Consider the following 115,343-nt stretch of genomic DNA (forward strand, 5'->3'; position numbering starts at 1 on the left):
ATAACATGAAGGCAAAAGAATTATCTCTCTGGGATAAGCTGATGTTAAGAAGGAGATTTTTGATAGAAACGGTCGTGGATCAGCTTAAAAATATTTCTCAGATAGAGCATTCAAGACACCGCAGTCAACTCGGTTTTTTATTGGAAATCGTCGCTGGCCTAATTGCTTATACATTCCAACCTAAAAAACCGAGCTTGAATTTACGGGATTGTGATATCGCTATTTTTAAACGAAGCTGAGGTTACTTACCTATGATCAATATTATTCCTCTGTCACATGGAGTTTCAAACCTAATGCTTTAACGACTTTCAGAATAGTGACAAACCCCGGATTTCCGTCACCAGATAGCGCCCGATATAAACTCTCACGAGACAGACCGGCATCTTTTGCCACCTGAGTCATACCACGCGCAATCGTACCTAATGCACCCACAATAAAGGTAGGATCATCACCCGCTTCTTCAATACAGGCATTCAAATACTCAGCCATATCCACTTCGGTTTTTAGGTATTCTGCTGAATCCCAACGGGTAAACTGTTCATTCATCATGTTGTTCTTTCCAACTGCGATCTAATTATAAAATCAGTTTAATGTCTTTATTTTATGTTTTTATTACCTCCATAAAGGCTTCAAACCTGAGTTTCCTGATAAGTTAGCCAGTAAAGTTTCTCTTTTTCTTATTTTGGATATTTTTGCAAATGAGAGATATTCTATCTTAGGATTTTTTATTAAGGCAAAACGGATGAGCTCAATTTACTCAGAAGAATACCAGCGTGTTATCCGATTATTACGCGAAACACGCCTAGAAAAAGGCATTACACAGGAAAAATTGGCACAAGCATTTGGCCGTCCTCAATCATTTATAGCCAAAGTTGAGAATGGTGAAAGAAGACTAGATGTCGTGGAATTTGTGCACATGGCCGGTTTGTTGTCATTAAATCCAGCCCAGATTCTAGACAAAATAAAGCTGAAAAAACCAAGTCTTAACAGCAACCTAAAGTGAATATCCATAGTGCATACCATAAATAAAAACACCAAAAAACGCTTTAGTTTTATTGGAGTTTTTAGTTTAGGCTTCAATCGATGTCTATAGACTCTGGGAACTTTCCACTCTTATAAATTACGAATAAAAATACATATAAATCAGCACATTGCAATAACAGGAACTCACAAGACCATGAAGATACCACGTTCTAATCAGGGGGTTAGTTTGCGCCCTACATCGGTTGCATCTTGCCTCGCATCCTGCTCCGAGGCCATCTGCCGCAACAGAATGGCCAGTTCGGCCGGGTCACCGTCGCGACGGACTTCGGCAAGCAGCTCCGCTGCATAAGTCGATCAGCGCGGAAGTGCTCGGCCATGACCTCATCATGCGATCTATCTTTCATTTGGTGCCACCCTCCTTTCAAAGTGCACGGTTTGGTAGCCAAGTTCCGTGCGATGCCATCGCGGCTAGAAAAGGATACTTTCGTCCCAACCACCGTGTTTCGCCTGTGTCACTTTAGCTTTTATCCTCGCCTCTAGCGACTTGATAAACCGAACCGAGGCCGCAACGTGATTGAAGATCAACAGGCTTTCCTCATAATTCAGGATTGGGTTGTCGTGAGCTAAGCTCTTGTTGTTCCGCACATCGTTAAAGGCTTCAAGCACCGAGATGCTGGACTTTAAGATACGCTCGGTCATCGCTGACTCAAGATGACCTCCATCACGTAACGCCTTCACATACTCGCCAAAGACGCTATGCAACGGTTTGCCACGGGTGATCGTGATGCCGTGAGGCGCACATGTTACACGGATAAACTTGTTGACGAACGTATGAAGCCGATCTAACCCGCCCTCAGGTTGATTTTTCTCGATAGCTTCGCGAACGTGCTCCGCCACCACCTCGAAATCTCGTTCATCCGCGATGGCTATCAGCGCATCTAGCTCAGCAACCGGCTGGTCACTGAGAAGCCGCTGAGCGATCTTCCGGCAATCGTCAATCAGCACTGGGTTGCTGTCACCAAAGCACTGCTTTTCGCTGGCGTAGTCGACCAAACCGCCGATAACTCGACCCACCACATAGTTCGCCTCCAACTCCCAGAAGGTGCGCATACGGTTAGCCTTCGACGTGCCGCGCGCTCGGTAGCGTTCAGCATCAATTTCCACCCGGTATTCGTCGAAAAAGTCGCCGAAGGTTCGGTCGGAAAAATTGAGGACGTACCCGCCGCTCATTCCGAGCAGCCTTTCCAGTTTCCGACGTTCACTTCTGCTAAGATCGGACATAGGTGCTCCTATCTCAGCCCAACCGTGCCGCTTCTGCCGCAACGTGGCCTGCCAAAGCTGCCACGAACGTCTTGAGGCTGGTCATTGAGGACAGCTCCGCGAAATCGCCGGTATTCACCGCACTGCGCTCCGCCGCGATGACGGCAGCGGTAGTGTAAAGCTGCTCCTGCACCAGTCGCTGACACAGCAGGTCATACCGCTTGAGATATGACGCGCCCTTGAATTCCTCGAACACAGGAAAATGTGGCGACGAGTCGCGGACGGATTTACGAGACTCCGGCGCATCCTCAACCATCATCATCCACCCTACAAATGGACGCGGTTGCTTGCCGAAAGCTTCTTCACGGAGGGCTGTCCATAAATCATGAGCCGTCCCAATTGCTTCCTCAGTTCGATTATTGAAGTTGTTTCCGAACGAGGGGCCTACTTGGCTTTTCAGTTCGATGGCTGCGATCAATTGTCCCTTGTAGATCACCAAAAGATCCCACAGTTTAGTCGGACGAAAATATCCGGGCAGAGTCAGCATCGCCCGGTTCTGGTGAATCTCAGCATGGGCTAGCCCATTGGCCTTGATGATGTCGAGCACCAAAGCCAAGAATCCGTCCATGTTCTTGCCAGCGGTGACTCCTGCACGTTCACCTTGGTCGGCCTTGCCCGACTCTATTTGTTTTTGTCTTGCTGCTTCGCGATTGCCCCAAAACGCCTTCACGGCTTCACGGGCTTTCTGTTCGTAGTCGACGAGATCGAGCGCCATTTATTCTCCATTTCCCCCAAGGGCAAATCGTTCTTCTTGACTTAGGTCGTAGAGCCTGAACACAGCCCGGTTGCAAGCTTGCAAGTCCCGTTTGATAGCAGCCTCGGCTAACTCACAGCGCAGCGGTTCTGGCACTTCAGCCCAGTGCGGAATGCGAATACGGCGCAGGTACTGCGCTTGGAAGCGTAGGAATCCCCCCCGCATTTTCGTTGAATAGGTCGCCACAAACAGACGAGTGACAGCGGATAGCAGGACAGCCTGCAAGGCCCGTAAATCCCAATCGTCTGACGTGACGTAGTAGAGGTTGTGGTGAGGATACAGTTCACCATCTTCATAGACGATATGCGCCTGTCCCTTGATATCTGGAATCAGGAGCTTTGGCCTCGCAGCCAACGACGGCGTGATGCGGTCAATTGTGCGATACCAGTTGGCCGGAGCTTTCCGCGCACAGTGACGCCCAGCGATCACCTCTCGTCGAGCCTCAAGGTAGCGCCGCAGACGGGGATACTCGTCAAGATCGACCAATCCGTCCTGCTCAGCAAAGGGGTTGATAACACCCAGACCGCGCCACTCCACTTCACCGGTCATGATGTCTTTGGTTGTTACCAGCGGCACCTTCCGGTCTGGCTCAACATTGAGCGCGTCGAAATCCCCGATAAACGCTTTGTCCGCGCCAGTCGCAACACCGATCCCAACCTTACACCCTGCCTCTTCCAGCAGGGGAAAATCCCCCTCCAGACGGCGAATAACCGCCATCTGGTCGAATGACTCCAGCAACCACGGCTCCGAACCGTTGGTCACCTGGGCAAGTTCCCGCGCCGGGCCGACTTCCTTCGGCAGCGAGGGTGCTTTGAGCAAACCTGCCAATGCGGTCAGCGTCGCCCGGTCAATAGCCGGGCGGTAAGCGATGCGCGTTGGCCCCGGCACTTCACGGCTGATGATAGTGATTGCTGGGTAGGCAATCACATCGGCGTGGAAAGCAGGTGTATCCACCATGTCGACATAGACTTTCAGGTGGAACCGCTCGGCTACAAGGCTGCGCAGCGGCCCGCCATAGCGGTTTTTCATCCAGCGATCAGCGCAGATGAAGCCTAGGCCGCCACCATCCGACAAAACCGACAGAGACCGCTCGATGAAGGGAATGTAGATATCTGCCCGGTCATACATCGTCAGGTAACGACTGCGATATTCGGCAAGCAGCGGCGCCGGAATCAATTCCTGACGGACATAGGGTGGGTTGCCAACCACAAAATCGAATTGCCCCTCCAACGGCGCTAGCAGGAAATCGCCTTGCGACAGCCAGCAACTAGCCAACGTGACCGCAGCATTCGCAGCGATCCCTTGCCGCCTGAGCAGTGCGACAACGGCAGCTTTGGCGCTCTTAAAGGTCTCGTGGTGCAGTTCCACCGCCCGGATTGCATCGGTTAGTTCGTCGAGCGCGGAACCGCTCGGCCTTGCTGCCCGCCATGCACTCAGTAGCCGCTCAATGATCGGCAACAGAAAGTCGCCACTACCAAATGACGGCTCCAAAAGCCGCTTTTCGTGAAGCGGTTGATCCTCTGTGTAACCAACCAAGTCGAGAATGAAATCCACCACCTCAGAGCGCGTGAAAATGGCCCCTCGGGCTTCAAGCCCGCCCTCCGTCGCCAAAGCCTCAGTCGCTGCCTTGACGGGACATACAGGCACTGCAACAGCTCTAGGAGTAACCTTGCTGCGCACGCTGTCTGCGGCGTCTAGTTGTTGGGTCATGCGTTTTTTCCGTTGGCCGCTTCCACGTAAATCACTCTGCACCCGGCCTGCTTGAGCGCGTCGCGCTGCTGGTCCAGGTGCTGGTCGTCCATCGAAACGCGGGCGTATCCAATGCGTTGATTCATTGACAGTACCGAAACATTGAAAAATTGACGGATATCTTAACACGGCTGGATGTGTCCAGACACGAAAGTGTTGTGGTCAATAAGAATTTGCCAGACATTGCAGGGCCGAGAATGAAAAAAGCCCGCATTTACGCGGGCTTAGAGAGGCTTTAATGCTCTTTAGTGCCGGTCTATGCCGGACGCGGGATCACTCCCACTCAATCGTCGCAGGCGGTTTACCGCTGACATCATAGACAACTCTCGATATCCCATTGACTTCATTGATGATCCGATTAGAAACCCGGCCCAAGAAATCGTATGGTAAATGCGCCCAATGTGCGGTCATAAAATCAATCGTTTCTACTGCTCGTAACGAAACAACCCAGTCATATTTACGACCATCCCCCATCACGCCCACAGAGCGAACTGGCAAGAATACGGTAAACGCTTGGCTGACTTTATTGTACAAATCAGCTTTGTGCAGCTCTTCGATGAAAATAGCATCAGCCAGACGTAGCAGATCGCAGTACTCTTTCTTCACTTCACCCAACACGCGAACACCCAAACCTGGGCCTGGGAATGGATGACGATTCAACATGTCATAAGGCAATCCCAATTCCAAACCTATCTTGCGGACTTCATCTTTGAACAGCTCTTTCAGCGGTTCTACCAGACCCAATTTCATCTCTTCCGGCAAACCACCTACGTTATGATGAGATTTGATAACGTGTGCTTTGCCTGTCGCTGATGCCGCCGATTCGATGACATCGGGATAAATAGTACCTTGTGCCAGCCATTTAACTTGAGTCTGTTTACTTGCCTCTTCATCAAAGACTTCAATAAACACACGGCCAATTGTTTTACGTTTCTCTTCTGGATCATTGATGCCAGCCAGCGCAGTCAGGAAGCGATCTTCAGCAGGAACATGAACAATATTCAGTCCAAATTTACCGGCAAACATTTCCATCACCTGATCAGCTTCATTCAAACGCAGTAAGCCGTTATCAACAAATACACAGGTCAGGCGTTTACCAATTGCGCGATGCAGTAATAAGGCGGTGACAGAAGAATCAACACCACCGGACAACCCCAAAATAACGTGATCCTCACCAACCTGTTCACGCAGGCGTACAACGGTATCTTCGATAATAGAAGCAGGTGTCCACAGCGCTTCACATTGGCATACATCCAGTACAAAACGTTCCAATATACGCTGCCCCTGATGGGTATGGGTGACTTCCGGGTGGAATTGTACGCCGTAAAAACGTTTTTCTTCATTTGCGATGATGGCAAATGGGCAAGTATCCGTGCTGGCGATAGTGATAAAGTCTTCAGGAATTGCCGTGACTTTATCACCGTGACTCATCCATACATCCAATAATGGTTTCCCTTGCTCATTTAATGAATCCTGGATTCCACGGAATAATGCACTTTCCGCTTTAATCTCAACTTGAGCATAACCAAATTCACGCTCAGTAGAATCTTCTACCTTACCACCGAATTGTACTGACATCGTTTGCATGCCATAGCAAACGCCCAGAACCGGAACGCCAGCATTAAAAACATATTCAGGAGCACGAGGACTTCCTTGTGCTGTGGTACTTTCCGGACCACCGGAAAGAATAATACCGCTTGGGTTGAATTCGCGGATTTGTTGTTCAGTGACATCCCATGCCCAAAGTTCACAATAAACCCCGATTTCACGGATACGGCGAGCAATCAATTGCGTATATTGCGAACCAAAATCAAGGATAAGAATGCGGTGCTGATGGATATTAGTTGTCATGTGCGGTGAATTCCAAAAAAACAAATAAAGATAAGTGGCCCTTATACGGGCCACAATAAATATGGATTACAAACCTAACCGGTAGTTTGGAGACTCTTTGATAATGGTGACATCGTGAACGTGGCTTTCCTGAATGCCTGCACCACTGATGCGAACAAATTCTGCTTTGGTTCTCAATTCATCAATAGTTGCGCAGCCAGTCAGCCCCATACAGGAACGCAGTCCTCCCATTTGCTGATGGACAATATTTTTCAGCAAGCCTTTATAGGCAACACGACCTTCAATACCTTCCGGCACCAGTTTGTCTGCGGCATTATCAGTTTGGAAATATCGATCAGAAGAGCCTTTGGACATCGCCCCCAATGATCCCATACCACGATAAGATTTAAATGAACGCCCTTGGTAGAGCTCAATTTCTCCTGGTGATTCTTCTGTCCCTGCCAACATAGAACCCACCATAACACACGACGCTCCCGCGGCGATGGCTTTAGCAATATCGCCAGAGAAACGAATACCACCATCAGCAATAACTGGAATACCGGTGCCTTCCAACGCTTCAACAGCATCAGAGATAGCGGTAATTTGTGGCACTCCTACACCGGTAACAATACGGGTAGTACAGATAGAACCGGGACCAATACCGACTTTAACCGCATTGACGCCTGCCGCTACCAGCGCTTTTGCACCTTCGCCAGTCGCCACGTTACCACCAATAATTTGTAGATTTGGGTACTTAGTACGAGTTTCACGGATACGTTGCAGTACCCCTTCTGAATGACCATGCGAGGAATCAATAAGCAGAACATCCACACCAGCAGCAACCAATGCATCAATACGCGCTTCATTGCCAGCACCAGCACCAACCGCGGCACCAACACGTAAACGACCACGTTCATCCTTACAGGCGTTCGGTTTACGTTCTGCTTTCTGAAAATCTTTAACCGTGATCATGCCGAGCAGATGAAAGTTTTCATCAACTACCAGCGCTTTCTCAACACGTTTTTCATGCATTTTCTGCAACACAACTTCACGGGCTTCACCTTCTTTTACTGTCACCAGACGCTCTTTAGGCGTCATTACCGCAGTAACAGGCTGATCCAAATCGGTAACGAAACGGACATCACGGCCAGTAATAATACCAACCAACTCATTTCCTCCAGTGACAACCGGATAACCCGCAAAACCATTACGTTCTGTCAATTCTTTAACTTCACGCAGCGTTGTTTCAGGTGCCACAGTGACTGGATCTGTCACAACACCACTCTCATGTTTTTTGACTCGGCTAACTTCTTCTGCCTGACGCTCAATAGACATATTTTTATGGATGAAACCCATTCCACCTTCCTGAGCCAACGCGATAGCCAAACCGGATTCAGTGACGGTATCCATAGCGGCAGACAACATTGGAACTTTTAGACGAATAGTGGAAGTCAGTTGAGTAGACAGGTCAGCAGTGTTAGGTAGAACAGTAGAGTGAGCAGGAACTAACAGAACATCATCAAAGGTTAAAGCTTCTTTTTTAATTCGTAACATAAGCAATATCTCACCAAGCTGCTGAAAATTTAAGGGATAAAATATTGCCGCGGCATTATACAGAACGTAATCGGTTGCCTCCAGCATTTTATCAAAAAATTTCTTGCTTACTTCATGATGCAGGTTAGTATCAGCACATTAAGTTATTGTTTTGAAATTTGATCTTACTCACATGTCACTATCTTTTAACACTGGAATTTTTTCTGTCAGTCGTCTCAATCAGACGGTTCGGCAACTGCTCGAAATGGAAATGGGTAGAATTTGGCTAAGCGCTGAAATATCCAATCTCTCTCAACCTTCCTCCGGGCACTGGTACTTCACGCTAAAAGATGAGCGTGCCCAAGTGCGAGCAGCAATGTTTCGCAATAGCAATCAACGAGTAACATTCAGGCCACAAAATGGTCAACAGGTTTTGGTTCGGGCAACAATCACGCTTTATGAACCAAGAGGGGACTATCAGCTTATTGTTGAAAGTATGCAACCCGCCGGTGATGGCCTGTTACAGCAACAGTTTGAATTATTGAAACAAAAACTCAGTACAGAAGGGTTATTTGACCAAAGCCATAAGAAACCGTTGCCATCCCCTGCCCAACAGCTTGGTGTCATTACTTCAACTAGTGGCGCAGCCCTGCATGATGTTTTGAATATTTTAAAACGCCGTGATCCATCATTGCCCATCATCATTTATCCGACCGCGGTGCAAGGAACAGAAGCACCGTTGCAGATTATCCGGGCTATTGAATTAGCCAATGAACGGCAGGAGTGCGATGTATTGATTGTCGGACGCGGAGGCGGCTCTTTAGAAGACTTATGGAGTTTCAACGACGAACGCGTCGCCAGAGCCATTTTTCACAGTGATATTCCGATAGTCAGTGCGGTTGGTCATGAAACGGATGTCACCATTGCTGATTTTGTAGCAGACTTACGCGCCCCGACGCCATCAGCAGCGGCTGAATTAGTTAGCCGTAATCAGCTCGAATTATTACGCCACATCCAGTCGCAACAACAACGGTTGGAAATGGCAATGGATTACTTCTTTGCCAAGAAACAGCGTATTTTCAGTCTGTTATCTCATCGTTTACAGCAACAACATCCTCATTTACGTCTGGCTCGTCAGCAAAATTTGTTGATTAGCTTACGCCAGCGACTCACTGACAGCTTACAACGGAACTTAAAGCAAAACAGCCTGGCTTATGAGAAATTACAGCAACGGCTCTGGAGCGCTGAACTTAGCCCGCAGATCCATCAGTATAACCAACAGATTCAACAACAAGATTTTCGGTTAAGACAAGCGATTGAAAGGCAAATCAGTCGTTCCAGAGAAAAATTTGCGGTTTCCTGTTCGCGGATGGAAGCCGTTAGCCCGCTGGCAACACTGGCCCGTGGTTACAGCATCAGCCAAACATCGGATGGAAAATTACTGAAACAAACCAAACAGGTACATGTTGGTGATGTCCTGAATACCCGTTTACAAGATGGCTGGATTGAAAGTGAGGTGTTGAAAATCAAGAAAGAACGGAAAAAACGATCTGCAAATCTGAAATAGTGGCATTCCTTTGCCACTTATTTTCCTATAATCAGAAACGGATTTCTGCACCGGCAATATAAGTCCGCCCTCTGGCGGTTTGCATAGCCGAAGTTTGCTCAGTCATTAATGGAGAAGAGTTTGCACGATTAAGTGCTTCAGAATAATTTTTGTTTGCCAAGTTCTGTATTGAAAATTTCAACAACACATTGTGATTTATCTGATAATCGCTATAAAGATCGACTATCGTTGGTATTTTAGGTTCTTTTTGCTGTACAACCCTTCCATCGTCATCAAAATTATATTGATCTGGGTCCAGTCTATGAGAATCACCGGTATATTTAACAATCGTACCAACACGGAGTTTCTCATTAAATAAACGAACACCGGTATCCAACGTCATAAATCTATCAGGTAGTTGTGAAAACGGCTCTTCGCCAAAATACGCTGTAGCAGCAGAGGTTGGCTGGCGAGTTTTTTGCCAACTATAAGCCAATTTGCTATAAAATATACCCGCGTCATAATCAGCAGCAATTTCATATCCGTGTATTTTTACCGGAGTCAAGCTATTATGATAGATATACATTTTGATGTTAGGATCGACTTCATTGTAATCTGTCGAACTATCGGCTTTACATTTTTTCCTATTGCCACATATAAGCCAGATATCACTGAGAATATAATTTTTTATTTTAGTATGATACCAAGCAGCTTTCAGACGGAAAGTATCTCCCTTTACAATTAAGTCTGGGCGGAAACTGTTAAAACCAATTTGATAAGTGTCTGATGACTCTCCTTTCAGAAATGGGTTCATGGACCCACCACCTTCATTGCTATAGAAAGTCTCCTGAATATTTGGTGCTCTCATTGAACGGGCATAACTGACGAATGGTTGGAACTCAGGAATAATTTCTGCTGATAGTAAAATACCTGGATTAAACCCATGTTCTTTCAAATCCAATTCGGTTGCTCCCTGGGGAAAACAAGGAATTCGCAGATCACAAGCCGGTTTATAACCTTTAACACTGTAGTCCATATAATTAAACGTAATATCTGCCTGATAAATTCCACGACTTATTTTCAATCCACCATAAATACTGGCAATATCCTGTTTACCACTTGGCGCGAAAACATTATTTTCTTTTACTTCACTATCTTTCTTGTCATATTCTTTTTTTTCTTTTTCATCTTTACCTTGACCAGAATAAACACTACTTGTTGTCCTGCTATATTCGGTTTCCATCAGCTTACTGCCAAATGTTAACTCAAAATTTGTATCACCATAGTCGAAGCGACTAATATTACTGATATCTATTGCATCTGATTTATTTTTTGCATTACTATTGAGCAACTTAAAAAGTGAATCACCTTCATAGCGTTGACTACTCTCACTGGTGCTGACCAGTAATTTTATATCAACCCATTCACTAAATGGAGTGTAATTGTATTTTAAATAAATATCCCGACTATCAATATGACGGCGGGTAAATTTATTATGATAGTTACGGCCACTTAGCTCCATATCATGAAATTCATTTGGTTCAATTTTTATTTTCATTAATTGAGAATTAGGTTTTTGCTTAAACGATTTATCTGTAACAAACTCATCGCTTAATACTCCGTCGCCATTCTTATAATGTGCATCAATTGAATGCCCGCTGACAGCCAACATAGCACCTATTGAACCTTCAGAACTGAAAGCGGGTGTTTTACCCGCAACCGCTATCATGCCATTATAGCCAATACCATTATTTCCATAAGCTGTTTTTGTACGTACCCCCAATGAATTCCCTGCAAATATTACATCATCTACACCAATTGTGCGAAAATTAGCGCTACCCACTAATGCATTAACACTCGCTGAGCCATCAGATTGACCACGGTTGACATCAACTCCTACAATAAAATTAGGATCAATGATTGTACCGAATTGGTTATAAGTAGTACCGTGAGCTGGACTCGTCGGAGATGTACCATAAAAACTCTGGCTAACACCATCAACCATCATATTCACCCGACCAAATCCACTTAATCCACGAATATTCACACTCACCGTTCCTTGACCCGGGTCTATTTGCGTATAGGTCCCTGGCATACTACGCAATATACTATCCATCGATTGAAGTTTAGTATCTTCACCTTTAGAACTATAAGAACCGGGCCTTTCCATTGCCCTCACTTCCGCATTATCCTGCGAACCAGAAACCTTAAGGCTACTGAACTTCATTACCTTATCTGATTTCCTCTCTTGCTTTTCCTCACCATAAGCAAGCCCTTGAAGCCCAATTAAAACTACTCCGGCCCCTGCTACCTTTGTCATTATTTTCATTTCAATTATCCCAAATGCATACAAATCAATATTTGCTCACATACCAGTCTTTAGAAAACAAAAATGTTTAGCACTGATAAATTATTATCAGTGCTTCAAATAACAAATTTATATTATTTATAATTTATTTCAGTTATCTTTTAATTGTGGAAAATATTTATTAGCATTATCCAGCATCAAAATAAAACTGTAATCCAGCGCAGTATCTTTTAATCGATTAAATCGGCCCGATTTACCACCATGCCCGGCACTCATATTGGTTTCTAATAACAAAATAGAGTTACCTTCCTTCATATCCCGTAATTTTGCTACCCACTTAGTGGGTTCCCAATATTGCACTTGGGAATCATAAAATCCACTCGTAACCAATAAATTTGGATAACGTTGGTGTTTTATATTGTCATACGGACTATATGATTTAATTCGGAAATAATCCTCTCTATTTTCAGGATTACCCCACTCCTCATATTCTCCTACTGTCAGAGGAATAGAAGGATCAAGCATGGTTGTCACGGCATCAACAAATGGAACTTGAGCAACCACGCCGCGATATAATTCCGGTGCCTGATTAATCACCGCGCCCATCAGCAAACCACCAGCACTCCCTCCCATCGCATAAACACGTTTGCTGTCACCATATTTCTGGGCAATCAGTGCCTTAGTCACATCGATAAAGTCATTAAAACTATTCATTTTATTTTCGACTTTACCTTGTAGATACCACTTTTTACCCAATTCACCGCCACCACGCACATGTACTAATGCGTAAACAAAGCCCCGATCTAATAAACTCAATCGCGGTGAACTAAATGAAGGGTCCATGCTCATACCATAAGCCCCATATCCATAAATCAGTATCGGGTTATGGCCTTTTTCAAACAGTGACTTGCGATATACCAGAGATACCGGAACTTCAACACCATCACGGGCCTTCACCCAAATACGCTGGCTCTCATAATGATGTTTATCGAAACCTTTTACTTCCTGCTGCTTAAGTAATTCCCGCTCACCTGTTTTCATATTCCATTGGAATGTTGAGCTTGGTGTCGTCATGGATGAATAACCATAACGGACAAAATCAGTATCGGGTTCAGGGTTGTAATCAATCCATGCCATATAACTTGGATCATCAAACTTAATCTGTTTTTCTTGTTGTGTCTGCCAATTAATCTGACGAATTGTCGGTAATCCTTTTGTTCGCTCCTGTACGACCAACCAGTCATTAAACAGATCGAAATCTTCAAGATCACTATTCTGCTGCGGAGCAATAACTATTTTCCACGGTGTATTGATTGCTTCCGTTTGATAAAGCCCATAAGTTTCATTTTCATGATTTGAACGGATGTAGAAATGATCGCGGAAATGGTCAATATAATACTCCCGGCCTTCCTGACGAGGAGAAAATAGTTGAAGTTCCGCTTGTGGTTTGTTCGCATCAATCAGTAAATATTCAGAAGTCGACGTACTGGTTATCGACAACATAATATAGTCACGGGAAGTACTTTTAGATATTCCTAAATAAAAACGCTCATCTTCTTCCTGATATATTTTCTGATCTTCGGTAGTATTGGTCCCATGTTGGTGACGAAAGACTTGATATGGCAATAAAGTCTGTGCATGCCTGCGCACATAAAACAATGTATTGTTGTCATTCGCCCAGACAATGTTACCAGAAGTGTTTTTTATTATATCGTTATTCCACTGTTCGTCAGCGATATCTTTAAAAGAGATCTGATAATTACGGCGGCCCTGTGTATCTTCCGCAATCGCAATACGTTTATTATCTGGAGTAATCGCAAAATTACTCAATTGATAATATTCATGACCTTTAGCTCTCTCATTACCATCGACCAGTACCTGCCAATCTAATGAACCATCAACCGGTTTACGCTGGTAAATCGGGAAATCTTTGCCAGTTTCATAGATTGTCCGATAAATATACCCATTATAAGTATAAGGTACCGATTGATCATCCTGCTTCATCCTGCCAACCATTTCTTCGTATAACGTATCCCGTAGCTGTTCACCGGGTTTTAGCATCTGTTCGGTGTATTTATTTTCGGCTGTCAGATAATCAATGACTTTTTGATCCTTCCGATTATCATCCCGCATCCAGTAATAATCATCTATACGAGTATCACCGTGGATAGTTATATGGTGTGGTTGCTTCATAGCCTTTGGTGGCATAATTTCTTCCTCTGCGGCGGCAGAATTCAACCAGCCGCTCAATAAAAACATCAATAACAGCCCTTTAGTTTTCAGGGCAAACCGTGCTTGCTGCCTTAACATATTTGCTGTCCTTAAGTCGTTCAAAAATATTAATTAGTTAAACTAAAATCAATCGGAATTTCTATCGTAATTTCATTACCGCTTAAAACGGTAATGGGGGGAGCTGGCAACGGCTGCGCCCTTGCCAGAATTCGCTGCGCTTCCCTGTCTAAAGAATGGGTTCCAGAACGACGAACTAAGTCACTGTTAGTAACATAGCCCTGTTTATCAATAGTGAATCTGATTGTAGGCCGACCAGTACGGTTTCTTCTCTGTGCATCCTCTGGATAACGTTTATACCGATTTAAATGCCCGACAACTTCCGCTCGCCATAGAGCATCCGCATCAGCAACCGCCTTTGAATCACTGTCATAAGCAGCGGCAACCCGCGAAGTCAAATTAGCAGAGGTAGCCGTACTGCTCGACATAGCAGCACTACTTTGAGACTTTTCACTCTCTTGTTCTTCTACCTGCTGGCGCTTCACCGGTGGTGTTTTTTTAATCTCTTCGTGGTGCTTTTTCTGCTTTTTAGGTTTATGCACCAGAATCTGTGCCTGTTCATCTTTAATAAGCTCAGGCACCTTGATCTCATTAACCTCACTCTCCTGCTGTCGGCTGGCAACAGAAAGTTGCTGTTCAAGACCAATAGGTTGTTTTTGTACCTGATGTGTCGCTTCTGTCAACAATGAAAGTTCCATCATCACCGACGGCGGCGACATCAGTTCATCAACGACAATTTTTTCTGGCTGGTAGATAATCCAGCCAACCAAAATGAGGTGAGCAGCAATAGCAGAAACGAGCCCTTTTTTGAAATGACCCGCTTGAAAGGCCGGGTGTGTCAGCGTCAACATGGATGATAGCGCATAGTTTTAATTATCATTTAGTAATGATAATTAATTTCATATGCTAATGAAAATTATTTTTATATGTATCGTTAACTTGAGCACATCCCTGTGCCAAGACCTTTTATATACAGGGAAAAGACCACCCTACCCTATGGATTTCAAGATGTATCGCGACAGCAAAGGAGTGACTCCCCGGGAGCATGGATAACTATGTGACCGGGGTGAGCGAGTGCAGCCAACAAAGAGACAACTTGAAAGATAACGGGTATATTTGTTTAAAATATCTATGGTTTTTTTACTGGTGTATACCAGACATAATCAGCATATTGGTCATCCAGTACATTGCTTTTCTCAGCCATGATCAACACAACAAGGTCCTCTTGGGGCGATAACTCTTGAACATGCAGAGGAACACCCATTACTTTAGTTGCATGATATCCACCCGCAATCAGTGTGGCGGGAACCGGCGCTTTAAGTAACTGTTCCGCCATTCTGCGATCCCGCATCTGCTGAATAGTTGTCATGGCAGATAATTGTTGTTCCGTTATTTCACCACCGTGAACATCTTCAATCACCTCTTTAATCTGCGCTTTGACATTTTCAGCAACAGAAATATTCCCCTGGAGGACCGGAGGATTACTGTAAGCCGCTTTAATTTCACTGCGATCCAAGTTTGCAGACAGCAACGGATAAGGCTGAGATATAAGCTCCGTTACCAATCCTCCATACAACTCCCACGGCCACCCATTTTGCCATGCAAGAAGCTCTTTTATGCGGCTTTCACGTACGATAGGCTTAGTTTGCAGCCAACTCTTAACTTTATTCACTTTTTGCTGCTGATCAGGGTTAATCATCTCTAACAGGACCGATCCCTGTTTTCTTTTGAGCGGAAGTTGCTGAACCAACCAAAGCTCTATCTGATGATGATATGGATTATCATGTTTTTCACCCACCACTACCCGCTGATGTGATGCTAGCCGATTGATCAATTCATCAGGCGTCAAGGCGTGACCTGTTTTAAGATCAATAATAGCCCCTTGTTGAGTCAGTTCCGGTGAAAGCGTTTGGAGAGTTGATTTTTGTTTTACAGATACACAGCCAGATAAGATCAGTAAGCCACAGATAATCAGAAAAAATTTTACAGTCGTGAGAAATTTCGTCATGTCCATTATCCATATTATTAATGTCTTGCGCATCATATAGATAATAAAAGTCGTTTACAACAAACAGCCCCTGTCCATATAGGGAACAGGGGCAATAGGTATTACAGCGGATGAGTTTGCGCTTCAACTGCCGCCAGAGCGACCATATTAACGATCCGGCGTACAGAAGAAATTGGCGTCAAAATATGTACCGGTTTAGAAACTCCCATCAGAACTGGGCCAACAGTAACGCCTTCAGAACTGGTGACACGCAGCAAGTTATAACTGATACGAGCAGACTCCATATTCGGCATAATTAACAGATTGGCAGCCCCTTTCAATGGACTATCTGGCATGATGTCACGACGAATACTTTCAACCAATGCAGCATCACCATGCATTTCACCATCAATTTCAAGTGAAGGTGACATCTTATTCACCAACTCCAGTGTCTGGCGCATTTTCCGTGCTGAAAGGCAATCAGTGGAACCAAAACTTGAATGAGAAAGTAGCGCAACTTTTGGTTCAATACCGAAACGGCGGATAGTTTCTGCCGCCATCAGGGTAATTTCTGCCAATTGTTCAGGCGTTGGATCATTATTGACATAAGTATCCGCAATAAAAGTATTACCGCTTGGCAACATCAGTGCATTCATTGCACCAGCAGTATGAACCCCATCACGGAAACCAAATACATTTCTCACAACATCGTAATGTTCACTGTAACTGCCAACGGTACCACAAATCAGACCATCAGCTTCCCCACGCAGTACCATAATCGCCCCAATCAGAGTTGGATTACCGATAACTGCCCGACGAGCTTGCTCCGCAGAAACACCTCGACGTTTCATAATGTGATGATATTCCTGCCAGTATTTTTTGAAGCGCGGATCATTCTCATTATTAACGACTTCAAAATCTTTACCCGCTTCAATATGCAATCCCAGTTTCTGGATACGCATTTCGATAACACTAGGGCGACCAATGAGAATCGGGTAAGCCAGCCCAAGAGAGATCAGCTCCTGAGTCGCATGTAATACACGTACTTCTTCCCCTTCGGCCAAAACGATACGCTTTTTCGCTTTCTTAGCCTGAGAAAAAATAGGTTTCATAAACAAGTTTGTTTTATAGACAAACTCATTCAGTTTCTCGATATACGCGCCAAAGTCTTTAATCGGACGGGTTGCTACGCCGGAATCCATTGCTGCTTTGGCAACTGCCGGGGCAATTTTCACGATCAAGCGTGGATCAAATGGCTTAGGAATAATATATTCTGGACCAAAAAACAGATCTTGATCATTATAAGCGGAAGCCACTTCTTCACTCTGTTCTGCCAGCGCTAAATCAGCAATCGCATGAACACAAGCAAGCTTCATCTCCTCGTTAATGGTTGTTGCGCCAACATCCAGCGCACCACGGAAAATAAACGGGAAACAGAGCACATTATTAACCTGATTCGGGTAATCAGAACGGCCGGTACAAATGATTGCATCAGGACGAACTTGTTTTGCCAATGGCGGCAAAATTTCTGGTTCAGGGTTTGCCAATGCCATGATGAGTGGATCTTTAGCCATCGTTTTCACCATGTCTTGCGTCAACACGCCAGGGCCGGAACATCCGAGGAAAATATCCGCACCAGGAATAACATCACTTAATGTGCGACTGCCATTGTCTTCAATCGCATAGGCCGCTTTAGTCTCCTCCATATTTTTATCGCGACCACGATAAATCACCCCTTTAGAGTCGCATACCACAATATTTTTGCGTTGCAACCCAAGCGCAACCAGCAAGTTCATACAAGCAATTGAGGCAGCACCGGCACCAGAAACGACTAAGCGAACCGCTGAAATCTCTTTTTTCATAATCCGCAAGCCATTCAAAACAGCAGCAGTGCAAATTATCGCTGTGCCATGCTGGTCATCATGGAATACCGGAATGTTCATTTTTTCCCGCAGTTTTTTCTCAATATAGAAACACTCCGGTGCTTTAATATCTTCGAGGTTAATTCCCCCAAACGTCGGCTCCAGTGCCGCAATGATATCAATCAATTTATCAGGATCAGACTCATCGACTTCAATATCAAATACATCAATACCTGAGAATTTTTTAAACAGTACACCTTTTCCTTCCATCACTGGCTTACCTGCCAATGCACCAATATTCCCCAATCCTAAGACCGCACTACCATTAGATATCACTGCCACAAGATTGCCACGTGCAGTATATTTGTAAGCCGCTAATGGATCTTCTGCAATTTCCAGGCAAGGCGCAGCAACACCTGGTGAATAAGCTAAGGCCAAATCTCGCTGAGTTGTCAGAGGTTTAGTTGGAGTAATTGTGATTTTCCCTGGTTGTGGAAACTGGTGAAAATCCAATGCACTCTGTTTTAATTTTTCATCCATCGTCGGATCCTTTATATACAATCTGGAGTAAGAGCAGGAGCAGTATAATAGGTACTGTGTGTCAAATCATAACATTGACAGCACCTTATCAATAAAAGTAGCACTTTTTTGCTCATAAAAAATACTACCCAATCTATTCACTAATGCCCCTACTTTATACAGGAAAATAAAGACAGAAACATTATCATTCATATAATATCATTAATGTTATAGTAACTATAATAATTATCACCAAAAAAAACTCTCAACATAAATTCAATTAAAATAAATTTTATAAAAGGAAACAAATTTAATAATCATAAATTTAATATATTGATTTTTAACATTATTTTAAGAATGAAAGTTATGTATTTTTTGTGAAAATTACTCATCTTCTTTTTTTACTTATCAAACTAATTTGCGCTATTTATATTTTTATATCAGGATGTGCTTTCTGGACTTACAGAGCTATCAATTCTGTAAATCAATCGGTTTTGATAAAATTTTTTCATAGCAATTTAATTTATGGCAGACCCATTCATTACTGCCTTTTAATCAAATTCAAAGTCTGCATTTCGTGGCTTTACTTATTAAGGGAGAAGGAAGATGTATAACCATTCAGTGATGATAGTTGATGACCACCCTCTCATTCGCCATGGCTTGAAACAGATTGTAGAGCTCGATCGGGCACTTACCGTGACAGCGGAAGCTGACAATGGTGAAGAAGCAATAAATATTGCATGCAAGCTGAAACCTGATGTCATTATGATAGATCTCAATATGAATGGTCTTTCAGGCGTGGATACAATTAAATCTATCCGTAGAAAAGGGATCAATTCCTATGTACTGGTATTATCCGTTTCAGATGATCGAAATGATGTTTACGCAGCTATTGACGCCGGAGCCAATGGCTACTTACTTAAAGACAGCGACTTAGATTCGTTATTAAGCAGTATTCGCCACGCTGCTCGTGGACAAACTGTATTTAGCGAAAAAATATACCAACATCTCGCTAACCGTCATAAACATGTTGATCCTTTATCTGAATTGACCAAACGTGAGTTAGATGTATTAAAAGAAGTTTCCAGTGGCATGACTAATAAGGAAGTTGCTGATGTCCTATTTATTTCTGAAGAGACCGTGAAGGTACACATCAGAAACTTGTTAAAAAAACTGAATGTACGTTCCCGCCTGGCTGCAACAATCATGTATTTGCAACATAGGAAAAATGGAGTAGCCTAATACTTCTCCCGAGCCGTTCCTTGAGCTTATTACCGAGGATCGGCTCTTATCGTTGTTATGTAGTAAATGTTATGTAGCAAATGCCCCCTATGAAACCAGCTAATAAAATTGAGTCTCCTGCTTTGATATCTCCGGTAATAAAAATCAGGATATCATCTGGATAAAACTAGCATTTTCCAGCATTATGTTTAGGTATTTAAATTTTCTTTAAGGATCTGTTAAATGATGTTGGATAAATCTTCTCAACCCGCTTTTACTCTCTATGGGATTAAGAATTGTGACACGATAAAAAAAGCCCGTCGTTGGCTGGAAGAGCAGGAAATTACTTACCTGTTTCATGATTATCGTGTTGATGGATTAAATGCAGCACTTTTGCAGTCATTTATTGACAAACTCGGTTGGGAATCATTGATTAACACTCGCGGTACAACTTGGCGTAAACTGACCGATCAACAACGAGCGACAATTAATAATGCTGACGCGGCAAAGGCGTTGATGTTGGAACAACCCGCTATTATCAAACGTCCACTATTAATTTCTGTAAAAGGTGATTGCCTATTAGGTTATAAAGTGGATGAATATCAGCAATTTTTTGCTGAGGCACTCTGAAATGACTTGTCCTGTAATTGAACTCGCACAACAACTCATCAAGCAACCCTCTGTCAGCCCGGATGATAAAGGTTGCCAAGATATTATGATCGCCCACTTGCAAGCCATTGGCTTTACCGTTGAACGGATGCCCTTTGGCGATACAAACAATTTTTGGGCTTATCGCGGCACAGGCCCGACGTTAGCTTTTGCCGGACACACTGATGTCGTCCCGGCGGGCGATGAATCTCAGTGGGAATATCCCCCATTTGAGCCAACTATCCGTAATGGCATGTTATATGGCCGGGGAGCGGCAGATATGAAAGGCTCGTTAGCGGCCATGATTGTCGCTGCTGAACGTTTCGTTACCGCCCATCCCAACCATAATGGTCGTCTGGCCTTTCTTATTACTTCAGACGAAGAAGCGAAAGCCACTCACGGCACCGTCAAAGTGGTTGAAGCTCTGATGTCCCGCAATGAACGATTGGATTATTGCCTGATCGGTGAGCCTTCTAGCCAGTATCGCCTTGGCGATATGGTGAAAAATGGTCGTCGCGGTTCCCTTACTGCGAATCTCACTGTCCACGGTATTCAAGGCCATGTTGCCTATCCACATTTAGCTGATAACCCAATCCACCGTATCCTTCCTGCTTTACAGACACTGGTCAATACACACTGGGATGAAGGAAATGAATTTTTCCCGGCAACCAGTATGCAAATTGCCAATATCCACGCGGGAACAGGCAGTCATAATGTGATCCCTGGGAATGTGCAAGTTCAATTCAATTTCCGTTTCAGTACAGAACTGACTGACAGCCAAATCCGTGAACAGGTTGAAACTATCCTCAAAAATCATAAGCTCAATTACACGATTGAGTGGATACTGGCAGGTCAGCCTTTCCTGACCGCCAAAGGTGAGTTAGTCAATGCTGTCATACAGGCAATAGACCAGTATTGTGGCTATCAGCCTGAATTATCTACCAGTGGTGGCACATCCGATGGCCGATTTATTGCTCAGATGGGCGCTCAAGTTGTCGAACTGGGGCCACTAAACTCAACAATTCATAAAGTTAATGAGTCCGTTAGCGCCGCCGATCTGCAACAACTCAGCCGGATTTATCAACGCGTTATGGAGCAGCTAATCCAGTGATCACAGCAAATATGTTAACCGGTCTGGCTACTGGTCACTTGACTTCTCTCTCTAGCAATCACCGGTTACAGCCAGAAGCCGCCAATGCTTTTCTTGCCATGCAACAAGCCGCTGAAAAGACCGGAATTAATCTGCAACCGGCCAGCACATTCCGTGATTTTCAACGTCAACAAGCTATCTGGAATGGAAAATTCCGTGGTGAACGCCCTGTGTTGGATGAAAACAGCCAACCCATAGATATCACCCAGTTATCAGAAGGAGAACGCTGTAAGGCAATTCTTCGTTGGTCTGCCCTGCCCGGTGGTAGTCGTCATCACTGGGGAACAGATCTGGATATTTATGATCCAACGATGCTACCGGATAACCAGAAGTTATTACTCGAACCTTGGGAATATGAAAATGGCGGTTATTTCGAACCATTAACTCATTGGTTAACCGAAAATATGGCCCATTTCGGTTTTTACCGGCCTTTTGTCGGTCACAATAGCGGCATCGCTTATGAACCGTGGCATATCAGCTACCAACCATTAGCCAAACCATTGGAAAAATTGCTGACTCAACAAATGTTACTGGATGTATGGCAACAGCATGACATCGCAGGCATTGACTGGTTATCTGCTAACTTAGCTTATATATTTGAAAATTACCTCCATGTTGCGCAGGAGACAACCTAATGCAATGGTTAGCTGATTACTGGTGGGTTATTTTGATTTTGTTGGTTGGCATTGTTCTCAATGCCATTAAAGAGTTACGCCGCCTGGATGTGAAAAAATTTCTGGACAATAAACCGGAGCTGCCTCCTCATCGGGATCTTAATAGCAAGTGGGATGATGAAGATGATTGGCCACAGAAAAAGCCGTAGTCCACTCTTGCCAAGATCTGGCAAGTTTCTCATCGAGACTTGATAATGCCTGTGCGGTTTCTTGCCGCCAGAGTTGCATTAATGCTTTATAGCCACTCAACTTCAATGCGGTGACACATTGCTCAACACTCATTTCCTGCTGGAGATGATTTCTCAGCGCAATCAACGGCAAATCGCTGTTCAGCAACAATCGTTGCAAGGCGGGTAATGAAGCGGAAAGTGGTCGGTAAGCAAATGCAAAACCTGACAGCTCCTGCCAATCATACTGATTGAGATGATGGTCAGTCTGGTAATCAACAGGCAAGCTAAATCCAATCTGGGATTCTAGCCAATGTGCATCACGCGCAAGCTGTTGCTGAGCTTGAATCCCCAGAACAACCCCCTGTTCACTCAGAGGAAAAATAGCCATTGCCGTATAACAACCGCTGCTGGCTTCCAGATGAGTTCCCATTCGCACTAATTGGAAACCACATTTCTGCCACAATGCCCAGAGTTCCGAGGTATAACCAAAGCTAACAGAAATAAAATCCACGCCTTGTTTTTCTGCCCTTTCCCGCTGATACGCGATCATTCCCTGAGCAATACCTTGCCTGCGATGATTAGCCTGTACCGCAACCCGGCTGATCCGTTGAGATTTCAAAACCGCAGCCTGTGGCAAACCGCTATGGGCAGCTAACGATTGAGCAACCAAATTTCCTCTTGGACGACGCCTGCCTGCCCATATTTCATGGGCTAACTCAAGCGACAACCCACCTTCTTCAACCATCCATAAAGCCCCCATCAAGGCATTATCTCCAAAAGCAGCAACAAATTGCATCCCTTTGGCATCAAGCAAACGCCGTAAATCCAAAGGTGAAGTTTTGTAGTGAGCACTGGTTAATATGCCGTAAAACTGCCTCAGTAATTCAGGTTGTTTAATCCATTGCTGCTGATGATAGACGTGATAACTGATCGCCTGATCAGAATTATTGACAGGAATTGCATCCTCAAATAGTAAAGCGCTTTCCAACCAGTTTTCCAGCGGATCATTTTCCGCCCAACGCACAGGGGCCGTCAGGTTCAGGATATGGCTATCAGGGAGTCCAACGCAAAATTTAAGCAAAAATCCGCGCCCGGTACCTTCATATCCCTGTACCGTTGTGGTCAACAATATTCGGGGAAAATAGCTGATTAACTCAGATAATTGCGGCATTGGAATAGCAGCGGCTTCATCGATAAGCAACCAATCAATATCTGACACGCTATTTTGTCTACAATATTTGAGTAAATTATCTACGGCCCAGAATTTTCCCTCTTCCCCTGCATAGCACCTGATAACTTCTGTTGTCGCCTTCGCTGGAGCAGTTAACCAGCAATTTCCTTGCCATTGCTGCATTAACATACCTGCAAGTGTCGATTTACCTCGCCCTCTTGGCGCAGTAATAACCCATACCCCCCGATTTGCCCGCAAAAGTCGAACCAAAATGGCATGTTGGCTGGCAGTTGGGTTGCCATCAGGCAGTTGCCACGCGCTGTACTGTGGAAATTCAGGGATGCATAAGGGATCATTTTGCCGCCATAGCAAAACTTGAGGATCGCTAATAATTTGCTGCTGAATATGCTGAACAAAATGCGGCGTTGGAATCGCATCTAACTGCTCGTTCCAACGTGCGCTATCCTTATCTGGTTGATAATGCCATTGGTACCAAGTTGGAACCATCATCACCAACCAACTTCCGGCTTTCAATGTGCCTGCCAATATCGCCAGTGCTTCTGCATTAAAACCTTCGGTAGCATCAAATATTCCGTGCAGATATTCCTGACCTAATAAACTGACCGCTTTTTCTGGCAACACCGCGTTCTGTTTACGATAAGAGATCCATAACCAATCACCGGTAAATTTCCGCTGTAACTCATTAGCCTGCAAATAGCACCAATGATAATCTCCACTCAACACCAGCAAACGACGTAACCCTTGCTGCTGCATTTCCGTCTGTATCACACTCAGTTGTTCTGGCAACATAACGGCTATGATTTACCAATCAACAATGACAAAATTCCCGCAGCAATCAGCGGCCCCACAGGAACACCTTTAAACAAGGCAACACCCAATACCGTCCCCACCAGCAAACCAGCAACTGTTGATGGCTGATTAGACATGAGTGAAACACCCCGGCTACCCAACCATGACACTAATACACCTATCACTATCGCGAGTAGCGATTTCCAATTCATAAACGAATTGAGGACAGCTTGTACCGTAATTTTTCCACTGGCGATAGGAGCCATTACTCCCACAGTTAAAATAAGTACGCCGATAGTCAACCCATATTTTTCCACCCACGGGAAAAAATGATTCAGCGGCGTTATTCGGATAACCAACAAAAGCAACATTGCGAGAGTGACAGTCATGTTGTGGCTGATGATACCCAGTGCTGCCAATGCTAGCAGCACCAGTAAAGTAGGATCGAGATGACTCATAGATTTCAATACCCTACAATAACCTAATCCTATTTAGGCGAGGGCAATTTTTCCTTACGTTACAAAAATGACAGGTATTTTCGTATTAATTCAAACAATTAACAAGCTAACGTCGCACCACCATCAACCACAATATCTTGTAGCGTTATATGGCTTGCCAAATCAGAAGACAAGAACAGTACGGTATGTGAAATTTCATTAACACTGGCAATCTTACCTAGGGGAATACCCAATTTATATTGCTCAGGATACCCGTTAATCGTATTTTTTTCATCATCATCGGTTTTCCACATAGAACGCTGCATAAGTGTATCCGTCGAACCAGGCGATACAACATTACAACGAACACCAAACGGCGCGAGCTCTAACCCAACACAATGCGTTAAACTTGTCAGTGCTGATTTTGACGCACAATAAGCCGCCATTCGCATACGTGGAACACGTGCCGCATTAGAGCTGATGCTGATAATAGTGCCACTGCGCTGACGTTTAAAATGGGGAATCACTGTACGAAATAGATAAAAAGCCCCAGAAACATTAACATTAATACAACGATGCCAGTCACTAATATTTAGCTCATCAATATTTCCCAATTGCAATATACCGGCAGCATTAACCAAAATATCTAATTTGGCAGAGATAGACAGTTGTTGAGAACAAATCATTTCGACCTTTTCTGGATCACTGATATCGAGTTGTATACATTTATAAGGCAAATTATCTTGCTCAAATACGCGATCGAAACCTATTACATTAGCGCCAAGCGCAGCAAAATCACGGGCAATTTGTTCACCAATGCCACGTGCCGCCCCAGTTACCCAGACGGTTTTATGGCTAAAATCCATTTGTAAATTTTGTTTATTTTTCATTTTATTTCTCATTTAATAATGATTTATTATGTACTTTTTATAAATTCGATTTATCGAAATTTACTGATGAAATTATTTCTTTAGTACTCATAACCACCCCTGATTTTTCAGCGACATATTTTAAAGCCATAAGGTGATCTTCAAGCGTAAAATCCGCTATCGCATCACCCACTAAAAAAGGTTTTATATCTCTCATGAATGCGTCAACTGCGGTAATCATGCAACCAATATGTCCATACACACCGCAAATAATTAATTGATCTCGTCCTAAGTCTTTTATATTTTTTTCTAACGAAGAGCGTTGAAAGGCACTATAACGCCACTTAACTATCACAATATCATCGTTATTAGGAGCCAAATCATGGTTGATATTCTGTAAATGGGGTGCTCTATTCAAGCCTGCCCCCCATATATCATTAAGTAATGCGCGCTCTTCATCGCTTTGTACTTTAGGTTGTGCTGTATATATAATAGGAATCTCTTTCTCTTTACAAAATAGTTTCAATAAATGAATATTTTCAATTAATTTATTAACTAAAGGACTATTATTACCAAAAAATTGCAAAAAATAGTCCTGCATGTCATGAATAAGCAAAATTGCCTTACTAGGTTCGAATAACCAGGATACTTTATTATCTGGAAAATCTTTCGGCTGAGGTAGCATATAATTTTTCAATGATGGAATGGTCATTTCAATACCTTCATGTCATTAATTAATTTTCTAATTTATCTCGAATGAGTTTTCTTAATAATTGTTTATTAATTTTTCCAACCGGTGTAACAGGCATAACATCAATCATCTCGAAACGATCAGGCAATTTATATTCAGCGATTCCTAGCCCCCTTAAATATTTCCGCAGTTGCAATGCGTTTATATTGGGATCAGCCGCCACGATAAAAGCACAGCTTTTCTCTCCCATCAAAGGATCAGGCATCGAAACTAAAGCGCTATGGATAACACTTTCATGTTTGAGTAGCAAAGATTCAATCTCTTCCGAAGCAATTTTTTCACCACCGCGATTAATTTGATCTTTCTCACGTCCGACAATACATATATAACCCTCTTTAGTCATATAGGCTAAATCACCAGAATAATAAAAACCCTCGTTATCGAATACCTTCGCATTGTGCTCTGGACTTTTATAATATCCCCGGAATGTATATGGCCCACGGACGATTAACATACCCACCGAACCTGGCGCTTGTATATTGCCGTTATCATCAACGATATGCACCTCATCATCTTCACTCATTGGGTACCCCTGAGTGGTAAATACACGTTCATCATCGTCATTAAGCCGGGTATAACATACCAACCCTTCAGCCATACCAAAAATTTGTTGCAACTTACATGAAAAAAGTTCCGGTATCACTCGCGCCATACTCTCACTTAACTTTGCTCCACTGACTTGTAATAGCCGAAGGCTTTCTAGTGAATATTCGTATTTCTTCATCGTCTGAATCCATAACGCAACAGCCGATGGTACCAGTGAAGTCATGGTTACTTTATGTTCACGTATTAGTGGAAAACAGGTCGTAGGCCCAGGATCTGTTGCTAATATGACACAACCACCCGCGTAAAATACGCCAAGCGACCCCGGAGAACTCAACGGATAATTATGTTGTGCTGGCAAAGCACAAAGATAACGGGTTTGTTGTGTCAACTCACAAATTTCAGCACTGCGTCTAACGCTATAATAGTAATCGTCATGCGTCCTTGGAATTAATTTAGGCGTCCCTGTGCTCCCACCTGAAAGTTGAAAAAAAGCCACTTCATCTGAACGTGTCACCTCAAAATTCAAAGGTAAATTTGTTGACTCTAACCACGGCTTTAATTCATTGGTATATTGTATTTTCCGACCATCAACGACGATATTTCTCAGCCGTGGACAATGTGTTTTTAATTGTTCCAGGAAATCATCATTCTGTAAAAGTGAATGTTCTGACGAAAGTACAATCAAACTTGGATCAATTTGCTGTGCATAAGAAAGTAACTCTAATTTATTATGGCTAAACAATGCATTAATAGGTACTACCCCCATTTTCAGCAACGCAAAGAATGTAATATAAAATTCAGCTATATTTGGCAATTGTACGATAGCAGTATCACCTCTTTTTATTCCCGCTAAAGTTAAATTTGTAGCTAATGCAGAAGATTGTTGATCAAGTTGATGGTAACTAAATTGACGATCACCACAGATAATAGCAATTGATTCAGGTTGTATCTGACATTGCTTATAAAGTATGTCAGTTAAGGGCTTACCAAGCCAATAACCCTTTTCACGATAACGTTCTGCTAATTCAACCGGCCAAGGTGTAAATTCAATAGACATGATTTTATTCCTTATAATAATATTCAATATGTTAGCAATAGTCGATTACTGTTTATCCATATTTACTTTATCCTTAACCAAAAATATTTCTAACTCTATTTTGTGAGCCACTTCTAAATAAACGCATTTCGTAACAAGACATACTTAGTGCAAGCGCTCAAAATACAAATTTAATTAACTAAATATATTGCAAAATAAAATCATACTGCTAATAGTTAGTAACGTATAACCTTTAATCCAACAGGGGTAAATTATGTCATGCTTTCCTCCTGGATATTGGGAACAATATCCGAATACTGCCACCGTGATCACAACATATACTTGCAATGCAGCGTGCAAAGAATGTTGTTTTGAATGTAACCCCTCGGTAAAAGCGCGTTTAAGTCTGGATGAAATTAAGCAATTTATTACACACTCAAAAGCGAATTTTCCAGGGCTAAAACTCGTTGTTTTCAGTGGCGGGGAATGTTTCCTGCTAGGAAAAGATCTGATTGAAGCCATTCGCTTTGCCTCAGATCATGGCTTATTAACTCGTTGCGTAACTAACGGTTATTGGGGGAAAAATAGAGAAAAGGCAAAAAAAATCGCCCAAGATTTAATAAATGCGGGCATCACAGAGATGAACATCAGCACTGGGAAAGATCACAGTGAATGGATTCCCCTTGACAGCGTAGTTGCAGCAGCAGAAGCACTGGCCGAACAAAACATTACAACACTGATTACCGTAGAACAGGATACCGCTGATTCTGCCATTGCAACGCAAATTACACAGAACCCGGTCATTAAGCGCCTGAAAGAACAAAACAAGATTAATTTACAACGAAATACCTGGATGCCGTTCTATGACACCAGCGAAGAACGAAAAGATGTTCCAAACCGGGATCAGCAATTGGCAAAAGGGTGCGATCAGGTCTTTGAAAATATTGTACTGACACCACACGGTGAAATTTCCGCCTGTTGTGGACTGACATTAGAGCATATCCCCGAAATGAAACTTGGCCGTTTGCAAGGAGGCGATGTATCTCAGCTTTTTAAAGGTCAGGAAGAAGACTTTATGAAAGTATGGTTAAGGACAGAAGGACCATACAAGATCCTAAAAAAATATCGCCCGCTGGATAGCAACATTAATCTGGAAAAAATCGTCCACCCCTGCCAAGCCTGTGCTCATTTGCATAAAGACGAAAGAACACGCCGGAATCTGTTAGATAATTATCACAAAGAAATCATTCCTGTGATGAAGAAATTTAATGCTAAAGAAAGGCTAGATCTCATCTACTACTCAGCAGAAAAAAATACCGTTAACTTAACTGAGGAATAAATTGATAAAACGACGTACATTCACTGGCGTAGCGGCGGGAGCAATTGTTGACAATATCATACCGACCGTTAACGCCTGTTCTGATAGTAACCGTCTCTTCGGCGTGCCCCGTTCACTCCTCTCTCCGGGAGAAGTCGAAGAAAATAGGCTTAGGCTATCAATGTCAAACGCCAAACTCCCCATTGAAGTTTGAGAAGAGCTTATTACCTACAACCAATTTTGGGAAACCATAAAACAACAACCCGCTTTGGCATTAGCATATCGAGAATCACTGGAACAAGTGCTGGCTGAATTTGGTATATACCCTATGGATTTCAAGATGCATCGCGACGGCAAGGGAGTGAATCCCCGGGAGCATAGGTAACTATGTGACTAGCTATGCCTTCCGGAGCAGGACTTTCACCTACAAGATAAATGCAGCTTTTCACAGCGTACGGAGCAACGGAACAGTAAACGCCGTTAAATGGTTATTTTAAGTGGTTATTTGATTATAAATTATTGTGTTGCTCATCTTCATTGAATAACCTTAGTCCTCTTTGCTGACAGTTCCTGGAATCTGTGAAGTAATAATCAGAATCAACAACATTTATATTGTTAAAGGGGATGTAATGAAAGGGAATAAACCCGACCAGTTGCGGCGTCTATTGGTCAAAACACCGTTATTAGTGCCGTTATTAACCATGCTGCCCGTATCAGCAAAAGAAAAAATGGTTCAGTCGCTGGCTAGTAGTAATTCGAACTCAGCGACCCTAAGAGCCGGACAAACATTACTGCTGAAAAATGCCGACATGGTTGTAACTATGGATAAAGAGCGCCGGGAAATTAAAAAAGGCTGCGTCTTTATTAAAGGCAATACTATTGTAACAGTTGGAACCGAAAGCGAAGTGCCACAAACAGCGGATAGGGTTATCGATTTGAGAGGCCATATTGTGATCCCGGGCCTGATCAATACCCATCACCATATGTATCAGAGCCTGACCCGCGTGAGCCCAAATGCACAGGATGGTGAATTGTTTAAATGGTTAACCACACTCTATCCCATCTGGGAAAAACTGACACCAGAAATGATGAAGGTAGCCACTAAAACTGCCATGACGGAACTGATGCTCTCTGGCTGTACCACCTCCAGTGACCACCAGTACATTTATCCTAATGGCATCAAACTGGATCACAGCATTGAAGCGGCTCAGGAAATGGGGATGCGTTTCCATGCCTGTCGCGGCAGTATGAATGTTGGGCGTAAGCTGGGGGGATTACCGCCGGATTCGATTATCGAAGATGAAAAAACGATCCTGAAAGATACTCAGCGGATAATCGAGCAATTCCACGATACCAGCCGTGGCGCGATGATCCGAATCGTAGTGGCACCGTGTTCACCATTTTCGGTCAGTGAACAACTGATGCGTGACTCGGCGAAACTGGCCCGCGAGTACGGCGTCTCGTTGCACACTCATCTGGCAGAAAACGTCAGCGACATTGAATACAGCAAAAAAACTTTCAATAAAACGCCGGCTCAGTACGTGGAAGACCTTGAGTGGGTGGGCCGCGATGTCTGGCACGCGCATTGTGTGAAGCTCGACGATTACGGCATAAAGCTATTTGCACGCACTGGTACCGGCGTGGCACATTGCCCGTGCTCAAACATGCGTCTGGGTTCCGGTATAGCGCCGGTACGCCATATGATTGACGCAGGAATGCATGTGGGTCTGGGCGTTGATGGTTCTGCATCAAATGACAGTTCAAACATGATTGCCGAAGTGCGCCAAGCACTACTGCTGCAACGTGTGGGCTTTGGCCCAGAGGCTTTGACCGCTCGTGAAGCATTGGAAATCGCAACCCTCGGAGGGGCGAAAAATCTCAACCGCGATGACATTGGTGCATTGGTACCGGGCATGATGGCGGATATTGCCGTGTTCAGTCTTGACGGTATTGGTCTCGCCGGTGCACAGCACGATCCTGTGTCGGCACTGGTGTTCTGTAATCCGGGAAAAGTTGCTTACAACATCATTAACGGTCGTGTGGTGGTGGAAGATGGCAAAGTCACTACAGTGGATGTGCCGATAATTATCGAACAGCACAATCGACTGGCTCACCAACTGTTTGCTTCCTGAAAAAAAGCCCACGTTTAAGCCGTGGGCATTTTCTATGTTGAACGGCTCAGTGGAAAGAAGTTGTAATTGGTTATTTTAAATAGCCAAGAAATGGTAGATACACTGGTCAAAGAAACAATCCAGAGAGAAATCACTGCGTGTCTGTTTGCCGCCCAAAAATGTGGTTATATTCATCTACCAACGACCCGTGAAGAGCGCAAAGAAATCATGCAGCTTCTGACTAAACTGTCTTTAGAAACGATGCCAGCATGAAAAATACAACAGGATCGAATCCATATTTTAACGTTATTACTAACAAATACCGCCCAAATAACCCTTTTTCGGTTAACAAATTTTTATTAAATGAGGTGGTAATCAAGGAAAGGATTTATTCTTCTTTAGGAATATTTTTACTTACTATTTTGTGATCGGTCTCTAAATAAGTACCTTTTATCGCAAAATATATTTAGTCTAAACGCTCAAAATATAAATTTAATCAACTAAGCTATTGCAAAATGTCACCATCCAGCTAATAGTTAGTATCATCTAGCCTTTAATCTCGCGGAGGATAAATTATTCCATGTTTTTCCATTGAGTATCAAGAATGATACCCAAATCCTGTTATGGTCATCATAATATATATCTATAATGAATATCTCAGGTAAGAAATATCAGTTAAATAATTATTTTACGAAATTATCTCAGTAATGAAGAAACTGAATAAGAAAAGGTTACATTTTATCTTATATAACGCTCAATAAAAAAAGAATTCCGTTAACTTATAAAGGAACGAATTATGAAAAGACGTACATTTATTGGCGTGGCTGCCGGCGCAGCTATTGGCAGTGTTATACCCACCGTTAACGCTCGTACTGATAGTAACCGTCTCTTTGGCGTGCCACGTTCATTACTCTCTCCAGGAGAGGTTGAAGAAAATAAGCTAAGGCTGTCAATGTCAAACGCCAAACTTCCGGTTGAAGTTTGGGAAGAGATCATCACCTATAACCGATTCTGGGAAACGCTACAACAGCAGCCCAATCTAGCATTAGAATACCGAGAGTCGCCGGAAAAAGTGTTAGCTGAATTTGGTATAGACAAAGATATCGTTAGCCCCGGCTCCGCAGAGGAATTACTGCTATTTATCACTTATGATAAAGACTTGATGAATGCAGTAAAAACCAACGACTATGAAGCGCTCTTTTCCCACCTAAAAACCTATGGACTAAACGAAAGGGGCTCAAGTCTGAGAAGCCGAATCAATCACCATCTCAATCAAGATGCCAGCCTGTTCGCGCATTTTAAAGAAAACATCGAATCCTATCAGCTCCAAGATACAGACAGTCCTCCTCTTATCCGGCTGAAGGAAATTCTGGAACCCTTAAACCATGAAGATGACACCAGTATTGAGATTGCTCGTCTTGCGGTAGGGGCCAATGTAGTCGCTGCGGTCAACGTGGCTGTCGGCACCCGAGTTGTCGCGGCAGTGAATGCGGCGGCGGCGGTTAACGTAGTCGCTTACTTAAGTCTGGCGGTACAAACAGCGGTTACTGTATGTATGGCAAATTATTTACCCAAAATTGATCATAGTGACCTTTCAACCGGCACGGCTTCTCTTCATCTTGCCAGACTCTATAACAACCAAGAAATGGTCGATACACTGGTTAAAGAAGCTGTCAGAAGGGAAATCACCGCTTGCCTGTTTGCGGCGCAAAAGTGTGGTTATATCAATCTGCCCGCAACACGTGAAGAACGCAAAGAAGTGATTCATCTCTTTACTGAATTATCTTTAGGAATGGCAGCAGCATGAATAATATCGTGGGATTAAATCCAGACTTCAAAGTCATATTAATGAATGTCGCTATGCTCGTCCTGATCGCTCTAGTTTTTCTGCCTGTACCATACTGGCTCAGTAACAGTAATCCCAATAAGCTGGCAGCAAGTATTGCGACGACTCTCTTTGTCATCATTGCCTTATTTGTAGGCTATCAACTGTTATCAAATAAAGCCGAGATCAAGGAGGAAAAATTGTTGATGAAGTCCGGGGTATATTCACACGAATGGATTATTGCCTCATTACGCCGGGAAGAAGGTGTTTCCCTGGAAGATTTTAGCCGAAGCAATGGTATACATATTATCCATTATTCGTCTGGGTACTATCACAAGGGAAAAAATAAATATTTCATTCTACGTGTAAGCAAACGCCCTCTGATTTGCTTTAACTCAGAAGGTAATATTGGATTATGCATAGATGAATCTGTTTTTGAAAAAATAAAGGGCGAGTTGCAAGGTAAAATATAGTATGGAGCCGCAAGATAATGGAATACAGTGACAATTATTGGCCGTTGAATTATACACAGCTCCGCTTAGCTATCGCTAATACTGTTGCTGACGATAAATCTGTCTTTAATGTCGGTGAATTCGTCAGCTTCAATGATAATATTAGCCTGGCAAGATTGAAGCAGGCCATTATCACCATTCATCAATTCAATGATGGTTTTTCCTTACGTTACCGTATTGCCGAACACCATATTTTTCAGGAAAAGAGCTCTACGCCGGTCGAAGTTATACAGATAAAACTGTCAGATCCAGCAATAGAATCAGCGGCAAAAGCTGATTTTGCAAAGAGAACAACTCAACCGCTAGCGCCTGAAAAAGGGGTGACGATAAGACATTATCTTTACTTTAATGATGTTGGGTGCTGTTTTTGGGGAATCATCGCTCACCATATCGCCACAGATTATTGGGGCATAGGTCAGTTGATTCACGATGTTTTGTCTTATTATGAACAGCAAACATTCCACCCAACATCAACGCCTGTTTTTACCTATCAGGCTTATCTTAACGATGTTAAATATAAAGCAAACGCGCATTATGCCAACAACAAAGAGTATTGGAATAATTACCTCAACCAACTGCCAAAATTAGAGGATTATGCCCGTAAACGTCTATTTCCCTCAAAAACAATTAAAGTAAGTCGGCCGCTCACCGCAAACAACAATAGTTTTACTTTCAATGATAAGTTAATGATGATATTGGCTTTATGTCTGCAAATGAGCAAACGAGGTCGCGTATCAACAAGTATCATCAATTTACCTTTCTCTAACCGACGCGATAAAGGAGAATACCGCTACTATCGCCCGGCAATGAACACCTTACCTCTGATGGTTTCTTTGTCTCCACAGGCAACCATAAAACAGATCCTCGTAGCAATGCAGTCGCAAATTAGTCTGCATAGCAAGCATAGCCGTATTGATATAAACGATTTAAACGATGAGGCAATCAGTCGAACAGATCAATTCACTGCCGCCCCCTATGTTAATTTGCTGCATGAGCTTGAACATGATCTTATGAAAGATAATCGCGCTATTCGCGGTTGTATGACTTCCGGCGCGGTCAATAATTATGGTATTAACATCCGGTTTTCTCCTGGTGAGAAATCAGCATTAGTTGAACTAGATGTGGGGAGCCGCCTGTATAGTCATTTTGCCGCTCATGCTCTGATTGACAATTATTTACGTATTTATAGCACTATTGCAGAAAATATTAATGAAACGGTCGAGACATATTGGGGAAAATATAAAGACATTGAACCAATGGATAATATTACGTCTGTTCTGTGGAATCCAGAAAATATTGTCGCTCATCACCCGATCAAAGAGAATATTATTTCCAGAATAGCGCAATTCGTTAAAATATCGCCGGATAAAAAATCAGTCATTTATGGAAATCACGCAGAAACAAACAGTGTACATTGCCTTAATTACCATGAAATTTACCACAAAGTATTAACTTTTAGTCAACTGCTACTATCCTGCCCACTACAAAACCGAAGGGTAGCTGTATTACTACCCAGAGGGGTAGAATCCCTATTATCTATATTATCAATCCATACTGCGGGATTATGCTTTGTCCCAATCAATATGACATTTGGGCAAGAAGAAATTAATAGCATATTAAATAGCCTGAATATTTCTTTATTAATTACTGCCCGTCATTACCATGAAAAAGTAAACGGTGTTAATAATACACATCTTCTCTTTATTGAAGATATAGAAACTTGCCCCTCCGAGATATTCCTGGGGAATGATATAAAACGTCCCGCAACTCAAGAGGACGAAGCCTATATCTTTTTTACATCAGGCACTACTGGTATATCAAAAGCAGTACCGATAACATTTAAGGGGCTTTATGCTTACTTAGCTGCAATGATAGAACAGTATGGTATTAAACAAGATGATATTATTCTCAATTTCAGCACACCGGTTTTTGACGCTTATATTGAAGAGGTGTTTGGCTGTTTTTATCAAGGTGCCACATTGGCGATTGCCAATGATCATATGATCGTTGAGCTTGATACACTGTTTTCATTTTGTCATGCACAATCAGTCACTATCGTTAACTTTCCTACCAATTATTGGCATCAAATTGTCTTTTTCCTACATACAGCCATTAGAGAACTCGCACCTTCGATTAGAATGACAATTATCGGTGGCGATCTGGCAATGGATAAAGCAATTCATCATTGGTTGGAAAAAGTAGGATGTGGCATTTCTCTGATTAATTCTTACGGCCCAACAGAATGTTGCGTTGTAGCTAGCTGTCACAAAATAGATGATAAATTTCAACCCGGTAATATCATTGGTAAAGCGCTAGCAAATACCACTATCGTTATTCGGGAATATGGAACTAACAAGATCATTAATGGCAGTAGTGGAGAAATATGTATCCGTGGCGATTCTATCTGTACCGGATATATTAACGATAATCAGTCAGCTTCACGTAAATTCTTACAGTTAAACGATGGAGAAATCTATTATCTAACGGGAGACCGTGGATTTTACGATGACCAAGGGAATTTAAATTTCATTGGCCGTCTGGATAAAGAGCGTAAAATTGACGGGAAACGTGTCGATCTGGATGAAATGCAAAAATTACTTACAGCGGCGATTAATATTGATGACATTCATTTAACGATAAAAGAAAATGAAACTGGATACCAATATATTAATATATTTATACCTGATGGTTCCTATTCAATCACACGTCACGAAATCGTCTCATTCTTACGTGGATGTTATCCAAAATTGCAGGTACCTTTTATTGTCGAATTAGCAGCATCTAATAACGATGCTGTTCCAGTGTCGAAGTTGAATAAAGAAGATAATATTTCGCAAATTAAAGGGGAAAAACGAGAAATATTTTTTACTCTATGGCGAGAAGTTTTTGGCGATAGCGATAGTGTTATTGATGAAGAAACTAATTTCTTTGACGCAGGCGGTACTTCGCTTAAAGCATTATTGTTAATTAATAAGATCCAGCAACGCTTTAATTGCTCTCTCCATCTGGAAGATTTTTATCACGCCCCTAGATTAGGTTATCTATTACAATCTATTATTCAACAAGGGCAAATACCCGTTTTAACCGATAAAAATAGCACTAGCCTGACAGAGCAACACGACCAATATTATTGGATTATCGATACTATTTCTAATCGATCCGGCGCTCATAATATTCCGCTATATTATCATCTGGCCGGTGAGATTGATTTAAAGAAATTACATTACGCTTTGCTGTATATTATGCAATATTTCCCGGCTCTCTGCCAAAGAGTCACCATAATAGATGGGCAACTCTCTTTAACCTTCTCGCCTACTACCGAAGAAAGTCTGCCTTTCGAGTATATCGATTTAACTCATGCTACCGGCATCAATATTGAGATTTCATTACGCAAAATCTTAAATGATATGGCATTTAAGCCGATGGCATTGCAAGATAATCCACCGGTATATTTTAAATTATTAAAAATAGCAGAACATGAGCACTACCTTTTATTAAATTTCCACCATGCATTTTGTGATGGGATGTCGATTGCTCATGTGTTGCAAAAATTATCTTCCGCTTACGCAGGTAATGTACCAAAGATTAAAGCCGCTACGGAAGCAGGTATTAATGTCATCAATCAGCGCATGTCAGACGAAACATTAAATTTTTGGACAGAAAAATTGTTTAACGTACTTTCAGTTGCCGGGCAACGTAATGATACATCAGAAGCTCATCAGAGGAGCCGGGGCCGACGTTATTCAATACCGTTATCTCCTCAATTAATTACCACACTATCTAGTACACAGAAAAAACATGCGGTGACTCTGGAACATATTGTAATTGGCGCATTTCTGATGACCATTAATTCATTACTCAATAAAGATGAGATTATCATCGGTATTCCTTGTGCCAACCGCGCTCCTCCCATACCGTTTGATCGTGTTGGTAGCTTCGCAACAACACTACTGCTGCCCTATGTTACTGCGGAAACTTCGCTGATTAATGTATCCAAGTATGTCCGCGATTTTCTGGCAGACGCGAATACTCATTCCAATATCTCACTGGCGTATTTAAAACAGCATCTTTATCACCACCACGGTATGCAATTGCCGGAAGTTACCTACTATTTTTCTTCTCAAATAGGATTTGAGACTGGTTTATATCTTGGTGAGACTCGTTGCACCAAGGAAAAAATCAAGGGACTCAAGCCTAAAGGAGATATTGCGCTCGAACTAATTAATTTACCAACCGGGACAGGACTGGAATGGCTCTACGATGATGATATTTTCTCAGAAGATATCATCAGTGGCATGGGGCTATTTTTGATTGATTTATTGGATTGCATAGGCACTCAGCATGAGCTGATACCTGGCGATACGGAACGATAACAAGTATTAAAATGGATGCTGATTGTGCTGGTTAAAAAAAAGAAATGGGTTGTTATCACCATCGTCATGATTGTTTTTCTTGTCGTGCTTTATAACAACTTTAGCCCCAAAAAAACATCTGCGGTTATGACGGAACAAATTGTCATTGGAACGTTAGGTGACGTTATTTCGACGGTAAGTGCTGCCGGTGTTATACAGCCAACCAGACAGGTCAATGTTGGTAGTCAAATCTCAGGCCAGTTAACCAAGTTGTATGTTGAGGTCGGAGATATCGTTGAAGCAGGTAAACTGGTCGCCAGCATTGATGATACTTTTTATCGCACTAAAGTTGAGGCCAGCCGCGCACGGCTAGAAAAATTGCGAGCCATGTTGCAAGAAGAACAATACGCCTATCAACTGCTGGTCATCACGGAAAAACGCCAAAGAGAGCTTAATCTGCGCTCCGCAACCAGCCAGCAACTGCTGGATGAAGCTGCTTTTGGCGTCAAAAAAAGCCAGGCAAGAATTGAAAGCCTCAAGGCAGACATCAGGCAAAATGAACATATTTTACATAGCGAAGAGGTCAGCCTCAGTTATACCCAAATCTATTCACCCATTGCCGGCGTAGTGACTGCAATCCATGTTGACCCAGGGCAAACACTGAATGTCAATCAACAGACACCGGTGCTCATGCAAATTGCCGATCTCAAAAATATGACTGTTTATGCAAAGGTTTCCGAAGCAGATATTAACCAAATCACGACGGGGCAAAAAGCCTCCTTCAAAATCTATGGGGCAAATCAGCATATATGGCACGGCAATGTTAAGAAGATTATGTATAAACCCGATCTTATTAATAATGCCGTTTATTATACGGTGCTCTTTGATGTCCCGAATGATAATTTCCTGCTCAAACCTAGTATGAGTGCGGATGTCACTATTGTGACCCACGAAAGCACCGGAGTAGTGACCATACCTAGCGACATACTGAATAATAAACGGCATCAACCTTTGAACGATGATCTAACCACCTATTTTTTACGTGAGATGAAAGATGGAGATATCGTAGTAAGAAAATTGCTGATCGGTCATAACGACGGAAGACGCTCAGTCGTTGTCAGTGGATTGCAGAATAACGAGCAGATCGTTGTACTTGCCAAACAAGATAATCTTGGGGGGTAGTAACAATGATAACGCTAAATAATATCTGCAAAACCTACGGCAATGAGAGTAAACAGCATCTCATCCTGAAAGATATTTGTTTAACCATAGACCAGAATGATTATGTCGCTATTCTTGGTCGCTCTGGCTCGGGGAAAAGTACCTTATTGAATATAATAGGGCTTTTAGATATCGCTAGTGCGGGTGAATATACTATTAACGATCTCATAGTGACCCAGCAAAAGATTCACTCATTGGCGCTTTTACGGCGAAAATATTTTGGCTTTGTTTTTCAGAATTATAATCTTCTGGAAAACTACCGTATTGATGAAAATATCTTGATGCCCATGTATTACTTAAAAAGAAATTTCGATTATGACAGAGAACATTTCCATTACTTAATCGACCGCCTCCAGCTTAACAATTTATTAGATAAATACCCGCGCCATCTGTCAGGAGGAGAACAGCAACGCGTTGCTGTCGCTCGCGCCTTGATCAACAATCCAAAGTTTATTATTGCCGATGAGCCTACCGGCGCGTTAGATACTGTTAATGCGACCAATCTCATGCAGCTTTTTACTGAATTACATCATAATGGATGCGGTATTATCCTGGTAACACATGATCAAGCTGTCGCCAAATATGCCAAACGCAAACTATATCTGGATAATGGTTGTCTGGTGACTCAATGAGTATGAGTAAAATAACCTTAAAATACAATGTCTATTCGACAGTTATCCTGTTTAACCTCAAGATGGCAGTACGCTCTCTTACCGCTCATAAAACACGAGTCTTCTTGACTCTATTATGCATTGCCATCGGGGTAGCTTCGATTGTGATCATGCAAGCAATTGGTACAGAAACCAAGCATCATATTGTTAACATGGTCTCATCAATGGGAAGTAATATCATTTCAGTAAAATACAAAGGACAGGAAAATGGCGCTTTTGATTCCCATGATAATTATCTAACACAAGAGGATATAACGTCACTTTCAAGTCATCCACATATCAGCCACAGCACTCTCTTTTATACCGCGCCAGGAGCAATCGTTTCTCCACAAGGCTCTGCTGATGTTCAATTGATTGGTGCCAATGCAGATATCGCGATTATCCGTAATCTGGTGATTGATCGTGGACGTTTTTATACACCACAAGAAGATGCGGCGCTGGCAAATGTTGTTGTTTTGGGAGCATCTCTGGCCGAACGACTTTTTCCACAAAAAGAAACCGTATTTGAGCAGCACATTAAAATTAACGACATCTCGATGCAAGTTATCGGTATCCTGACACAGAAAGGCGAAGGCATGGATGCCGGTGTCGATGATGCCGCATTTTTGCCAAGCAACAGCTATCTGGTACGGCTGTTCGGTCATACACCGCCTAGCGGCATGGTGTTGAAAGCCAAAGATGCCTCTCATATTGAGCCGGTTAAATATGCTGTTGAACAACGATTGTCACGGTTTAAACATCAACAAAACTATGAGATACGTAACACCACGGAATTGTTGAAAACGTTGCATGAAACCCAATCAAAAATTAACCTTTTCCTATTGTCAATATCATCAGTGACCCTCTTTGTTGCGGGTGTCAGTGTCATGAATACCATTCTCATCAGTGTCAGAGAACGTAGAAGAGAGATTGGTATACGGCTTGCCGTAGGAGCAAGTTATTCCGATATTTTTTACCAGTTTCTTACCGAAGCATTTTTGATTTCACTATTGGGAGCACTATTAGGACTGTTATTCTCATTTATCGGTTTCAGAATCTTATTACTATTTGATATCGCGGTCGGCTTCTCTTTCTACTCCTTTTTACTCGCTTCCCTTGCAGCCTGCTTCATCACCGTAGTGTTTGGTGTATACCCATCACATCGCGCAGCCGCATCAGCACCAATCGAAGGTATCAGAGAATTGTAGCTTGTTTTGTTTCATAAAACTTTTTGGAGACACAATGAAAAATCAGCTTATCTATGAAATTTTGCATCGAGAAATCAGAGCGCTTCACCCGGAAGCAGAGACAATACCGGAGGATGAAAACCTTTTTGATATCGGTTTCGATTCGGTAAAAATGCTGATGCTGGTTGATCGGCTAAATGATGCGGGGTATCCAACCAACTTTGCAGATTTAGCCCGCTGGCCGACAATCAACGATTGGATCAAACTGCTCGCAAAAGATGAATAGCGCTGTCTACTTCATGACGAATGGTGGATGATCCATGCGGCCAAATCTGCAATTACCTGCACCGGGATCTGACCTGGTTGCAGATAATCCTCTCCACCATCGCACCCCATTGTGGGCAATAAAATATGATTCAATCCAGTGTAGAGTTTGAACTCTGCCTGCCTATTATTTTGCAGTGCAGTTTTCCACATCGTGAAATCAACATTATGCAAAATCTGGAAATCCTGATCTCCCTGGGCAAAAAATAACGGCATTGCAGGCAAGCTGTTTAAACAGCCAAATGCATGATAATTCTCAATCTGTTTGAGATAACTATCCGGCACTGACAAAAAGCTCTCAAGAGATACGGTATCTTGCTCTTTCCCATTGGGTAATTGGGATAAAATCACCCGGAGTAAATTACGGAAAGGGGCCGCCAACATCGCAATACCCGTAACATTTAAACCCGATTTTTGCTGTAAGTTCTTTACAATTAATGGGCTGACATATCCGCCGAAACTGTGCCCAACCAGAAATACTGGCATATCGTGAAATTCAATATGTCCCATTAAACCGGTCAAAATATTACAAGCATCGTCAACAATTTCCGTATTGAGATCGACAACCTCAGGGTCCATATTTCTCTGCTGGATACGGTAATAACGTTTGTCAAAACGTACACTCGCAATTCCATATTGACTTAATTCATGTGCCAACATACGAAACAGTGGATTAGGCCCAACATCATAATCCATCGAATGCGGACCAGAACCCGCAAGCAATAGTACAAGTGCTTTGGCATTATGTGGTGATGGCAAACATACCAAACCATCCGGGACATCTCTAAGACCAAACGTCTTTAACGTTTTTTCGATAAAAATACCCTGTTTTGCATACGCATCAGGTATTGGGCATCGAGATAACGTGAGAGAATTAATTTGCCGATCTTTAATCCCAATATAAAGATTGAACTTTCCATTGAGAGTATTTAGCCGCAGATGACAAGCACCCTGCTGCTGATAAATAATATCGATATCTGAGTTACACAAACTGTCTGCTAATACAGTTAAAGCTAAATCATCAGCCGCCATACGCAATGATTCATTCATTAATTCCCTGGCTGCTTCCCATTGCTCATTAAGCAATGTGGTTATTAATATCTGTATTTCACCTTCCAATGTGGCAATTAAGTTTTTAATAAGCATGTAATTATTCAACTTCCTACGGCCACAACCGTGATGTATGCACTAAAGCTAAAATCCAGATAGTTTCACTACTAATCTCATAAACCAGTCGATAGTGTTCGTGTGGAAAAAACTCCAAAGTACCAGAGATCTCTCCGGCATGACCGATATAAGGGAAATCTGCTAATCGATCAGCCGCTGACTCAAACAGTTCGTCCATTTTGAGTGCAGCGTCCGGATTTCTTACAATAAGGTACTCCCATATTGCCTCGCTATCGCAAAGCGCCTGAGATGTCCAAATTACGTTCACTTACGAGCCTTAACCTGTTCTCTTCGAGCCGCAAAAATCGCTTTTGCGTCGCTATGTTCAACACCATTACCCTCTTTTACAGATTGGCGTGCGATATCAACCTTTTCCTGAAGGAAAGCACGATATTTATGACGCTGGACATATTCATGCATCAGTTCACGGACAACTTGAGAAGCTGGGCGGTGTTCTGCTGCCGTAGCAGCCATAAAGTGATCACGCAGATCTGACTCAAGTTTCATAGTAAAAACAGCTTGTTTACCCATAGTCCCTCCTCGTTTGATATAAAAAAATATATACCATTTCATTATTGACATCCACTCCTATCGACTTAGCCAGGAGTGGATATCCAATGGGTTATGCTAATTCTCTCCGCTGTTGAACGGTAACAATATGATCCGCTTTAGCGAGAAGATCGGCATTATGCGAGACAACAATCCACAAACCAGGCCAATGCTCAGGTAAAACAGTCCATAAACGACGGGCCGTATCCGTATCTAATGACGAATCGCAGTTATCAACAATATAAACGTCAGCGGGACGACATAACATCCGGGCCAATGCCAAACGTTGACGCTGGCCGCCAGATAATTGACCGGCACTGCCAGAGTTAATGACGGTATCAAGCCCTTCTGGCAATTCATATGAGCCGGGCGTCAAACCTACCGCCTCCAGCGCCCGCACCATGACATCATCATCGATATCCTTATCACCCAACGCGAGGTTTTGCCTTACAGTTCCACCAAAAAAACCCGCTTTCTGTCTGGCATATCCGATACGTGGATTCCGCCACCAGTTTTCATTGCCCAGAACCTCTCGGTTATTCCACAGTACACTGCCGGAACTGGATTTTTCCAGACCTATCAGATAACGCAAAAAGGTGGTTTTACCCGAACCAATATCACCAACAATACCAATAACCTGATTAGCCGTTGCCTCAAACGAAACAGGGGGCTGAGTTTTTGAGTAAGCTAGATGATTAACACTTAGCTTATGCAGAATTTCATCTTGCCCATATTCTTTGGTTTCTTTTTTATCGACTTTATTTGCCAGAAACTGCCTGATTCGACCATAACACACATCAGCATTTTTGTAATAGGCAACTGACCGACCAAAGAAAAGTATTTGTTCACTGATCCAGCCGATATAGGTCAAAAATAATGCCAGATTCCCTACAGTAAAACTACCATCGACGATCCGTTTACTTACTATCAGTAAAACGGCCGACGTCCCAAGTATGACAATATTTTTGAACAGCCCAGAAAGAAGGTCAGTAAATACCTGATGTTTGGCTTGAATAGCCCGTCGATTGACAAATTTCTGCGATAACCGCTCAATCTGTCCCTCCATTTTGTTGCCAAGGCGCAGATCGCGTATACCCGTTAAGACATCAGTAATCTTGCCGGCAATGTCCCCTTGCGATTGACGTTTACTCTTCTGTAAATTCCCTACCTTGCGTTTAAGTATCGCCCCGACCCAAAGGCCCACAATCATAGGCATAAGAGCAAGTGTGGTTATTATGTCAGTGTTGATAAGCACAACTAATGCGATAATTAAAAGTAATGCGCGGTAAATAAAATCAGAGGTCCAACTCAGAAATTCCGCAATCTCATCACTATCATCACGAATACGGTTCAGTATATCGCCTTGAGAAAAAGCCTGTCTCTGATTGTGGGAACAGTGGCTCACTCCCCACAAAACCCGCTCTTTCAGATAAGCACTGACCTTGAAGATCAACGTAAAATCAAAGGTTAATCCCAAGAATAGAAATAACGATCGCAAGACCATAGTCGCAATCGCCGAGGCAAGCAACCACCAGACGACAGGGTTAGTTGGCTCATTCATCGCTCTATCGAGTAATTTGCTGATTTGGTAACCAATCAACAGAGGAAAACCATGCATCAGTGTCCACACAAACATGGTAATGAAGTAGAGAGGAGCAAACTTTTTTATCAGCTCAGTCAAAGCCGGTAACATTTTAAGTTTAGTTGATACGTTGGATATAGTCATACCATGAGCCCATGATTACTCGTTAACATTGCGATTTCTGTTTCAGGGATTCGCTGTTGAATCCGCCCATCATCGATAATGATAATTTCATCAACGACCGAAAGTGTGTGAAGGCGATGTGCAACCATCACTACGGTGCAATTGTGGCTTAACTTTTCAAGTAATTTCAGCCAACTCTCTTCAGTTCGGGGATCAAGTTGAGAAGTTCCTTCATCAATAATCACTAACGAGCAATGCTGCAACATCACTCTGGCACCCGCTATCATTTGAATTTCTCCTGCTGATAGCATCTGACCATTAACTCCAACCTGTGTATCAAGACCGTCAGGTAATGCCCTAACCCATTCAAGCGCATCTAATTCCTGGAGAACCTCCCAAATTTGATCATCAGATATTTCATTACTGAAAAGCGTTAAATTTTCCCGCAATGTTGCGGAAAACAGATGAGTACGCTGACTCAAGACAGCAATCTTTTTTGCAAACTCTTCAGGCTTAATCGTTGAGACATCGACATTACCAATGGTCACTCTTCCTGAATCGGGTCGCGCAAATCCACACATCAAATTAAGAATGGTACTTTTTCCCGCCCCCGTTCTACCAATAATGCCAATTTTACTCCCCGGAGCGACGTAAAAATTAACGCCATGCAAAACCTGCGTTTCTTCTCCGTTATAACTGAAATCAACATTATCGAAATGGATAGAGAGAGGACCATCAGGCAATAAATTATCCGATGATTTATCTGGGGTACCTTCATTTAACATTTTTGCTGAAAGTGACAAAGCAGCAAATAATTTCTGTATCAGCTCAATTTCTGATGACATATCCTCCACCGGTTCCCGAAGTTTATCAACGTAGAGATAAACCATCGTTAATGTACCGATGCTTAAGCTGCCCACACCAAGTAACTGGAGCCCAAAACCAAAACCTATACCGAAACAGAGTGCAAAGAAGATTTGGGTAATTGGCCAAAAAACCCTGCCGCCAATATAAGCGCTACGTTCAAATTTGAGCAATATTGACAGCATCTTACGAAATGCAATGGCAGGCCAATGCGCCTGCGACAATGGCTGTAAATCATCCATTGCATGTAATGAATCACCAACAAAACCAAAGATGCGGGCTTTTTCATTTCGCGCAATTAGCCAACGACGGACAGAAAGTCTGGTTAACCGAATCAATACATACGCCACTAGTATGACGACGATTGCTATGGCAATACCTGCCTGAGGCATAACGCTGAATATAATTATCAATGTTCCTAATGTCAGCGCTAAATTAGCAATGGCTTTGAAGCCTGCTTTAGAAATCGTTTTTCCTATAATATCAGCATTACCTTCGATATTTTCCAGCAACTCCCCCTGCGATCGTCGTTCTATTTCCAATACAGGTAAAACTGTCATCACATGGCGGAATAGCTTATATCTAATGGTATCAGCAATACCCCAACCGGCCTTGGTGCTCATATAACTGGTTACCAGACTACCGATAACACCAATCGACGCAATAAAAACATAAATGATTGCCAACATGATAAGTTGATCAACAGTCGTCCCTGATGTCGCCTTATCAACGTAATTCCTAATAATATAAGGACCGCTTAGATCGCACGATAATGTAACGGCTAAGGCCAAAAACGCACATAAAACTGTCCCCTTAAATGGTATGGCGCTCTGTAGCAATATCCGCCATACAGTTAAATTCTTTGACATCACGCTTTTCATCTTTAGGTTATGGCACCTCATCAAAATTAGCGATGTTATTTGCAACAGCAGTGTATGCAGCCAACATCAAGGTTATTAATAACAGATCGATCACAACAGCAAGATCTGGTTCACATTTAGCAAAATGTAATTATCGCAAAATACCCGCATTTATCACGATCTGATTGAAATGTTTATAAACGCTATCACAAGAAAATAGCCGAAAAATAAAATTGATACCTTATTCTACAATATCAATACCTTCGTAAGGTTATTTAATATACTAAATGAGAAATATATCACCAATATGAATAATAAGTAACTTATTCCAAACGACGAATCACAAATGGAATAAAAATACCAATAATTACAATGGATTATAGTAATTTTAAAATATATAGCGATTATATCAATGAATTCCTATTCAATATTAACATGCCTTAAGTTGTTCTAAATTTAAGCAAACTATCTCTTGCAAAGGGCTAGTCTATTCTATAATTGGATTAATTCATATTAACTACTTAGTAGTCGGATGAGATTTGGCCATAAGAGGCCAATAAAAAGGGCCTTTCGGCCCAAGGTAATCGTTTGCGTAATTAGTCCAAAATGACACCGATACGGCGCGCTACTTCTTCATACGCTTCAATCAGGCCACCCAGGCTTTGACGGAAGCGATCTTTATCCATTTTGTTCAAAGTCTTTTGGTCCCACAAACGGCTACCATCAGGAGAGAATTCATCCCCCAGAACTATCTGCCCTTTGAACAAACCAAATTCCAGTTTGAAATCAACCAAAATCAAACCAGCGTCATCAAACAATTTGCTCAATACTTCATTGGCCTTGTAGCTCAATTCTTTCATTTCAGCCAGATGTTCTTTGCTAACCCAACCAAAAGTTTCACAATAAGATTCATTCACCATTGGATCGTGCTTAGCATCATTTTTCAGAAACAGATCAAACAGAGGTGGATTCAATGCCAAACCTTCCTCAACACCAAGGCGTCTCACTAATGAACCCGCGGCCCGATTGCGAATAACACATTCAACCGGCACCATATCCAGCTTTTTAACTAATACCTCAGTGTCCGATAACAGTCGTTCCATTTGCGTCGGAATCCCTGCTTCTGCCAATTTGCTCATAATGAAATGGTTAAATTTATTGTTCACCATCCCTTTACGATCAAACTGTTCAATACGTTCGCCATCCAATGCTGATGTATCATTACGGAACTCCAGCACTAGCAAATCAGGATCATCCGTGGTGTACACCGTTTTTGCCTTTCCACGATACAGCTCAGCTTTTTTTTGCATCTTATATACTCCAGAGATATTACTACTGTATAAATACCATAGATAAATAATAAAACAGATTGTCGATAAAATCCTGTCCAACGGGCTGATTTTTTCTATAGTTATCTGGTTAGTCTAAAAAACAGCCAAATTTCATGCTAAAAAATTTCCTCCCTTCCCTATCAGTTTCAAAGCAAACTGATAACTTTCGAAAAACTGACCCCGAAAGTCATTCGGTAAGTAAAGCTGACAAAAAAATTAATCGATTCTGGATTTCTGGACGGCTAAAAACTCAAAATATCGTGAGTACCTTAGCAATATGGCCACCAGCGCTAGTAAACAATATTAATTTGAATTTCCTGAGTTTCAGGCAGAAATTATATGAAGGGAATATTCTTAACACAACGCTAGGTCAATAATTTGGCCTGCATACATATGCAGGCCTTTTTTCAATGGATCCCATGCAAAGCATTTTCTGTCTTAACAGAAAGCGGGGTGAATTGACCCGATCTCAGTTCTGTCAACGCATAGAGGAGGCGTCCCATCCTACCATTACCATCAGTGAAACCGTGAAAACCAACGACAGCAGCAAATAGCTGTTTTCCAATCTGGGGATCTTCTTTATCCAATGTCTCCAAATGATGTACCAGCATTGCTGCTCCACCTATACTGGAAGGGAGGCTCCCACCGCTGATTGCTGGACCGCGATAGTCACGCTCTATGTTTGGAACCAGTCTATGATGAAGTTCCTTAAGGGCTTGGCTATCAGTGAGATCTTTTCCATTATGGGTATACTCCTTGAGTAGCGCTGTGAAGTTACTCCACTCATTCCCTCCCGAAGTAGATGCCTTAAGGATCCAGGCAGCAGCACGGTCAACATTATCAGTTAGCTTACCTGGGTTATAAAACTCTTCAGGAAGAGTTTCTGCATAAATACCTTGGCTAAGATCTTGGCCTCTTATTGCTTCTTGATGATGTTGGGCTGCCAGCAAATTCTTCTCTTCCATCATCAAAACTGGCTCAAGGCTGGCAACAGCATTAGCAGCCGAAGGTTGCTTACGCAATTGTTCAAAACTGACAAAAGACTGCTGGGGAGCAACCAATTTGTTGGTCAATTGAGCTGTTGCCTGATGCCCCATCAAATCCTGTAATTTTTTACCGGTTTCTGTATTTTGTAGCGATTCTGACATAGTACGCTGTAGCAAAAGCGTATGTTCAGCCAACATAGCTTCCGTCATTTTATGTGTATCCACCGTCCTTAATTTTTCTAGTACTTGTTCTGGTGTCTGCAAACTACCATCCTTAAACAACATACGAGCATGGCTGACCGAATCTGTACTCTGCAAACGCTGTTGTTGTGCCCCCTCTGTAGAAAAGAGGGTTTTAGTCACCTCTTTGGCTACAGAGGCACTACTGCCATGTAAGAAAAATTTACTTACCCCTTCAAGGAAACGGGCAAAGTGATTTCCTTTTGGGTGCGTACGCAGAACCTGTTGCAGATCTGCATTAATATGGTATTCACGGCCAGCAATTTGCAGTTTACCTTCGCTACGAACCTGCTCTTGTATTTGTGGCGAAGCATGTTGTAATACAGCAAGATTCTTAAATTCGATCATAAATCATTCTCCTGTCATAAGATGACTGCAAGGTACTTTTCTGTGATAGTGACGATGGAAATTGATTTGCCCAAGTAATAAATTCAGACAATTCATGCTCCAACTTATTGGCCGTTAGATGTAGTAAGGACAATATTTTATACGCAACAACCCCAAGCTCCTGATGCCAGCCAATACCAGGCAGTTGATTATTTAATGGATTAAGTGCTGTATTGAGCAAATAACGAAGAGTATCAGCATCTGCTGAATCTGGAAGTACCATATCTATCTGGCAAATAATGACTAAATGTTCTTCCTGGCGACGCAAAATAACAGGCATAGAGTTATCGATGAGTAAGAAGCAATTCCCCTCTTCATCAAAGGAGAGTCCATTCATGCCTAATTTAGTCGCCAGTTCGGTCATTAGTATATTAGTGAGATGATCATTCATAGTGGAGAAAGGAAACCAAATTATTTTGATGACAGGATTTTAAGCTGTTAGAAATATGATGACTGTCAGATCTAGTCTATCTTTTGTATATTAGCAACCAATATTAGGCAGTTATAGATAACAGCTTTACCATAGATAAATGCAAAATTGACTATCGAATCAATTCGATGGGCTAAGTAATATTTAGGCACCGATTTTTCAGTGATACCCTTTCGAGGCGAAATTGCGCTGGAGGTTTTCTTAATCGCGCACAAACTCGTTTTTATATAAATTTATAATTAAATCAAAGCGCTAACTAAACAGCCAGCGCTTTGTCGATAATCTGAGGGGCTTTTCACCCCTTTATTAAGCTTATAATCCTGTGGTCTGGCTGAAAGCGGCTTTCAACGCTGCAACTAATTCGTCATTTTGTGATTGGGTCAACGGTTTACCTTTATCACTAATAAACTGCAAGCTGCTTCGGTTATTCAAATCACCAACCTGTAATTTGTAATCACCTTCACTAATGGATGGTTCACTAACACCCATTGATTTCCAGCTAGATGAACTGAGACTTTTATAAGTCACAGTGATAGCCCCTGTTGAACGGCTGCGGCTACCCACTTTCATGCCTACTTTTTCCAGTGCTGCCGGTAACCGATCCCAAACAATATTATATGGCGCACGAACAATTATCTGAGGTAATCCAGAAGCATCACCGCCACTCTGTACATCCAATGGACCTTGATTACGCGCCACAGCATCATCGCTAATGCGTTCACGCTGCTGGTTCACACCTTCCATTAACTCATTGAGCATCAGTGAGTTATAACGCTGGATTTCAATAGGATCAGTGACCTGCTGATCACCTTGTCTCAGCCCTTCATTAGTAACGGATAATTCAATCTGATAGCTCTGGCGTGTAACACTAATGCGATGACGAGTCTGATATGAAACATTTTCATCTGCACGCAGCCAATCGATCCAATCAGTTGTCAATGTCTGGCTAGCATCATCGCGTTGGCTAATTGGGTAACCTTTTTTCAACAGAACATTGTTAATCTGTGACCACAAATGACTATTTTCAGGCGTGCTTTCAAGTAGCAGCTTACTGCTCTTTGCACTGTTTTCAGTACGGGAACCACTCAACAGGGCTAATGTTTGAGATGGTGGGCGAATATCAAGCGCTTTCCCAACCTGCCCTTTAGAGGCTATCGCTGGAATATCATATTCACCATTCTGCAATGGCAATACCATACCCGCAGGAACTTTCAACGCCTTCAGGGGAGGTGTTTCAAGATATGTGTCATCATCATTGACTTGGCGCTTATAGCTCTGGTCATTAGAACAGGCCGCCAGTAACACGACAAGTGACATACCAGCAACCTTTATCACCTTCGATTTTTGCAACAATATTGCCATTAAAATTCCCTAAATTTTACAGTAATCCGGCCGTTTTCAAGGCTTTTTCAACTGAGACTTTTCCTGCATCTGTCAATGGCGTCATCGGCAAACGCACGGTGTCATCAGCAATTAAACCCAATTTGTAACATCCCCATTTAACTGGAATCGGGTTAGGTTCAACAAATAGCTGACGATGTAAATCCATCAAGCGATTATTTACCTTGCGTGCCTCTGCAAACTGGCCGTTTAATGCCAATTCACAAAACTTAGCAACATCAGGCGCTGCAATATTTGCAGTAACAGAAATAACCCCTTTACCACCAAGCTGGATAAAATCCAACCCACTTGCATCATCACCACTCAATAAGATGAAACTATCATCATTAACCAATTCTTGGATTTGACTGACACGATTTAAGTTCCCTGTAGCTTCTTTAATTGCGACAATATTTTTAATCTTCGCCAAACGCGCTACAGTTGACGGCAACAGATCACACCCGGTACGAGAAGGCACATTATACAGAATTTGTGGTAAATCCGTATTTTCAGCAATCGTTTTAAAATGCTGATATAAACCTTCTTGCGACGGCTTATTATAATAAGGCGTTACCGTTAGGCAACCAACAACGCCACTGTTTTCAAAACGTTTCGTTAGGGATATTGCCTCAGCAGTCGCATTTGCACCTGTTCCGGCAATAACCGGAATACGCCCATCAGCCAATTCTACCGTTGTCAAAACAACATCACCATGCTCATCATGACTCAATGTGGCAGATTCTCCGGTTGTCCCTACCGAGACTATCGCTGATGTCCCACTCGCAACATGGTAATCGATTAACTTTTTCAAACTGGCCTTATCAACCTGACCATTCGCATCCATTGGTGTTACCAGCGCAACAATGCTACCTGTAAATTCAAATCTCCCGCTAGACATTATATGACCCCCTATACAAACAAGAGCTTCATGGTACTTTTTAGTCATCCAGAAGGAAACTATTTAACACGGGATTTCAATGAATTTTGTTAATACCAGATAACCTCTATTAAAAAGAAGTGATAATCAAAGTAATTTATCGAAATTCAGTGGCAGGGCATAGGAACACAATATGGGAACACAATAGAGATGGGAACACAATAGAGCAACTTTGATGCAATTGGCCTTGGCAGTATAGCCTTTTTATGTTTACCTTAACGAAACCATAGCAGAGAAGGAAAAGTGACTTTGCCACAATCAGAACAGCATTTTCTCGTTATAACCGCTTTAGGCGCTGACCGTCCTGGTATCGTCAACACCATTACTCGTCTTGTGAGTGAGTGTGGTTGTAACATTGAAGACAGCCGCTTAGCCATGTTCGGTGAGGAATTCACCTTCATTATGCTGCTTTCCGGTAGCTGGAACGCAATCACAATGATTGAATCCTCACTGCCACAGAAGGGAGCCGAGCTAGATCTTCTTATCGTCATGAAACGCACAAAGTGCGATACCCATACAACATTTCCCTCCACGGTTTCCGTTAAGGTTGATGTTGATGATTCATCCGGTATTGTCGAGCAGTTTACTAATCTGTTTACCACACAGGATTTTAATATTGCTGAACTGGTATCAAAAACACAGCCACCAGAAGGCGATATCCCGGCCAGGTTGCAGATCCAGATTACCGCCCATAGCCTATTAGATGATGACGGCATAATTATTAAGCAGGCGTTTAATAAGTTATGTACAGATCTAAATGCACAAGGCAGTATTAGTATTCTTGAACCACTTTAGTTGAAAGATTAAACGGAGAATACGGGATGAACCCATTGAAAGCCGGTGATAAGGCCCCTCAGTTCAGCCTTCCTGACCAAGATGGAGAAACAATCAATTTATCTGATTTCGAAGGCCAGCGTGTTTTAGTCTATTTTTACCCTAAAGCAATGACTCCTGGTTGCACTGTACAAGCCTGTGGTCTGCGCGATGAAATGGATACATTAAAGGCATCGGGTGTTGAAGTGCTAGGCATTAGCACAGATGCCCCAAGTAAATTGTCACGCTTTGTGGAGAAAGAAATGTTGAACTTCACATTGTTGTCCGATGAGGATCATCAAGTTGCTGAACAGTTTGGTGTCTGGGGCGAAAAACAGTTTATGGGAAAAACCTATGATGGTATCCACCGTATCAGTTTCTTGATCGATACCAACGGCAATATTGAGCACGTTTTTGATAAATTTAAGACCAGTGATCACCACCAAATCGTGGTGAACTATCTAAAACAGCACCCTTAAATAGAAAATGATTCAAAATTTAATCACGCTCATTTAACAGCTCAAGATGCCAAAGGCAAGTACGGGAGGGATATTCCCATCCCGTGCTTCCTCTGCTGACGGGTACCAGTATCGTTAAAAATAGATTTACTCTTTTATTTCATCGTCTTCTGTTATAACTATCTCTTCCGGCCATGCATGAATTACCGCTTTAATTAGCGTCGCCAGCGGAATAGCAAAAAATACGCCCCAGAATCCCCACAAGCCACCAAAAGTAATCACAGAAAGAATGATTACCAGAGGGTGCAAATTTACAGCTTCGGAGAATAAAATCGGCACCAGCAAGTTACCATCCAGCCCCTGAACGACCAGATAAGCAATAATCAAAGTCCAGAAATCTGTCCCGACTCCCCATTGAAATAACGCAACCAATACAACAGGAATCGTGACAATCAGCGCACCTACATAAGGAATTAATACTGACAGCCCGACCAAAACAGAAAGCAGTAATGAATAATCCAATCCAAGAAATGCAAACACCGCGTAGGTACAAATACCGACGATCACCATCTCGGTGACTTTACCCCGAATATAGTTAGTGATTTGCTGGTTCACCTCGCGCCATACCTGCCCAGCTAAAATACGGTTACGTGGCAGAACCCGTTGCAATGCTTGCAGCATCTGGTTCTTATCTTTTAGCAAGAAGAAAGCCATCAGTGGCACAAGAATCAGGTAGATAGCCAACGTTAACAAACCAATCAATGAAGCCACCGAATATTTCACCACAGACTCTCCGGCAGTTGAAATCTTACTGCGCAAATTGTCAGCCATCACATCAATGATGCCGGCATCAACCAAAACTGGATAACGAGCCGGTAATGTATGGGCATATTCATTAAACCGATTAAGCATATTGGGTATATCTGACAACAGATTAATTCCCTGTTGCCATGCGGTTGGCGCTACGATCAGAATGACCAACAAACTGATACCGGAAAAAATAATCAGCACAATACAAACAGCTACTGTGCGCGAACATCCCAGTTTTTCAAGTTTAGCTGTTGGCCATTCCAGCAAGTAGGCAAGAACAATCGCTACCAGCAAAGGTGCCAAAATGCCATGTAAGAAATAAATAATGCAAAACCCTACCAAAAGGATGACAAATAACGCAATAACTTGCGGATCAGTAAACCGACGGCGATACCACTGTATAATCATATCCAGCATTAACCAGGCTCCTTGATAGCAATATTCATATTTCTATTTTTCTTAAAAATTGTACTAATTGATTAATTTTAAGGTACCCTTGTTTATCATACACGCATTATCTAAAACGATGGCCAAATGAGAGCACTTTTGTTTTATGAAAATAATGTCTAATCAATCTCTGACAGCAATATTGATCAGTACACTATTGCTTACAAGTTCCCCTGTTCTCAGCGCCTCTATTGAAGATTCATTGCCGGATATCGGTACCACGGCAGGTTCAATCCTGAGCATCAATCAGGAACTGGCAATGGGAGATTTCTACGCTCGCCAGATGCGTGACAACGCTCCGCTGATTTATGACCCGTTGTTGACACAATATATTAATGCCATTGGACAAAGGCTAGTGGCCCATGCGGACTCAGTTAAAACGCCTTTCCATTTCTATCTGATTGATAACCCGAATATCAATGCTTATGCTTTCTTTGGCGGTAATGTGGTGCTCCATGCTGCACTTTTTCGTTATAGTCGTAATGAAAGCGAGCTTGCCTCGGTGATGGCTCACGAAATTTCTCACGTCACTCAACGCCACTTGGCACGAATGATGGAAGATCAGCAACGTACAGCACCGTTAGCCTGGGCAGGCACGTTGGGTTCTATCCTTTTGCTAATGGCTAACCCACAAGCAGGAATGGCAGCCCTCAGTGGCACTATTGCCGGTGTACAACAAGGTATGATCAGTTTTACTCAATCCAATGAGCAAGAAGCTGATCGTATTGGCATGCAGACATTACGTAAAGCTGGCTTTGATCCTCAAGGCATGCCGGCTTTTATGCAGATCATGGTAGATCAAACCCGTTACAGTTCTAAGCCACCAGAAATGTTACTCACTCACCCGTTACCTGACAGCCGCCTTGCTGATGCGCGTAACCGCGCTAATCAATACCCGGCCCAGAACATTCCACAATCTCAAGATTTTCTGTTCGCCAGAGTTCGTGTTATGGGCATGTACACCACCGAGCAACGCGGCTATCTTGAACAAATTTTAGAAAATTACCGTAAAGGCACAGCTAAAGAACAAATTGCCGCCGCTTATGGCCGGGCAATCTTGCTTGCTCAAGATAAAAAATACATTGAGGCACGGGCTATTCTGGAACCACTGTTAGCAAGACAACCGGATAATGTCTGGTTTATTGACGCAATGACTGATATCGATATCGAACAGAACCGAATTGCTCAGGCTATTACCCGGTTACAGAACGCCCTACAAAAACAAAAGGACAATTTGGTATTACAGATTAATCTCGCTAATGCACTTATTCACGCAAATCAATATCAACAAGCTTTAAAGCTGCTCCACCGCTATACATTCAATAACCCAGATGATCCAAACGGTTGGTACCTGACGGCCGAAGCTGCCGCCAAACAAGGAAAACGCCATGAAGAATTATCCGCGCATGCTGAAGAAATGGCACTTCGCGGTCAATTTGACAATGCTATCAAATACCTCAGTAGTGCCAGCGCACTCGTGAAATTAGGCAGTTACGATCAAGCACGTTATGATGCTCGTATCGATCAATTACGCCAACTACAACAGCGTTACAGTCAATACAAACGTTAAGGAATTCTCATGCAACAGGTGACGATTTATCATAATCCCCGCTGCTCCAAAAGCCGTGAAACTTTGGCTCTTATTGAAGAACGGGGAATTAAACCACAGATTATTCTCTATCTGGAGGCTCCTCTCACTGTAGAGCAATTATCCGTTCTGCTAGAACGGCTTGGTTTCCATGATGCACGCCAATTGATGAGAACGAAAGAAGATCTATACAAGGAGTTGAATCTGGCTGATGAAAAATTCACTCAGCATGATTTACTGCAAGCGATGATTGCCAATCCTAAACTGATTGAGCGCCCAATCGTAGTTTACGGTGATAAAGCTAGGCTTGGGCGTCCACCGGAAAAAGTAAAAGAACTTCTTGATTGATAAGAATATACCCAATGGATTTCAAGATGCATCGCGACGGCAAGGGAGAGAATCCCCGGGAGCATAGATAACTATGTGACCGGGGCGAGTGAGTGCAGCCAACAAAGAGGCAACTTGAAAGATAACGGGTATAAATGTGATGATGGTGATGGTGATATCACCATCAACTTTAAAGGTGCAAAATATCCTTCACAAATGGAATCGTCAGCTTGCGCTGGGCAACTATCGAAGCGTGGTCTAATTGATTTAATGCCATAAACAGAGTCCGCATTTCTCTGTCTAATCTTTTCAGCAAAAAGCGCCCTACATCTTCTGGCAATTCAAAGCCGCGTAACTTCGCTCGCAATTGCAAGGCTTGTAATTTTTCATCATCGGAAAGCGGTTGTAATTTATAAATTTGCCCCCAATCCAGACGAGAAGCCAAATCAGGTAACTTAAGATTAATCTGGCGAGGTGGGCGATCGCCGCTAATCAGCAAACAAGTGCGACCGATCTCCAAAATGCGATTATAAAGATTGAAAATTGCCATTTCCCACTCTTCATCACCAGCAATACTCTCAATATTATCAATACAAACCAGTGATAAGTGTTCCATGCCATCAAGCACCTCAGGGATAAAATAAGCACGTTTATCCAGCGGAACATAACCCACAGCTTCATCTTTCAGGGACAACTCAGCACAGGCGGCATGCAGCAAATGACTTCGGCCCCCACTGTCACGGGACCAGAAATAAATATAGCTGCCATGCGGCTGATTAATGGCCAATTTGATTGCAGCTAACAGGGTGGCATTTTCCCCCGGAAAGAAACTGGCAAAAGTTTCATCATCGGGAAGATACAAAGGTAACGAAAGCTGCGATGGTGTGTTCAGAAGCACCTCAAACAGAGCTGGTAATAAACGCCAGCAAGTTTATCACAGAAAATAGTTGTAAATGAACTGTATAGGTAAATAATAAAAAAACTATTTTTAGGATTCAATAAGTTAAATCCTTTTCAGGCTCAGAAGCGCATAATATCTCGTCATGGCACAGAACGGACCGCAAACTCCTATAAAATATTCCGCATGTAAAAACAGGAAAAATTTAAGTTTTCAGTTGTAGTTCTATGTTATTTAAGAACTATGTTATTTAAGAAAAAGCCATCAGATAGTGAATTTTATTCATTATTACCTCATCACTGGTTGCCAATGCTCACGGTATTAGCAAAATGCTAAATGATCAACGTCTAACTGATTTGTAAACAAACATTCACTCTTATCCCATAAGTGAAAAATCTCGCTGCAACGTCCTATATAATTTGACATTTTCACGCTATGTACACTACCTAGGTACAATACAAACGAAGATCACATTCCATCCTTATTCCTTAAACTATTCCTGATTAATATGCGAACAAAATCGCAACATATTTAACATAAATTGCTAGTCTTAATAAAAAGTGAAAACTCTCATTAACCACTTATCCCATAAGAAACGATATAACAAACTGGAGACTGAGCAATGAAAAAAATCCTATTGTGTTGTGCGGCCGGTATGTCCACCAGCATATTGGTACAACGTATGCAAACAGAAGTGATAAAACGAGCATTGGACATTGAGATCAAAGCAGCTCCTATAGCTGAATTAGAACACCTGATAGCCGACGTTGACGTTGTTTTACTTGGCCCACAGGTGAAGTATCAATTGGCTCATCTTTCCGCTATCGCCAAACCACACGGCAAACCAATAGACGTTATTGACATGACGGATTATGGCACTCTCCGTGGTGATAAGGTTCTCGATAAGGCATTAAGCCTGTTGGAATAAGCAATTTCATCACCACTCGGAGTCCCCCCATGAGTCTCTATACCTCTTTTACACGTGTCTTAGAAAGCTATATTATCCCGATTGCCGGACGAATCGGTAACCAGCGGCATATTATTGCAATGCGTGACGGTTTTATCTCAGCCATGCCATTTCTGATCATCGGCAGCATGATGTTAATTGTGGCAAACCCACCCTTCGATTTACAGACTACATCCTCATTCGGCCAGGCTTGGTTGTCCTTTGCCAAAACTCACTGGGACACCATCACTATGCCTTACTTTATGACTATGGGTTTAATGAGTGTCTTTGTTTCGGTCGGCACCGCCTACAGTTTAGCTAAATCTTACGGCTTGGACGGACTAACTTCTGCTTTACTGTCACTAATGGCATTTTTGCTAGCAGCAGCACCACAGATAGAAAACAAAATAGCCCTCGATTTCCTCGGTGGCACCGGTGTATTTACCGCATTAATTTGCGCTATCTGGTCAGTTGAAATAACTCGTTTACTAAAAAAATATAACATCACTATCCGAATGCCAAAGCAGGTGCCGCCAGCAATTGCCCGTTCTTTTGAACTTCTGTATCCAGTCATTGGTATCTTGCTGACAGTTTATCCTGCCAGCTTGCTATTACAGAGTGAATTCAATCTACTTATTCCCTCAGCCATAATGCAGATGTTCCACCCACTCATTTCCATCGGTGATACTCTGCCTGCCATTATACTGGCGCTACTCATTGCTAACCTACTGTGGTTTGCCGGTATTCATGGTGCCAACATTGTCACTGGCTTGATGGCCCCTATTTTTATGGCAAATATTGCTGCCAATGCAACATTAATGGCTCAAAGTACTGCTACAACACAAATTTTTACTGACCCTTACTGGTCGTTTTATATCTGTATTGGTGGCTCTGGTTCCACACTGGTTCTGGCGTTCCTTTATCTGCGCAGCCGTTCTATACATTTGCGTACTATCGGAAAACTGAGCGTGATTCCGTCCATATTCAATATTAACGAACCACTACTGTTTGGTTCACCGATTGTGATGAATCCAACCTTATTCATTCCACTACTGGTTGTGCCATTGGTCAATGCAGTATTGTCCTACAGCACTCTGCATCTTGACCTGGTGCATAAAATGGTCGCCCTTGCCCCCTGGACTGCGCCAGCGCCATTCGGCGCAATGATTTCCGCTGCCTGGGATTATCGTGCGGCAGTGCTAGTGCTCATACTAATGATAATCGACCTCTTTATCTGGTATCCCTTCTTCAAAATTTATGAAAAACAATTGATCAACGAAGAAGATAAACAGCGAGAAAACACAGCATCCACTGGTGTAGAAACTCAATCCCAACCCTAATTTTCGGAGGATTTGCACATATGGATTTAGAACAAGCCATTGATTTAGAAAAAACTATTGTAGAACTGCTGGTTCATGCCGGAAGCGCACGCAGTCATGCACTAATGGCATTACAACATGCCAGAAACGGTGACTTTCAAACAGCGCAAACACTGATGGCTGAATCCCAACAGGCAATCAAAGAAGCACACACGATTCAAACTACCCTCATCGGATTGGATGAAGGCTGCGGTAAATTACCTGTCAATCTCATCACTGTCCATGCGCAAGATCACTTAATGAACGCAATGGTTATTCAAGATCTTGCCAGCGATATGATTGAACTCTATCGCCGAATACCATCACAAGAGGAAAAGGTATGAAACGAATCAAAATAGCCGTTATTGGTGGCGGTAGCAGCTACACACCTGAATTAGTCGAAGGGCTTATTCAACACCAAAAAAACATTCCACTATCTGAACTGGCATTAGTTGACATTGACAGTGGAAAACAGAAAGTAGAAATTATCGCTGCGCTTACTCGCCGTATGTTAGCCCGTCACGGCATGGAACACGTTATTATCAGCGTCCACTTCACACCAGATAACGCCATTCGCGGTGCCAGTTTTATTTTAACTCAATTGCGTGTCGGTCAGCTTCCGGCTCGCGCTGGGGACGAGCATCTGGGGCTAAAATATGGCTTGATTGGTCAGGAAACTACCGGCGTAGGTGGCTTTGCCAAAGCATTACGCACCATCCCCGTTTTGCTGGATATTGCCCATAAAGTTGAAAAACTTGCACCAGACGCATGGATTATTAACTTCACCAATCCAGCCGGGATAGTTACCGAAGCAATTTCCCGCTATAGCAAAGCAAAAATTATCGGCCTATGTAATGTCCCGGTCACAATGCATCACATGATAGCTAATATGCTACAACGCCCTTATCAAGATGTGCAGCTACACTTTGCCGGGCTGAATCATATGGTCTGGGTACATCAAGTACTGGTTGCAGGTCAGGATAAAACTCAACAGGTACTTGATATGCTATGCAATGGTGCAATCTTAACCATGAATAATATTCAAGAAGCTCCCTGGCCTCCTCCACTACTCAAGGCTCTAGGCGCAATCCCCTGCCCTTATCACCGCTATTTCTACCAAACCCGCAATATGTTACAGGAAGAGCACGAAGCCGCGGTGGAACAAGGCACTCGGGCAGAACAGGTCATGAAAGTAGAACAGGAACTATTTGAACTGTATGCTGATCCCGAGCTTGATCACAAGCCAGAACAACTCAGTTTCCGCGGTGGTGCATTCTATTCTGAGGTTGCACTGGATCTGATTTGCGCCATTCATAACAATCTCGATAGCCAATTGGTAGTCAATACTACAAACCACGGAACTATTCGAGGTTTGCCGGACGATGCCGTCATTGAAACCAATTGTATTATTAATGCAGAAGGTGCCCACCCGCTGACGTTCGGCCGCCTGCCTGACAGTATGTATGCTCTGACACAACAGATAAAAACCTATGAACGCTTAACAATCAAAGCAGCAGTTCATGGCGACCGCCACGCCGCGCTGTTGGCATTGATCACTAACCCATTGGTTGCCGATATAGACATTGCTTCACCACTATTGGATGACATATTAACGATAAATCGTGATTATCTGCCGCAATTTCAATGAATAAGCGGTACCTGATTAGTTAATTTGAAATCAGAGCAATCCATAAAATTAAAGCGATATCTGTTACTTCTGACTAACAAATATCGCTAACTGACTTTATAGCCTCTTTTTTTTGCGGTGCCGTACGCAATTATCTTTCACATTAAGTTTGAACAAGAGATTCTGTATTATACTGCGCTGAAATCAATTGATTGAAGAATACTGGAATATAAAGTTTCAATACGTTGAAATTTTAGGAAAATCTATGCCATTTAAAATAGAGAATCTCGGATATGGCGAAGCGCATATCTCAGATTTTGAGGTGTCTGGCGTGGAATATACCTTGATTATAATGGAGATTATTTCAAAGGGAGATTCTTCTGTCGTTTTGCCTGAAAATTATAGCTTCGATCTAAACAATTTTTTTGAAGTTTCATTTGATGCAAAACACAATTTACACAATAACACGCTATTTGAGAGGTATCCTACAAATAACCATTATCAGATGATAGGGATTATGTACGCAGTTGAAAGGCTGATTAATGAGCACTATAATGCGGTCAGCTCTAGTGGATACATTTTACTAGCCGCAGATGAGCGACTAAACAGAGTCTATAAGCGGTATATTAATCGATTTGTAACACAAAACGGCTTTACCATGATAGATAAGTTAGATCCAAATGGGAGGGGTTATGTCATACACACATCACGAACAAGCTGAAAAAGAAAAGCTTGAGCTCGAAAAAGCAGTAGCTAAAAAAGCTGAACGTATGAGAGCTGCTTACAGCGCCCTAAAAAAATCCGAAAGAGAAGGTACTGTTCAGTATCTCAATGGAAAAAGAAACTGGTACGTAGTCCGATAAACACTTAAAGGGAGCTTTTCGCTCCTTTTTTCTTCATAACTAAAACCTAACACCCTAGATAATGACTTTCTTTTGTATCTACTTAGTAGATACTCATACGGTTATAATGTATACTTACTAGACATGAAGAAACATTTATGGAGGCATAGACATGCGCACTCAAGCAGTTTTGCAAAAATGGGGAAACAGTATTGCTCTACGATTATCGGGAAATCTGAAAACGATACCTAATCTTGAAGCGGGTGATATCGTAAACATTAACATCAGTGAAGAAGGATTAGTTATTCAAAAAGCCGTCAAGAAACGGTTAACCGAGTCTGATTTATTAAATGGCTTATCCGCTTACACTGCGCATGCTGATGAACTGGCAGCTCCGAATCACAAGGAACTCAATTACTGATGTTTGTTCCTAAACGTGGAGATATTTGCTGGCTTGATTTCGAACCAACAAAAGGCAAAGAAATTGGCAAATATCGCCCAACACTCATATTATCGCATGAAACCTATAACCGACTAACTGGATTAGTTATCTGTTGTCCTATTAGCACCAGTATCAGAGGAGCACCTACAGAAGTACCTGTTACTAATCTGGAACAACCTTGCATAGTAGCAACAACTTTGATCCAAACTCTAGATTGGCGGCAACGCAAAGTAAAATTCATCACTGCGTCAGAACCTGGACTCCACGATGAAGTTCTGTTAAAACTCATTCCTCTCATTGGTGGCGAACATTTGCTTTCCTGCCTCCCTTACGAATAAAATAATGACCATCATCCCCGCCTCTTAATAATGAAAACTACCCAAAGCGGGGAAATCAGCCCAAGTTTATTGCTCTGTTATTTACCGTGCTTAACAGACTCAACGGAAGATTCAATATATCGTTCTTCGGGACGGAAAACAGTAACCAGACGGAAAATCAAACTCATACCGATACCAACAATCGTTGCCAGCGCCATGCCTTTAAGTTCAGCAACACCGATATTAATTTTCGCCCCACTAACGCCGATGATAAGAATCACGGAAGTCAGGATAAGATTTTGTGCTTTGTTGTAATCCACCTTGGAATCAATCAACACCCGAATACCTGATGCACCAATCACTCCATAAAGCAACAGCGAGACACCGCCCATGACCGGAACCGGCACAGCCTGAATTGCCGCCGCCAGTTTACCGACACAGGAGAGCAAAATCGCCAGTATCGCAGCGCCGCCAATAACCCAGGTACTGTAAACCTTGGTAATTGCCATGACACCAATATTCTCACCATAAGTCGTATTCGGTGTTGCACCAAAGAAACCGGAAATCACGGTTGATAACCCATTGGCGAACATAGAACGATGCAACCCCGGCTCTTTTAACAAATCTTTCTTCACAATATTCGCCGTTACCACTAAGTGACCAACATGCTCAGCGATAACAACCAACGCCGCAGGCAAGATCGTCATAATAGCGAACCATTCAAAACGTGGTGTATAAAAAGTTGGCAATGCGAACCACGGCGCTTCACGTACCGGTGTCAGGTCAACTACCCCCATCAGGAATGCCAACGCATAACCTACCAATACGCCAATTAGAATTGGGATGATAGCCAGGAATCCACGGAACATCACTGAACCAAGGACAGTTACCGCCAGCGTTACCAGAGAAATTGTCAATGTTGTTGGATCAATTTCAGTACCTTCCGCCGGACGCAAACCCGCCATATCAGCCGCAACACCCGCAAGTTCCAGACCGATAACAGCAACAATCGCCCCCATTGCCGCAGGCGGGAACAGCGCATTAATCCAACTTCGCCCTGCGACCTTGACAATCAGTGAAACCAGACAAAACAACACACCGCATAGAATAAACCCTCCCAGAGCCAACTCATATCCCAGAGGCAACAACAATAAGACCGGTGAAATAAAAGCAAAACTCGATCCCAAATATGCCGGAACCTTTCCCTTACAAATCACCAGATACAACAATGTACCGATACCGTTAAACAGCAAAATTGTCGCCGGGTTGACTTTAAACAAAATCGGCACCAATACCGTCGCACCAAACATAGCAAAAAGATGTTGGAAGCTGAGTGGAATGGTCTGTAAAAAAGGAGGCCGCTCATCTACTCCAATCGTACGACGGGTCATCTTAATTTATCCTCTTAATATTCTTGCGTTAGAACCAAAAAAAAGCCGACTCAAAAGTCGGCCAACTTATTATTTCGTACCAAATATCTTATCGCCTGCATCCCCCAGGCCAGGCACAATGTATCCCTGTTCATTGAGCCTCTCATCAATAGACGCTGTATACAGTTCCACATCAGGATGGGCTTTTTCCAACGCGGCAATACCTTCAGGAGCAGCGACCAAAACCAGAACTTTAATTGACTGGCAGCCGGCTTTTTTCAGCAAATCGATAGTTGCAATCATGGAGCCACCGGTTGCCAACATAGGGTCAACCACCAGCGCCATACGTTCATCAATATTGGAGGCCAGTTTCTGAAAATAAGGGACAGGTTCTAAGGTTTCTTCATTACGATAAACCCCTACGACGCTGATCCGGGCACTGGGAACATTCTCCAGTACACCATCCATCATCCCCAACCCTGCACGCAGAATAGGTACGACAGTTATTTTTTTACCTTTAATCTGCTCAACTGCCACTGGACCACACCAGCCATCAATAGTGACTTTCTCAGTTTCTAAATCAGCAGTTGCTTCATAAGTCAGAAGGCTTCCAACTTCTGCGGCCAGTTCACGAAAGCGTTTGGTGCTGATATCATGCGCTCGCATCAGGCCGAGTTTATGTTTAACAAGTGGGTGATTCACCTCAACGATCTTCATGGACCTCTCCTACTGTATGTCATGTCGCCAGCAGACAAAAAAACCGCGAGATTATACCCTCTTTTACCCATAACACCACTACCAATCCGTTGATTTTCATCAAACATAGCCCTACTAGCGAGAATTCCGATCCTAAACAAGGGTCTCGCAAACGTTTGCTTAGACTGTTAGAATTGTTACTATTCTGTCTTAATTTATCAAACGCAACCGCCTTGGGGGCTTCGAGTGACCAACAAAACCTCTCTTAGTTATAAAGATGCTGGTGTCGATATTGACGCCGGTAATGCCTTAGTCAACCGTATTAAAGGTGTTGTAAAACAGACCCGTCGCCCAGAAGTTATGGGTGGTTTAGGCGGGTTTGGCGCTTTATGTGCATTACCACAAAAATACCGCGAACCAATTTTGGTTTCTGGTACTGATGGCGTCGGCACCAAGTTACGTCTGGCAATGGATCTCAAACGCCATGACACCATCGGCATTGACTTAGTTGCAATGTGCGTTAATGACTTGGTTGTTCAAGGTGCAGAACCCCTGTTTTTCCTCGATTACTATGCAACCGGGAAACTGGATGTTGATACTGCCGCCAGCGTTATCACCGGTATCGCGGAAGGCTGCCAATTATCCGGCTGTGCTCTGGTTGGCGGAGAAACCGCAGAAATGCCGGGGATGTACCACGGTGAAGATTATGATGTTGCCGGTTTCTGCGTTGGCGTGGTTGAAAAATCAGAAATCATCGATGGCAGTAAAGTTCAGGCGGGTGATGCCTTGATTGCCCTCGCTGCCAGTGGTCCTCACTCAAACGGCTATTCTCTGATACGCAAAATTCTGGCCGTCAGCAACACAGATCCAGAAGCAACCGAGCTTGAAGGTAAATCGCTGGCAGATCACCTACTCGCGCCGACAAAAATTTATGTGAAATCCCTTTTATCCTTGATTGAACACGTTGATGTTCACGCTATTGCTCATCTAACCGGTGGCGGTTTCTGGGAAAATATTCCGCGTGTCCTGCCTGAAAATACCCAAGCACAGATTAACGAATCCAGTTGGCAATGGCCGGCCATATTTAACTGGCTGCAACAGACAGGCAATGTCAGCCATCATGAAATGTACCGTACATTCAATTGTGGTGTCGGGATGGTGATTGCATTACCACCAACAGCCGTTGAACAGGCGATTGAATTACTCACTGCCGCCGGTGAGAAGGCCTGGCATATCGGCTCTATCGCGACACTAAAAGAGGGTGAACAACAGGTTGTCATGCAATGAAAAATATCGTTGTACTCATCTCTGGCAGCGGCAGCAATCTCCAGGCGGTGATTGACGCCTGCCAGCAGAACAGAATCAATGGGCAAGTTTGCGCAGTATTTAGTAATACAGCAAATGCTTACGGTCTGTTACGTGCCAAACAGGCGGATATTCCCGCTCATGTTGTTAGCCCCAAAAACTATGCAGATCGTCAGACTTATGATGAAGCGCTGAAGCACGCCATTGATCAATATCAACCAGATTTGGTGGTCCTCGCGGGTTATATGCGTATTCTGACGCCAGATTTTGTTCAGCACTACCTTGGCCGCTTGTTAAACATTCACCCTTCTCTGTTACCAAAATATCCTGGTCTGCATACTCACCGCAAAGCGATAGAAAATGGTGATACAGAACACGGCACTTCCGTCCACTTTGTAACAGAAGAGTTGGATGGCGGTCCGGTGATCTTGCAAGCTAAAGTTCCTATTTTTGCCGGTGATCAGGAAAATGAGGTTGTTAAACGGGTTCAGACTCAGGAACACAGCATCTATCCGTTAGTTATCAACTGGTTTGTTGAAGAGCGCCTAAGTATGGTTAATGGCAAAGCGTATCTGGATGGAAAGATCCTCCCTCCAGAAGGCTATGCCGCAGAATAATCTATTTATACCCTATGGATTTCAAGATGGATCGCGGTGGCAAGGGAGCGAATCCCTGGGAGCATAGATAACTATGTGACCGGGGTGTGCAGCCAACAAAGAGGCAACTTGAAAGATGACGGGTATATTAACGGCTAATTACAGTGCTGTGGTAACATACCCGGCACTGCGAACTATTATTAATTATGTCCCTTTTTTACTAAAAACACTGAGGTGTCAAATGTCTGGTGGTTCTCATACTCCACCTGTTAGGTTACGTCCCCTTGAGCGGGAAGATCTCCCTTTTGTCCATCAATTAGATAACAATGCCAGCGTCATGCGTTACTGGTTCGAAGAACCTTATGAAGCTTTCGTTGAACTATGCGATCTCTATGACAAACATATTCACGACCAGAGCGAACGCCGGTTTATTATCGAAGGTTCTGACGCTAAAGCTGGTTTAGTTGAATTAGTCGAAATCGACTATATCCACCGCCGGTCAGAATTTCAGATTATTATCGATCCCGCATATCAGGGCCAAGGTCATGCAACCAAAGCGGCAAAACTAGCAATGGAATATGCATTTTCCGTACTTAATCTGTATAAACTCTACCTGATTGTTGATAAAGAGAACGCCAAAGCCATTCATATCTATAGTAAGCTAGGTTTCTACACTGAGGGCGAATTAATAGACGAATTTTTTATTAATGGCAGTTACCGCACCGCTATTCGTATGTGCGTTTTCCAACATCAATATTTTGCATCCAAGGAAGATGAAAAAATGCGTCAGCCATTACAGACAAAAATATAGCGACAAGCGACGCCCTGTCGTATTCAAAGTTTTAATACTTTTACCTTATACACCTGGAGTAACAATGTCCCAAGACAGGCTCTATACCGAGAAAGAACTCAGTTGGTTATCATTCAACGAACGTGTGCTTCAAGAAGCAGCGGATAAGAGCAATCCATTAATAGAGCGGATGCGGTTCCTTGGTATTTACTCCAATAATCTGGATGAATTTTACAAAGTCCGTTTTGCTGATGTGAAACGGCGGATATTAATTAATGAAGAACGAGGATCGGCCACCAGCGCTCGAAATGTACTGAAAAAAATTCAGGCTAAAGTGGCCAAAACCGATCAAGAATTTGATGTGCTCTATAATGAGTTACTACTAGAAATCGCTCGTAATCAAATATTTCTAATCAATGAACGACAAATTTCACCAAATCAACAAATCTGGTTACGCCAATATTTTCGTCAACATCTGCGGCCACACACTACACCAATCTTAATCAATCCAGAAACCAACCTGGTTGAATTTCTGAAAGATGACTACACTTATCTGGCAGTTGAAATTGTCCACGGCCAGAACATTCAATATGCACTATTGGAAATTCCGTCAGATAAGGTACCACGTTTTGTTAACTTGCCGCCTGAAATGCCACACCGCCGCAAGTCAATGATCCTGCTAGACAATATTATGCGTTATTGTCTTGATGAAATTTTTAAAGGCTTTTTCGATTATGATTCACTGAACGCCTATTCAATGAAAATGACCCGTGATTCTGAATATGATTTAGCAACAGAGATGGAATCAAGCTTGCTCGAACTAATGTCATCCACGTTGAAACAACGGCTGACAGCGGAACCAGTAAGATTCGTTTATCAGCGAGAAATGCCAGATGAAATGGTGGAATTACTGCGTAGCAAACTTGGCTTATCAAATGATGACTCAGTGATTGCTGGCGGACGCTATCACAATTTTAAAGATTTCATTAAATTCCCCAATGAGGGGAAGAGAAATCTACTCAACAAACCTTTGCCGAGATTACGACATACCTGGTTTGATAATTTCCGCAATGGTTTTGATGCGATTCGTGAACAAGATGTGCTGCTCTATTATCCCTATCACACCTTTGAACATGTGCTGGAATTATTGCGTCAGGCTTCTTTCGATCCAAGTGTCCTTTCCATCAAGATCAATATCTATCGAGTAGCAAAAGACTCCCGTATTATTGATTCTATGATCCATGCGGCCCATAACGGTAAAAAAGTGACCGTTGTGGTTGAATTACAGGCCCGATTTGATGAAGAAGCCAATATTCATTGGGCCAAACGGCTAACCGAAGCGGGTGTACATGTTATTTTCTCTGCACCGGGGCTAAAAATTCACGCAAAGCTGTTCCTTATTTCCCGTCTGGAAGGTGAAGAAATTGTTCGCTATGCCCATATTGGTACGGGTAATTTCAATGAAAAAACAGCTCGCCTCTACACCGACTATTCCTTGCTGACAGCCAATCCGCAAATTACTAACGAAGTGCGCCGGGTATTCAACTTCATTGAAAATCCCTACCGTCCGGTTAAATTTGAAAACCTGATGGTTTCGCCACAAAATTCCCGCGCGATGCTTAACCAGCTTATTTCACAGGAAATTGCCAACGCCCAAGCAAATAAGCCCGCAGGCATTACGTTAAAGATTAATAATCTGGTTGATAAAGAGCTGGTGGACCGCTTATACGACGCTTCAGAAGCGGGGGTAAAAATACGTCTACTGATACGCGGTATGTGTTCACTGGTGCCCAATCAGCCAGGGTTTAGCGAAAATATTCAGATCATCAGTATCGTTGACCGTTTCCTCGAACATGACCGGGTTTACGTATTCACTAATGACGGGGATGAAAAAGTCTTTCTTTCATCTGCCGATTGGATGACCCGTAATATCGACTATCGAATTGAAGTTGCGGTTTGCCTACTCGATCCACAATTAAAACAACGGGTACTGGATATTCTCGAATTACAATTCAATGATACGGTAAAAGCCCGCTACGTTGATAAAGAACTGAACAATAGTTATGTGCCACGAGGTAACAAGCGGAAAATCCGGGCACAACTGGCTATTTATGACTATATAAAAGCCCTCGAACAACCTGAACCAAGAGCTTAATCTATGCCGCTAACACACGACAAGCCAACACCCAGACCAATAGAAATTGCGGCTATTGATCTGGGTTCAAACAGTTTTCATATGATTATTGCACGAATTGTTAACGATGCATTTCAGATCTTGGGCCGCTTAAAACAACGCGTCCAGCTTGCCGACGGCCTTGACCACAACAATCAATTAAGCGAAGAAGCAATGGCACGCGGTTTGGCCTGTCTGGCGCTATTTGCTGAACGATTACAAGGCTTCTCCGCTGATAATGTTTGTCTGGTGGGCACTCACAGTCTACGTGAAGCCAGTAATGCAAAAGAATTTATCGAACGTGCCAAAGACGTTATCCCCTACCCAATTGAAATTATTTCTGGCCACGAAGAAGCTCGTCTAATCTATATGGGGGTAGAACATACGCAACCAGAAAAAGACCGTAAACTGGTAATTGATATTGGCGGCGGCTCCACTGAACTGGTGATTGGTGAAAACTTTGAACCATTATTAGTAGAAAGCCGCCGAATGGGATGCATTAGTTTCGCCCACCAATTTTTTCCCGATGACGAAATTAGTGCAGAAAAATTCCGCAGAGCGCGGCTTCAAGCGGCGCAAAAACTAGAAAATCTCTCATGGCAGTACCGCATCACAGGCTGGAACTCAGCACTTGGCGCATCAGGAACAATTAAAGCGGTGTATGAAGTACTAGTCGCAATGGGAGAAAAAGACGGATTAATCACCCCTGAACGATTGGAGATATTAGTCAAAGAAATACTCAAATTCAAAAAGTTAAAAGCCTTTGACCTACCTGGATTATCAGACGATCGTAAACATTTTTTTATCCCTGGCTTGGCTATCTTATGCGGTATATTCGATGCCTTGCACATAAAAACGCTACAACTCTCAGACGGTGCGCTACGTGAAGGTGTTTTGTATGAAATGGAAGGCCGTTTCCGTCATCAAGATATTCGCCAGAGAACAGCCAAGAGCTTAGCTGAACACTATAATATCGACAGAGAACAGGCCAAGCGCGTACTTAATACGACTGAAACACTTTACCAACAATGGGCAATGCAGAATCCCAAACTGGTGCAACCTCAACTCGAAGCGATTTTACACTGGGCAGCAATGCTACATGAAGTTGGATTAAGTATTAACTTAAGCGGATTACAACGACACTCTGCCTATATTCTGCAAAACACCAACTTACCCGGCTTTAATCAGGAACAACAATTACTACTGGCAACCTTGGTTCGCTGTCATCGTAAAACAATAAAACTGGATGATTTACCACGATTCAATTTGTTCAAAAAAAAACAGTATCTGCCACTAATTCAAATCCTACGTCTGGCGACGTTACTCAATAATCAGCGACAATCCACAACCATTCCTGAATCACTCAGACTGGTTACTGATGATAGTCATTGGGCGCTCTACCTGCCTTACAATTATTTATCAGAAAACACCCTGATGCAGCTTGATCTGGAAAAAGAGCAAGGTTACTGGCATAACGTTACGGGTTGGCAACTAGAAATAGCCGAGGAATCAATATAACGATTTCAGACCATGAAAAAAAAGAAGCGATCTCAAATAACTAAACTGATTTTACTTATTAGCTTTCTCATTTTATTTGGCCGTTTCATTTACTCATCCATAGCGGCATTAGAACATCATCAGCAAAATAAAAAGGTCATAATAGAGAAAAGTGAAAATCATCAAATGAAATAATCAACTTAGCACTGATCATCATTAATCAGTATCATTACCTCACTGTTTCCCCGAAAAATTCGGGGAAACAAACTGTCATAATTTCAAAAGAATAACCCCCGCTATTATTACCACAATGCCAATCCACTGAATTCGGCTCAACCGCTCTCCGCGACTAAACAACCACCTACTAAAGTAGGTGGTTGTTTAGTTTTTGATGAACTTTTACTTTTCGATGAAACAGTAAAAGGTGTTTTTTTAAACCCTGCGGAGATGAAATAAGGGGTATCAGCATCTATCCTGATATCATTTACCATCCCCTCACCACGATAAAAAACAAATGCATCAGCGACAAATGGATAAACTCTTTCCGATTCTGGTGATATAAAACTTTTAATATCACAAACAAAGTCCACTAAGTATTTGACCATATTAATCCCAGAGGTCATGAAAATCTGTTGAGCCGCTCTGGCACCCGCTATGCGTAAATTGATTTCAACTAATACAGGCCCATGAGAGGTATAAATAAATTCTACATTTATTGCGCCACCTCGTAATCCCAAAACAGTTATCCACTCTTTAATAAGCTTACAAACCATTATAAACTCAAATTCAGGCAGCTCAGCAGGATGAGATAAACCTATCATACACAGGTCATCATCAGGAAAAACAAAAATTCTATTGATACCAATTACATGCCATTCATCATAACTATAAATTAATTCCGCGCCATAAAAATTTCCTTGCAGGAACTCTTCTATCAAGAACTCCTCATTAACTTTACCGAGCATTGACATTGTGCCATTAGATGAAATTTCTGAAATCACATAGTGGTAATCATCTAGAGATTTACAAAATAGTAGAATAAACAATGCAGCGATTATGAGATAAAAATAAGATTTTTTATTTTCATTACTTAACATCAAATTGAAATTCAATATCTTTCTTTAAAAAATCATAATCAATAATTTCAATTCTCTTATTCTTTGATACAATTACTCCTTTTCCATTCAAACTCTTAATAACTCTATTTAATTGCCTGACTGAAACACCTAAAACAGATATTAAATAGCAAGTTAGGATAAGCAATCAACGTTATTTATTCGCTTTACCTCTTTCAAGCTATATGTAAATACAAGTAAAAAAATATATTTATATTGATTATATTTTACATACATTTTATAACCAATCTAAATACTCTCAAAAATTAGGAGATACAATCTAACAACCGCAAAGGAAATGAAGGTAACAAAGGCAGCATCATTTGCATAATTTCTGGAGCCGTCTCGAAAAAACTGACAAAAAACGCCTTAATTTACCTTAAAAAGTGCTTCCTTGACATATTTTCCACATTTTCTCCATTTTTTAGCCTATCCTCACTGTCTAAACTAATAACATGTGATTAAACCGATATTTCAGTCGGACATAATCAAGCAATACCCTAGCCTTGTGTTTGAGAGAATGTCGAAGAAATGAATCAAGAAATGAATCAAAAGAATAAACGCCGTACCCTCCTTTTCCGTGTAGCACTGGTCTCTGTTGCCATCGCTGCCGCTATATTTTTCTGGTACCAACTTAAAATCCCTCAACAACCCAGTCCATCTGATCACCCCTCTGGTTTAAGGCATCCCCCGTTACCCCCAGTACAGGTTGCCACAGCAAAAGAGCAGGCAGTCCCTCGCTTTCTAACTGGGCTTGGCACCATTCAGGCAGCCAATACCGCCACGGTAACCAGCCGGGTTGAAGGTCAGCTTATCGCTTTGCATTTCCAGGAAGGTCAACAAATTACACAAGGGGATTTACTGGCAGAAATTGATCCACGTCCTTTTCAAGTTCAGTTAGCACAAGCCAAAGGCCAACTTGCTAAAGATGAAGCAATATTGGCGAATGCCCGCCAAGATCTCAATCGCTACCAGAAATTGGCAAATACTCACCTGATTTCCCAACAAGAAATGGATAATCAACGTGCACTTGTCCGCCAACACGAGGCCAGTCTGAAAGTTGATCAAGCAGCAATTGATAGCGTAAAACTTCAACTCACTTACAGTCGTATTACGGCCCCTATTTCCGGTAAAGTGGGTTTGAAACAGATCGATGTAGGGAATTTTATCTCCAGTGGCAACAACTCTCCTATTGTGGTTATCACCCAAACCGATCCGGTAGATGTGCTATTTTCACTCCCTGAAAACGATATCAATGCTGTTTTGCAAGCTCAGAAAGCGAATCATGACGTCGTTGTCAGTGCCTGGGATCGTAATAACCAGCAACAACTTGCCGAAGGAAAACTGTTGAGCATTGATAATCAAATTGATGCCGCTACCGGCACAATTAAGCTGAAAGCCCGTTTTTCCAATCAAGATAGCACCTTATTCCCAAATCAGTTTGTTAATGTCCATATAAAAGTCGATACACTGGAAAACGCAGTGGTGATCCCAAATGCTGCCCTGCAAATGGGTAATGAAGGGAATTTTGTCTGGATGTTAGGCAAAGAAAATAAAGTCAGTAAACATCTGGTCACGGTCAAATTGCAGGATACAAAACGTGTTGTTATCAGTACTGGCTTGGCAGCAGGTGATAAAGTGGTCACTGATGGCATCGATCGCCTGACAGACGGCGCTAAGGTGGATATTGTTACCCCGATGGTAAATAAACCTCAGCCACAAAAACACGACAAAACGGAGAACTCCTGATGCAGGTAAGTTCCCCAACCCCAGGAGGCGGGCCATCACGCCTGTTCATCTTGCGACCTGTTGCCACCACGCTGTTTATGGCAGCAATCTTGCTGGCAGGCATTATTGGCTATCGCATGTTGCCCGTGTCTGCGCTACCGGAAGTGGACTACCCCACCATTCAGGTTGTCACACTCTACCCCGGCGCAAGCCCTGATGTGATGACTTCCACAGTCACCGCACCACTGGAACACCAACTCGGGCAGATGTCCGGTCTTAAACAGATGGCATCCCAAAGTTCCGGCGGGGCTTCCGTTATCACATTGCAATTCCAATTGACTTTGCCGTTAGATGTCGCCGAACAAGAAGTACAGGCGGCCATTAATGCCGCCAGTAATTTACTGCCAAATGACCTTCCTTACCCTCCCATTTATAGTAAGGTTAACCCCGCTGATCCGCCTATTTTAATGCTGGCAGTCACCTCCGATGCAATGCCAATGACACAGATTCAAGATATGGTGGCAACCCGTATCGCTCAGAAAATCTCGCAGGTCAACGGTGTAGGGCTGGTGACACTCGCCGGTGGTCAGCGACCAGCAGTCAGAGTGAAACTAAACGCTCAAGCGGTCGCCGCACAGGGATTGGATAGCGAAACGATCCGTACTGCAATCAACAATGCTAACGTTAATTCCGCCAAAGGCAGCCTTGATGGTCCGACTCGCTCTGTCACGCTTTCGGCCAACGATCAAATGAAGTCAGTAAGTGATTACCGCAAACTGATCATTGCCTATAAAAATGGCTCACCGGTACGGTTACAAGATGTCGCAACCATTGAGCAAGGCGCTGAAAACACCAAACTAGGCGCATGGTCAAATAACAAGCAAGCCATTGTGATTAATGTTCAGCGCCAGCCCGGTGCCAATGTCATTGAAACTACAGATAAAATTCGTCAGATGTTGCCGGAACTCATCAGCAGCTTGCCAAAATTTGTCGATATGAAAATCCTGACTGACCGCACGACAACCATTCGTGCTTCTGTGAAAGATGTTCAGTTTGAGCTGTTACTGGCAATTGCACTGGTTGTTATGGTGATTTACCTGTTTTTACGTAACGGTATTGCAACACTCATCCCCAGTATCGCCGTTCCTCTTTCACTGATTGGTACATTCGCAGTGATGTATTTCTGCGGCTTTTCCGTCAATAACCTGACCCTAATGGCACTCACCATTGCTACCGGTTTTGTCGTAGACGATGCCATTGTGGTCATTGAAAATATCTCTCGTTATATAGAACAAGGCGAGAAACCGATGGCAGCAGCATTAAAAGGTGCGGGTGAAATCGGTTTTACCATTATCTCCCTGACTTTTTCTTTGATTGCGGTGCTAATCCCGCTGCTTTTTATGGGCGATATCGTTGGCCGCCTGTTTCGTGAGTTTGCGATTACCCTGGCCGTGGCAATTCTGATTTCAGCCATTGTCTCACTGACATTAACCCCCATGATGTGCGCTCGAATACTGAAACCGGAATCACAGATAAAACACAATCGTTTTGAACAAACCAGTGAACGCTTTTTTGAACAAATAATTGCCGGTTATGCCGTATGGCTAAAAAGAGCACTGAACCACCCGTGGATCACATTTGGCATCGCCCTAAGTACATTAGCGCTCACTGCCCTGCTCTATCTGATGATTCCAAAAGGATTTTTTCCATCGCAAGATAATGGGCTGATTCAGGGAACACTAGAAGCGCCGCAATCCATTTCTTTTACTGCAATGGTGGATAAACAACAGCAAGTCTCATCTTTATTACTACAAGACCCGGCAGTAGAAAATATCACCACCTTTGTCGGTGTTGATGGCAGTAACCCAACATTGAATAACGGGCGACTGCAAATCACACTAAAACCACTGAATCAGCGTGATGATAGAATCGTTGACATTATTCCGCGTTTGCAGGAAAAAGTTACCGCTATACCCGGCATAAAGCTCTATCTGCAACCGATGCAGGATTTAACGATTGACACTCAGGTTACCCGTACCCAATACCAATTCACTTTGCAGGCAACCTCTCTGGATGAATTAAGTATCTGGGTGCCAAAATTGTTGGCTGAACTAAAGCAGAAAGCAGAACTAGTTGATATCAGCAGTGATTGGCAAGATCAGGGACTAATCGCTTACGTTAAAGTAGACCGAGACACTGCCAGCCGATTAGGTATCTCAATGGCCGCTATAGATAACGCACTCTACAACGCATTCGGCCAGCGGCTAATTTCAACCATTTATACCCAGGCTAATCAGTATCGGATCATCTTGGAACATGATATGACATCGACTCCAGGGCTGGCAGCATTTGACAACATCCGCCTGAACGGAACTGACGGCCATGTCGTACCTCTCAAGGCTATTGCGACTCTTGAACAAAAATTTGGTCCACTGGCAATCAATCATCTCGCTCAATTTCCCTCAGCAACATTTTCTTTCAACGTTGCCAAGGATGCTTCTCTCGAACAGGCGGTCAATGCTGTTAGTGATGCGGCACAATTGATCAAAATGCCCAAAGACATTTCCACCCAATTCCAAGGAACAACACTGGCATTTGAAAGCGCACTGGGCAATACATTGTGGCTAATCGCGGCTGCCATTATCGCGATGTATATCGTGCTAGGCATACTGTATGAAAGCTTTATCCATCCGGTGACAATCCTCTCCACGTTGCCGACAGCGGGAGTGGGTGCACTATTGGCGCTGATGATGGCAGGTCACGAACTAGATGTCATCGCGATCATTGGCATTATCTTGTTGATAGGTATTGTGAAAAAAAATGCCATCATGATGATCGATTTTGCGCTGGCGGCAGAACGTGAACAGGGATTATCACCTTACGAAGCCATTTATCAAGCCTGTTTATTGCGTTTCCGCCCGATTCTGATGACCACAATGGCAGCATTACTTGGGGCACTTCCCTTGATGCTCAGCACCGGTGTAGGCGCTGAATTACGCCGGCCGCTGGGCATCTGTATGGTCGGTGGATTGATTATGAGCCAGATCCTGACGTTGTTTACTACGCCGGTGATCTATTTACTGTTTGACCGATTGGCACATTATCGCCGCAATCGTCGGTTCTCAGTCCCAGACACTTCATCTATTGACCATCAGGAGCCGCGGTGAAATTTTTTGCCTTATTTATCCAACGTCCTGTTGCCACCACGCTATTGAGTTTAGCCATAACCCTATGCGGGGTATTAGGATTTACCTTGTTGCCGGTTTCTCCTTTACCACAAGTAGATTTTCCGGTGATCTCCGTTTACGCCTCATTACCGGGTGCCTCACCAGAGACAATGGCCTCATCTGTCGCGACGCCACTGGAGCACGCCTTAGGTCGAATTGCTGGAGTCAATGAAATGACCTCCAGTAGTTCCCTTGGCAATACCGATATCACACTGGAATTTGACCTCAATCGTGATATTAACAGTGCAGCCCGGGATGTGCAGGCAGCACTGAGTGCCGCTCAAAGTCTGTTGCCTTCCGGTATGCCTAGCCGACCGCAATATTACAAAGTCAACCCGTCTGACGCCCCGATTATGATCCTCACATTGACTTCTGATACCTATAATCAGGGACAACTTTATGATTTTGCTTCTACTCAACTGGCTCAGAAAATCGCCCAAGTTGAAGGCGTCAGTGAAGTCTCCGTTGGCGGCAGTTCATTACCCGCAGTCAGAGTTGAATTGAACCCTGGTGCCCTGTTTCATCAGGGAGTTTCGCTAGATGCGGTACGCAAAGCTATCAGCAATGCCAATGTTCGCCGTCCACAAGGATATATGGATTCCGATCAGCAACACTGGCAAGTTCAAACTAACGATGAGCTAAAAACAGCCGAAAACTATCGCCCGATCATCGTTCACTACAACAATGGTTCACCGGTACGATTGCAGGATGTAGCAAATGTAAAAGATTCCGTTCAGAATGTCAGAGCTGCCGGAATGTCTGGCGGTGAACCGGCTATTTTGTTGATCATTCGCCGTGAGGCCGGCGCGAATATTATTGCCACAGTAAACCGTATCCGTGAACAATTGCCTGCATTACGTGAATCTATTCCCGCGAGTATTCAACTTAAAGTTTCTCAAGATCGCACCCCAACTATTCGTGCTTCATTAGCAGAAGTAGAACGTGCATTGGTGATTGCTATCGGGTTAGTCATTCTGGTGGTGTTTCTGTTTTTGCGTTCTGGTCGCGCAACATTGATCCCTGCCATCGCGGTACCGGTTTCACTCATTGGCACCTTTACCGCTATGTATCTGTGCGGTTTCAGTTTGAACAATCTTTCCTTAATGGCTCTGACAGTCGCCACAGGATTTGTGGTGGATGATGCAATTGTGGTACTGGAGAATATTTCCCGCCACCTTGAAGCAGGTATAAAACCCATGCAAGCGGCACTACGAGGTGTCCGAGAAGTGGGTTTTACAGTCCTCTCGATGAGTATTTCGTTGGTAGCAGTCTTTATCCCACTTCTGCTCATGGATGGATTAGTTGGTCGGCTATTCCGTGAATTTGCCATTACCTTAACCACCTCAATCGGTATTTCATTATTGGTTTCTCTGACGCTGACGCCGATGATGTGCGCCCATTTACTAAAATCTCAGCTTCCCAAAGCACAAAAGAAAATACGGGGATTCGGTAAAGTTTTACTGAAAATTCAACAATCTTACGGGCGCTCCCTGATGTGGGTTCTTAATCATAGCCGTTGGGTATTGTTAATTTTGACCGGCATCATTGCCTTAAATATTTGGCTCTATATCAATATCCCCAAAACTTTCTTCCCGGAGCAAGATACCGGTCGGTTGCTAGGGTTTGTTCGGGCAGATCAAAGTATCTCTTTCCAATCCATGCGTGAAAAAATGAAAAATTTCATACAGGCAATCAATGCAGATCCTACCGTAGACAGCGTTATCGGTTTTACCGGTGGTGGGCGGGTAAATAATGGCTTTATATTTATCTCTCTAAAACCATTAAAAGAGCGTTCAGAAAGTGCTGAACAGGTTATTTCACGCCTGAGAATTAAACTTGCCAATGAACCGGGGGCAAATCTGTATCTCATTCCAGTACAGGATATTAGGGCTGGCGGTCGCCAAGCTAATGCTAGCTATCAATTTACATTGCTGGCAGATGACCTGAATGATCTTCGCAAATGGGAACCTGTTATCCGTAAAGCATTAGGGCAATTGCCCCAACTGACCGACGTGAATTCGGATAAAGAGGATAAAGGGGCTGAAATGGCAATAATCTATGACCGCGATACCATGTCTCGTCTGGGGATTAATGTCAGTGAAGCCAATAGTCTACTGAATAATGCTTTTGGTCAGCGACAAATATCCACCACTTATCAACCACTTAATCAATACAAGGTTGTGATGGAAGTTGCACCAGAATATACGCAAGATGTCAGCGCACTGGAAAAAATGTTTGTGATTAATAATCAAGGAAAAGCCATTCCGCTCTCCTATTTTGCCCATTGGCAACCAGCGAACGCGCCGCTAAGTGTCAATCATCAAGGGCTTTCTGCTGCTTCAACCATTGCTTTTAATGTACCGGAAGGCTATACCCTCTCTGATGCTGTCAATGCGATTGAAAAAACCATGACTGAACTCAGTGTACCCTCAACGGTTCGCGGCACTTTTGCTGGTACCGCCCAGATTTTCCAGGAAACCCAGAAATCCCAATTATTTTTGATTCTGGCCGCCATTATTACCGTCTATCTGGTGCTAGGGATATTGTATGAAAGTTATATCCATCCACTAACCATTCTCTCTACCCTGCCTTCTGCCGGCATTGGTGCCCTACTGGCATTAGAACTGTTTGACACACCATTCAGCTTGATAGCGTTAATAGGCATCATGTTATTAATTGGTATCGTGAAAAAGAACGCCATTATTATGGTGGATTTTGCTATTGAAGCTCAGCGTAACGGTAATATCCGCGCCCGTGATGCGATATTCCAAGCCAGCCTGTTACGTTTCCGTCCGATTCTGATGACCACACTGGCCGCCTTGTTTGGTGCCTTGCCACTGGTTTTGAGTAATGGCGACGGCGCGGAATTACGCCAACCGTTAGGAATAACCATTGTAGGTGGTTTGGTCATGAGCCAGCTTTTAACGCTATATACCACACCCGTGGTCTATCTCTGTTTTGATCGACTAAGGGAAAAGTGGCAACAACGGCGTACCGCCAGACAAGTTATGGAGCCATCATGAAACTAGGCATCAGTGGTAAACTGTTTATGGCCATCTTCGCCACTTGTATGCTGGTAGTCGTCACCATGCACTGGGGCGTAAGAAGCAGCTTCCAGCATGGTTTTATTGGTTATATAAAACAAAATATCCAGTTACGTACCGCTATGTTAGCCGAAGCACTGGCTGAACAATATCAACAATATGGTAGCTGGAAATTCTTAAAGAAGAATGACCGGATAATTTTTCAAATCATTCGCACCATTGAACAAACCAGTAAAAGCTACCAAGGTCCACCACCTCGCGGATGGCGAACTCAATTTTGGGTGGTGGACAGTGACATGAAACTACTGGTTGGTCATGAAGGTAGAATCCCGGCAGAGACCTATCGCAAACCGATCCTCTATCATCATCAAGTCGTTGGCTGGGTCATTGTCAGCACATCAGATAAAATTACCCGTCAAGCTGATATCAGTTTTGATCGCCAACAACAACTGACAAGTTGGATCATTGCCGGTTTATCTATCTTGCTGGCAATCATAGCCACACTATTATTATCCCGTGGTATGTTAAAACCCGTTAAACGTTTGGTTGAAGGAACGCATAAACTGGCAGCAGGCGATTTCAGTGCCCGAGTCACACCATCAAGTAAAGATGAAATTGGTCAGCTTTCCCACAATTTTAACCAGCTCGCCGGTACCTTGGAAAAAAACGAACAGATGCGTCGCGATTACATGGCAGACATTTCCCATGAACTGCGCACTCCCCTTTCTATATTGCGCGGTGAATTGGAGGCATTACAGGATGGTGTGCATAAACCCACCCCAGAAACACTCAATTCGTTATTAGCTGAAATTACCACATTGACCAAACTGGTTGATGATCTACACCAACTATCTTTATCCGATCGCGGGGCACTGGCATACCGGAAAGAACTTATCAATATCAGTGAGTTAATTCAGGCTGCTACCGCATCTTATCGTGGACGTTTCCTTGATAAGCAAATCCAAATAGATATCAAACTTCCTGAAACCATGATGGTATTTGCTGACCCAAGCAGATTGACTCAGCTATTTCATAATTTACTGGAAAACAGTCTTCGCTATACCGCTGATAATGGAAAATTAATCGTTAAAGGTTGTTCTAACGATAACCACTTCATTATGAATTGGGAAGACAGTAAGCCCGGCCTGTCACCAGAGCAATGCCAACGGGTTTTTGAACGATTCTACCGTAGTGAATCCTCACGAAACCGTGCCAGTGGTGGATCAGGGCTTGGGTTAGCTATTTGCTATAACATAGTTGAAGCACATAGCGGTACAATCCATGCAGAACCCTCATCTTTAGGTGGCCTGAGAATTATCGTAGAATTGCCGCTAACTAAATCCCTCGACGGCGAAACGTTATGAGTACGGAATTTGAACAATATACTGTTTTGATTGTTGAAGATGAGCCAAAGCTTGGTCAGTTGCTAGTTGATTACCTGCGGGCGGCTGATTACAAAACCCAATGGCTATTGCGGGGTGATGAAGCTGTCTCCCATGTCCAACAACACAATCCAGATATTATTTTGCTAGATCTGATGCTTCCAGGCTGCGATGGTATATCTATCTGTCGGGACATTCGCCGCTTCTCTGACGTACCAATTATTATGGTTACCGCCAAAACAGAAGAAATTGACCGTTTACTTGGATTGGAAATCGGGGCAGATGATTATATTTGTAAACCTTATAGTCCGCGTGAAATTGTCGCGCGAGTTAAAACGATTCTTCGTCGCTGTTACCGACCACAAGATATTGTTAAGCAAAGCGATCTGCAAATTGACGAGGCCTGTTTTCAAGCACGTTACTGCGATAAAATATTGGATTTGACCCCAGTTGAATTCCGGTTATTAAAAACGATGGCAAGTCGCCCAGGGCAAGTATTTTCCCGCGATAAGCTACTGAATAATCTGTATGACGATCACCGAATCGTGACAGACCGTACTATTGACAGCCACATTAAAAATTTACGCCGTAAATTGGAACAATTGGACAACAGTAAAACATTCATTCGTTCTATTTATGGACTTGGTTACCGATGGGAAGCAGATATATGCCGTTTGTTATAACTGTCACACTTTAACTGAATTAAATTTCTCTCAACCTTTCACCGGTCAGAAATTCAGCTATATTAAAAATACTTACTTTAATTGGAGGAATTTCTTATGGCTATAGGTCATTATGATCTTAAAAGAACAAAAAACAAGCAGTATTACTTCAATTTAAAAGCATCAAATGGTGAAGTTATCCTTACCAGTGAGATGTACACCACCAAGGCAGCAGCGAATAAAGGAATTCGTTCTGTCCAAGCAAATTCACCGGCAGAAAAAAACTTCGAAATCAGAGAAAACAAATCTGGCAAGTCCTATTTCGTGCTGAAAGCGAGAAACTATCAAGTTATCGGCATCAGCGAATCTTTCGATAACGAAGTCGCGGTCAAAAAAGGCATTCAATCTGCGATTAAACATGGTTCTAGCGACAATGTTCGAGATCTGACAAAGTCAGAATGATATTTTTTCATAATAAACCGCACCTTATCAGTTGAAAGTTACTGTCAATTGATAAGGCGCTTTTCATCGATCAATAGAACCGAACATTTCATGCTAATAAATTTGTATCCCCAACAAATTAAGCGTTAGAATCCCCCGCCTTATCCTTACTTTTTATAGTGAAAACTAATCTCAACTCAAATCGAGAATTTTTTAACCATGTTTACTCCAGAATTACTCTCCCCTGCCGGTTCGCTGAAAAATATGCGCTATGCTTTTGCCTATGGCGCAGACGCTGTATATGCTGGTCAACCACGTTACAGCCTGCGCGTTCGTAATAATGAATTTAATCACGAAAACCTGGCACTCGGCATTAAAGAAGCTCATGAGCTTGGTAAACGCTTTTACGTTGTGGTCAATATTGCTCCTCACAATGCCAAACTGAAAACTTTTATCCGTGATCTAAAACCAGTCATTGATATGGGACCAGACGCTCTCATTATGTCTGATCCCGGACTGATCATGATGGTTCGTGAAGCTTTTCCTGACATGGAAATTCATCTTTCCGTTCAAGCTAACGCGGTTAACTGGGCAACAGTAAAATTTTGGCAACAAATGGGGCTGAGGCGGGTCATTCTTTCCCGTGAGCTTTCTCTGGATGAAATTAACGAGATTCACCAGCAGGTTCCCGATATGGAACTGGAAGTTTTCGTACATGGTGCATTGTGTATGGCCTATTCTGGCCGTTGCCTGTTGTCCGGCTACATTAATAAACGAGATCCCAATCAGGGAACCTGCACTAATGCCTGCCGTTGGGAATATCATGTCCAAGAAGGCAAAGAGGATGATATCGGCAATATTGTGCATATGCATGAACCTATACCGACAAAAAATATCGAGCCAACATTGGGAAAAGGCACACCAACAGATAAAGTATTTACGTTCGAAGAAGCAAAACGCCCTGGTGAATATATGTCAGCTTTCGAAGATGAGCATGGTACTTATATCATGAATTCTAAGGATTTACGCGCAGTTGAGCATGTTGAGCGATTAACTAAAATGGGCGTTCACTCTTTGAAAATCGAAGGACGGACAAAATCCTTCTATTATTGTGCTCGCACAGCACAAGTTTACCGCCGAGCCATTGATGATGCCGTTGCAGGAAAACCTTTTGATCCAACTCTGCTAACAACGTTAGAAGGACTCGCTCACCGCGGCTACACCGAAGGATTTTTACGCCGTCATACTCATGATGCTTATCAGACTTATGAATACGGTTATTCGGTATCCGATACGCAACAATTTGTTGGTGAATTTACAGGTGAACGAGTCAATGGATTAGCTGAAGTTGCTGTAAAGAATAAATTCATGATCGGAGATCATCTCGAATTAATGACGCCATCAGGCAATATCCAGTTTACATTGGAAGCAATGCAGGATAAAAAAGGCCAACCAATGGAAGTTGCGCCTGGGGATGGGTATATTGTCTATTTACCAATGCCTAAACAAATTGATATTAATTATGCCTTATTAATACGTAATCTAAATGGTATTAATTCTCAATATGCTCAAACGAACCGAGACTCAGACAAATAATCATCAATATCCCCTCTTTATGATGATATATTTCTTTTTTTAGAAACAGATCACATCAATACTATTTTATTTACCGTAGTATTGCTGGCGAAAAATAAAAAATTAAAAAAGTTTTACAGTAAGACTAGGAACCACCTCCTTGGCCGGCTCAATCTCCCTTGAGCTGGCCTTTTCTTTTTTCCTCCCAGAAATAAAATCAACAAGTTACAAAATTCATTTACATGATTAATTAAATAGATAAATTTAACTATTAAATCGATGAATATTTATATTAATCTGTTTCTTATACCTACATCTTAATAAGAGAATATTTCTACTTATTGAAATATCACACTATCTAAAGAAATGTAATTAAAATTTTCCACTGTTCAACAATTCAGGAAACTCATCATATTTAGACCAAATATTATACAATTTGATAGAATTAATCAGGTGAAAATTATGAGAACAGATAATTACAATTTACTTATTGTTAAAACTATTAGTTCAACATTTAGCTGACTATACCAACTTAACAACCAAAAATGGATTTTGATTTATATACCCACAATATGAACAAGGGGAAAATAGCCAAACCACCCCAGAACTGATAAACAACAGCGCAGTACATGTTGCGCTCCTATAAAGATGAAATTTAATCCCACGATAGGAGCTACTCAGTAAACCAAAAAACTATAAAAACGCATTTTTACACCAGATCAACATGAAAAATATCATCTAACAATAACATCAGGAGAAATTAGCTTAGCGAGTAACAGCAATAGACATTCAACCTTCATCTATCAAGCTCTCAACCTGTATCAATAGATCCAATAACTTTATAAAACATCGTTTGTAAACAAGTTACTACAGAAGAAATGTAATAAGAAACTACTCTTGGCAAATGGAATAAACCGAAATGTCACTATTGACACTAAAAACATGAGAAATTTTCCATCTGTGATAACATCAAATTATATTGATGTGTTTTCTAATCAGTTAATTAATTGATGAGTACAAGGCAAAACTAAAAATTTAGCATAATTATTATTTTATATTATTATTACTTTTACGAAAGAATAAATAACTATATTGACTGTTGCTTACAGGATTATGTAGATAAAAAACATTGATGCCAAAAATGGTTATTTATCATATATAATACCGCAACTTGGTTATAAATAAACTGACAAAATATAAAATTATTCACATGAATAATTAAAATCAATTAAATCTATATCAATAGAGAAATAAAAACATGAAAAAAATAACCTTACAAAATTCATGAAATAATAGAAAAACATATTATATCTTCGTGGAAAATTCATATAATAAAATAACCAGTTTAGCTATAAAAAGAGAAAAATATAAAGAATGACTTTATTTTTCGGTTGATTAAATTAGGAAGGAAACACAATAACTCAATATTAATCAATGAGTTATTTATTGAAAATAATAAATCCATATTAGTTTTTTCTCTAAAAGCATCCAATAATCTTATCGATCCCATCCAACAACATTGTAATATTATAAATCAATAAAAAACAATAATGAAAAAATTCACTCTTGCAAAAATAAAAATCCGCCAACATAGATAAAAACCCACAATAACAAAATTATTTCTTTTTTTTGATATTAACAAAGAAAAACAGTTAAATTTATAACCTAAAATCTATAGAGATAAAAAACGCTCAAATAAATAATAAATTTTTCCAAAATTTCGCAGAAAAAATTACATATAACCAAGCCATGATAAAAACATTTAATTTTTGAATAATAGAACCCAAGAAAACATTAACAAAATCAATAAAGAAGAGCAATTTAACTATGTTTAACTATATTTAACCACATTTAACCATATTGATATTTAAATTTATCAATACTAAATCAATATCGATGTTATAAATACAGTAAATAATTTATTCTTTATCAGTATTAAATCTCATACACCTATTTATCTTATCCTAGAAAATTGTTTGTTAGCAAACGATAAGAATTACGAGAATACATAATCCAGCACATAAAGATCTTATGCTTTCGCCTCCATATTCCTTAAAGGAATGGTAATGTCATTTTTTCGCTAAATAGCCACTTTTCAGGTAATAAAATTCTCTTTAACCTCCCACCTGAAGCGATCCACTACCACTTCCCTCTCAATACAACTTGTTATCCTAAAAAGGATAAATGACAATCAATAGCATCTTTTCATAACTGGAGTAAAACATGACTGATATCGCTAAGTTGTTGGGCAAAGATGCGGACAGTTTATTGCAACATCGTTGTAGTACCATTCCGAGTGAAAATCTCTATCTGCCAGGTTCCGATTTTGTTGACCGCGTAATGATCGACAATAACCGACCCAATACGGTTCTGCGCTCCATGCAAACATTGTTAAATCATGGTCGTCTTGGAGGCACTGGTTATTTATCTATTTTGCCGGTGGATCAAGGCGTAGAACATTCTGCCGCCGCCTCTTTTGCAGCAAACCCACTCTATTTCGATCCAAAAAATATCGTTGAACTGGCTATTGAAGCCGGCTGTAACTGTGTTGCCTCTACTTATGGCGTGTTATCCGCTGTTTCTCGTCGTTATGCTCATAAGATCCCATTTCTGGTTAAACTGAACCACAATGAAACACTAAGCTATCCCGCTCAATATGATCAAACTTTATATGCCAGTGTTGAACAAGCATTTGAGATGGGTGCCGTTGCCGTTGGCGCAACGATTTACTTTGGCTCTATTGAATCACGGCGTCAAATTGAGGAAATTTCAGCCGCCTTTAAACGGGCACATGAATTAGGCATGGTAACCGTATTGTGGGCCTATCTACGTAATTCTGACTTCAAAAAAGAGGGAGTAGATTATCACTCCAGTGCGGACCTAACAGGTCAGGCTAACCATTTGGCCGTCACTATCGGTGCCGATATCGTTAAACAGAAAATGGCCGAAAATAATGGCGGCTATACTGCAATTGGTTTTGGTCATACTGATAAACGTGTTTACACTCATTTGACTAGCGATCATCCTATCGATCTGGTCCGTTATCAGCTAGCTAACTGCTACATGGGCCGCGCCGGTATGATTAACTCAGGTGGTGCATCCGGTAATAATGATTTGAGTGACTCAGTTCGCACCGCTGTCATTAATAAACGCGCAGGCGGTATGGGGCTAATCCTCGGTCGTAAAGCGTTCAAAAAATCCATGAAAGAGGGTATTGAACTGATTAATGCGGTTCAAGATGTCTATCTAGATAAACAAGTGACTATCGCGTAAATAAAGCTTGTCGCCGGTGATAATGAGTAGATAGTAAGTGTCGCTGCCAACGTTGAGTTATACTACTCTCACAGCGTAAACACCTTACTCTTCTTACTCATCATCACTTTCTCACCAAATCCCAAAAACACCAATCAGCTATTCTCACCACCACTGATGAAAATGGTGCACAGGTCCAATGCCTTTTCCTACATCTAACAAGTCCGCCTGTTCTAACGCCGCCTGGAGGTATGATTTGGCAACAGGCAGGGTTGTCTGCCAATTCGAGTAACGAGGACGCAAAGCAGCCAATGCAGCGGAGAGCGTACACCCTGTACCATGTGTATGACGCGTATTGATTCTGGGCGCAGTAAAACGCCATTCTCCCTCAACAGTAAACAGCCAATCAGGGCTTTCATGTTCTGCAAGGTGCCCGCCTTTCAGTAAAACGGCTTCACATCCTAACGATAATAATTCACGCCCTTGTTTTTGCATGTCTATTTCGGTTTTTGCTACAGAGCATTTCAATATCGCTGCGGCTTCCGGCAAATTTGGGGTAATCAACGAAACCTTCGGTAATAATCGTTCAACAACCTCGGAAACCGCTTCCGGCACGAGCAACGGATCGCCACTTTTCGCAATCATTACCGTATCCAATACAACATAAGGGACGGAATAACGACTTATTGCGTCGGCAACAACGGCAACGTTGGCTGCATTAGATAACATGCCTATCTTAGCGCTATCAATTCTGATATCTGACAACACAGATTCAAGCTGTGCCGCAACAAAAGTGGGATCGATATCATAAACAGATTGCACACCACAGGTATTTTGCGCCACAAGCGCAGTCATTACTGTAGTGCCATAAGCACCAAGTGCAGAGAAAGTTTTTAGGTCAGCTTGAATGCCAGCACCACCACTAGGATCAGTACCGGCAATTGTCAGTGAATTAATTCTTATCATAGTGCCCCTTCCAACCAGCAAAAGAAGAGCAAGTATCAGGAAAAGACACCATGACTTCCCTACGCTGGCATTATCCAGATCAGGTATTACGGGTTCATCTCAGCTCAGTAAAGAACGCCCCGAGTCAAAACAAAAACACCCTATCAGAAAACCAACAGGGTGATATCGGTATGTCATTGTTGCCAGTAAAAAAACCAATCAGACAACAAATTTACTTCGTCAATCCAAAATGATCGACAAAAAGAAGTTATGCTGTAGTGACGTTTGCCGCAGAAGGACCTTTCTGACCGTCCTGAATTTCAAACTCAACTTTTTGGCCTTCCGCCAGAGTTTTAAAACCTTCGCTCTGAATAGCGCTAAAATGTACAAACACATCTTTGCTACCATCAGCAGGAGTAATAAAACCAAAACCTTTTGATTCGTTGAACCACTTTACAGTACCAGTGATTTTTGCCATTTTAAGAATTTCCTTTGGATCACTTAATTCTAATTCGCCGTTTCGGCGCAACATAAAAACTAGAGCAAGTTACTGCTATTAACAGAACCGTATAACAGAACCGTACCTCGTTTACCCGAACGATTTATCACATATTCTTAATATGATGGCAAGCCATTTTTTATCAGCTATGGAGCTAACGCACATATTTAAAATTCTTAACAACATTATTGTTTAACATAGCTGCAAAAATTTGAAAATCCAAGGTTATCCTAATTAGCTTACAGTTTATCCACTCAACAAAACCCCACATAACATAAATAATACTAATTTATTTTGCCTATCTTATTATTAGATTTTTTATATCTATAGTATGTTCATAGAGACCAATCTCTACTGTTTGGGTGAAAGAAAAAGTCAACACATTCCCAATATTAGTCAACTAAAATATCAGTATTAAATATACCCAGTTAATACCTATCACATCTTAATATTAATTTTTCGTTTAACTTTTATTGAAAATAGCAAGAGTAGAATTCCTGAATTTAGATGTTTGTCATATTTTACGTGATGCACAGGATCTTCCCAATTTATGTCGTCGGGAAATTGGAGCAATAAATAATGAAGTTTAATTTAACCGCAGCCTATACCCTATCAGCTACTCTTTTAGTCTCATCTGGAACAGTGTTTGCAGCAACGGCAGATACCGCTAATAAGTCATTAGCAACGACTGAATCTCATACACCAATCGGTGGTAGCAACAATTCAGGTAGTTTATGGGAAAAATTCAACAATAATATCGCCCTCACTTGGGATGCACCCAACAATGAACTTTATCTGCCGGTAATTACTTGGCATAACAGACATACCTACGATAAAGAGAAAATCGATAGATATAATGAGCGGCCTTGGGGTTTCGGCTATGGGAAATATCGTTACGACGAGGACAATGATTGGCATTCCCTTTATGCAATGGCTTTTATGGATTCTCATAACCGTTTGGAACCGATCGTTGGCTATGGATTCCAGAAAATGTGGATACCCGGTAAGTTAGATGGTTTTCGAATGGGAATTGGTTTCACTTTAAGCGTTACAGCTCGTCACGATTATTATTATGTCCCTATTCCACTCCCATTACCGTTATTCTCCATAGAATACGATCGGTTATCGCTGCAAGGGACATATATTCCCGGCACATATAATAATGGTAACGTCCTCTTCGCCTGGCTACGTTGGCAATGGTAACGGGATAAAAAATACCAGGCTGTGTAATATCAGCCTGGTATCTTTATAGCGATAACCCAGATATATGTTATCCCTGCTCCTGTGCTCTCATTTTATCACGGCGGGAACGAGACATTAAAAACCCGATCCATAACACTCCCACCCAGAATGGCATCAAGATGACTGAAATACGGATGCTATCCATCATCAAAATAATGACAAGTATAAAGGCAAGGAAAGCCAGACACAGATAATTACCGAATGGATACCAGAATGCCTTAAATGATGGCTCTATTCCCTGTTTAACTTTTTCCGCCCGGAATTTTAAATGCGCCGTACAGATCATGACCCAATTAATCACCAACGTTGTTACCACCAGTGCCATCAATAATTCAAATGCTTTACCCGGCATTACATAATTAATCAATACACCAATGGACGTTGCCAAAGCAGACATGACAATGGCTCTGATAGGCACACCACTCTCATTAACTTTTTTCAGCATCCCAGGAGCATTGCCTTGCTTTGCTAAACCGTACAACATCCGGCTATTACAATACACACCGCTGTTATAAACGGATAGTGCGGCAGTTAGGACAACAACATTCAGAACGTTAGCCACCCAGAAACTATCCAGGTTGTGAAAAATCATAACAAATGGGCTTTCACCTTCAACGACATTACCCCACGGATAAAGCGACAACAACACGGTCAAAGAGCCGATATAGAAAATCAATATCCTGTATACCACCTGATTGGTGGCCTTAGGAATGCTGATACGCGGATTTTCCGCTTCTGCTGCGGTAATACCCACCAGTTCCAATCCACCAAAAGAGAACATAATCACAGCCATTGCCATGATTAGGCTGGTGATGCCATTAGGCATAAAGCCGCCATGTTGCCAAAGGTTAGTAATGCTGGCCTGAGGTCCGCCATTTCCGCTAACTAACAAGTAAGCGCCAAACACAATCATACAAATAATAGCGGTCACTTTAATGATGGAAAACCAAAATTCTGTTTCACCATACAATCGGACATTAATTAAATTTACTGTATTGATTAAGACAAAGAAGATGGTTGCAGAAACCCAGGTTGGAATATCAGGCCACCAGTAGTGGATATACATTCCCACAGCCGTTAATTCAGCCATACCGACCAGAGTAAACATCGCCCAGTAATTCCAACCTGATAAAAATCCGGGAAAATCCCCCCAATATTTATACGCAAAATGACTAAACGACCCCGCTACAGGCTCCTCGACCACCATCTCTCCTAGCTGACGCATAATCAGAAATGCAATAAAGCCTGCGATAGCGTATCCTAAAATTACGGAGGGACCTGCCATTTTTATGGTTTGTGCAATACCGAGAAATAACCCAGTCCCGACAGCCCCCCCTAAAGCAATAAGTTGAATATGCCGGTTTTTTAAACCGCGTTTAAGTGTTGACCGCTGCGATTGTCCTGCCATCTTGTCCTCTTGATGCAACTTCTATCTTGTTATTAGTGGGAAAACAACCGCTTCCCATTATCTGCTTTATTCAAAGCAAACAAAACACTAGCTTTAACGGGTGGATATTGAAGATATATGTTAGCACAGATATACGACGGGAAAATGGCTGATGAGTATCAGCAACTAATCAGAAAGGCAGATATCGAGTCACCGAACAAATACCTGAATCAAACTTTTCCCCTTGATCACAATAGCTATCCAAAGCTAACAGGTACAAGAACAGACATATTCCAAGTAATGCTAAGATTGCAATGGTTTTTTTTATGTCCAATTCTATTTCCTTTAAGTTCGGTTAGAACGCAATACGTTAAGAATAAAGTTGGAAAATGATATTTTACAACAATGAAACAAGAAAAATATTCATCCTGTGCTTTCATTGCGAAAAAATCGTACCAGCAACAGTATGCATGCTAACAACATATCAGAACACGTTTAAACAAATACTAACTATGTGGATTCTATTCACTATAACAAAAAAATCAATTGTCACATTCAGTTACAATCAAATCGTTATGTCAAGGCTTTGTCATCTTTAGAAAAAGTTGTGTATACTTCCTTTCATTTTCAACCAGAACAAAATTGTTAATGCCACAGGATAATCACTTAGCACTTGTATGCGCTCTCAGCAAATGGATTGAGAATCACCTTGGCCGGGTAATCCACCTGGAAGAGCTGGCAACTTACTCCGGTTACTCGCTTTGGCACATGCAGAAAATATTCAAGGAAGTCACCGGAATTTCTCTTGGCAAATATATCCGCCAGCGACGCTTGGCCGGCGCTGTTCATCTTTTAAGAAACAGCTCTTTGCCTATTTTTGATATCGCCTTAGATTTCGGCTTCGGCTCTCAGTCTCATTTCACTTACATGTTCCGCAAAGAATATGGCATAACGCCCTATGATTTCCGGCAGAATCCAGATATTGAGCTCGAAGTTAAGCTACCTCTGCATTTCGCTACCAATTGTTCGTGACACGATAATCAGAGAACGTTGAAACAGGCAATTATCCAACCAATGCAGCCGTGCTTTCCGGTGAAAGACAAAGAGCTTCAACCTTTGTGTTCTGATTTTTTATTTGATGCCAGACACAATATTTCCCTTAACAAGGCTCTCTGGGTTTCATGGTTAGATGGACAGAGAGCTCTGCTAGCGGCACTAGGTTTCCGTTAACATAAATTTGAAAAACGGATAAACCTGATGCTAGTATCTTTGATATTTCATCCCTAATATCTTCATCTAACGGCTATCATCTGGCTTTAGTCGCTAACCAACAAACAATTGATCCTATGGTAACCATTAGCACTCCTTGCCAAAATGAAAAAGAGAGTGCCGTGCTAAGAAACAATGATGAAAAAGCGGTAGAGATGATCGGCGTGAAATAAGACAATGTAGCCAGTAATGCAACATGTCCCCTGATGATCGCAACGGTCCAAGCTGCATTCGCCACTCCCATAACCGCACCGGCAAACAATAATATGCTGACACTACGCAGATTTATCACCATTTCAGGAGGAGATGTAAAAAAATATTGAATCCATAATGCAAAAGCCGTCAGGATAAAAAATAACGACATGCCATTCTTACCTGCCGCCATTATTTTTGTAATGTTACAATACATCGCCCAAATAATTGCTCCCGCAAAAGCCAGCCCATAGCTTAACGGATTGCTCTGGATATTTCCTACCATCTGTCTGAGTGACCAGCCATTATCACCACTCATCACCCAACCGATCCCCAGAATAGACAATAATAAACCAGGATATAACCACCAGTTCACTTTCTGCTTATTAATCATCACTGTGAGTAAAACAGTAAAACCTGGCCATAGGTAGTTAACCATACCCAACTCAATTGCTTGAGCACGATTATTAGCAAAGCCTAATGCAAGTGATAAACAGATTTCATAACTGACAAACAATAGACTGCCAAGCCACAAATAGATTCTGGGGAAAGCGCTGACTTTTGGAAAGCCAATTAGCAGAATCAGAAAAATTGATCCAACAGTATAAATCAGCGCTGCGCCACCTACAGGCCCAAAATCTTCACTTACACTTCTTATCAATCCAACGATTGTACTCCACAACACAATCGCCAATATTCCATACAGAGTTGCTTTGTGTTGTTCGATCCTTGTTTTCACAGCTATTCCCATATTTATTCTTATTCTAGTTCTCTGTCATACTGAATCAAATAAATCAGTACCAGAATGATAGTGACAAAAAAATGGAAAGCATTAGATACGCCGTTCCACTGTGTGGACATCCACATCCCAAACCATTCACCACCAATTGACATGAACGCCACCTGCCAAGTCAAGAACCCCAAGGTCAGGCCAGCTATCGCAATAGTCTTCTTTTTATTAAAGACAGCAGCGTTAGATTTTAAATTCACCAGTAAATGAATACCACCAATCCAACATAACACTGCCGTTAAAGTTTCTAAAGAAATAATAACGATATAACCAATGTGGTGTAGCACCGGTGAATGAATTGCACGATAGGTAATAGTTGCATCTGGGAAAATGGTATCCATCATTAATACATGCTGTACAAATGCGAAATTAGTCGCATAGTCTGTGATATTGCCAAAAGCAGCTAATGTAGCAAACAAAGCTACTGCAAAAATCATCAAGGTTTTAGATAAGCGGATAATCATTTGTCAAGTCCCCACATAATGGTTTAAACACCCAAAAGATCATAAAGGATAAAAACTATCATATAATTTAACAATCATCACCTTATTTCCACATATTTAATCATAAAATTACTTTTAAAATATTCTCATCTAATATCTGATTTATATTTTTCTGTTCATACTATCGTTAGATCAGTTATTATCTGTCCCATTGTTATTTACCTGACGATTATTTATGGACGATTCTCTAGTTAGTTCAATAAAAAGCTATTTCAGCCAAAAATTGAGTAGAAAAGATTATATTATTAGCTTTATTAAAATAACCGTTATTTTAGGAATATTGATCTTTCTCTCAAGTTATCTAGCAGAAAACAATTACGCAGCGCACATGAAATATGAGTTATCCGTGTGGTTGTATATGATCTCTATTGGCCTATGGGCAATGTGCTCCTTCGCTACGGTTTACTATTTAATCATGAAAACAGCTTACAGATTCAATGACATGGGGCTATATGGCTGGCTAATCTCTATTTTTATCTACCTGTGCAGTGTGTTACCAAACTACTTTCCCGACAAAATAATAATGTATTCACCCTTTATCAGCCTAATTGGGATTATCCTGGCATTTATTCTGCCAAAAAGGAGAAACAATAATAAAAAATAATATTTTCTCCATATCGCAAAAATTTCATTTAATCTGACTATTACTTAAGATAGTAATAGTCATTATAAAATAAAGCGACGATTATTTATATACACCCTATGGATTTCAAGATGCATCGCGACGGCAAGGGAGTGAATCCCCGGGAGCATAGATAATATAGATAACGATGTGACCGGGGTGAGCGAGTGCAGCCAACAAAGAGGCAACTTGAAAGATGACGGGTATACACTGAATATTTTATTACTTAGCCATAACCTTACTTCTTTCTCTATAGGAATAATAATGAAAGCCACCTAATGTTAAAACAGTGATAACAGGAAAGATGTGATCAACAACTGTCGAGGTAAGGCTGTTATTACAGGTTAAAACAAAGTGAAGAAAAGTTCGAAGAATAGATTATGAAAATCTATGGAATTAATGGGAGGAATCATGCCATAAAGGTCCCTCTGATAAAGTCCTTTCTATGGCACGATCTACTACAAATCAAAACTATTTTTTATATTTCTCAACCAGAGCCAGAGCTATCGACTCAGTTTGTGCATCAGGATTACCACTGATATCATCTGGCCTGAAATGCATCTGGAATGCACTAATTGTTTTACGGGTTTCTTCATCAAGCCCACCAGTTTGTGGAATGGTGTAGCCATATTTAGCCAGTGTCTTCTGAATTAACTCAACAGAAGCACCATCATTCCATTTTCTACCCGCCATGTACTTTTCAACGGTTGCATCGTCAGGCCATGCGCCGATACCTTGCTCAGCCAGACTCTTCCAAGGGAAAAGTTTGCCTGGATCATATTTTCTCAAAGGTGCAATATCACTGTGACCAACGACATTAATAGGTTCAATGCCATAACGTTGGATAATATCTTTCGCCAAACGCGTTAATAGATCGATCTGCTGCTTATTAAACGGATACCACTCTTTCTCAAGTAGCATTTCCGTAAATCCTTTATTAACAATTTCAATGCCAATCGAAGTGTCATTCAAGTCCTTCCGACCATTCCATCCACTGACACCAGCATGCCATGCTCTCTTATCTTCAGGAACCAGTTGCAGAATAACAGGCTTTCCTCTCGCATAATTCGGTAACGATGGGATCAAATAATGAGCACTAACACCGCCCTGAGTGAGTATACGTAAAGAATCTTTATCATCGACAGCCGTATAGTGGAACACCAAAAACCTTACCCTGTCGTTTTGCCCTTGTGAAGGAAAAGAGCTATCAACTTTATAAGTGCCCCGATCTTCCAAGCTGGAACACCCCGCCAATAGCATAAACAAGCCAACTAATATGATCTTCTTAATCATTTCCCTGTCCCACCTATTAATTGAAAGCAAGATAATAACACAAAGAAATCAAATGAATACAAAATAAAATTTATGTTTTACATGATTTTTTTATAAAACTACCGGTTTTGCTCTCGACATAGAGCACAAGCAAAGATGCCTTATTCCCATAACTTAGATGGAAATAAGGCAAGAATAACAAATGAAACGTGAAAGGCTATCAGCCGCTATGCTGTTAAATAGTATTAACTATACTTTGCTCCAGCATTTCACTTGTGGCCAGCCGTTTGGTTCGATTGGGCAAGATTTGCTGTTTCTTCCCAAATACCCACTTCGACCTTTTTCTGAATCTCAGGATACTGATTGATATCAAATATCGGTAACTTACCGACACGTCTCTGTTGGTTGTAATCTTTTGCGAGTTTAAATGCGACGCCAGAAAGCAACAAAATAGCGACCAGATTGGTAATTGCCATCAATGCCATAGACAAATCAGCCATTTTCCAAACTAAAGGCAATTCAGCCAACGAACCAAACATTACCATACCCAACGCCGCCAGACGTAAGATCACTAAACCGGCAGTATGATTACGTTCAAGGAATACGATATTGCTTTCGGCATAAGCATAATTTGCAATGATTGATGTGAATGCGAAAAAGAAGATAGCCAGTGCAATAAATTCAGATCCCCAATCACCGACAGCGGAAGACAATGCACGCTGAGTCAATTCTATTCCACTTATTCCTGAAATATTGCCGTCAAGCACCCCTGATGACAGGATGATAACGGCAGTAGCACTACAGATAACCAGAGTATCCATAAAGACACCTAGCATTTGCACATAACCCTGAGATGCCGGATGAGGAGGATATGGAGAAGCAGCAGCAGCAGCATTGGGTGCTGAGCCCATCCCTGCTTCATTTGAAAACAGCCCGCGCTGAACACCTTGTGTCATTGCCTGTGCAACACCATAACCAACGGTACCTGCAACAGCTTCCTGCAAACCGAATGCGCTTTTGAAAATTAGTGCAAACACTTCCGGCATTCGTTCAAAGTTATGCCCGACGACCCAGAATGCCAAAATCAGATAAGCTATCGCCATGAAAGGGACAACCAACTCTGCAACCCGAGCAATAGAGCGTAAGCCACCGAAAATAATGACCCCACTAAAAATCACCAAACCGATGCCGACATACAAGGGATTGAAATCAAATGCGAAAGCAGCAGCCTGAACAATGGAATTTGCCTGAACAGCATTAAATACCAGACCAAAAGCAATAATAAGGAATATGGAGAACAGAATGCCCATCCAGCGTACTCCAAGCCCCTTTTCCATGTAGTAGGCCGGACCACCACGGTAATTCCCCTTATCGTCTTTTGTCTTGTACAGCTGGGCAAGTGTACTCTCAATAAAAGAGGTTGCCATCCCAATCAGAGCAACTATCCACATCCAAAAAATGGCACCAGGCCCACCAGCCGTTAAAGCAATTGCCACGCCGGTAAGGTTACCAGTACCAACCCGTGCAGCTAAGCTAGTACATAGAGCCTGGAATGATGAAATACCTGCGCTGTCAGATTTTTTACTGTTTTTCAATACTGAAAACATGTGCCCAAAATGGCGGATCTGTATAAAACCTGTACGTATAGTGAAATAAATACCAGCCCCAAGAAGAAGATAAATCAACACGGAGCCCCAAAGGATACTGTTAAAAAAGCCAATTAGTTCCGTCAAGATAGTCAAGATATTTTTCCCCTTAAATTAGTAAACCCAGTCTGACCATAAGATCGTATCCGGCAGAATTCATTGCGCTTAATATGCCTTTATAATTAACAAGTAACGCAATGCTGTATAAAGAAACACAGAGATACTGGTCAGGAAAACGCTATGAATGTAACACAAGTTTGAAATTAATGTGTAATGTTTACTGACCTTTTTACATTATCCATCAGATTAAATGAATGTTTGGTGTACTGTTTTTGACTGATAGCTAATAGATATGTCATTCAATCGCCTATTGCCCGTCAGCCACTTTATACACTTTTGGCTCTGCCTCCTATCTGTGATTCACAACAAGCAGTGATTCACAACAAGCTACATATATGGAACCCACTACTATAATCATCACACAATATAGCCCCCACACAATAGCCATTACACAAGTAAAAGAAGTTCTAACAATGGCCGTTTGTTAATTAAATCAACAACCAATTAATATCAAGAAAAAAAATTCAAAAATAAGATATTGTGATTAATTTTGTGAGCAGATTATCAGCTTTAACAAAAAAATCATCACTGATTTAGAAAATTTCGCATAGTGACACTTGTCACATAAAACATTAAAAATCAAAAAGATAAAAAACTCATTTATCAGATAACAATGAAATACCAACACATACACTCAATGTCGGAAATATCATCCCAATAAATAACATAACATGCAAAAAACTAATAAAAATCTCAGCCTATATCTGACATTTATCTATAAGCTTCCTCAATCACAAGAATAAATGATATTTTTCTCTTAGCTATTTGTGTTAAGTTATCATCAACATTAAAAAGTTTTTAACGAATGTTACGCACTTCTTCATCTAATTATGACGAAGACATTTACGCTTACTTTTCTATTCTCTGAATACCTTCAAATATATATCTAATCACTCCTATTACTCTATTTTCTATAAGATGATTGCCCAATATTTCCGCAGGCAAATTGAAATAAAATGATCATAAAATCGACATAATAAAATCCTTTTTTATAAAAAATCGAGGGGTACTCTGATTGCCTTTTGGCAGCAAATAACGTTTATTCGGCAAGTTCTCCAATCGTGCCAGTACAGATTTGATCAACCGCCAGATAGACTGAACATTTAATAAAGTTTGTAGAAAATTTACCGCATGAACAACAGAATTTAAGTAAAACCGGGTACACTGTAAAATAAAGTCATTACAATGGTATCACCAATTTAAATTTCCCTAAGACTGGACACTACGAATACAGGTGTCTTGGGTAAATCACAAAAATGCAAAACTCAACTTTGGCAATTCACCGTGATAGCCAGTAGCGATAGTTCGACCCTCCATTTTGTTACAACAACTCGTCCGTTGAATACCTATACCCGTCATCTTTCAAGTCGCCTCTTTGTTGGCTGCACTCGCTCACCACAATCACATAGTTTGCTATGCTCCCGGGGACTCACTCCCTTGCCGTCGCGATATATCTTGAAATCTATAGGGTATATAAGCATCAAAATTCTCCCAAACAGACCGCTACATGATTAATCACCTCTTCATTAGGCTATAAAAACAGCAAACTGACTCCAACCATGCATAGTTAAAATCAACTTTTGTTTTACATTTGCCAAACATTGTGTTTTAATTTCCATAAAATATTATTTCATTTTGAAACTATTTTATAAAAAATGTGAAAAAACTTCTCTTATATGCAACATAAAACTGGATCTTTTATTATCTACTGCTAATATTTTCATTTGTTATCTTTTACAAAAAAAATATGTTTATGAAGTTAATATTGTATAAATATCTCACTTTTATTCTAAATGCATAATTTAAACAATATACGTTGAGGTTATGAATGATGTTAAGAAGAAAAAGGAAGAATCCCACTGATAACAATTTACCTATAAGAGTCTATCGTGGGAGATCTAAATATGAATATCACCCTCCATCAGGGGGTTCAATATCCATTTGTTGTTTAAGTTCACCACTGTCTGTCGTTTGGGAGGAATATGAAAAAGTTCTTAATAAGGAAAAACAATAACTAGATAATAACACTTCAAATATTATACAGTAAGTACTTTATTTACAGTTATAAAACCAGCGGGAGAACAAACTCCCGTTAGCGGTTTTTGCCTAAATACACACACAATAAAGATTTTTACACGCGATTAAATTAACTATCCAGTTTTAACTTCTTACATCTACTTATCACTCATCAAACCAAGCTGATCAGCCAATTCTTTCTCAAGGTAGGTATCTTAAGTCCTCGACTCTGGTTGGTATGAAAACTTTCATTAAGTGTTGGAAAAAAATGGTCAAATATTTGCCAGAAATTCGCAATTCTCTACAAATTTAGAAAATTGCAAATTGCATTTTAATCAGTACTAACACAAGCAGAGCCCTAAAAAGCCCTTTCCCTTAATAAGATCAACAAACATCGCTGTACAAATTTACAACTCTTTCTTCAAACCGAGCAAGTTCCCCTGTTAACGGGACATCAAGCCTAAGCATATACGTCACCAGCTTAGGAATACCACCAGCGAATGGTCTTATGGCTATATCGCAATGCCGAGTCAAATTGAGCTGTGACTCTCCCGCCACACCAATCCCATATCCAGCAGCCACCAAAGTTAACAAAAGGTCAAAACTGGCAACCTTTTCGGATATACATGGCGCTAACTTTGCATTTTGGAATATAGACAGCACTGGCTCCAAACATCCCTCATATGCCTCCTGACCACAGATGATCAGTGGATAGCGCGAAAGTTCATCCAACGGCACTGCTTTGTACGCCAAAAGCGGATGCCTGACAGGAATAGCCGCCACCAATGAATCATACCAAGCTGGCATAGCAATGATGCCATCGCCTGCTGCCGTAGATTGAGCAAATCCCACATCAAAAAGGTTGTCACGTAATCCGTTCATGTGTTGAGCTAGAGGTATCTCGTGTAAGCGAATGTCCATCCCCGGCTCGTCCTCACGGCATTTTGTTAATAATTCGGCTAACTTGGGTGGTGTAACGCCATCGGATAAAGCAATACGAAGCTGACTATGGAATCCAGCCGAAACTGCTTTCACACTATCACGAACCTGACCAAGTACGGAAAAGATACGAGGAGCCTGCTCCAGTAAAATTTCCCCCGCACGTGTGAGCCGGATATTCCTTGTGGTACGCACGAATAACATCGTACCAAGATCAGCTTCCAACTTTTTAATTATCCTTGATAGCGGTGATTGTTCTATATGCAGGCGCTCCGCAGCTCTAGCGAAATGTAATTCTTCTGCTACTGCCACAAAGCACCGTAAATGTCGTAACTTCATATATATGTAACCTCAATCTTTCGCTAAACAGACTTATGCCTATTCTTTCTGAACGCGCCTTATTTGTTCTTTCAGATCATCTAAATACACATTCAGTTTTAGTTAGTATTGTCCCGTAGGTTAGATCAGGGGCGACATCTCCCACATTCTCAATTCCGAATTACATAAAACCTCCTTTTAATAAATACGAGATAACCAGTCACTTGGTAAGATTTGCCTAGTATTGAAAGAAAAACAGCATCTAATGGTGGTGAAATAGTTCACCATCTGGATGCCGACCCTCAATTCATTAATCCATCTAATCAATTATCGCAAAACTGTACGTCAATACATTCACAATAACAATAAGTCTGCTCATTCTTTCTTTAGCTACTTCCTAGAAAGATAGGTATTAAATATTCATATCAAGAAATTAAAAGAAGCCTAAATAACGGTACAACATATCTAACTTATATGCGCGATTTCACAACTCAACTAAGTGGAACTGAAAAACACGAATTCCAATATCAGCTCACCCAATTAAGACTTAAAAGGTCTTAAAGATGACTGCAAAGGTCATGATACCCGTTACTATTTTATTTAGGATTCAGATAGTAAGGGGCTAAATACTGGTGATCCGTTAAACAGCAATGTGCATTTTTCTAAACGGATCATAACGAACCATTTAGTGACAATAACGAGGTGCCTACTGTGGAACCAAGAGATTTGGAAATTTCTACACATGGGTTTGCAGATGGAATATCTATGCAATTAGCAAAAAAACGCGCATTACATGGACCCAATGAGACTCTGACCAAAACAGAACTTAACCTTATCATCGATAAAGCTGCTATATCATTCGGAGAATTCCTGACCGCTCTTGGCGTAGACTGGCAAAATGATCCTAACTCAAAAGACACGCCGAGACGTGTTGCGAAAGCTTATGTACTTGACCTATGGAAAGGTCGATACAAACCAATGGGACCGATCACTACATTTCCGGCAGATAACTACGATGGCATTGTATTCGACGGCTGGATCGCTCTCGACTCTATGTGCTCTCACCATCATCAAGCAATCAGGGGCTATGTTCACGTTGCCTATATGCCAAGTCAACATGGCCGTGTCCTTGGCCTGTCAAAACTAAATCGAATCGTCGAACATTTTGGCAGACGTGGACTCATACAAGAACGACTAACAGCAACAATCCACAATGCCATAAACCAAGTCTGCGAAAGGAATCAAGGCGTCGCAGTATTGATCGATGCATCACACAACTGTGTAAGTTGCAGAGGTGTACGCCACCAGAAAAGCCGGATGAAGACACAAATGTTCTCAGGTGTATTCACCGATGCTAATTCACCTGCTAAGCAAGAGTTCTATGAATTGATTAGAGGTATCGCATGACAATTCAATATATTACGCGCAAAGGTTCTTTTGACTCCGCTCATCGTGTCATGAACGAGAGGGTGAAATGCTTCAATATCCACGGACACACTTATCTGTATGAACTAACTTTCTCTTTTGAACAGATGCAGCCAATTGGATACGCGATAGATTTCAAAGAGATAAAGCGTATCGGCGCAGCATGGATTGATGAGTATTTGGATCACGCCTCAATCCTTAATCCCAAGGATGCAAATTTTATATCCGCTGTTCATGCCACGCGCAGTAAATTCAGACTCATGAGCCTAAATCGTAGTGGAGAGTACTGCAATCCAACCGTTGAGAATATTGCAAAAGAGATATTCCTCACTATGGAAGTTCTTTTTAGTGAATGGGATAACCTCAAAATTCACCACGTCAGACTCTATGAAACCCCTAATTGTTTCACAGATTGCAATGCCGATTCAATTCATGAAGAGGAACGCAGCGCATTTCTCAGCCAACGGTTCGAAGAACTGAAAGCTTATTCACAAACAATGGGTCGGTTTGAATATGACTCAAGAAATATTATTACATAAGATTCCACTTATAGACGCTTATCTTATAAAGCAATAAACCACAGTGAATGGGTGTAACGAAGACTTACCAATATAAACAACGATATCTTACGGCCAACAACCTTGTTATCGATGAACTGGAAGATACCGTAGCCAAAAAGCAATGAAACAGAGGAAAAATAACAAATGAAAGAATAAGTTAGCAGTAACTTGCAATAAGGTTGCAAGTTACTGGATAACAGCCGCCGCTTTAAAAATATATTCTTTGAATAGCAACGCCAGCGCCGCGGCAACAATAAACCATTGAAGTCGATCAAATTTACCTTCAAGTTTATCAAAACGTTTATCTATAGATTCAAAACGCTTATCCATAACATCGAAACGTTTATCTATAGATTCGAAGCGCCTATCTATTAATTCGAATCTCTTCTCAACAGATTCAAAGCGTTTATCAATAGATTCGAAACACTTATCAAGTGACGCAAAGTTAGCCTCAGCCTCACGGCGCAGATTATCCACGCTTTCCTGAGTTGCAAGATGCTGCATATTCTGCCCGCGATGCAAGAGAGCATTTAACACATCACTCGTACTAAACTCTATTTTTTTATCATCTGAGCTACTCATCTTTTACCCCCTCTCCCTATCAGACAGAACGAATATTAACCCCAGTATACACTCTGCTATATGTGACTTGCAAAATTTCACGCTTAATAAAACAACAATATATACCTTAAATCATTGAGATTTTCCAATTAAGACCATAAAGCATAAAAAGGTAAAAATAACAGGTAATTACCTGAAAATAGAATGAAACTAAAAAGCATGACGTAAAGTAAGTACGTTTATTGCCACTATTTTTGAGAATTTTACAGCAAAAACCTCTGTAAACTCAGAAAACCCCACGGCAGCATTAGCTACCGTGAAGTTTTCGCAAGATGACAGATTACATATGCTGGATAATCGCGTCACCAAATTCGCTACATTTCAGCAATTTAGCGCCTTCCATCAGACGTTCGAAATCATAAGTCACGGTCTTCGCGGCAATCGCGCCTTCCATACCTTTAACAATCAGATCTGCGGCTTCTGTCCACCCCATGTGACGCAACATCATCTCAGCGGAAAGGATCACAGAACCTGGATTCACCTTATCCTGACCGGCATATTTAGGTGCTGTACCATGAGTTGCTTCAAACAGAGCACATTCATCACCGATGTTTGCTCCCGGAGCGATACCGATACCCCCCACCTGAGCAGCCAGCGCATCAGAAATGTAGTCACCATTCAGGTTCATACAGGCGATAACATCATATTCAGCAGGACGCAGCAGAATCTGTTGTAAAAACGCATCTGCGATGACATCTTTGACAATGATCTCTTTACCGTTTTTCGGATTCTTAATTTTCACCCAAGGGCCGCCATCCAACAGTTCACCGCCGAACTCTTCACGAGCAAGCTGGTAACCCCAGTCTTTGAAAGCACCCTCGGTGAACTTCATAATGTTGCCTTTGTGAACCAGAGTGACAGATTCACGGTCATTATCAATGGCATATTCGATGGCAGCACGAACTAAGCGTTTAGTACCCTCTTCAGAACAGGGTTTCACACCGATACCACATTGCTGTGGGAAACGGATTTTATTTACGCCCATCTCTTCTTGCAGGAATTTGATCACTTTATCCGCTTCGGCAGACCCCGCTTTCCATTCAATACCGGCGTAAATATCTTCTGCGTTTTCACGGAAAATAACCATGTCAGTCAATTCAGGTTGTTTAACCGGACTTGGCGTACCCTGGTAGTAACGAACAGGACGAAGGCAGACATACAGATCTAGTTGCTGACGCAATGCTACGTTCAGAGAACGAATACCGCCCCCAACCGGCGTCGTCAGAGGACCTTTAATGGCTACGCGATATTCACGGATCAGATCCAATGTTTCATCCGGCAACCAAACATCTTTACCGTATACATGGGTAGATTTTTCACCGGTGTAGATTTCCATCCAGGAAATTTTACGCTCACCCTGATAGGCTTTCTGAACCGCTGCATCGACTACTTTCAACATTGCAGGGGTAACATCGACACCAATCCCATCCCCTTCGATATAAGGGATGACCGGGTTATTCGGAACAACCAGTTTACCTTTAGCGTCGACTGTTATTTTTTTACCTTCCGCCGGAATAACTACTTTGCTTTCCATTAACCTCTCCTTTCAAGTAAGCGTAATACCTTGTTAATTTTTTGTAAGGGACGTGTCAATACTACTTGAATATTCTGCGAACGCCAATTGATAGCAGACTAATGTATAATACCCCTTCCATTTTATGCAGTGATCTATAATGACAAATTTCACCATTAAAAAACACAGACTTAACCGATTCAGCCAAAGAAAAATATCACATTCTGCCAAAAAACCAACCGCACCTCGTCGAGTGTTGATATTTAACAAACCTTACGATGTTTTACCCCAGTTCACTGATGAAATGGGCAGAACAACACTAAAAGACTTTATCCCGTTCCCAAATGTGTATGCTGCCGGGCGTTTAGACCGTGACAGTGAAGGATTATTAATTCTGACCAATGACGGCAAACTTCAAGCACAGCTCACCCAACCAAATAAGAAAACAGCCAAAGTTTATTATGTGCAAGTTGAAGGCATTCCAGATGAAGCTTCTCTCGATAAGTTACGCAATGGCATCATATTAAAGGATGGGCCTACCCTACCCGCAGGTGCCGAGTTAGTTCATGAACCAACATGGCTTTGGCGTCGCCAGCCACCAATTCGTGAACGTAAAAATATTCCAGTAAGCTGGTTAAAAATAACACTTTATGAAGGCCGAAATCGTCAAGTGCGCAGAATGACAGCACATATCGGTTTCCCCACACTTCGGCTAATTCGTTTTAGTATGGGAAACTTGCAATTAGGCAAGATGCAACCCGGTGAATGGAAGGAGATCAATTTTGTTTAGCCCCCACGTCACAGTTGCCTGTGTTGTCCATGCCCAGAATAAATTCCTGGTCGTTGAAGAGACAATCAATGGCAAAACATTATGGAATCAACCCGCTGGTCATCTTGAGGCTGATGAAACATTGTTACAAGCGGCGGAACGCGAATTATGGGAAGAGACCGGCATTCAGGCTAAACCACAAGCACTACTGAAAGTTCATCAGTGGGTTGCACCAGACGGTACCCCCTTTATCCGTTTTCTGTTTCTGGTTGAAGTGGAACAACAAACTGTAGCCAATCCACAAGACCGTGATATTGACTGTTGCCATTGGGTTACAGCCGAACAAATATTCAGTAGTCATTGTCTTCGTTCTCCACTCGTCGCAGAAAGTATCCGCTGTTACCTGCAAAACGAAAAATATCCTCTCACCCTATTGGATAGTTATGTTTCTCCGTTTATTTAATGACAAAACAGTAATACGTTTGATGCACCCCTGTCTGCAACGTGTTAAAGTACGGCGCTTGTTTTTTTCTCCAGTGAGATTCCCATGTCAGATAACAGCCAGAAAAAAGTCATTGTCGGCATGTCCGGCGGTGTAGATTCCTCCGTTTCCGCCTATTTGCTACAACAGCAAGGCTATCAAGTGGCTGGCTTGTTCATGAAGAATTGGGAAGAGGACGATGATGAAGAGTACTGTTCAGCCGCGACTGATCTGGCTGATGCCCAATCCGTTTGCGATAAGTTGGGCATCGAACTTCATACCGTCAATTTTGCTGCCGAATATTGGGACAATGTTTTCGAGCATTTTCTCTCTGAATATCGCGCGGGCAGAACGCCTAACCCAGATATTCTATGCAACAAAGAAATTAAGTTTAAGGCATTTCTGGAATTCGCTGCTGAGGATTTAGGCGCGGATTACATCGCAACAGGTCATTATGTCCGTCGCAAAGATATTAACGGTAAAAGCCAATTATTGCGTGGGCTGGATAACAATAAAGACCAAAGCTATTTCTTATACACTCTGAGCCACCAGCAAATTGCTCAAAGCCTATTTCCTATCGGTGAACTGGAAAAACCGGAGGTTCGTCGTATCGCCGAAAAAATCGGTCTGGTGACGGCAAAGAAAAAAGATTCCACCGGTATCTGTTTTATTGGTGAGCGCAAATTCCGTGATTTCCTTGGCCGTTATTTACCTGCCAAACCGGGCCCGATTATGACTGTAGATGGAGAAGCCCTCGGTGAACATCAAGGGCTGATGTACCACACGTTGGGCCAACGTAAAGGTTTAGGCATCGGTGGTACGAAAGAGGGCAGCGAAGAGCCGTGGTATGTCATAGATAAAGATGTCCAGAACAATATCCTGATCGTGGCTCAGGGGCATGAACACCCTCGTTTAATGTCTACCGGCCTTATCGCTCAGCAACTTCATTGGGTTGACAGAGAGACATTAACTGAAAAAATCCATTGCGTCGTCAAAACACGTTATCGTCAGCAGGATATTCCTTGCACTGTCACCCCCATAAACGAAGATAAAATTGAAGTCCGTTTTGCTAACCCTGTCGCCGCAGTCACCCCCGGCCAATCAGCCGTCTTTTATCAGGGTGAAGTTTGTCTTGGCGGCAGCGTGATTGAACAACGTTTGCAGGAGTAATTGTGGCAAAGAATTATTACAATATCACACTGGCATTGGCGGGAATTTGCCAGTCAGGTCGCTTGGTACAGCAACTTGCTCATGAAAACCAGTGTGATGCCGATGCTGTTGCCACTATGGTCAATAGCATCCTGAACACTAATCCGACATCTGTTTTAGATGTGTTCGGCAATCATGAACGCAATCTGCGCACTGGGCTAAACGCAATGCTAGGGATGCTTAATAGCTCTAGCAATGGTATTTCTGCCGATCTCACCCGCTATATCTTGAGTCTAATCGCACTGGAGCGCCGACTAAATAAAAATCAGGCAGCTTTCGATGCACTGGGTAATCGCATCAGTTTGTTAGAACGCCAGCAGGCACATTTTGAACCCATGTCAGAAGGGATGTTCAACGCGTTGGCCGGTATTTATGTCGATGTTATCAGCCCAATAGGTCCACGAATCCAAGTGACAGGTTCCCCTGATGTTCTGCGCAATCCACTTGTACAAGCGAAAGTCCGGGCTATCCTACTGGCAGGCGTCCGTTGTGCAGTCTTATGGCAACAAGTTGGCGGCGGTCGCTTGCAATTAATGTTTTCTCGTCAACGCCTGATCCAACAGGCGAAAGATATTCTTTCTCATTGTTAAATAAAATCCGGGAGTTGCTACCAATGGAATTGTCCTCACTGACTGCTGTTTCTCCGATCGATGGCCGCTACGGCGATAAAGTCAGCGCATTACGTACCATTTTTAGTGAGTTTGGCTTACTGAAATTCCGAGTGCAAGTTGAAGTACGTTGGCTGCAAAAACTGGCGGAATGTGCTGAAATTAAAGAGGTTCCCGCTTTTGATACAGACGCAAACGCTTACCTGAATGAAATTATCGCAAATTTCAATGAACAGGATGCAATGCGCATTAAAATTATCGAACGCACCACTAACCATGATGTCAAAGCGGTGGAATATTTTCTGAAAGAAAAAGTTGCACATGTTCCCGCACTACACAAAGTTTCTGAGTTTATTCACTTTGCCTGTACTTCTGAAGATATTAACAATCTAGCTCATGCGCTGATGCTACAAACTGCTCGTGAAGAAGTGCTTTTACCACAATGGCGTCAGATGATTGATACCATCAAAAAAATGGCGAGTGAATATCGAGAATTACCACTGTTATCTCGCACTCATGGCCAACCGGCCACCCCTTCCACAGTTGGCAAAGAGTTTGCCAACGTTGCTCACCGGATGGAACGCCAATATCGCCAACTGGAACAAGTCGAAATACTCGGTAAAATTAATGGTGCCGTAGGTAACTATAATGCCCATATAGCCGCTTACCCACAGGTTGATTGGCATCAGTTTAGTGAAACTTTTGTGACTTCACTCGGCATCAAATGGAATCCATACACCACTCAAATCGAACCCCATGATTATATTGCCGAATTGTTCGATGTTATCGCCCGTTTCAACACGATCCTGCTCGATTTTGACCGTGACATTTGGGGTTACATCGCACTTAACCATTTCAAACAGAAAACGGTTGCCGGTGAAATCGGTTCTTCCACTATGCCACACAAAGTCAATCCAATTGATTTTGAAAATTCGGAAGGCAATCTGGGGCTGGCAAACGCGGTATTTGGTCATCTGGCAAGCAAGTTACCGATTTCCCGCTGGCAACGTGATCTGACGGATTCAACCGTATTACGTAACCTTGGTGTTGGCTTGGGATATGCTCTGATCGCTTATCAATCTACGATGAAAGGCTTAAATAAGTTGGAAGTCAATGAGCAGCACCTGCTGGATGAGCTAGATCAAAACTGGGAAGTGCTTGCTGAACCTATCCAGACAGTGATGCGTCGCTATGGTATCGAAAAGCCTTATGAAAAGCTCAAAGAACTTACCCGCGGTAAACGCGTCAATGCTGAAGGAATGAAAATCTTTATCGACGGACTGGATTTGCCGGAAGAAGAGAAAACTCGTTTGAAAGCCATGACACCAGCAAATTATATTGGCCGTGCCATTACACTGGTTGATGAATTGAAGTAATTTATATTCAACAGACGGATAAAACATCCGTCTGTTGCTATCCTTATATAAACCAATCCCAAACATACTTTAAAGTTATATTCTCTATTTCTACTTAACGTCTTGCTGTTACAGATCCATGTATCTAACATGTTCAGCCAGAACCATTGCATTGAATTTTTTACCGGCAGTTTTGTCTATATAACAGTCCGAATGAATTGATTATTACAATACTGCCTGCTGGAGTTGAGAAGGACTATTCCATGCGGATATTGATCGTTGAAGACAACATGTTACTGCGTCACCATTTAACGGTACAGCTTCGTGATACCGGTCATCTAGTTGATGCTGCGGCAAACGCCAAAGAAGCCGATTATTACCTGGTCGAGAGCGAACCCGATATTGCCATTGTTGATCTTGGTTTGCCCGGAGAAGATGGGCTGAGTTTGATCCGCCGCTGGCGCCAAAGAGATGAAAAACTCCCCATTCTTGTTCTGACCGCCCGCGAAAGCTGGCAAGAAAAAGTCACGGTTCTTGATGCAGGAGCGGATGATTATGTTACCAAACCCTTTCATCTTGAAGAAATTATTGCCCGTATGCAGGCACTCCTACGCCGTAATAATGGGCTGGTTTCTCAGATTATTGAATTTCCACCTTTCAAAATTGATCTGTCACGTAAGGAATTAACAGTTTATGGTGGGAACGTCAAACTAACAGCGTTTGAATACCGAATCATTGAAATACTGATGTGTAATAGCGACAAAGTTGTCACTAAAGAGTCATTAATGCGCCAATTATATCCCGATGCTGAACTGCGCGAAGGCCACTCCATCGATGTTTTAATCGGCCGCTTAAGGAAGAAAATATTAGATATCTGGCCCTATGAAGCTATCGTAACTGTTCGTGGTCAGGGCTATCGCTTTGATGTGTAAAACTTTCATAGGTAAAAAAGTGCTTAAGCACAAAAAGCAGCCTTTCTCACTGCGTACCCGGTTTTTAATGGCAACTGCTGCGGTTATTCTTGCCCTTACCATGTCTTACGGCATTGTTGCCATTGTCGGTTATCTGGTCAGTTTTGATAAAACTGCTTATACACTGCTACGCAGTCAGAGTAACCTATTTTTTAGCCTTGCTCAGTGGAATAATAATAAGCTGGATATCTCAGTACCCCCTAATTTCACACTGAATAACCCATCATTAGTTCTGATTTATAACAACAAAGGCACCATCCTCTGGCGCCAACGCCATATCCCAAAAGTCGAAAACTCTATTCCTAGCGAATGGTTAAAAGAAGACGGCTTATATGAGCTGGGTACTGACTTAAAAAGCAGTCGTGACTTGCTAAAAAACTCGGCCAACACACAAGGGCAATTAGGTAAACTTGATGCACTTGACGAAAATGAAGATAACGAACTAACCCACTCCGTTTCCGTCAACAGATACAGCGCAACAGCTCATTTACCAGCATTAACTATTGTAGTCATCGATACCATCCCACAAGATTTACAAAAAGCGATTATGGTGTGGGAATGGTTCGGTTATGTCTTGATTGCCAATCTTATTCTGGTTATCCCATTGATCTGGCTGGCGGCACATTGGAGCTTACGGCCAATTAAATCGCTTATTCATCAGATCAGTTCGTTAGAAAAAGGTGAACGGGAAAAACTGGATGAAAATCCACCGACAGAGTTACGGGGGCTAGTTCGCAACCTCAATGTGTTGCTCAATAATGAACGTAACCGCTATACCAAATACCGGACAACACTCGCTGATCTAACACACAGCTTGAAAACACCACTGGCTGTTTTGCAATCAACTCTCCGTTCTTTACGTGACAGTAAACAAATGACTATTCAGCAGGCAGAACCTATCATGCTGGAACAAATTGGCCGTATTTCTCAGCAGATAGGCTATTATCTACATCGAGCCAGTATGCGCAGTGAACATAGCGCCATTATGCGGAAAGTTTCTTCTATTCCTGCTTTACTGGATAGCCTGTGTAGCGCTTTAACAAAAGTCTATCAGCGTAAAGGGGTCAGTCTCACGTTAGATGTCTCACCGGAGATCACCTGGCTTGGTGAGAAAAATGACTTTATGGAAGTCATGGGTAATGTGCTGGAAAACGCCTGTAAATATTGTCTTAAATTTGTTGAGATCTCTGTGGCAATCGATCATGATTCGGTCATTATTATTGTCGATGACGATGGTCCTGGAGTGCCAATTGAAAAACGAGAAATGATTTTCCAGCGAGGCCAACGTGTTGATACTTTGAAGCCCGGTCAAGGGCTAGGATTGTCAATTGCTTCTGAAATTATCGAACAATATAAAGGTGATATCAGTATCAGTGACAGCCCACTTGGTGGTGCCAGAATTTGCGTTATATTCCGATGCCAGCAAATTAATGATGACGATTAGTTAAATATGCCAATGCAGTCTGATACTGGATGCAACTATTCGTTATAATACCCTGAAATTCACTTCACACTCAGGATGTCACTATGGACTATCAGTTGAATCTGGACTGGCAGGCATTTTTGCATAATCATTGGCAAAAACGGCCTTTACTGATTAAACAAGGCTTCCGTCAATTCATTGATCCTCTTACTCCCGATGAATTAGCGGGTCTGGCTATGGAAAATGAAGTTGACTGCCGCCTGGTCAGCCAGAAAAATGGCCGTTGGGATGTCTCTCATGGTCCATTCGAAAGTTACGATCATTTAGGTGAAAAAGAGTGGTCACTGCTAGTACAGGCGGTTAATCACTGGCACCATCCTTCCGCCGCATTAATGCAACCATTCCGCGTATTATCTGACTGGCGGATAGACGATCTGATGGTGTCCTTCTCCGTTCCCGGTGGTGGTGTTGGTCCGCATCTAGACCAATACGATGTGTTTATCATTCAAGGAATGGGTCGCCGTCGCTGGCGCATCGGGGAAAAGCTACCAATGGAACAGCGCTGCCCTCACCCCGATCTATTACAGGTCGATCCCTTTAATGCCATTATTGACGAAGAGATGGAGCCAGGCGATATTCTCTATATCCCACCTGGATTTCCGCACGAAGGTTATGCCATCGAAGAGTCACTAAATTATTCGGTTGGTTTCCGCGCCCCCAATTCCCGTGAGCTTTTCAGTAGTTTCGCCGATTATGTGCTGGCTAATGATTTAGGCAGCTACCGCTATAGCGATCCTGCTCTGACTTTCCGTGAAAATCCGGCACTGGTCCAGCCGCATGAACTATCAGCGCTACATACCATGATGAACGAGTTATTGGCACAACCTGACACTTTCCAGCAATGGTTTGGTGAATTTATCTCTCAGTCACGGCATGAACTTGATATTGCTCCACCAGAACCACCTTATGAAAGTGATGAAATTTATGAATTAATGAAACAAGGTGAAAATCTCCACCGCCTTAACGGATTACGGGTTATCAGGGTTGGTGATCAATGCTTTGTTAACGGTGAATTAATAGATACACCTCATATTAAAGCGGCTGATGTTCTTTGCCACTATTATGAAATTAATGCAGAAATGCTTGGTGAAGCGATAGACGATGTGCGTTTTATCAGACTACTCACTGCATTAGTCAATAGTGGTTACTGGTATTTTAATGATTGATACCTCGCCTAAAAAGGTTAATTTCATTAAATATTTAATATAGCTATCAAAGGCCATTAATTCTGTTCAGAGTCTAAGACCATTATTAATTCACTGCCTGTGACCTGCTCTCCCCACTAAATCACAAGTGATTATAGTGGGGACTTCTTAAGTTCGCTTCGCCCTCAATTAGCATTCAAGAGCGAGAATTCCGCAGAGTTTGTTAAGAATTTGTAATACTAGAGTTTGTCATTAATAACTGATCAAGTTAATTAACGCTGCAAAATCCCTGACTTATTTCCGACTTTTTAGACAATAATGCGGTTAATTCAGCAATACGCATGACAACACTTACAGCCTGTTCCATTCCTTCCAACGAAACAAATTCATGTTTGCCGTGATAATTATACCCTCCCATAAATATATTCGGACAAGGTAAACCACGGAATGACAATTGTGCGCCATTAGTACCACCACGAGTAGGTTTAATAACGGGTTCAATATTACAATCCAGCATTGCCTGTTTGGCAATCTCAATAACATGCGGATATTTGATAACTTCATCATGCATATTGTAATAATTATCATCGATAGTCAGTTCGATATAACAACCAGGATGCAACCCCTCACCGACTTTTTCAGCAATTTTAATCATCTTCTTTTTGCGCTCCTCGAAGTTATTCCGATCAAAATCACGAATGATATAGTGCATTTCAGCACGCTCAACCGTGCCTTTAATACGTTGCAAATGATAGAAACCTTCATATCCATCGGTATGTTCCGGTGTTTCTTCCGATGGCAATGCCTGATGAATATGGATTGCCAACGATAAGGCATTGATCATCACATTTTTAGCATTACCAGAGTGAACATTATTGCCAACAATCTTAACGGTCACTACCGCTGCATTGAAGTTTTCAAATGCCAGTTCACCTACACCACCACCATCTACGGTGTATGCCCACTCAGCATTAAATGTATTTATATCGAAATAGCGTGCCCCCTTACCTATCTCCTCATCAGGTGTAAACGCAATCCGAATATCACCATGTAAGGTATTGCTATTTTTCAGGCGAACCATTGCAGTAATGATTTCGGCAATACCCGCTTTATCATCAGCGCCAAGCAGCGTTTTCCCATCGGTGGTAATCAGTGTTTTCCCCAACATGTTATGCAAGACAGGAAACATAACCGGCGATAACACTTCATTACCCACC

General features: G+C 42.2%; 100 protein-coding genes, 1 pseudogene and 1 riboswitch (1 of these 102 running past the window's edge). Of the genes and pseudogenes, 57 read left to right on the top strand and 44 right to left on the bottom strand.

The annotated features are described in order from the left end of the window. Nucleotides 1–239, top strand: a 239-nt coding sequence (locus tag EAE91_RS09200; RefSeq protein WP_214088231.1) for a transposase, incomplete at its 5' end; no start/stop codon positions are given. Nucleotides 240–261: 22 nt separating this feature from the next. Here EAE91_RS09200 and EAE91_RS09205 read toward each other — a convergent pair. Continuing rightward, on the bottom strand, nucleotides 262–546 hold the full coding sequence (locus EAE91_RS09205; protein ID WP_280520276.1) for an addiction module antidote protein: 285 nt from the start codon (nucleotides 544–546) through the stop codon (nucleotides 262–264). A 196-nt stretch (nucleotides 547–742) separates the two neighbouring features. On the opposite strand from EAE91_RS09205, the gene EAE91_RS09210 reads away from it, so the two are divergent. Next, nucleotides 743–1,003 carry a helix-turn-helix domain-containing protein gene (locus EAE91_RS09210; protein WP_011146929.1) on the top strand — a complete coding sequence of 87 codons (261 nt, stop codon included), beginning with the start codon at nucleotides 743–745 and terminating at the stop codon, nucleotides 1,001–1,003. Between the two features lie 449 nt (nucleotides 1,004–1,452). Here the strand turns inward: EAE91_RS09210 and EAE91_RS09215 are convergent, their stop codons facing one another. From EAE91_RS09215 to guaB, 6 genes are all read right to left on the bottom strand, one after another. Continuing rightward, a complete protein-coding gene (locus tag EAE91_RS09215) occupies nucleotides 1,453–2,265 on the bottom strand; it encodes an abortive infection family protein (RefSeq protein ID WP_214088233.1) in 813 nt (270 codons plus the stop codon). 13 nt (nucleotides 2,266–2,278) lie between these two features. Next, nucleotides 2,279–3,019, bottom strand: coding sequence for a PaeR7I family type II restriction endonuclease (locus EAE91_RS09220; protein ID WP_214088234.1), 741 nt, complete (start codon nucleotides 3,017–3,019; stop codon nucleotides 2,279–2,281). Further along, nucleotides 3,020–4,768, bottom strand: coding sequence for an Eco57I restriction-modification methylase domain-containing protein (locus EAE91_RS09225; RefSeq protein ID WP_244868753.1), 1,749 nt, complete (start codon nucleotides 4,766–4,768; stop codon nucleotides 3,020–3,022). Continuing rightward, a complete protein-coding gene (locus tag EAE91_RS09230) occupies nucleotides 4,765–4,893 on the bottom strand; it encodes a recombinase family protein (RefSeq protein WP_214088235.1) in 129 nt (42 codons plus the stop codon). The genes EAE91_RS09225 and EAE91_RS09230 overlap by 4 nt, the downstream gene beginning before the upstream one ends. A gap of 187 nt (nucleotides 4,894–5,080) precedes the next feature. Continuing rightward, nucleotides 5,081–6,658, bottom strand: coding sequence for a glutamine-hydrolyzing GMP synthase (guaA, locus tag EAE91_RS09235; protein WP_214088236.1), 1,578 nt, complete (start codon nucleotides 6,656–6,658; stop codon nucleotides 5,081–5,083). 66 nt (nucleotides 6,659–6,724) lie between these two features. Further along, nucleotides 6,725–8,191, bottom strand: a complete 1,467-nt coding sequence (gene guaB / locus EAE91_RS09240; RefSeq protein WP_214088237.1) for an IMP dehydrogenase — start codon at nucleotides 8,189–8,191, stop codon at nucleotides 6,725–6,727. Nucleotides 8,192–8,363: 172 nt separating this feature from the next. Between guaB and xseA the strand changes: the two genes are divergently transcribed. Further along, entirely contained in the window at nucleotides 8,364–9,737 is a 1,374-nt protein-coding gene (gene xseA, locus EAE91_RS09245) for an exodeoxyribonuclease VII large subunit (RefSeq protein ID WP_214088238.1), read from the top strand. A 31-nt stretch (nucleotides 9,738–9,768) separates the two neighbouring features. On the opposite strand, the gene EAE91_RS09250 is transcribed toward xseA, so the two are convergent. From EAE91_RS09250 to maeB, 5 genes are all read right to left on the bottom strand, one after another. Next, nucleotides 9,769–12,045 (bottom strand): TonB-dependent receptor, encoded by a 2,277-nt coding sequence (locus EAE91_RS09250; RefSeq protein WP_214088239.1) that lies wholly within the window; start codon nucleotides 12,043–12,045, stop codon nucleotides 9,769–9,771. Between the two features lie 129 nt (nucleotides 12,046–12,174). After that, nucleotides 12,175–14,232: a S9 family peptidase gene (locus EAE91_RS09255; RefSeq protein ID WP_214088323.1), complete on the bottom strand. Its 2,058-nt coding sequence runs from the start codon at nucleotides 14,230–14,232 to the stop codon at nucleotides 12,175–12,177. A gap of 131 nt (nucleotides 14,233–14,363) precedes the next feature. Beyond that, on the bottom strand, nucleotides 14,364–15,164 hold the full coding sequence (locus tag EAE91_RS09260; RefSeq protein WP_214088240.1) for an energy transducer TonB: 801 nt from the start codon (nucleotides 15,162–15,164) through the stop codon (nucleotides 14,364–14,366). A 278-nt stretch (nucleotides 15,165–15,442) separates the two neighbouring features. After that, nucleotides 15,443–16,321 (bottom strand): ChaN family lipoprotein, encoded by an 879-nt coding sequence (locus EAE91_RS09265; protein WP_244868754.1) that lies wholly within the window; start codon nucleotides 16,319–16,321, stop codon nucleotides 15,443–15,445. A gap of 101 nt (nucleotides 16,322–16,422) precedes the next feature. Further along, nucleotides 16,423–18,702, bottom strand: coding sequence for an NADP-dependent oxaloacetate-decarboxylating malate dehydrogenase (gene maeB, locus EAE91_RS09270; protein WP_214088242.1), 2,280 nt, complete (start codon nucleotides 18,700–18,702; stop codon nucleotides 16,423–16,425). A gap of 585 nt (nucleotides 18,703–19,287) precedes the next feature. Between maeB and EAE91_RS09275 the strand changes: the two genes are divergently transcribed. From EAE91_RS09275 to EAE91_RS09295, 5 genes are all read left to right on the top strand, one after another. Next, a complete protein-coding gene (locus EAE91_RS09275; RefSeq protein WP_011146941.1) occupies nucleotides 19,288–19,923 on the top strand; it encodes a response regulator in 636 nt (211 codons plus the stop codon). A gap of 225 nt (nucleotides 19,924–20,148) precedes the next feature. Continuing rightward, entirely contained in the window at nucleotides 20,149–20,532 is a 384-nt protein-coding gene (locus EAE91_RS09280; protein WP_214088324.1) for an ArsC family reductase, read from the top strand. 1 nt (nucleotide 20,533) lies between these two features. Next, the gene (gene dapE / locus EAE91_RS09285) at nucleotides 20,534–21,661 is read left to right on the top strand and encodes a succinyl-diaminopimelate desuccinylase (protein WP_214088243.1); all 1,128 of its coding nucleotides are present in this window, start codon (nucleotides 20,534–20,536) and stop codon (nucleotides 21,659–21,661) included. Continuing rightward, a complete protein-coding gene (locus EAE91_RS09290) occupies nucleotides 21,658–22,335 on the top strand; it encodes a M15 family metallopeptidase (RefSeq protein ID WP_214088244.1) in 678 nt (225 codons plus the stop codon). The genes dapE and EAE91_RS09290 overlap by 4 nt, the downstream gene beginning before the upstream one ends. Beyond that, nucleotides 22,335–22,523: a YpfN family protein gene (locus EAE91_RS09295; protein WP_214088245.1), complete on the top strand. Its 189-nt coding sequence runs from the start codon at nucleotides 22,335–22,337 to the stop codon at nucleotides 22,521–22,523. The genes EAE91_RS09290 and EAE91_RS09295 overlap by 1 nt, the downstream gene beginning before the upstream one ends. Here EAE91_RS09295 and EAE91_RS09300 read toward each other — a convergent pair. From EAE91_RS09300 to EAE91_RS09320, 5 genes and pseudogenes are all read right to left on the bottom strand, one after another. Further along, nucleotides 22,474–24,525, bottom strand: a complete 2,052-nt coding sequence (locus tag EAE91_RS09300; RefSeq protein WP_214088246.1) for a tRNA(Met) cytidine acetyltransferase TmcA — start codon at nucleotides 24,523–24,525, stop codon at nucleotides 22,474–22,476. The two genes, EAE91_RS09295 and EAE91_RS09300, sit on opposite strands and share 50 nt — an antisense overlap. A gap of 5 nt (nucleotides 24,526–24,530) precedes the next feature. Next, the gene (locus EAE91_RS09305; RefSeq protein ID WP_214088247.1) at nucleotides 24,531–24,983 is read right to left on the bottom strand and encodes a DUF441 domain-containing protein; all 453 of its coding nucleotides are present in this window, start codon (nucleotides 24,981–24,983) and stop codon (nucleotides 24,531–24,533) included. A gap of 98 nt (nucleotides 24,984–25,081) precedes the next feature. Then, nucleotides 25,082–25,852, bottom strand: a complete 771-nt coding sequence (gene dhbA / locus EAE91_RS09310; protein WP_214088248.1) for a 2,3-dihydro-2,3-dihydroxybenzoate dehydrogenase — start codon at nucleotides 25,850–25,852, stop codon at nucleotides 25,082–25,084. A gap of 70 nt (nucleotides 25,853–25,922) precedes the next feature. After that, nucleotides 25,923–26,543: pseudogene (locus tag EAE91_RS09315) on the bottom strand (isochorismatase family protein); the annotation flags it as partial. Nucleotides 26,544–26,565: 22 nt separating this feature from the next. Continuing rightward, nucleotides 26,566–28,185 carry a (2,3-dihydroxybenzoyl)adenylate synthase gene (locus tag EAE91_RS09320; RefSeq protein WP_214088250.1) on the bottom strand — a complete coding sequence of 540 codons (1,620 nt, stop codon included), beginning with the start codon at nucleotides 28,183–28,185 and terminating at the stop codon, nucleotides 26,566–26,568. Nucleotides 28,186–28,438: 253 nt separating this feature from the next. Between EAE91_RS09320 and EAE91_RS09325 the strand changes: the two genes are divergently transcribed. From EAE91_RS09325 to EAE91_RS09375, 11 genes are all read left to right on the top strand, one after another. Then, nucleotides 28,439–29,503 carry a radical SAM protein gene (locus tag EAE91_RS09325; RefSeq protein WP_214088251.1) on the top strand — a complete coding sequence of 355 codons (1,065 nt, stop codon included), beginning with the start codon at nucleotides 28,439–28,441 and terminating at the stop codon, nucleotides 29,501–29,503. Between the two features lies 1 nt (nucleotide 29,504). Then, on the top strand, nucleotides 29,505–29,696 hold the full coding sequence (locus tag EAE91_RS24165; protein WP_244868755.1) for a hypothetical protein: 192 nt from the start codon (nucleotides 29,505–29,507) through the stop codon (nucleotides 29,694–29,696). 514 nt (nucleotides 29,697–30,210) lie between these two features. After that, nucleotides 30,211–31,614, top strand: coding sequence for an 8-oxoguanine deaminase (locus EAE91_RS09335; protein WP_214088325.1), 1,404 nt, complete (start codon nucleotides 30,211–30,213; stop codon nucleotides 31,612–31,614). Nucleotides 31,615–31,704: 90 nt separating this feature from the next. Further along, nucleotides 31,705–31,866: a hypothetical protein gene (locus tag EAE91_RS09340; RefSeq protein WP_214088330.1), complete on the top strand. Its 162-nt coding sequence runs from the start codon at nucleotides 31,705–31,707 to the stop codon at nucleotides 31,864–31,866. 523 nt (nucleotides 31,867–32,389) lie between these two features. Further along, nucleotides 32,390–33,400: a hypothetical protein gene (locus EAE91_RS09345; RefSeq protein WP_214088252.1), complete on the top strand. Its 1,011-nt coding sequence runs from the start codon at nucleotides 32,390–32,392 to the stop codon at nucleotides 33,398–33,400. Then, a complete protein-coding gene (locus tag EAE91_RS09350) occupies nucleotides 33,397–33,891 on the top strand; it encodes a hypothetical protein (RefSeq protein WP_214088253.1) in 495 nt (164 codons plus the stop codon). Before EAE91_RS09345 ends, EAE91_RS09350 begins: the two co-directional genes overlap by 4 nt. Before the next feature lie 17 nt (nucleotides 33,892–33,908). Further along, the gene (locus EAE91_RS09355; RefSeq protein WP_214088254.1) at nucleotides 33,909–38,303 is read left to right on the top strand and encodes a condensation domain-containing protein; all 4,395 of its coding nucleotides are present in this window, start codon (nucleotides 33,909–33,911) and stop codon (nucleotides 38,301–38,303) included. A 126-nt stretch (nucleotides 38,304–38,429) separates the two neighbouring features. After that, entirely contained in the window at nucleotides 38,430–39,464 is a 1,035-nt protein-coding gene (locus EAE91_RS09360) for an efflux RND transporter periplasmic adaptor subunit (RefSeq protein ID WP_244868756.1), read from the top strand. Between the two features lie 5 nt (nucleotides 39,465–39,469). Continuing rightward, nucleotides 39,470–40,135 carry an ABC transporter ATP-binding protein gene (locus EAE91_RS09365; RefSeq protein ID WP_214088256.1) on the top strand — a complete coding sequence of 222 codons (666 nt, stop codon included), beginning with the start codon at nucleotides 39,470–39,472 and terminating at the stop codon, nucleotides 40,133–40,135. 2 nt (nucleotides 40,136–40,137) lie between these two features. Continuing rightward, entirely contained in the window at nucleotides 40,138–41,361 is a 1,224-nt protein-coding gene (locus EAE91_RS09370; protein ID WP_214088257.1) for an ABC transporter permease, read from the top strand. A gap of 34 nt (nucleotides 41,362–41,395) precedes the next feature. Next, nucleotides 41,396–41,626: a phosphopantetheine-binding protein gene (locus EAE91_RS09375; protein ID WP_214088258.1), complete on the top strand. Its 231-nt coding sequence runs from the start codon at nucleotides 41,396–41,398 to the stop codon at nucleotides 41,624–41,626. Nucleotides 41,627–41,637: 11 nt separating this feature from the next. Here EAE91_RS09375 and EAE91_RS09380 read toward each other — a convergent pair whose 3' ends face one another. The 10 genes from EAE91_RS09380 to dapA all read right to left on the bottom strand — a co-directional run bounded on the left by EAE91_RS09380 (nucleotide 41,638) and on the right by dapA (nucleotide 52,461). Next, on the bottom strand, nucleotides 41,638–42,810 hold the full coding sequence (locus EAE91_RS09380; protein ID WP_214088259.1) for an alpha/beta hydrolase family protein: 1,173 nt from the start codon (nucleotides 42,808–42,810) through the stop codon (nucleotides 41,638–41,640). 16 nt (nucleotides 42,811–42,826) lie between these two features. Next, on the bottom strand, nucleotides 42,827–43,099 hold the full coding sequence (locus EAE91_RS09385; protein ID WP_214088260.1) for a type II toxin-antitoxin system RelE/ParE family toxin: 273 nt from the start codon (nucleotides 43,097–43,099) through the stop codon (nucleotides 42,827–42,829). Next, nucleotides 43,096–43,362 carry an antitoxin of toxin-antitoxin stability system gene (locus EAE91_RS09390; RefSeq protein WP_214088261.1) on the bottom strand — a complete coding sequence of 89 codons (267 nt, stop codon included), beginning with the start codon at nucleotides 43,360–43,362 and terminating at the stop codon, nucleotides 43,096–43,098. Before EAE91_RS09390 ends, EAE91_RS09385 begins: the two co-directional genes overlap by 4 nt. A gap of 91 nt (nucleotides 43,363–43,453) precedes the next feature. Next, the gene (locus EAE91_RS09395; protein ID WP_214088262.1) at nucleotides 43,454–45,106 is read right to left on the bottom strand and encodes an ATP-binding cassette domain-containing protein; all 1,653 of its coding nucleotides are present in this window, start codon (nucleotides 45,104–45,106) and stop codon (nucleotides 43,454–43,456) included. After that, nucleotides 45,103–46,818 (bottom strand): ABC transporter ATP-binding protein, encoded by a 1,716-nt coding sequence (locus EAE91_RS09400; RefSeq protein WP_244868757.1) that lies wholly within the window; start codon nucleotides 46,816–46,818, stop codon nucleotides 45,103–45,105. Before EAE91_RS09400 ends, EAE91_RS09395 begins: the two co-directional genes overlap by 4 nt. A 587-nt stretch (nucleotides 46,819–47,405) precedes the next feature. Next, entirely contained in the window at nucleotides 47,406–48,119 is a 714-nt protein-coding gene (gene purC, locus EAE91_RS09405; RefSeq protein ID WP_214088264.1) for a phosphoribosylaminoimidazolesuccinocarboxamide synthase, read from the bottom strand. A 428-nt stretch (nucleotides 48,120–48,547) separates the two neighbouring features. Continuing rightward, nucleotides 48,548–49,714 (bottom strand): VopS family T3SS effector adenosine monophosphate-protein transferase, encoded by a 1,167-nt coding sequence (locus EAE91_RS09410; protein WP_214088265.1) that lies wholly within the window; start codon nucleotides 49,712–49,714, stop codon nucleotides 48,548–48,550. Then, the gene (locus tag EAE91_RS09415) at nucleotides 49,701–50,144 is read right to left on the bottom strand and encodes a type III secretion system chaperone (RefSeq protein ID WP_214088266.1); all 444 of its coding nucleotides are present in this window, start codon (nucleotides 50,142–50,144) and stop codon (nucleotides 49,701–49,703) included. Before EAE91_RS09415 ends, EAE91_RS09410 begins: the two co-directional genes overlap by 14 nt. A 351-nt stretch (nucleotides 50,145–50,495) precedes the next feature. Beyond that, a complete protein-coding gene (gene bamC / locus EAE91_RS09420) occupies nucleotides 50,496–51,545 on the bottom strand; it encodes an outer membrane protein assembly factor BamC (protein ID WP_214088267.1) in 1,050 nt (349 codons plus the stop codon). Between the two features lie 16 nt (nucleotides 51,546–51,561). Then, a complete protein-coding gene (gene dapA, locus EAE91_RS09425) occupies nucleotides 51,562–52,461 on the bottom strand; it encodes a 4-hydroxy-tetrahydrodipicolinate synthase (protein ID WP_214053406.1) in 900 nt (299 codons plus the stop codon). Between the two features lie 288 nt (nucleotides 52,462–52,749). Here dapA and EAE91_RS09430 point away from each other — a divergent pair, with 288 nt between their 5' ends. Both EAE91_RS09430 and bcp read left to right on the top strand, forming a co-directional pair. Next, on the top strand, nucleotides 52,750–53,295 hold the full coding sequence (locus tag EAE91_RS09430) for a glycine cleavage system transcriptional repressor (protein ID WP_214088268.1): 546 nt from the start codon (nucleotides 52,750–52,752) through the stop codon (nucleotides 53,293–53,295). 26 nt (nucleotides 53,296–53,321) lie between these two features. Beyond that, complete coding sequence (gene bcp, locus EAE91_RS09435) at nucleotides 53,322–53,792, top strand: thioredoxin-dependent thiol peroxidase (protein WP_214088269.1); 471 nt, start codon at nucleotides 53,322–53,324, stop codon at nucleotides 53,790–53,792. Nucleotides 53,793–53,918: 126 nt separating this feature from the next. Here bcp and EAE91_RS09440 read toward each other — a convergent pair whose 3' ends face one another. Next, a complete protein-coding gene (locus tag EAE91_RS09440; protein ID WP_214088270.1) occupies nucleotides 53,919–54,998 on the bottom strand; it encodes an AI-2E family transporter in 1,080 nt (359 codons plus the stop codon). Between the two features lie 136 nt (nucleotides 54,999–55,134). Here EAE91_RS09440 and bepA point away from each other — a divergent pair, with 136 nt between their 5' ends. Further along, a complete protein-coding gene (gene bepA / locus EAE91_RS09445; RefSeq protein ID WP_214088271.1) occupies nucleotides 55,135–56,598 on the top strand; it encodes a beta-barrel assembly-enhancing protease in 1,464 nt (487 codons plus the stop codon). Nucleotides 56,599–56,607: 9 nt separating this feature from the next. After that, entirely contained in the window at nucleotides 56,608–56,964 is a 357-nt protein-coding gene (gene arsC / locus EAE91_RS09450; RefSeq protein WP_214088272.1) for an arsenate reductase (glutaredoxin), read from the top strand. 169 nt (nucleotides 56,965–57,133) lie between these two features. On the opposite strand, the gene hda is transcribed toward arsC, so the two are convergent. Beyond that, complete coding sequence (hda, locus tag EAE91_RS09455; protein WP_011146972.1) at nucleotides 57,134–57,841, bottom strand: DnaA inactivator Hda; 708 nt, start codon at nucleotides 57,839–57,841, stop codon at nucleotides 57,134–57,136. Nucleotides 57,842–58,463: 622 nt separating this feature from the next. Between hda and EAE91_RS09460 the strand changes: the two genes are divergently transcribed. The 8 genes from EAE91_RS09460 (at nucleotide 58,464) to EAE91_RS09495 (ending at nucleotide 63,394) form a co-directional block, all read left to right on the top strand. Then, nucleotides 58,464–58,769: a PTS sugar transporter subunit IIB gene (locus tag EAE91_RS09460; RefSeq protein ID WP_214088273.1), complete on the top strand. Its 306-nt coding sequence runs from the start codon at nucleotides 58,464–58,466 to the stop codon at nucleotides 58,767–58,769. Between the two features lie 29 nt (nucleotides 58,770–58,798). Beyond that, nucleotides 58,799–60,127, top strand: a complete 1,329-nt coding sequence (locus tag EAE91_RS09465) for a PTS sugar transporter subunit IIC (protein ID WP_214088274.1) — start codon at nucleotides 58,799–58,801, stop codon at nucleotides 60,125–60,127. 20 nt (nucleotides 60,128–60,147) lie between these two features. Then, complete coding sequence (locus EAE91_RS09470; protein WP_214088275.1) at nucleotides 60,148–60,489, top strand: PTS lactose/cellobiose transporter subunit IIA; 342 nt, start codon at nucleotides 60,148–60,150, stop codon at nucleotides 60,487–60,489. After that, nucleotides 60,486–61,793 carry a 6-phospho-beta-glucosidase gene (locus EAE91_RS09475; RefSeq protein WP_214088276.1) on the top strand — a complete coding sequence of 436 codons (1,308 nt, stop codon included), beginning with the start codon at nucleotides 60,486–60,488 and terminating at the stop codon, nucleotides 61,791–61,793. The genes EAE91_RS09470 and EAE91_RS09475 overlap by 4 nt, the downstream gene beginning before the upstream one ends. 244 nt (nucleotides 61,794–62,037) lie before the next feature. Beyond that, entirely contained in the window at nucleotides 62,038–62,493 is a 456-nt protein-coding gene (locus EAE91_RS09480) for a hypothetical protein (protein ID WP_214088277.1), read from the top strand. Beyond that, nucleotides 62,465–62,635: a hypothetical protein gene (locus EAE91_RS09485; protein ID WP_214053394.1), complete on the top strand. Its 171-nt coding sequence runs from the start codon at nucleotides 62,465–62,467 to the stop codon at nucleotides 62,633–62,635. The genes EAE91_RS09480 and EAE91_RS09485 overlap by 29 nt, the downstream gene beginning before the upstream one ends. A 151-nt stretch (nucleotides 62,636–62,786) precedes the next feature. Beyond that, on the top strand, nucleotides 62,787–63,035 hold the full coding sequence (locus EAE91_RS09490) for an AbrB/MazE/SpoVT family DNA-binding domain-containing protein (RefSeq protein WP_036805145.1): 249 nt from the start codon (nucleotides 62,787–62,789) through the stop codon (nucleotides 63,033–63,035). Further along, entirely contained in the window at nucleotides 63,035–63,394 is a 360-nt protein-coding gene (locus tag EAE91_RS09495; RefSeq protein WP_036805143.1) for a type II toxin-antitoxin system PemK/MazF family toxin, read from the top strand. The genes EAE91_RS09490 and EAE91_RS09495 overlap by 1 nt, the downstream gene beginning before the upstream one ends. Nucleotides 63,395–63,471: 77 nt before the next feature. Here the strand turns inward: EAE91_RS09495 and uraA are convergent, their stop codons facing one another. After that, nucleotides 63,472–64,764, bottom strand: coding sequence for a uracil permease (gene uraA, locus EAE91_RS09500; protein ID WP_214088278.1), 1,293 nt, complete (start codon nucleotides 64,762–64,764; stop codon nucleotides 63,472–63,474). Between the two features lie 69 nt (nucleotides 64,765–64,833). Further along, nucleotides 64,834–65,460: a uracil phosphoribosyltransferase gene (gene upp, locus EAE91_RS09505; protein WP_214053390.1), complete on the bottom strand. Its 627-nt coding sequence runs from the start codon at nucleotides 65,458–65,460 to the stop codon at nucleotides 64,834–64,836. A gap of 225 nt (nucleotides 65,461–65,685) precedes the next feature. Here upp and purM point away from each other — a divergent pair, with 225 nt between their 5' ends. The 5 genes from purM (at nucleotide 65,686) to ppx (ending at nucleotide 71,821) form a co-directional block, all read left to right on the top strand. Continuing rightward, nucleotides 65,686–66,726 carry a phosphoribosylformylglycinamidine cyclo-ligase gene (gene purM, locus EAE91_RS09510; RefSeq protein WP_214088279.1) on the top strand — a complete coding sequence of 347 codons (1,041 nt, stop codon included), beginning with the start codon at nucleotides 65,686–65,688 and terminating at the stop codon, nucleotides 66,724–66,726. Further along, nucleotides 66,723–67,361 (top strand): phosphoribosylglycinamide formyltransferase, encoded by a 639-nt coding sequence (gene purN / locus EAE91_RS09515; protein ID WP_214088280.1) that lies wholly within the window; start codon nucleotides 66,723–66,725, stop codon nucleotides 67,359–67,361. Before purM ends, purN begins: the two co-directional genes overlap by 4 nt. Nucleotides 67,362–67,581: 220 nt before the next feature. Next, nucleotides 67,582–68,151 carry a spermidine N1-acetyltransferase gene (gene speG / locus EAE91_RS09520; protein WP_214088326.1) on the top strand — a complete coding sequence of 190 codons (570 nt, stop codon included), beginning with the start codon at nucleotides 67,582–67,584 and terminating at the stop codon, nucleotides 68,149–68,151. A gap of 64 nt (nucleotides 68,152–68,215) precedes the next feature. After that, nucleotides 68,216–70,285, top strand: coding sequence for a polyphosphate kinase 1 (ppk1, locus tag EAE91_RS09525; RefSeq protein ID WP_214088281.1), 2,070 nt, complete (start codon nucleotides 68,216–68,218; stop codon nucleotides 70,283–70,285). Between the two features lie 3 nt (nucleotides 70,286–70,288). Continuing rightward, a complete protein-coding gene (gene ppx / locus EAE91_RS09530) occupies nucleotides 70,289–71,821 on the top strand; it encodes an exopolyphosphatase (protein WP_214088282.1) in 1,533 nt (510 codons plus the stop codon). Between the two features lie 311 nt (nucleotides 71,822–72,132). Here the strand turns inward: ppx and EAE91_RS09535 are convergent, their stop codons facing one another. Then, nucleotides 72,133–72,897 (bottom strand): ATP-grasp domain-containing protein, encoded by a 765-nt coding sequence (locus tag EAE91_RS09535; protein WP_244868758.1) that lies wholly within the window; start codon nucleotides 72,895–72,897, stop codon nucleotides 72,133–72,135. A 561-nt stretch (nucleotides 72,898–73,458) separates the two neighbouring features. On the opposite strand from EAE91_RS09535, the gene EAE91_RS09540 reads away from it, so the two are divergent. From EAE91_RS09540 to fbaB, 8 genes are all read left to right on the top strand, one after another. Further along, nucleotides 73,459–74,664, top strand: coding sequence for an MdtA/MuxA family multidrug efflux RND transporter periplasmic adaptor subunit (locus EAE91_RS09540; protein WP_214088283.1), 1,206 nt, complete (start codon nucleotides 73,459–73,461; stop codon nucleotides 74,662–74,664). Then, nucleotides 74,664–77,810 carry an MdtB/MuxB family multidrug efflux RND transporter permease subunit gene (locus EAE91_RS09545; protein ID WP_214088284.1) on the top strand — a complete coding sequence of 1,049 codons (3,147 nt, stop codon included), beginning with the start codon at nucleotides 74,664–74,666 and terminating at the stop codon, nucleotides 77,808–77,810. Before EAE91_RS09540 ends, EAE91_RS09545 begins: the two co-directional genes overlap by 1 nt. After that, the gene (gene mdtC / locus EAE91_RS09550) at nucleotides 77,807–80,893 is read left to right on the top strand and encodes a multidrug efflux RND transporter permease subunit MdtC (protein ID WP_214088285.1); all 3,087 of its coding nucleotides are present in this window, start codon (nucleotides 77,807–77,809) and stop codon (nucleotides 80,891–80,893) included. The genes EAE91_RS09545 and mdtC overlap by 4 nt, the downstream gene beginning before the upstream one ends. Continuing rightward, a complete protein-coding gene (gene baeS, locus EAE91_RS09555; protein WP_214088286.1) occupies nucleotides 80,890–82,278 on the top strand; it encodes an envelope stress sensor histidine kinase BaeS in 1,389 nt (462 codons plus the stop codon). Before mdtC ends, baeS begins: the two co-directional genes overlap by 4 nt. After that, a complete protein-coding gene (gene baeR / locus EAE91_RS09560) occupies nucleotides 82,275–82,979 on the top strand; it encodes an envelope stress response regulator BaeR (protein WP_214088287.1) in 705 nt (234 codons plus the stop codon). Before baeS ends, baeR begins: the two co-directional genes overlap by 4 nt. Nucleotides 82,980–83,075: 96 nt before the next feature. Further along, the gene (locus EAE91_RS09565) at nucleotides 83,076–83,420 is read left to right on the top strand and encodes a YegP family protein (protein ID WP_214088288.1); all 345 of its coding nucleotides are present in this window, start codon (nucleotides 83,076–83,078) and stop codon (nucleotides 83,418–83,420) included. A gap of 198 nt (nucleotides 83,421–83,618) precedes the next feature. Next, nucleotides 83,619–84,995: a prephenate-dependent tRNA uridine(34) hydroxylase TrhP gene (gene trhP / locus EAE91_RS09570; protein ID WP_214088289.1), complete on the top strand. Its 1,377-nt coding sequence runs from the start codon at nucleotides 83,619–83,621 to the stop codon at nucleotides 84,993–84,995. A 2,202-nt stretch (nucleotides 84,996–87,197) separates the two neighbouring features. Further along, on the top strand, nucleotides 87,198–88,247 hold the full coding sequence (gene fbaB / locus EAE91_RS09575; RefSeq protein WP_214088290.1) for a class I fructose-bisphosphate aldolase: 1,050 nt from the start codon (nucleotides 87,198–87,200) through the stop codon (nucleotides 88,245–88,247). A 144-nt stretch (nucleotides 88,248–88,391) separates the two neighbouring features. On the opposite strand, the gene thiD is transcribed toward fbaB, so the two are convergent. Together thiD and cspE are read right to left on the bottom strand one after the other, a co-directional pair. After that, nucleotides 88,392–89,192 (bottom strand): bifunctional hydroxymethylpyrimidine kinase/phosphomethylpyrimidine kinase, encoded by an 801-nt coding sequence (gene thiD / locus EAE91_RS09580; RefSeq protein WP_214088291.1) that lies wholly within the window; start codon nucleotides 89,190–89,192, stop codon nucleotides 88,392–88,394. A 39-nt stretch (nucleotides 89,193–89,231) separates the two neighbouring features. Further along, nucleotides 89,232–89,324: riboswitch (TPP riboswitch) on the bottom strand. A 115-nt stretch (nucleotides 89,325–89,439) separates the two neighbouring features. Further along, nucleotides 89,440–89,649 carry a transcription antiterminator/RNA stability regulator CspE gene (cspE, locus tag EAE91_RS09585; RefSeq protein WP_036781809.1) on the bottom strand — a complete coding sequence of 70 codons (210 nt, stop codon included), beginning with the start codon at nucleotides 89,647–89,649 and terminating at the stop codon, nucleotides 89,440–89,442. 600 nt (nucleotides 89,650–90,249) lie between these two features. On the opposite strand from cspE, the gene pagP reads away from it, so the two are divergent. Next, the gene (pagP, locus tag EAE91_RS09590) at nucleotides 90,250–90,873 is read left to right on the top strand and encodes a lipid IV(A) palmitoyltransferase PagP (protein WP_214088292.1); all 624 of its coding nucleotides are present in this window, start codon (nucleotides 90,250–90,252) and stop codon (nucleotides 90,871–90,873) included. 67 nt (nucleotides 90,874–90,940) lie between these two features. Here the strand turns inward: pagP and EAE91_RS09595 are convergent, their stop codons facing one another. Both EAE91_RS09595 and mgrB read right to left on the bottom strand, forming a co-directional pair. Beyond that, complete coding sequence (locus tag EAE91_RS09595) at nucleotides 90,941–92,320, bottom strand: amino acid permease (protein WP_214088293.1); 1,380 nt, start codon at nucleotides 92,318–92,320, stop codon at nucleotides 90,941–90,943. Between the two features lie 169 nt (nucleotides 92,321–92,489). After that, nucleotides 92,490–92,633 (bottom strand): PhoP/PhoQ regulatory lipoprotein MgrB, encoded by a 144-nt coding sequence (mgrB, locus tag EAE91_RS24745; RefSeq protein ID WP_214088294.1) that lies wholly within the window; start codon nucleotides 92,631–92,633, stop codon nucleotides 92,490–92,492. 314 nt (nucleotides 92,634–92,947) lie between these two features. On the opposite strand from mgrB, the gene EAE91_RS09605 reads away from it, so the two are divergent. Further along, nucleotides 92,948–93,331: a helix-turn-helix domain-containing protein gene (locus tag EAE91_RS09605; RefSeq protein WP_049581156.1), complete on the top strand. Its 384-nt coding sequence runs from the start codon at nucleotides 92,948–92,950 to the stop codon at nucleotides 93,329–93,331. 274 nt (nucleotides 93,332–93,605) lie between these two features. Here the strand turns inward: EAE91_RS09605 and yddG are convergent, their stop codons facing one another. Both yddG and EAE91_RS09615 read right to left on the bottom strand, forming a co-directional pair. Further along, entirely contained in the window at nucleotides 93,606–94,511 is a 906-nt protein-coding gene (yddG, locus tag EAE91_RS09610; protein WP_244868759.1) for an aromatic amino acid DMT transporter YddG, read from the bottom strand. 8 nt (nucleotides 94,512–94,519) lie between these two features. Further along, nucleotides 94,520–95,014 (bottom strand): DUF2165 family protein, encoded by a 495-nt coding sequence (locus EAE91_RS09615; RefSeq protein WP_036781798.1) that lies wholly within the window; start codon nucleotides 95,012–95,014, stop codon nucleotides 94,520–94,522. Nucleotides 95,015–95,228: 214 nt separating this feature from the next. Between EAE91_RS09615 and EAE91_RS09620 the strand changes: the two genes are divergently transcribed. Next, nucleotides 95,229–95,657, top strand: a complete 429-nt coding sequence (locus tag EAE91_RS09620) for a DUF805 domain-containing protein (RefSeq protein WP_214088295.1) — start codon at nucleotides 95,229–95,231, stop codon at nucleotides 95,655–95,657. Nucleotides 95,658–96,146: 489 nt separating this feature from the next. On the opposite strand, the gene EAE91_RS09625 is transcribed toward EAE91_RS09620, so the two are convergent. The 3 genes from EAE91_RS09625 to EAE91_RS09635 form a co-directional block, all read right to left on the bottom strand. Next, the gene (locus EAE91_RS09625; RefSeq protein ID WP_214088328.1) at nucleotides 96,147–96,965 is read right to left on the bottom strand and encodes an N-acetylmuramoyl-L-alanine amidase; all 819 of its coding nucleotides are present in this window, start codon (nucleotides 96,963–96,965) and stop codon (nucleotides 96,147–96,149) included. Nucleotides 96,966–97,216: 251 nt separating this feature from the next. Continuing rightward, a complete protein-coding gene (locus EAE91_RS09630) occupies nucleotides 97,217–98,680 on the bottom strand; it encodes an alanine/glycine:cation symporter family protein (RefSeq protein WP_214088329.1) in 1,464 nt (487 codons plus the stop codon). Between the two features lie 2,433 nt (nucleotides 98,681–101,113). Further along, on the bottom strand, nucleotides 101,114–102,007 hold the full coding sequence (locus tag EAE91_RS09635; RefSeq protein WP_214088296.1) for a LysR family transcriptional regulator: 894 nt from the start codon (nucleotides 102,005–102,007) through the stop codon (nucleotides 101,114–101,116). Nucleotides 102,008–102,697: 690 nt separating this feature from the next. On the opposite strand from EAE91_RS09635, the gene folE reads away from it, so the two are divergent. Beyond that, nucleotides 102,698–103,393: a GTP cyclohydrolase I gene (folE, locus tag EAE91_RS09640; protein ID WP_247983052.1), complete on the top strand. Its 696-nt coding sequence runs from the start codon at nucleotides 102,698–102,700 to the stop codon at nucleotides 103,391–103,393. Next, nucleotides 103,390–103,950 carry a 6-carboxytetrahydropterin synthase gene (locus tag EAE91_RS09645; protein ID WP_214088298.1) on the top strand — a complete coding sequence of 187 codons (561 nt, stop codon included), beginning with the start codon at nucleotides 103,390–103,392 and terminating at the stop codon, nucleotides 103,948–103,950. The genes folE and EAE91_RS09645 overlap by 4 nt, the downstream gene beginning before the upstream one ends. 207 nt (nucleotides 103,951–104,157) lie before the next feature. Here the strand turns inward: EAE91_RS09645 and EAE91_RS09650 are convergent, their stop codons facing one another. Both EAE91_RS09650 and icd read right to left on the bottom strand, forming a co-directional pair. Further along, nucleotides 104,158–104,553, bottom strand: coding sequence for a hypothetical protein (locus EAE91_RS09650; RefSeq protein WP_214088299.1), 396 nt, complete (start codon nucleotides 104,551–104,553; stop codon nucleotides 104,158–104,160). Between the two features lie 319 nt (nucleotides 104,554–104,872). Further along, on the bottom strand, nucleotides 104,873–106,126 hold the full coding sequence (gene icd / locus EAE91_RS09655; protein WP_046395879.1) for an NADP-dependent isocitrate dehydrogenase: 1,254 nt from the start codon (nucleotides 106,124–106,126) through the stop codon (nucleotides 104,873–104,875). Between the two features lie 139 nt (nucleotides 106,127–106,265). On the opposite strand from icd, the gene rluE reads away from it, so the two are divergent. The 8 genes from rluE (at nucleotide 106,266) to EAE91_RS09695 (ending at nucleotide 114,147) form a co-directional block, all read left to right on the top strand. Continuing rightward, a complete protein-coding gene (gene rluE / locus EAE91_RS09660; RefSeq protein ID WP_214088300.1) occupies nucleotides 106,266–106,895 on the top strand; it encodes a 23S rRNA pseudouridine(2457) synthase RluE in 630 nt (209 codons plus the stop codon). Next, the gene (locus EAE91_RS09665; RefSeq protein WP_214088301.1) at nucleotides 106,888–107,337 is read left to right on the top strand and encodes an NUDIX hydrolase; all 450 of its coding nucleotides are present in this window, start codon (nucleotides 106,888–106,890) and stop codon (nucleotides 107,335–107,337) included. The genes rluE and EAE91_RS09665 overlap by 8 nt, the downstream gene beginning before the upstream one ends. 84 nt (nucleotides 107,338–107,421) lie before the next feature. Beyond that, nucleotides 107,422–108,525: a tRNA 2-thiouridine(34) synthase MnmA gene (gene mnmA / locus EAE91_RS09670; protein WP_214088302.1), complete on the top strand. Its 1,104-nt coding sequence runs from the start codon at nucleotides 107,422–107,424 to the stop codon at nucleotides 108,523–108,525. A gap of 2 nt (nucleotides 108,526–108,527) precedes the next feature. After that, nucleotides 108,528–109,154 (top strand): high frequency lysogenization protein HflD, encoded by a 627-nt coding sequence (hflD, locus tag EAE91_RS09675; RefSeq protein ID WP_214088303.1) that lies wholly within the window; start codon nucleotides 108,528–108,530, stop codon nucleotides 109,152–109,154. Between the two features lie 23 nt (nucleotides 109,155–109,177). Continuing rightward, complete coding sequence (purB, locus tag EAE91_RS09680; RefSeq protein WP_214088304.1) at nucleotides 109,178–110,548, top strand: adenylosuccinate lyase; 1,371 nt, start codon at nucleotides 109,178–109,180, stop codon at nucleotides 110,546–110,548. 242 nt (nucleotides 110,549–110,790) lie between these two features. Next, a complete protein-coding gene (gene phoP, locus EAE91_RS09685) occupies nucleotides 110,791–111,459 on the top strand; it encodes a two-component system response regulator PhoP (RefSeq protein WP_214088305.1) in 669 nt (222 codons plus the stop codon). Between the two features lie 19 nt (nucleotides 111,460–111,478). Then, nucleotides 111,479–112,942 carry a two-component system sensor histidine kinase PhoQ gene (gene phoQ / locus EAE91_RS09690; protein ID WP_214088306.1) on the top strand — a complete coding sequence of 488 codons (1,464 nt, stop codon included), beginning with the start codon at nucleotides 111,479–111,481 and terminating at the stop codon, nucleotides 112,940–112,942. A gap of 83 nt (nucleotides 112,943–113,025) precedes the next feature. Next, entirely contained in the window at nucleotides 113,026–114,147 is a 1,122-nt protein-coding gene (locus EAE91_RS09695; RefSeq protein WP_214088307.1) for a ribosomal protein uL16 3-hydroxylase, read from the top strand. A gap of 247 nt (nucleotides 114,148–114,394) precedes the next feature. Here the strand turns inward: EAE91_RS09695 and pepT are convergent, their stop codons facing one another. Beyond that, nucleotides 114,395–115,343 carry the 3' portion of a peptidase T gene (gene pepT, locus EAE91_RS09700; protein ID WP_214088308.1) on the bottom strand. It continues 317 nt past the right edge of the window, so the window shows 949 of its 1,266 coding nt (coding positions 318–1,266); its start codon lies beyond the right edge, outside the window — the gene reads right to left on this strand; its stop codon occupies nucleotides 114,395–114,397.

Source organism: Photorhabdus noenieputensis (assembly GCF_018448935.1).
Lineage (GTDB): Bacteria > Pseudomonadota > Gammaproteobacteria > Enterobacterales > Enterobacteriaceae > Photorhabdus > Photorhabdus noenieputensis.

What these genes read in the sequence shown, in the direction of transcription:
- bcp (WP_214088269.1), top strand. Translation starts at nt 53,322, where the DNA reads ATGAACCCATTGAAAGCCGGTGATAAGGCCCCTCAGTTCAGCCTTCCT.
- baeS (WP_214088286.1), top strand. Translation starts at nt 80,890, where the DNA reads ATGAAACTAGGCATCAGTGGTAAACTGTTTATGGCCATCTTCGCCACT.
- xseA (WP_214088238.1), top strand. Translation starts at nt 8,364, where the DNA reads ATGTCACTATCTTTTAACACTGGAATTTTTTCTGTCAGTCGTCTCAAT.
- EAE91_RS09365 (WP_214088256.1), top strand. Translation starts at nt 39,470, where the DNA reads ATGATAACGCTAAATAATATCTGCAAAACCTACGGCAATGAGAGTAAA.
- EAE91_RS09375 (WP_214088258.1), top strand. Translation starts at nt 41,396, where the DNA reads ATGAAAAATCAGCTTATCTATGAAATTTTGCATCGAGAAATCAGAGCG.
- EAE91_RS09370 (WP_214088257.1), top strand. Translation starts at nt 40,138, where the DNA reads ATGAGTAAAATAACCTTAAAATACAATGTCTATTCGACAGTTATCCTG.
- EAE91_RS09360 (WP_244868756.1), top strand. Translation starts at nt 38,430, where the DNA reads ATGACGGAACAAATTGTCATTGGAACGTTAGGTGACGTTATTTCGACG.
- rluE (WP_214088300.1), top strand. Translation starts at nt 106,266, where the DNA reads ATGACAAATTTCACCATTAAAAAACACAGACTTAACCGATTCAGCCAA.
- purC (WP_214088264.1), bottom strand. Translation starts at nt 48,119, where the DNA reads ATGCAAAAAAAAGCTGAGCTGTATCGTGGAAAGGCAAAAACGGTGTAC.
- EAE91_RS09615 (WP_036781798.1), bottom strand. Translation starts at nt 95,014, where the DNA reads ATGATTATCCGCTTATCTAAAACCTTGATGATTTTTGCAGTAGCTTTG.
- EAE91_RS09260 (WP_214088240.1), bottom strand. Translation starts at nt 15,164, where the DNA reads ATGTTGACGCTGACACACCCGGCCTTTCAAGCGGGTCATTTCAAAAAA.
- dhbA (WP_214088248.1), bottom strand. Translation starts at nt 25,852, where the DNA reads ATGAAAAATAAACAAAATTTACAAATGGATTTTAGCCATAAAACCGTC.
- cspE (WP_036781809.1), bottom strand. Translation starts at nt 89,649, where the DNA reads ATGGCAAAAATCACTGGTACTGTAAAGTGGTTCAACGAATCAAAAGGT.
- EAE91_RS09350 (WP_214088253.1), top strand. Translation starts at nt 33,397, where the DNA reads ATGAATAATATCGTGGGATTAAATCCAGACTTCAAAGTCATATTAATG.
- EAE91_RS09595 (WP_214088293.1), bottom strand. Translation starts at nt 92,320, where the DNA reads ATGGCAGGACAATCGCAGCGGTCAACACTTAAACGCGGTTTAAAAAAC.
- bepA (WP_214088271.1), top strand. Translation starts at nt 55,135, where the DNA reads ATGAAAATAATGTCTAATCAATCTCTGACAGCAATATTGATCAGTACA.
- EAE91_RS09470 (WP_214088275.1), top strand. Translation starts at nt 60,148, where the DNA reads ATGGATTTAGAACAAGCCATTGATTTAGAAAAAACTATTGTAGAACTG.
- EAE91_RS09480 (WP_214088277.1), top strand. Translation starts at nt 62,038, where the DNA reads ATGCCATTTAAAATAGAGAATCTCGGATATGGCGAAGCGCATATCTCA.
- EAE91_RS09325 (WP_214088251.1), top strand. Translation starts at nt 28,439, where the DNA reads ATGTCATGCTTTCCTCCTGGATATTGGGAACAATATCCGAATACTGCC.
- EAE91_RS09475 (WP_214088276.1), top strand. Translation starts at nt 60,486, where the DNA reads ATGAAACGAATCAAAATAGCCGTTATTGGTGGCGGTAGCAGCTACACA.
- bamC (WP_214088267.1), bottom strand. Translation starts at nt 51,545, where the DNA reads ATGGCAATATTGTTGCAAAAATCGAAGGTGATAAAGGTTGCTGGTATG.
- mnmA (WP_214088302.1), top strand. Translation starts at nt 107,422, where the DNA reads ATGTCAGATAACAGCCAGAAAAAAGTCATTGTCGGCATGTCCGGCGGT.
- EAE91_RS09395 (WP_214088262.1), bottom strand. Translation starts at nt 45,106, where the DNA reads ATGACTATATCCAACGTATCAACTAAACTTAAAATGTTACCGGCTTTG.
- EAE91_RS09355 (WP_214088254.1), top strand. Translation starts at nt 33,909, where the DNA reads ATGGAATACAGTGACAATTATTGGCCGTTGAATTATACACAGCTCCGC.
- EAE91_RS09415 (WP_214088266.1), bottom strand. Translation starts at nt 50,144, where the DNA reads ATGAATGATCATCTCACTAATATACTAATGACCGAACTGGCGACTAAA.
- ppk1 (WP_214088281.1), top strand. Translation starts at nt 68,216, where the DNA reads ATGTCCCAAGACAGGCTCTATACCGAGAAAGAACTCAGTTGGTTATCA.
- EAE91_RS09275 (WP_011146941.1), top strand. Translation starts at nt 19,288, where the DNA reads ATGTATAACCATTCAGTGATGATAGTTGATGACCACCCTCTCATTCGC.
- EAE91_RS09605 (WP_049581156.1), top strand. Translation starts at nt 92,948, where the DNA reads ATGCCACAGGATAATCACTTAGCACTTGTATGCGCTCTCAGCAAATGG.
- guaB (WP_214088237.1), bottom strand. Translation starts at nt 8,191, where the DNA reads ATGTTACGAATTAAAAAAGAAGCTTTAACCTTTGATGATGTTCTGTTA.
- EAE91_RS09300 (WP_214088246.1), bottom strand. Translation starts at nt 24,525, where the DNA reads ATGTTGCCAGAACAACTGAGTGTGATACAGACGGAAATGCAGCAGCAA.
- EAE91_RS09565 (WP_214088288.1), top strand. Translation starts at nt 83,076, where the DNA reads ATGGCTATAGGTCATTATGATCTTAAAAGAACAAAAAACAAGCAGTAT.
- EAE91_RS09225 (WP_244868753.1), bottom strand. Translation starts at nt 4,768, where the DNA reads ATGACCCAACAACTAGACGCCGCAGACAGCGTGCGCAGCAAGGTTACT.
- yddG (WP_244868759.1), bottom strand. Translation starts at nt 94,511, where the DNA reads ATGGGAATAGCTGTGAAAACAAGGATCGAACAACACAAAGCAACTCTG.
- EAE91_RS09495 (WP_036805143.1), top strand. Translation starts at nt 63,035, where the DNA reads ATGTTTGTTCCTAAACGTGGAGATATTTGCTGGCTTGATTTCGAACCA.
- EAE91_RS09265 (WP_244868754.1), bottom strand. Translation starts at nt 16,321, where the DNA reads ATGACGAAATTTCTCACGACTGTAAAATTTTTTCTGATTATCTGTGGC.
- dapE (WP_214088243.1), top strand. Translation starts at nt 20,534, where the DNA reads ATGACTTGTCCTGTAATTGAACTCGCACAACAACTCATCAAGCAACCC.
- EAE91_RS09205 (WP_280520276.1), bottom strand. Translation starts at nt 546, where the DNA reads ATGAATGAACAGTTTACCCGTTGGGATTCAGCAGAATACCTAAAAACC.
- EAE91_RS09410 (WP_214088265.1), bottom strand. Translation starts at nt 49,714, where the DNA reads ATGATCGAATTTAAGAATCTTGCTGTATTACAACATGCTTCGCCACAA.
- EAE91_RS09620 (WP_214088295.1), top strand. Translation starts at nt 95,229, where the DNA reads ATGGACGATTCTCTAGTTAGTTCAATAAAAAGCTATTTCAGCCAAAAA.
- EAE91_RS09305 (WP_214088247.1), bottom strand. Translation starts at nt 24,983, where the DNA reads ATGAGTCATCTCGATCCTACTTTACTGGTGCTGCTAGCATTGGCAGCA.
- EAE91_RS09335 (WP_214088325.1), top strand. Translation starts at nt 30,211, where the DNA reads ATGGTTCAGTCGCTGGCTAGTAGTAATTCGAACTCAGCGACCCTAAGA.
- EAE91_RS09695 (WP_214088307.1), top strand. Translation starts at nt 113,026, where the DNA reads ATGGACTATCAGTTGAATCTGGACTGGCAGGCATTTTTGCATAATCAT.
- speG (WP_214088326.1), top strand. Translation starts at nt 67,582, where the DNA reads ATGTCTGGTGGTTCTCATACTCCACCTGTTAGGTTACGTCCCCTTGAG.
- maeB (WP_214088242.1), bottom strand. Translation starts at nt 18,702, where the DNA reads ATGGATGAAAAATTAAAACAGAGTGCATTGGATTTTCACCAGTTTCCA.
- EAE91_RS09485 (WP_214053394.1), top strand. Translation starts at nt 62,465, where the DNA reads ATGTCATACACACATCACGAACAAGCTGAAAAAGAAAAGCTTGAGCTC.
- EAE91_RS09280 (WP_214088324.1), top strand. Translation starts at nt 20,149, where the DNA reads ATGTTGGATAAATCTTCTCAACCCGCTTTTACTCTCTATGGGATTAAG.
- icd (WP_046395879.1), bottom strand. Translation starts at nt 106,126, where the DNA reads ATGGAAAGCAAAGTAGTTATTCCGGCGGAAGGTAAAAAAATAACAGTC.
- EAE91_RS09540 (WP_214088283.1), top strand. Translation starts at nt 73,459, where the DNA reads ATGAATCAAAAGAATAAACGCCGTACCCTCCTTTTCCGTGTAGCACTG.
- EAE91_RS09320 (WP_214088250.1), bottom strand. Translation starts at nt 28,185, where the DNA reads ATGTCTATTGAATTTACACCTTGGCCGGTTGAATTAGCAGAACGTTAT.
- EAE91_RS09460 (WP_214088273.1), top strand. Translation starts at nt 58,464, where the DNA reads ATGAAAAAAATCCTATTGTGTTGTGCGGCCGGTATGTCCACCAGCATA.
- fbaB (WP_214088290.1), top strand. Translation starts at nt 87,198, where the DNA reads ATGACTGATATCGCTAAGTTGTTGGGCAAAGATGCGGACAGTTTATTG.
- EAE91_RS09465 (WP_214088274.1), top strand. Translation starts at nt 58,799, where the DNA reads ATGAGTCTCTATACCTCTTTTACACGTGTCTTAGAAAGCTATATTATC.
- EAE91_RS09400 (WP_244868757.1), bottom strand. Translation starts at nt 46,818, where the DNA reads ATGTCAAAGAATTTAACTGTATGGCGGATATTGCTACAGAGCGCCATA.
- EAE91_RS09215 (WP_214088233.1), bottom strand. Translation starts at nt 2,265, where the DNA reads ATGTCCGATCTTAGCAGAAGTGAACGTCGGAAACTGGAAAGGCTGCTC.
- pagP (WP_214088292.1), top strand. Translation starts at nt 90,250, where the DNA reads ATGAAGTTTAATTTAACCGCAGCCTATACCCTATCAGCTACTCTTTTA.
- thiD (WP_214088291.1), bottom strand. Translation starts at nt 89,192, where the DNA reads ATGATAAGAATTAATTCACTGACAATTGCCGGTACTGATCCTAGTGGT.
- EAE91_RS09230 (WP_214088235.1), bottom strand. Translation starts at nt 4,893, where the DNA reads ATGAATCAACGCATTGGATACGCCCGCGTTTCGATGGACGACCAGCAC.
- EAE91_RS09210 (WP_011146929.1), top strand. Translation starts at nt 743, where the DNA reads ATGAGCTCAATTTACTCAGAAGAATACCAGCGTGTTATCCGATTATTA.
- ppx (WP_214088282.1), top strand. Translation starts at nt 70,289, where the DNA reads ATGCCGCTAACACACGACAAGCCAACACCCAGACCAATAGAAATTGCG.
- EAE91_RS09340 (WP_214088330.1), top strand. Translation starts at nt 31,705, where the DNA reads ATGGTAGATACACTGGTCAAAGAAACAATCCAGAGAGAAATCACTGCG.
- EAE91_RS09380 (WP_214088259.1), bottom strand. Translation starts at nt 42,810, where the DNA reads ATGCTTATTAAAAACTTAATTGCCACATTGGAAGGTGAAATACAGATA.
- uraA (WP_214088278.1), bottom strand. Translation starts at nt 64,764, where the DNA reads ATGACCCGTCGTACGATTGGAGTAGATGAGCGGCCTCCTTTTTTACAG.
- dapA (WP_214053406.1), bottom strand. Translation starts at nt 52,461, where the DNA reads ATGTCTAGCGGGAGATTTGAATTTACAGGTAGCATTGTTGCGCTGGTA.
- EAE91_RS09490 (WP_036805145.1), top strand. Translation starts at nt 62,787, where the DNA reads ATGCGCACTCAAGCAGTTTTGCAAAAATGGGGAAACAGTATTGCTCTA.
- EAE91_RS09345 (WP_214088252.1), top strand. Translation starts at nt 32,390, where the DNA reads ATGAAAAGACGTACATTTATTGGCGTGGCTGCCGGCGCAGCTATTGGC.
- EAE91_RS09295 (WP_214088245.1), top strand. Translation starts at nt 22,335, where the DNA reads ATGCAATGGTTAGCTGATTACTGGTGGGTTATTTTGATTTTGTTGGTT.
- guaA (WP_214088236.1), bottom strand. Translation starts at nt 6,658, where the DNA reads ATGACAACTAATATCCATCAGCACCGCATTCTTATCCTTGATTTTGGT.
- EAE91_RS09650 (WP_214088299.1), bottom strand. Translation starts at nt 104,553, where the DNA reads ATGAGTAGCTCAGATGATAAAAAAATAGAGTTTAGTACGAGTGATGTG.
- EAE91_RS09645 (WP_214088298.1), top strand. Translation starts at nt 103,390, where the DNA reads ATGACAATTCAATATATTACGCGCAAAGGTTCTTTTGACTCCGCTCAT.
- EAE91_RS09390 (WP_214088261.1), bottom strand. Translation starts at nt 43,362, where the DNA reads ATGGGTAAACAAGCTGTTTTTACTATGAAACTTGAGTCAGATCTGCGT.
- EAE91_RS09220 (WP_214088234.1), bottom strand. Translation starts at nt 3,019, where the DNA reads ATGGCGCTCGATCTCGTCGACTACGAACAGAAAGCCCGTGAAGCCGTG.
- upp (WP_214053390.1), bottom strand. Translation starts at nt 65,460, where the DNA reads ATGAAGATCGTTGAGGTGAATCACCCACTTGTTAAACATAAACTCGGC.
- EAE91_RS09635 (WP_214088296.1), bottom strand. Translation starts at nt 102,007, where the DNA reads ATGAAGTTACGACATTTACGGTGCTTTGTGGCAGTAGCAGAAGAATTA.
- EAE91_RS09535 (WP_244868758.1), bottom strand. Translation starts at nt 72,897, where the DNA reads ATGTTAAGTAATGAAAATAAAAAATCTTATTTTTATCTCATAATCGCT.
- phoP (WP_214088305.1), top strand. Translation starts at nt 110,791, where the DNA reads ATGCGGATATTGATCGTTGAAGACAACATGTTACTGCGTCACCATTTA.
- baeR (WP_214088287.1), top strand. Translation starts at nt 82,275, where the DNA reads ATGAGTACGGAATTTGAACAATATACTGTTTTGATTGTTGAAGATGAG.
- purB (WP_214088304.1), top strand. Translation starts at nt 109,178, where the DNA reads ATGGAATTGTCCTCACTGACTGCTGTTTCTCCGATCGATGGCCGCTAC.
- EAE91_RS09545 (WP_214088284.1), top strand. Translation starts at nt 74,664, where the DNA reads ATGCAGGTAAGTTCCCCAACCCCAGGAGGCGGGCCATCACGCCTGTTC.
- EAE91_RS09250 (WP_214088239.1), bottom strand. Translation starts at nt 12,045, where the DNA reads ATGAAAATAATGACAAAGGTAGCAGGGGCCGGAGTAGTTTTAATTGGG.
- EAE91_RS09255 (WP_214088323.1), bottom strand. Translation starts at nt 14,232, where the DNA reads ATGCCACCAAAGGCTATGAAGCAACCACACCATATAACTATCCACGGT.
- purN (WP_214088280.1), top strand. Translation starts at nt 66,723, where the DNA reads ATGAAAAATATCGTTGTACTCATCTCTGGCAGCGGCAGCAATCTCCAG.
- EAE91_RS09440 (WP_214088270.1), bottom strand. Translation starts at nt 54,998, where the DNA reads ATGCTGGATATGATTATACAGTGGTATCGCCGTCGGTTTACTGATCCG.
- trhP (WP_214088289.1), top strand. Translation starts at nt 83,619, where the DNA reads ATGTTTACTCCAGAATTACTCTCCCCTGCCGGTTCGCTGAAAAATATG.
- arsC (WP_214088272.1), top strand. Translation starts at nt 56,608, where the DNA reads ATGCAACAGGTGACGATTTATCATAATCCCCGCTGCTCCAAAAGCCGT.